This window comes from Devosia sp. MC1541 (genome assembly GCF_012847305.1).
In the GTDB taxonomy this organism is placed as follows: Bacteria; Pseudomonadota; Alphaproteobacteria; order Rhizobiales; family Devosiaceae; genus Devosia.
Genome location: NZ_JABBDZ010000010.1, coordinates 1 through 114,615, shown reverse-complemented (window position 1 = coordinate 114,615; position 114,615 = coordinate 1). Strand labels below are relative to the sequence as shown.

105 protein-coding genes, 2 tRNA genes, 1 rRNA gene and 1 other RNA gene are annotated in these 114,615 nt (G+C 57.7%); 52 read left to right on the top strand and 57 right to left on the bottom strand.

Features of this window, described 5'->3' with window-relative positions; genetic code table 11:
* The first annotated feature begins 429 nt into the window (after nucleotides 1–429).
* The 7 genes from HKD40_RS12145 to HKD40_RS12115 all read left to right on the top strand — a co-directional run bounded on the left by HKD40_RS12145 (nucleotide 430) and on the right by HKD40_RS12115 (nucleotide 8,107).
* Nucleotides 430–1,458 carry a sulfate ABC transporter substrate-binding protein gene (locus HKD40_RS12145; protein WP_169196033.1) on the top strand — a complete coding sequence of 343 codons (1,029 nt, stop codon included), beginning with the start codon at nucleotides 430–432 and terminating at the stop codon, nucleotides 1,456–1,458.
* Between the two features lie 275 nt (nucleotides 1,459–1,733).
* Nucleotides 1,734–2,339, top strand: a complete 606-nt coding sequence (locus HKD40_RS12140) for an alpha/beta hydrolase (RefSeq protein ID WP_169196032.1) — start codon at nucleotides 1,734–1,736, stop codon at nucleotides 2,337–2,339.
* Between the two features lie 130 nt (nucleotides 2,340–2,469).
* Complete coding sequence (locus HKD40_RS12135) at nucleotides 2,470–3,867, top strand: FAD/NAD(P)-binding protein (protein ID WP_169196031.1); 1,398 nt, start codon at nucleotides 2,470–2,472, stop codon at nucleotides 3,865–3,867.
* A 167-nt stretch (nucleotides 3,868–4,034) separates the two neighbouring features.
* A complete protein-coding gene (gene cysT, locus HKD40_RS12130) occupies nucleotides 4,035–4,880 on the top strand; it encodes a sulfate ABC transporter permease subunit CysT (protein WP_169196030.1) in 846 nt (281 codons plus the stop codon).
* The gene (gene cysW, locus HKD40_RS12125) at nucleotides 4,870–5,739 is read left to right on the top strand and encodes a sulfate ABC transporter permease subunit CysW (RefSeq protein ID WP_248306039.1); all 870 of its coding nucleotides are present in this window, start codon (nucleotides 4,870–4,872) and stop codon (nucleotides 5,737–5,739) included. Before cysT ends, cysW begins: the two co-directional genes overlap by 11 nt.
* 11 nt (nucleotides 5,740–5,750) lie before the next feature.
* Nucleotides 5,751–6,785, top strand: coding sequence for a sulfate/molybdate ABC transporter ATP-binding protein (locus HKD40_RS12120; RefSeq protein ID WP_169196028.1), 1,035 nt, complete (start codon nucleotides 5,751–5,753; stop codon nucleotides 6,783–6,785).
* Nucleotides 6,786–6,901: 116 nt separating this feature from the next.
* A complete protein-coding gene (locus HKD40_RS12115) occupies nucleotides 6,902–8,107 on the top strand; it encodes a TIGR03862 family flavoprotein (RefSeq protein WP_169196027.1) in 1,206 nt (401 codons plus the stop codon).
* Here HKD40_RS12115 and HKD40_RS12110 read toward each other — a convergent pair.
* The 17 genes from HKD40_RS12110 to HKD40_RS12030 form a co-directional block, all read right to left on the bottom strand.
* Nucleotides 8,071–9,087 (bottom strand): cation diffusion facilitator family transporter, encoded by a 1,017-nt coding sequence (locus HKD40_RS12110; protein WP_169196026.1) that lies wholly within the window; start codon nucleotides 9,085–9,087, stop codon nucleotides 8,071–8,073. The genes HKD40_RS12115 and HKD40_RS12110 overlap by 37 nt on opposite strands.
* 113 nt (nucleotides 9,088–9,200) lie before the next feature.
* Nucleotides 9,201–9,554, bottom strand: coding sequence for a metalloregulator ArsR/SmtB family transcription factor (locus HKD40_RS12105; protein WP_169196025.1), 354 nt, complete (start codon nucleotides 9,552–9,554; stop codon nucleotides 9,201–9,203).
* 46 nt (nucleotides 9,555–9,600) lie between these two features.
* On the bottom strand, nucleotides 9,601–10,020 hold the full coding sequence (gene arsC / locus HKD40_RS12100) for an arsenate reductase (glutaredoxin) (RefSeq protein WP_169196024.1): 420 nt from the start codon (nucleotides 10,018–10,020) through the stop codon (nucleotides 9,601–9,603).
* Nucleotides 10,020–11,897, bottom strand: coding sequence for an ABC transporter ATP-binding protein (locus HKD40_RS12095; RefSeq protein WP_199368565.1), 1,878 nt, complete (start codon nucleotides 11,895–11,897; stop codon nucleotides 10,020–10,022). The genes arsC and HKD40_RS12095 overlap by 1 nt, the downstream gene beginning before the upstream one ends.
* Nucleotides 11,898–11,938: 41 nt before the next feature.
* Nucleotides 11,939–12,661, bottom strand: coding sequence for a pyrimidine 5'-nucleotidase (locus tag HKD40_RS12090; RefSeq protein WP_248306038.1), 723 nt, complete (start codon nucleotides 12,659–12,661; stop codon nucleotides 11,939–11,941).
* Between the two features lie 43 nt (nucleotides 12,662–12,704).
* Nucleotides 12,705–13,928 carry a hypothetical protein gene (locus tag HKD40_RS12085; protein ID WP_169196023.1) on the bottom strand — a complete coding sequence of 408 codons (1,224 nt, stop codon included), beginning with the start codon at nucleotides 13,926–13,928 and terminating at the stop codon, nucleotides 12,705–12,707.
* A 134-nt stretch (nucleotides 13,929–14,062) separates the two neighbouring features.
* A complete protein-coding gene (gene ilvA, locus HKD40_RS12080) occupies nucleotides 14,063–15,583 on the bottom strand; it encodes a threonine ammonia-lyase, biosynthetic (RefSeq protein WP_169196022.1) in 1,521 nt (506 codons plus the stop codon).
* 244 nt (nucleotides 15,584–15,827) lie between these two features.
* Nucleotides 15,828–16,724, bottom strand: a complete 897-nt coding sequence (argB, locus tag HKD40_RS12075; RefSeq protein ID WP_169196021.1) for an acetylglutamate kinase — start codon at nucleotides 16,722–16,724, stop codon at nucleotides 15,828–15,830.
* A gap of 99 nt (nucleotides 16,725–16,823) precedes the next feature.
* A complete protein-coding gene (gene tilS, locus HKD40_RS12070) occupies nucleotides 16,824–18,098 on the bottom strand; it encodes a tRNA lysidine(34) synthetase TilS (protein ID WP_169196020.1) in 1,275 nt (424 codons plus the stop codon).
* Nucleotides 18,083–19,090, bottom strand: a complete 1,008-nt coding sequence (locus HKD40_RS12065) for a tetratricopeptide repeat protein (protein ID WP_169196019.1) — start codon at nucleotides 19,088–19,090, stop codon at nucleotides 18,083–18,085. The genes tilS and HKD40_RS12065 overlap by 16 nt, the downstream gene beginning before the upstream one ends.
* A gap of 179 nt (nucleotides 19,091–19,269) precedes the next feature.
* A complete protein-coding gene (gene pal / locus HKD40_RS12060; protein WP_169196039.1) occupies nucleotides 19,270–19,740 on the bottom strand; it encodes a peptidoglycan-associated lipoprotein Pal in 471 nt (156 codons plus the stop codon).
* A 254-nt stretch (nucleotides 19,741–19,994) separates the two neighbouring features.
* Nucleotides 19,995–21,020: a peptidoglycan -binding protein gene (locus HKD40_RS12055; RefSeq protein ID WP_169196018.1), complete on the bottom strand. Its 1,026-nt coding sequence runs from the start codon at nucleotides 21,018–21,020 to the stop codon at nucleotides 19,995–19,997.
* Between the two features lie 3 nt (nucleotides 21,021–21,023).
* Nucleotides 21,024–22,010, bottom strand: coding sequence for a flagellar motor protein MotA (locus HKD40_RS12050; protein ID WP_169196017.1), 987 nt, complete (start codon nucleotides 22,008–22,010; stop codon nucleotides 21,024–21,026).
* A 183-nt stretch (nucleotides 22,011–22,193) separates the two neighbouring features.
* Nucleotides 22,194–22,988 (bottom strand): inositol monophosphatase family protein, encoded by a 795-nt coding sequence (locus tag HKD40_RS12045; protein ID WP_169196016.1) that lies wholly within the window; start codon nucleotides 22,986–22,988, stop codon nucleotides 22,194–22,196.
* 131 nt (nucleotides 22,989–23,119) lie between these two features.
* On the bottom strand, nucleotides 23,120–24,289 hold the full coding sequence (locus tag HKD40_RS12040; protein WP_169196015.1) for a tetratricopeptide repeat protein: 1,170 nt from the start codon (nucleotides 24,287–24,289) through the stop codon (nucleotides 23,120–23,122).
* On the bottom strand, nucleotides 24,286–24,891 hold the full coding sequence (locus HKD40_RS12035) for a thiamine phosphate synthase (protein WP_169196014.1): 606 nt from the start codon (nucleotides 24,889–24,891) through the stop codon (nucleotides 24,286–24,288). Before HKD40_RS12035 ends, HKD40_RS12040 begins: the two co-directional genes overlap by 4 nt.
* Nucleotides 24,892–25,053: 162 nt before the next feature.
* Nucleotides 25,054–26,082: a class I fructose-bisphosphate aldolase gene (locus HKD40_RS12030; RefSeq protein WP_169196013.1), complete on the bottom strand. Its 1,029-nt coding sequence runs from the start codon at nucleotides 26,080–26,082 to the stop codon at nucleotides 25,054–25,056.
* A gap of 180 nt (nucleotides 26,083–26,262) precedes the next feature.
* On the opposite strand from HKD40_RS12030, the gene HKD40_RS12025 reads away from it, so the two are divergent.
* Nucleotides 26,263–27,093 carry an aldo/keto reductase gene (locus tag HKD40_RS12025; RefSeq protein ID WP_169196012.1) on the top strand — a complete coding sequence of 277 codons (831 nt, stop codon included), beginning with the start codon at nucleotides 26,263–26,265 and terminating at the stop codon, nucleotides 27,091–27,093.
* Between the two features lie 42 nt (nucleotides 27,094–27,135).
* Here the strand turns inward: HKD40_RS12025 and HKD40_RS12020 are convergent, their stop codons facing one another.
* From HKD40_RS12020 to tkt, 4 genes are all read right to left on the bottom strand, one after another.
* Complete coding sequence (locus HKD40_RS12020) at nucleotides 27,136–28,338, bottom strand: phosphoglycerate kinase (RefSeq protein WP_169196011.1); 1,203 nt, start codon at nucleotides 28,336–28,338, stop codon at nucleotides 27,136–27,138.
* A gap of 70 nt (nucleotides 28,339–28,408) precedes the next feature.
* A complete protein-coding gene (locus HKD40_RS12015) occupies nucleotides 28,409–28,942 on the bottom strand; it encodes a putative glycolipid-binding domain-containing protein (RefSeq protein ID WP_169196010.1) in 534 nt (177 codons plus the stop codon).
* 116 nt (nucleotides 28,943–29,058) lie between these two features.
* Nucleotides 29,059–30,066: a type I glyceraldehyde-3-phosphate dehydrogenase gene (gap, locus tag HKD40_RS12010; protein ID WP_169196009.1), complete on the bottom strand. Its 1,008-nt coding sequence runs from the start codon at nucleotides 30,064–30,066 to the stop codon at nucleotides 29,059–29,061.
* A 47-nt stretch (nucleotides 30,067–30,113) separates the two neighbouring features.
* The gene (tkt, locus tag HKD40_RS12005; RefSeq protein WP_169196008.1) at nucleotides 30,114–32,090 is read right to left on the bottom strand and encodes a transketolase; all 1,977 of its coding nucleotides are present in this window, start codon (nucleotides 32,088–32,090) and stop codon (nucleotides 30,114–30,116) included.
* 238 nt (nucleotides 32,091–32,328) lie between these two features.
* Here tkt and HKD40_RS12000 point away from each other — a divergent pair, with 238 nt between their 5' ends.
* The 7 genes from HKD40_RS12000 to HKD40_RS11970 all read left to right on the top strand — a co-directional run bounded on the left by HKD40_RS12000 (nucleotide 32,329) and on the right by HKD40_RS11970 (nucleotide 37,017).
* A complete protein-coding gene (locus HKD40_RS12000; RefSeq protein WP_169196007.1) occupies nucleotides 32,329–32,619 on the top strand; it encodes a DUF4164 family protein in 291 nt (96 codons plus the stop codon).
* The gene (zapA, locus tag HKD40_RS11995) at nucleotides 32,620–32,994 is read left to right on the top strand and encodes a cell division protein ZapA (protein ID WP_169196006.1); all 375 of its coding nucleotides are present in this window, start codon (nucleotides 32,620–32,622) and stop codon (nucleotides 32,992–32,994) included.
* Between the two features lie 64 nt (nucleotides 32,995–33,058).
* Nucleotides 33,059–33,215, top strand: a non-coding RNA gene (gene ssrS / locus HKD40_RS11990) — 6S RNA.
* Between the two features lie 12 nt (nucleotides 33,216–33,227).
* Complete coding sequence (locus tag HKD40_RS11985; RefSeq protein ID WP_169196005.1) at nucleotides 33,228–33,815, top strand: 5-formyltetrahydrofolate cyclo-ligase; 588 nt, start codon at nucleotides 33,228–33,230, stop codon at nucleotides 33,813–33,815.
* Nucleotides 33,812–34,633 (top strand): TIGR00282 family metallophosphoesterase, encoded by an 822-nt coding sequence (locus HKD40_RS11980; RefSeq protein WP_169196004.1) that lies wholly within the window; start codon nucleotides 33,812–33,814, stop codon nucleotides 34,631–34,633. The genes HKD40_RS11985 and HKD40_RS11980 overlap by 4 nt, the downstream gene beginning before the upstream one ends.
* A 102-nt stretch (nucleotides 34,634–34,735) precedes the next feature.
* Complete coding sequence (locus HKD40_RS11975; RefSeq protein WP_169196003.1) at nucleotides 34,736–36,154, top strand: sodium:alanine symporter family protein; 1,419 nt, start codon at nucleotides 34,736–34,738, stop codon at nucleotides 36,152–36,154.
* A 119-nt stretch (nucleotides 36,155–36,273) separates the two neighbouring features.
* Nucleotides 36,274–37,017 carry a YebC/PmpR family DNA-binding transcriptional regulator gene (locus tag HKD40_RS11970; RefSeq protein ID WP_169196002.1) on the top strand — a complete coding sequence of 248 codons (744 nt, stop codon included), beginning with the start codon at nucleotides 36,274–36,276 and terminating at the stop codon, nucleotides 37,015–37,017.
* Between the two features lie 48 nt (nucleotides 37,018–37,065).
* Here the strand turns inward: HKD40_RS11970 and HKD40_RS11965 are convergent, their stop codons facing one another.
* Nucleotides 37,066–37,767: a GGDEF domain-containing protein gene (locus tag HKD40_RS11965; RefSeq protein ID WP_169196001.1), complete on the bottom strand. Its 702-nt coding sequence runs from the start codon at nucleotides 37,765–37,767 to the stop codon at nucleotides 37,066–37,068.
* A gap of 312 nt (nucleotides 37,768–38,079) precedes the next feature.
* Between HKD40_RS11965 and ruvC the strand changes: the two genes are divergently transcribed.
* The 10 genes from ruvC to tolB all read left to right on the top strand — a co-directional run bounded on the left by ruvC (nucleotide 38,080) and on the right by tolB (nucleotide 45,377).
* Complete coding sequence (gene ruvC, locus HKD40_RS11960) at nucleotides 38,080–38,586, top strand: crossover junction endodeoxyribonuclease RuvC (protein ID WP_169196000.1); 507 nt, start codon at nucleotides 38,080–38,082, stop codon at nucleotides 38,584–38,586.
* Entirely contained in the window at nucleotides 38,583–39,200 is a 618-nt protein-coding gene (gene ruvA, locus HKD40_RS11955) for a Holliday junction branch migration protein RuvA (protein ID WP_169195999.1), read from the top strand. The genes ruvC and ruvA overlap by 4 nt, the downstream gene beginning before the upstream one ends.
* Before the next feature lie 28 nt (nucleotides 39,201–39,228).
* A complete protein-coding gene (locus tag HKD40_RS11950; protein ID WP_169195998.1) occupies nucleotides 39,229–39,531 on the top strand; it encodes a hypothetical protein in 303 nt (100 codons plus the stop codon).
* 8 nt (nucleotides 39,532–39,539) lie between these two features.
* A complete protein-coding gene (ruvB, locus tag HKD40_RS11945; RefSeq protein ID WP_169195997.1) occupies nucleotides 39,540–40,577 on the top strand; it encodes a Holliday junction branch migration DNA helicase RuvB in 1,038 nt (345 codons plus the stop codon).
* The gene (locus HKD40_RS11940; RefSeq protein WP_169195996.1) at nucleotides 40,574–41,068 is read left to right on the top strand and encodes an NUDIX domain-containing protein; all 495 of its coding nucleotides are present in this window, start codon (nucleotides 40,574–40,576) and stop codon (nucleotides 41,066–41,068) included. Before ruvB ends, HKD40_RS11940 begins: the two co-directional genes overlap by 4 nt.
* A complete protein-coding gene (gene ybgC / locus HKD40_RS11935) occupies nucleotides 41,065–41,454 on the top strand; it encodes a tol-pal system-associated acyl-CoA thioesterase (protein ID WP_169195995.1) in 390 nt (129 codons plus the stop codon). The genes HKD40_RS11940 and ybgC overlap by 4 nt, the downstream gene beginning before the upstream one ends.
* Before the next feature lie 209 nt (nucleotides 41,455–41,663).
* Nucleotides 41,664–42,374 carry a protein TolQ gene (gene tolQ, locus HKD40_RS11930; protein ID WP_169196038.1) on the top strand — a complete coding sequence of 237 codons (711 nt, stop codon included), beginning with the start codon at nucleotides 41,664–41,666 and terminating at the stop codon, nucleotides 42,372–42,374.
* Between the two features lies 1 nt (nucleotide 42,375).
* A complete protein-coding gene (locus HKD40_RS11925; RefSeq protein WP_169195994.1) occupies nucleotides 42,376–42,813 on the top strand; it encodes an ExbD/TolR family protein in 438 nt (145 codons plus the stop codon).
* A 10-nt stretch (nucleotides 42,814–42,823) separates the two neighbouring features.
* The gene (locus HKD40_RS17695) at nucleotides 42,824–44,002 is read left to right on the top strand and encodes a hypothetical protein (protein WP_210257098.1); all 1,179 of its coding nucleotides are present in this window, start codon (nucleotides 42,824–42,826) and stop codon (nucleotides 44,000–44,002) included.
* A 64-nt stretch (nucleotides 44,003–44,066) separates the two neighbouring features.
* Nucleotides 44,067–45,377: a Tol-Pal system beta propeller repeat protein TolB gene (gene tolB, locus HKD40_RS11915; protein ID WP_169195993.1), complete on the top strand. Its 1,311-nt coding sequence runs from the start codon at nucleotides 44,067–44,069 to the stop codon at nucleotides 45,375–45,377.
* Between the two features lie 72 nt (nucleotides 45,378–45,449).
* Here the strand turns inward: tolB and HKD40_RS11910 are convergent, their stop codons facing one another.
* From HKD40_RS11910 to HKD40_RS11895, 4 genes are all read right to left on the bottom strand, one after another.
* Nucleotides 45,450–46,211, bottom strand: coding sequence for a DUF4394 domain-containing protein (locus tag HKD40_RS11910; RefSeq protein WP_169195992.1), 762 nt, complete (start codon nucleotides 46,209–46,211; stop codon nucleotides 45,450–45,452).
* Nucleotides 46,212–46,307: 96 nt separating this feature from the next.
* On the bottom strand, nucleotides 46,308–46,865 hold the full coding sequence (locus HKD40_RS11905; RefSeq protein WP_169195991.1) for a fasciclin domain-containing protein: 558 nt from the start codon (nucleotides 46,863–46,865) through the stop codon (nucleotides 46,308–46,310).
* Between the two features lie 136 nt (nucleotides 46,866–47,001).
* Entirely contained in the window at nucleotides 47,002–47,712 is a 711-nt protein-coding gene (locus HKD40_RS11900; RefSeq protein WP_199368563.1) for an anti-sigma factor, read from the bottom strand.
* Nucleotides 47,709–48,263, bottom strand: a complete 555-nt coding sequence (locus HKD40_RS11895) for a sigma-70 family RNA polymerase sigma factor (RefSeq protein ID WP_169195989.1) — start codon at nucleotides 48,261–48,263, stop codon at nucleotides 47,709–47,711. Before HKD40_RS11895 ends, HKD40_RS11900 begins: the two co-directional genes overlap by 4 nt.
* Nucleotides 48,264–48,558: 295 nt before the next feature.
* On the opposite strand from HKD40_RS11895, the gene HKD40_RS11890 reads away from it, so the two are divergent.
* The 4 genes from HKD40_RS11890 (at nucleotide 48,559) to HKD40_RS11875 (ending at nucleotide 52,018) form a co-directional block, all read left to right on the top strand.
* Nucleotides 48,559–49,095, top strand: coding sequence for a fasciclin domain-containing protein (locus HKD40_RS11890; RefSeq protein WP_199368561.1), 537 nt, complete (start codon nucleotides 48,559–48,561; stop codon nucleotides 49,093–49,095).
* A gap of 99 nt (nucleotides 49,096–49,194) precedes the next feature.
* Nucleotides 49,195–49,671: a peptide-methionine (R)-S-oxide reductase MsrB gene (msrB, locus tag HKD40_RS11885; protein WP_169195988.1), complete on the top strand. Its 477-nt coding sequence runs from the start codon at nucleotides 49,195–49,197 to the stop codon at nucleotides 49,669–49,671.
* A gap of 63 nt (nucleotides 49,672–49,734) precedes the next feature.
* Entirely contained in the window at nucleotides 49,735–50,457 is a 723-nt protein-coding gene (locus HKD40_RS11880) for a type 1 glutamine amidotransferase (protein WP_169195987.1), read from the top strand.
* 61 nt (nucleotides 50,458–50,518) lie between these two features.
* The gene (locus HKD40_RS11875) at nucleotides 50,519–52,018 is read left to right on the top strand and encodes a methyl-accepting chemotaxis protein (RefSeq protein WP_169195986.1); all 1,500 of its coding nucleotides are present in this window, start codon (nucleotides 50,519–50,521) and stop codon (nucleotides 52,016–52,018) included.
* Between the two features lie 47 nt (nucleotides 52,019–52,065).
* Here the strand turns inward: HKD40_RS11875 and yihA are convergent, their stop codons facing one another.
* The 4 genes from yihA to rpmH all read right to left on the bottom strand — a co-directional run bounded on the left by yihA (nucleotide 52,066) and on the right by rpmH (nucleotide 55,156).
* Complete coding sequence (gene yihA / locus HKD40_RS11870) at nucleotides 52,066–52,710, bottom strand: ribosome biogenesis GTP-binding protein YihA/YsxC (RefSeq protein ID WP_169195985.1); 645 nt, start codon at nucleotides 52,708–52,710, stop codon at nucleotides 52,066–52,068.
* Nucleotides 52,711–52,776: 66 nt separating this feature from the next.
* A complete protein-coding gene (yidC, locus tag HKD40_RS11865; protein ID WP_169196036.1) occupies nucleotides 52,777–54,606 on the bottom strand; it encodes a membrane protein insertase YidC in 1,830 nt (609 codons plus the stop codon).
* Nucleotides 54,606–55,007, bottom strand: a complete 402-nt coding sequence (gene rnpA / locus HKD40_RS11860; RefSeq protein WP_169195984.1) for a ribonuclease P protein component — start codon at nucleotides 55,005–55,007, stop codon at nucleotides 54,606–54,608. The genes yidC and rnpA overlap by 1 nt, the downstream gene beginning before the upstream one ends.
* A gap of 14 nt (nucleotides 55,008–55,021) precedes the next feature.
* Nucleotides 55,022–55,156 carry a 50S ribosomal protein L34 gene (gene rpmH / locus HKD40_RS11855; RefSeq protein ID WP_169195983.1) on the bottom strand — a complete coding sequence of 45 codons (135 nt, stop codon included), beginning with the start codon at nucleotides 55,154–55,156 and terminating at the stop codon, nucleotides 55,022–55,024.
* Nucleotides 55,157–55,381: 225 nt separating this feature from the next.
* Here rpmH and HKD40_RS11850 point away from each other — a divergent pair, with 225 nt between their 5' ends.
* From HKD40_RS11850 to HKD40_RS11835, 4 genes are all read left to right on the top strand, one after another.
* Nucleotides 55,382–56,815, top strand: coding sequence for an FAD-dependent oxidoreductase (locus HKD40_RS11850; RefSeq protein ID WP_169195982.1), 1,434 nt, complete (start codon nucleotides 55,382–55,384; stop codon nucleotides 56,813–56,815).
* Nucleotides 56,816–56,851: 36 nt separating this feature from the next.
* Nucleotides 56,852–58,279 (top strand): HAMP domain-containing sensor histidine kinase, encoded by a 1,428-nt coding sequence (locus tag HKD40_RS11845; protein ID WP_169195981.1) that lies wholly within the window; start codon nucleotides 56,852–56,854, stop codon nucleotides 58,277–58,279.
* A gap of 129 nt (nucleotides 58,280–58,408) precedes the next feature.
* Nucleotides 58,409–58,485: transfer RNA gene (locus HKD40_RS11840), tRNA-Arg, on the top strand.
* A gap of 54 nt (nucleotides 58,486–58,539) precedes the next feature.
* Nucleotides 58,540–58,616 (top strand) — tRNA-Arg (locus HKD40_RS11835).
* A 481-nt stretch (nucleotides 58,617–59,097) separates the two neighbouring features.
* Here the strand turns inward: HKD40_RS11835 and HKD40_RS11830 are convergent.
* On the bottom strand, nucleotides 59,098–59,859 hold the full coding sequence (locus HKD40_RS11830; RefSeq protein ID WP_169195980.1) for a hypothetical protein: 762 nt from the start codon (nucleotides 59,857–59,859) through the stop codon (nucleotides 59,098–59,100).
* A 420-nt stretch (nucleotides 59,860–60,279) separates the two neighbouring features.
* Between HKD40_RS11830 and HKD40_RS11825 the strand changes: the two genes are divergently transcribed.
* Nucleotides 60,280–63,429: an AsmA family protein gene (locus HKD40_RS11825; RefSeq protein ID WP_169195979.1), complete on the top strand. Its 3,150-nt coding sequence runs from the start codon at nucleotides 60,280–60,282 to the stop codon at nucleotides 63,427–63,429.
* Nucleotides 63,430–63,616: 187 nt separating this feature from the next.
* Here the strand turns inward: HKD40_RS11825 and HKD40_RS18205 are convergent, their stop codons facing one another.
* Complete coding sequence (locus HKD40_RS18205) at nucleotides 63,617–64,183, bottom strand: diguanylate cyclase (RefSeq protein ID WP_169195978.1); 567 nt, start codon at nucleotides 64,181–64,183, stop codon at nucleotides 63,617–63,619.
* Between the two features lie 541 nt (nucleotides 64,184–64,724).
* On the opposite strand from HKD40_RS18205, the gene HKD40_RS11815 reads away from it, so the two are divergent.
* A complete protein-coding gene (locus HKD40_RS11815; protein ID WP_169195977.1) occupies nucleotides 64,725–65,210 on the top strand; it encodes a transglutaminase-like cysteine peptidase in 486 nt (161 codons plus the stop codon).
* 9 nt (nucleotides 65,211–65,219) lie between these two features.
* On the opposite strand, the gene HKD40_RS11810 is transcribed toward HKD40_RS11815, so the two are convergent.
* From HKD40_RS11810 to HKD40_RS11790, 5 genes are all read right to left on the bottom strand, one after another.
* On the bottom strand, nucleotides 65,220–65,840 hold the full coding sequence (locus HKD40_RS11810) for a ribbon-helix-helix domain-containing protein (RefSeq protein WP_169195976.1): 621 nt from the start codon (nucleotides 65,838–65,840) through the stop codon (nucleotides 65,220–65,222).
* Nucleotides 65,830–67,158, bottom strand: a complete 1,329-nt coding sequence (locus tag HKD40_RS11805) for an HlyD family type I secretion periplasmic adaptor subunit (RefSeq protein ID WP_169195975.1) — start codon at nucleotides 67,156–67,158, stop codon at nucleotides 65,830–65,832. Before HKD40_RS11805 ends, HKD40_RS11810 begins: the two co-directional genes overlap by 11 nt.
* On the bottom strand, nucleotides 67,155–69,326 hold the full coding sequence (locus tag HKD40_RS11800) for a type I secretion system permease/ATPase (protein ID WP_169195974.1): 2,172 nt from the start codon (nucleotides 69,324–69,326) through the stop codon (nucleotides 67,155–67,157). The genes HKD40_RS11805 and HKD40_RS11800 overlap by 4 nt, the downstream gene beginning before the upstream one ends.
* Before the next feature lie 67 nt (nucleotides 69,327–69,393).
* Nucleotides 69,394–70,812 (bottom strand): TolC family outer membrane protein, encoded by a 1,419-nt coding sequence (locus tag HKD40_RS11795; RefSeq protein WP_169195973.1) that lies wholly within the window; start codon nucleotides 70,810–70,812, stop codon nucleotides 69,394–69,396.
* 773 nt (nucleotides 70,813–71,585) lie between these two features.
* A complete protein-coding gene (locus tag HKD40_RS11790) occupies nucleotides 71,586–72,608 on the bottom strand; it encodes a glycosyltransferase family 2 protein (protein ID WP_169195972.1) in 1,023 nt (340 codons plus the stop codon).
* Between the two features lie 338 nt (nucleotides 72,609–72,946).
* Between HKD40_RS11790 and HKD40_RS11785 the strand changes: the two genes are divergently transcribed.
* Entirely contained in the window at nucleotides 72,947–73,276 is a 330-nt protein-coding gene (locus HKD40_RS11785) for a hypothetical protein (RefSeq protein ID WP_169195971.1), read from the top strand.
* Nucleotides 73,277–73,563: 287 nt separating this feature from the next.
* Here the strand turns inward: HKD40_RS11785 and HKD40_RS11780 are convergent, their stop codons facing one another.
* Genes HKD40_RS11780 through HKD40_RS11755 form a run of 6 tightly spaced genes read right to left on the bottom strand, consistent with a single transcriptional unit; the run spans nucleotide 73,564 to nucleotide 78,426 of the window.
* A complete protein-coding gene (locus HKD40_RS11780; protein WP_169195970.1) occupies nucleotides 73,564–74,157 on the bottom strand; it encodes a glycosyltransferase in 594 nt (197 codons plus the stop codon).
* On the bottom strand, nucleotides 74,136–74,768 hold the full coding sequence (locus tag HKD40_RS11775; RefSeq protein ID WP_169195969.1) for a glycosyltransferase: 633 nt from the start codon (nucleotides 74,766–74,768) through the stop codon (nucleotides 74,136–74,138). The genes HKD40_RS11780 and HKD40_RS11775 overlap by 22 nt, the downstream gene beginning before the upstream one ends.
* Nucleotides 74,765–75,886, bottom strand: a complete 1,122-nt coding sequence (locus HKD40_RS11770) for a glycosyltransferase family 4 protein (RefSeq protein ID WP_169195968.1) — start codon at nucleotides 75,884–75,886, stop codon at nucleotides 74,765–74,767. Before HKD40_RS11770 ends, HKD40_RS11775 begins: the two co-directional genes overlap by 4 nt.
* A complete protein-coding gene (locus tag HKD40_RS11765) occupies nucleotides 75,883–77,253 on the bottom strand; it encodes an O-antigen ligase family protein (RefSeq protein WP_169195967.1) in 1,371 nt (456 codons plus the stop codon). The genes HKD40_RS11770 and HKD40_RS11765 overlap by 4 nt, the downstream gene beginning before the upstream one ends.
* Nucleotides 77,250–78,245: a glycosyltransferase gene (locus tag HKD40_RS11760; protein WP_169195966.1), complete on the bottom strand. Its 996-nt coding sequence runs from the start codon at nucleotides 78,243–78,245 to the stop codon at nucleotides 77,250–77,252. Before HKD40_RS11760 ends, HKD40_RS11765 begins: the two co-directional genes overlap by 4 nt.
* Complete coding sequence (locus HKD40_RS11755) at nucleotides 78,223–78,426, bottom strand: hypothetical protein (RefSeq protein WP_169195965.1); 204 nt, start codon at nucleotides 78,424–78,426, stop codon at nucleotides 78,223–78,225. Before HKD40_RS11755 ends, HKD40_RS11760 begins: the two co-directional genes overlap by 23 nt.
* A 444-nt stretch (nucleotides 78,427–78,870) precedes the next feature.
* On the opposite strand from HKD40_RS11755, the gene HKD40_RS11750 reads away from it, so the two are divergent.
* Both HKD40_RS11750 and coaBC read left to right on the top strand, forming a co-directional pair.
* Nucleotides 78,871–79,653, top strand: coding sequence for a carbon-nitrogen hydrolase family protein (locus HKD40_RS11750; protein WP_169195964.1), 783 nt, complete (start codon nucleotides 78,871–78,873; stop codon nucleotides 79,651–79,653).
* Complete coding sequence (coaBC, locus tag HKD40_RS11745; protein WP_169195963.1) at nucleotides 79,650–80,867, top strand: bifunctional phosphopantothenoylcysteine decarboxylase/phosphopantothenate--cysteine ligase CoaBC; 1,218 nt, start codon at nucleotides 79,650–79,652, stop codon at nucleotides 80,865–80,867. The genes HKD40_RS11750 and coaBC overlap by 4 nt, the downstream gene beginning before the upstream one ends.
* Before the next feature lie 32 nt (nucleotides 80,868–80,899).
* Here the strand turns inward: coaBC and HKD40_RS18200 are convergent, their stop codons facing one another.
* Together HKD40_RS18200 and HKD40_RS11735 are read right to left on the bottom strand one after the other, a co-directional pair.
* Nucleotides 80,900–81,607: a GntR family transcriptional regulator gene (locus HKD40_RS18200; protein ID WP_169195962.1), complete on the bottom strand. Its 708-nt coding sequence runs from the start codon at nucleotides 81,605–81,607 to the stop codon at nucleotides 80,900–80,902.
* Nucleotides 81,608–81,887: 280 nt separating this feature from the next.
* Nucleotides 81,888–82,406 carry a lipocalin family protein gene (locus tag HKD40_RS11735; RefSeq protein WP_169195961.1) on the bottom strand — a complete coding sequence of 173 codons (519 nt, stop codon included), beginning with the start codon at nucleotides 82,404–82,406 and terminating at the stop codon, nucleotides 81,888–81,890.
* A 160-nt stretch (nucleotides 82,407–82,566) separates the two neighbouring features.
* Here HKD40_RS11735 and HKD40_RS11730 point away from each other — a divergent pair, with 160 nt between their 5' ends.
* The 4 genes from HKD40_RS11730 to HKD40_RS11715 all read left to right on the top strand — a co-directional run bounded on the left by HKD40_RS11730 (nucleotide 82,567) and on the right by HKD40_RS11715 (nucleotide 88,475).
* Nucleotides 82,567–83,034: a MarR family transcriptional regulator gene (locus tag HKD40_RS11730; protein WP_169195960.1), complete on the top strand. Its 468-nt coding sequence runs from the start codon at nucleotides 82,567–82,569 to the stop codon at nucleotides 83,032–83,034.
* Nucleotides 83,031–84,227, top strand: a complete 1,197-nt coding sequence (locus tag HKD40_RS11725; RefSeq protein WP_169195959.1) for an efflux RND transporter periplasmic adaptor subunit — start codon at nucleotides 83,031–83,033, stop codon at nucleotides 84,225–84,227. Before HKD40_RS11730 ends, HKD40_RS11725 begins: the two co-directional genes overlap by 4 nt.
* Before the next feature lie 3 nt (nucleotides 84,228–84,230).
* Nucleotides 84,231–87,377 carry an efflux RND transporter permease subunit gene (locus HKD40_RS11720; RefSeq protein ID WP_169195958.1) on the top strand — a complete coding sequence of 1,049 codons (3,147 nt, stop codon included), beginning with the start codon at nucleotides 84,231–84,233 and terminating at the stop codon, nucleotides 87,375–87,377.
* Between the two features lie 111 nt (nucleotides 87,378–87,488).
* A complete protein-coding gene (locus HKD40_RS11715; protein ID WP_169195957.1) occupies nucleotides 87,489–88,475 on the top strand; it encodes a UDP-glucuronic acid decarboxylase family protein in 987 nt (328 codons plus the stop codon).
* Between the two features lie 14 nt (nucleotides 88,476–88,489).
* Here the strand turns inward: HKD40_RS11715 and HKD40_RS11710 are convergent, their stop codons facing one another.
* From HKD40_RS11710 to fgd, 6 genes are all read right to left on the bottom strand, one after another.
* Nucleotides 88,490–89,491 carry a TIGR03842 family LLM class F420-dependent oxidoreductase gene (locus HKD40_RS11710; protein WP_169195956.1) on the bottom strand — a complete coding sequence of 334 codons (1,002 nt, stop codon included), beginning with the start codon at nucleotides 89,489–89,491 and terminating at the stop codon, nucleotides 88,490–88,492.
* 80 nt (nucleotides 89,492–89,571) lie between these two features.
* Nucleotides 89,572–90,351, bottom strand: coding sequence for an ABC transporter ATP-binding protein (locus HKD40_RS11705; protein ID WP_169195955.1), 780 nt, complete (start codon nucleotides 90,349–90,351; stop codon nucleotides 89,572–89,574).
* Nucleotides 90,348–91,349 (bottom strand): iron chelate uptake ABC transporter family permease subunit, encoded by a 1,002-nt coding sequence (locus HKD40_RS11700; RefSeq protein ID WP_169195954.1) that lies wholly within the window; start codon nucleotides 91,347–91,349, stop codon nucleotides 90,348–90,350. Before HKD40_RS11700 ends, HKD40_RS11705 begins: the two co-directional genes overlap by 4 nt.
* 61 nt (nucleotides 91,350–91,410) lie before the next feature.
* Entirely contained in the window at nucleotides 91,411–92,340 is a 930-nt protein-coding gene (locus HKD40_RS11695; protein WP_169195953.1) for an ABC transporter substrate-binding protein, read from the bottom strand.
* Nucleotides 92,341–92,367: 27 nt separating this feature from the next.
* Entirely contained in the window at nucleotides 92,368–93,264 is an 897-nt protein-coding gene (cofE, locus tag HKD40_RS11690; RefSeq protein WP_169195952.1) for a coenzyme F420-0:L-glutamate ligase, read from the bottom strand.
* Between the two features lie 2 nt (nucleotides 93,265–93,266).
* Nucleotides 93,267–94,271 carry a glucose-6-phosphate dehydrogenase (coenzyme-F420) gene (gene fgd, locus HKD40_RS11685; protein ID WP_169195951.1) on the bottom strand — a complete coding sequence of 335 codons (1,005 nt, stop codon included), beginning with the start codon at nucleotides 94,269–94,271 and terminating at the stop codon, nucleotides 93,267–93,269.
* A gap of 127 nt (nucleotides 94,272–94,398) precedes the next feature.
* On the opposite strand from fgd, the gene HKD40_RS11680 reads away from it, so the two are divergent.
* From HKD40_RS11680 to HKD40_RS11665, 4 genes are all read left to right on the top strand, one after another.
* Nucleotides 94,399–95,349 carry a nucleoside hydrolase gene (locus tag HKD40_RS11680; protein WP_169195950.1) on the top strand — a complete coding sequence of 317 codons (951 nt, stop codon included), beginning with the start codon at nucleotides 94,399–94,401 and terminating at the stop codon, nucleotides 95,347–95,349.
* A gap of 528 nt (nucleotides 95,350–95,877) precedes the next feature.
* Nucleotides 95,878–96,306, top strand: coding sequence for a hypothetical protein (locus HKD40_RS11675; RefSeq protein WP_169195949.1), 429 nt, complete (start codon nucleotides 95,878–95,880; stop codon nucleotides 96,304–96,306).
* A gap of 41 nt (nucleotides 96,307–96,347) precedes the next feature.
* A complete protein-coding gene (locus HKD40_RS11670; protein WP_169195948.1) occupies nucleotides 96,348–97,319 on the top strand; it encodes an acetylxylan esterase in 972 nt (323 codons plus the stop codon).
* Nucleotides 97,320–97,404: 85 nt separating this feature from the next.
* Nucleotides 97,405–97,626 carry a DUF2934 domain-containing protein gene (locus tag HKD40_RS11665; protein ID WP_169195947.1) on the top strand — a complete coding sequence of 74 codons (222 nt, stop codon included), beginning with the start codon at nucleotides 97,405–97,407 and terminating at the stop codon, nucleotides 97,624–97,626.
* Nucleotides 97,627–97,677: 51 nt separating this feature from the next.
* Here the strand turns inward: HKD40_RS11665 and efp are convergent, their stop codons facing one another.
* Entirely contained in the window at nucleotides 97,678–98,244 is a 567-nt protein-coding gene (gene efp, locus HKD40_RS11660; RefSeq protein ID WP_169195946.1) for an elongation factor P, read from the bottom strand.
* 127 nt (nucleotides 98,245–98,371) lie between these two features.
* On the opposite strand from efp, the gene epmA reads away from it, so the two are divergent.
* Both epmA and HKD40_RS11650 read left to right on the top strand, forming a co-directional pair.
* The gene (epmA, locus tag HKD40_RS11655; protein ID WP_169195945.1) at nucleotides 98,372–99,430 is read left to right on the top strand and encodes an EF-P lysine aminoacylase EpmA; all 1,059 of its coding nucleotides are present in this window, start codon (nucleotides 98,372–98,374) and stop codon (nucleotides 99,428–99,430) included.
* Nucleotides 99,431–99,519: 89 nt separating this feature from the next.
* Nucleotides 99,520–100,560 (top strand): lysine-2,3-aminomutase-like protein, encoded by a 1,041-nt coding sequence (locus tag HKD40_RS11650; RefSeq protein WP_349236809.1) that lies wholly within the window; start codon nucleotides 99,520–99,522, stop codon nucleotides 100,558–100,560.
* A 32-nt stretch (nucleotides 100,561–100,592) separates the two neighbouring features.
* On the opposite strand, the gene fabV is transcribed toward HKD40_RS11650, so the two are convergent.
* The 5 genes from fabV to HKD40_RS11625 form a co-directional block, all read right to left on the bottom strand.
* Nucleotides 100,593–101,762 (bottom strand): enoyl-ACP reductase FabV, encoded by a 1,170-nt coding sequence (gene fabV / locus HKD40_RS11645; protein WP_169195943.1) that lies wholly within the window; start codon nucleotides 101,760–101,762, stop codon nucleotides 100,593–100,595.
* A 100-nt stretch (nucleotides 101,763–101,862) separates the two neighbouring features.
* Nucleotides 101,863–102,513, bottom strand: coding sequence for a glutathione S-transferase (locus HKD40_RS11640; RefSeq protein WP_169195942.1), 651 nt, complete (start codon nucleotides 102,511–102,513; stop codon nucleotides 101,863–101,865).
* Nucleotides 102,514–102,516: 3 nt separating this feature from the next.
* The gene (locus HKD40_RS11635; protein ID WP_169195941.1) at nucleotides 102,517–104,229 is read right to left on the bottom strand and encodes a Rieske 2Fe-2S domain-containing protein; all 1,713 of its coding nucleotides are present in this window, start codon (nucleotides 104,227–104,229) and stop codon (nucleotides 102,517–102,519) included.
* A 102-nt stretch (nucleotides 104,230–104,331) separates the two neighbouring features.
* Entirely contained in the window at nucleotides 104,332–105,228 is an 897-nt protein-coding gene (locus HKD40_RS11630; RefSeq protein ID WP_169195940.1) for an aromatic ring-hydroxylating dioxygenase subunit alpha, read from the bottom strand.
* Nucleotides 105,229–105,319: 91 nt separating this feature from the next.
* Nucleotides 105,320–106,096, bottom strand: coding sequence for an SDR family NAD(P)-dependent oxidoreductase (locus HKD40_RS11625; protein ID WP_169196035.1), 777 nt, complete (start codon nucleotides 106,094–106,096; stop codon nucleotides 105,320–105,322).
* Between the two features lie 294 nt (nucleotides 106,097–106,390).
* Here HKD40_RS11625 and HKD40_RS11620 point away from each other — a divergent pair, with 294 nt between their 5' ends.
* The 4 genes from HKD40_RS11620 to HKD40_RS11605 all read left to right on the top strand — a co-directional run.
* The gene (locus tag HKD40_RS11620) at nucleotides 106,391–108,292 is read left to right on the top strand and encodes an autotransporter assembly complex family protein (RefSeq protein ID WP_349236808.1); all 1,902 of its coding nucleotides are present in this window, start codon (nucleotides 106,391–106,393) and stop codon (nucleotides 108,290–108,292) included.
* Nucleotides 108,292–112,626 (top strand): translocation/assembly module TamB domain-containing protein, encoded by a 4,335-nt coding sequence (locus HKD40_RS11615; RefSeq protein WP_169195939.1) that lies wholly within the window; start codon nucleotides 108,292–108,294, stop codon nucleotides 112,624–112,626. Before HKD40_RS11620 ends, HKD40_RS11615 begins: the two co-directional genes overlap by 1 nt.
* 133 nt (nucleotides 112,627–112,759) lie before the next feature.
* Nucleotides 112,760–113,998, top strand: coding sequence for an MFS transporter (locus tag HKD40_RS11610; protein ID WP_169195938.1), 1,239 nt, complete (start codon nucleotides 112,760–112,762; stop codon nucleotides 113,996–113,998).
* A 555-nt stretch (nucleotides 113,999–114,553) separates the two neighbouring features.
* Nucleotides 114,554–114,615: ribosomal RNA gene (locus HKD40_RS11605) — 16S ribosomal RNA — on the top strand; the annotation flags it as partial.

The window sequence follows — 114,615 nt, the reverse complement described above, 5'->3', positions numbered from 1 at the left end:
CAAGGCTTCGAGGTGATCGTTCAGGCTGAAAAGCGAATGCGGGTCCATGATGACGCTCCATGATCGGGCGACATCAATGAATCATGACTGCATCAAAGCCGCCAAGGGTTTTTGCGGACGTCCAGCTGTCCTTGCCTCACAGTGACCCTCTGATCTGCCGGCGCGGCAATGCCAAACGGCGCGGCACCCCGATAGCTCGCGCCTCAAAACCAGATAGGGTGCCATTCGGGTTCTGTTTGAGGGTGATTTCTGGCGGAAAGCAGCCGGGGTAGCTTTTAGGTGTTTTCGGAACTAAGTTCTATTTGATCCAAGCAAAAGCAGGATTGGAGGCATTTTTTTCTTCATTCTCGCCGTTACGGCAAGCCAAAACCTTCTCAAAGGCGACCACGTTGATAGAGTTTAAAACATCAAACGAACGGGAGGTTCCCAATGAAACGGACAGCCAAGCTAGTTGCCTACTCAGCCCTCGCCGCATCCCTGCTCGTGGGCTTTTCTATTACCGCTCAGGCACAGGATCGCACCCTGATCAACGTGTCTTACGATCCCACGCGGGAACTCTACCGCGCTTATAACGAAGCCTTCATCACGCACTGGAACGCTGAAAAGGGCGACACCGTCGCCATTCAGGTGACCCATGGCGGTTCTGGTTCGCAGGCTCGCACCGTCATCGACGGCCTCGAGGCTGATGTCGTCACACTGGCGCTCGAAAGCGACATCAACGCAATCTCAGACGCCAATCCCGATCTTATTCCAGCCGACTGGCGTCAGGCCTTGCCGCACAATAGTGCGCCATACACATCGACCATTGTCTTCCTCGTTCGCAAGGGGAACCCCAAAAGCATCCAAGATTGGGGTGACCTGATTGCTGATGGTGTCGAGGTGATCACGCCGAACCCGAAAACCTCCGGTGGCGCACGATGGAATTTCCTCGCCGCTTGGGCGTGGGCGCGCGAAGCCAATGGTGGCGATGAAGCTAAGGCGCAGGAGTTTGTCTCTGAACTCTTCCGCCATGTTCCTGTTCTCGACACAGGTGCACGGGGTTCGACCACCACTTTTGTGCAGCGTGGCATTGGCGACGTTCTGCTGGCTTGGGAAAACGAGGCTTACCTCGCCCTTGAAGAGCTTGGCCCTGATGCTTTCGATATCGTCACCCCGTCGCTTTCGATCCTCGCTGAACCGCCAGTTGCGGTTGTGAAGGGCAATGCCGACAAGAAGGGAACGACGGATTTGGCGCAGGCTTATCTCGAATATCTCTATTCGGATGAAGGCCAGACTATTGCAGCGCAGAACTACTATCGTCCTTCGGATTTCTCAAAGGTCCCGGCTGAAGACACAGCCCGCTTCGGTGAGTTGAACCTTGTGACGATCGAGGATTTCGGCGGCTGGCGTGAAGCGCAGCCGAAGTACTTCGGCGATGGTGGTGTGTTCGACCAGATCTATTCCGGTCCAACCCAGTAACGGAACAGCGCTCCTCGGCCCTGTAAGCCGGGGAGCCTCACCCAGGAGAAGGAACATGGTCTACTTCTTCGGTATCTTCGGCCCCGGAAAGCTCCAACGCGCTCCGGCAGCGGAAGCCAGATCCAAAGCAAACTTTTTCGGTGGGGTGCCAGACATTGCTCAGGGCGCTGGCCCTTGAGCCGAGCAGAGCAAGATGCCTGCTATCTGGCCAGTAAAGCGCCTGAACCCGACTATCGCGACACCCCGGCCAATAGTCGTGAGCGCGCAGGTGAGCCATGACCAGACCAGTTCTCATTGTGCCGGGCCTCAATGGCTCGAATGATGGCCATTGGCAGCACTATTGGCTGCGTGACAAGCCGGAAGCTGTTCTCGTTGAACAAGAAGAATGGGCTGACCCAAAGGCTGGGCGTTGGCTGCATTGGTTAGAGAAAGCGGTGATGACCTATCCGGGCGCCATCGTTGTCGGGCATAGCCTGGGCACTATCCTTGCGGCTCGCCTCGCAACAAGCCCGGTCGCGCCATTGGTGGGTGGGGTGCTGTTGGTAGCACCGGCGGACATAGAGCGCACTTCGACCTTGCACGCGCGTAGTTATGAGTTTGGCACGCTGCCGGGGGATAAGCTGCCATTTCCGGGGCTCATGGTCGCCAGCCGCGACGATATCTTTATGAACCTTGCTAAAGCGCGGACCCTCGCGCAGCACTGGGGCGTCCCTGTGCTGGATTTGGGGCACGCAGGGCATATCAATATTGCGAGCGGGTTTGGTCGCTGGGCACGCGGCTATGATCTGGCCCAACAGCTTGCCGATAAGGCTGATCGACAACAGCGGCACCGCCGCGCGATGGGCCCACAGAGCGTCCAGCGCTCTTGTCTAGTGCCTTAGTCGACTTTATAGTTTTCAGGCTGATCCCCAAAGCTTTCGTATTGGGTGATTTTCAGCCTGGCAGCGGTGTGCCGTAGCTTCATTTTTGTGAGCGCGTGCAGCTTCCAGCTTATTATGGAAGGCGCAGTACATGGCTGATCCGAAGGACCTATCTAAGACCCCGGCTGAGAAATCGGTGACGATTATCGGTGGCGGTGCAAGTGGTGTCCTGCTGGCGGCCAATTTGCTCAAAAGCGACGATCCAGATTTGCGCGTCACCTTGCTAGAACGCCAAGGGCAGTTCGGCCAAGGTCTCGCCTATTCAGCCCGCCGCAAGGACCATCGGGTGAACGTGCCGGCGCGTGGCATGAGCGCATTTGCCGATGATAAGGATCACTTCTGGAATTGGCTGCAAGAGCACGAGCCGGGCGTTTACGACAGCTCGTATGTTTTTGTGCCGCGTCGCAAATATGGCAGCTATCTAGAGGATGTTTTGCGTCAGGCAGGTGCACGCATGCAGGGTCGTCTGCGTATCCTCGCTGAGGAGGCTGTCTCGCTGCGCGAGACCAGCAAGGGTGTGGAAGTCGAGCTGGGCAATGGCACCAGCCTTGTGAGCCGTCGCGCTGTTCTGGCCGTTGGGCATGAGACACAGCCCGCGCGCGGGCGGGGGATCGCGGTTCGTGTCGGGTCTGAAGAAGACACGCCGCTTGAGCGGAACGCTCCGGTGATGATCCTCGGCTCCGGCCTGTCGATGGTGGACGCTTGGGTGTCGCTGGTTGAGGCCAAGCATCGGGGGCCGATCACGGTTGTTTCGCGCAACGGGCTTTTGCCGAAAGGGCATAAGGACGTGCCGCCGCTGACGATCAGCGAAAGCGATGTCCCTTTCGGCACCAATATGACCGAATTGGCTAAGTGGTTCCGCGCGCTTGTGCGCGACACTGAGGGCAAAGGGGGCGATTGGCGCAGTGTTGTCGACGGCCTAAGGCCCTATAATCAGAAACTGTGGCAGAGCTGGTCTGATCCGGTGAAGCGGCAGTTCCTGCGCCACATCCGGCCTTGGTGGAATATCCATCGTCACCGCCTGCCACCTGATCTTTATCAGCGTCTGGTCGATGCCATCCGTTCGGGGCAGGTGACACTGCGCGCAGCTGAGTTTGTGGGGATTGAGCGGGACGGCGGGAATACCGTGGCGATCATCCGCGCGCGAGGGACCGAACAGCGCGAACGGCTTACGGTTGCGCGTGTCTATGACTGCGGTGGCGTGAGTGTTGATGTCCGTGCGAGCCATAATCCACTGCTCCAGCATCTGGTGAGCACAGGGGCGGCACGTCCAGACTCAATGCATATCGGTATCGATGTGGATGGTGCCTGCGCGCTCATCACGGCGAACGGCCAGGTGTCGCCAAGAGTGCGCGTTATTGGCCCCCTCACGCGGGGACGATATTTTGAAATTGAGGCTGTTCCAGACATCCGCGTACAGGCGGCAGGACTAGCGCAATCTTTGCTCGCTGCAGGACAGGCGGAGGCGGCCACGCAAAGCTCTTCGTGAATTGCTTGCTCCTTCCGGAACGATTTTCTACATTCTTGAGAAAACTCGCCCAGTCCGCTCCTTGAGAAAGTCGAGCGGAAAGCTAGGGTTAGGCCAGTTCTTGAGGGTAGATGTATGCATCGACCAAAGCATAGAGGCCGAACCCTGTCTGACAGGGGAGATCTCATATGAGCCGGAAGACTGGATTTGTTCAGCCTAGCGTCATACCGGGCTTCGGTTTGACCTTTGGTTTTACTCTTGCATACTTTGGCCTGATCATTCTCATTCCGCTCATCGCGCTGGTGTTGCGTGCTGCGGGTATTGGGTGGACCGGGTTTTGGGCGGTGGCGCTCGATGCGCGCATGCTTGCGGCGCTGCGCACCAGCTTCGTGACGGCGCTGATCGCTGCCGGGATCAATGTTGTTTTTGGCACGCTGATCGCTTGGGTGCTCGTGCGCTATCGTTTTCCCGGTCGGCGTATTTTCGATGCGGTGGTGGACCTGCCATTTGCGCTGCCAACGGCGGTGGCCGGGATTGCTCTGACGGCAATCTATGCGCCCAACGGGGTGATCGGGACGCTGTTTGCACCTTTGGGTTGGCGGATCGCTTACACGCCAATCGGCATCACCATAGCCATGGTGTTTATCGGCCTGCCCTTTGTCGTTCGGACCATTCAGCCGATTTTGGAAGAAACCAGCCGAGAGGTGGAAGAGGCTTCAGCTACACTTGGCGCCAACCGCTTTCAGACAATTTCCCGAGTGCTGTTGCCGAGCCTCACGCCCGCAATTTTAACCGGCTTCGCTTTGGCCTTTGCCCGCGCTGTCGGAGAATATGGTTCGGTGATTTTTATTGCTGGCAATATTCCGTTCGTATCCGAAATCGCGCCGCTGCTGATCGTGATCCGGCTTGAGGAATTCAACTATTCTGCGGCCGCTGTGATCGCCACGGTGATGTTGTCGATTTCGTTTCTGATGCTCTTTGCGATCAATCTCATTCAGGCGTGGAGCCGCAAGAGGTATGGCTATGGCACGTAAGAACGCCCCATCCCGTCGCTACCACCCCACCAATGAGCCTCTCTGGGTGCGCGTGACCCTAATTCTGATCGGCGTCGCCTTCATGGGGCTGATCTTGGTTTTGCCGCTCGTGGCCGTATTCACCGAAGCGCTTCGTCAGGGCATACCCGGATTTGCAGAGGCACTGCAGACTGCTGATGCGCAGTCGGCCATCCGCCTGACGCTTTTGGTGGCGGCGATCTCCGTGCCCCTCAATGTGGTGTTCGGTATCGCGGCCTCGTGGGCCATCGCTAAATTTGAGTTCAAGGGCAAAGCCTTTCTCATCACGCTTATCGACCTACCGTTCTCGGTGTCGCCCGTGATTTCTGGCTTGGTCTATGTGCTGCTGTTTGGCTCGGGGAGCCTGTTGGGGCCGTTCCTCAAATCCTACAACATCGAAATTCTCTTCGCGGTGCCGGGGATTGTTCTGGCGACGATATTTGTCACCTTTCCGTTTGTGGCCCGCGAGCTGATCCCGCTGATGCAGGACCAAGGTTCCGGCGATGAAGAGGCGGCCATTTCGCTTGGCGCTTCGGGGTGGCAGACGTTTTTCCGCGTGACGCTGCCCAATATTAAATGGGGCCTGCTCTATGGCGTGCTGCTGTGTAATGCGCGCGCTATGGGCGAATTTGGTGCGGTCGCGGTGGTTTCTGGGAAAATCCGGGGTCAAACCACGACCATGCCGTTGCAGGTCGAAATGTTCTATAATGAGTATCAAGGGACAGCCGCCTTTGCGCTGGCGTCGCTATTGGCCTTGCTGGCCCTTGTCACTCTGGTGCTCAAAACGGCGCTTGAATGGCGCTTCGGCGATGAACTCGCCGCTACTGGCCGCGGCCACTGACAGGGTTGGGAATGGAAGTAAAAGTACAAAACGTCCGCAAGGAATTCGACCGGTTTCCAGCACTGCATTCGGTGTCTCTGGATATTCTTTCGGGCGAGTTGATTGCGCTTCTGGGGCCATCTGGTTCCGGCAAAACCACCCTGCTGCGCTTAATTGCCGGGCTTGAGCGCCCGACGGAAGGCAAGATTTTCTTCGGAGATGAAGACGCGTCGGAAAAGAGTGTGCAGGAGCGGAACATTGGTTTTGTGTTCCAGCACTACGCGCTGTTCCGGCATATGACGATTTTGGAGAATGTTGCCTTCGGCCTGAAGGTGCGCCCGCGTTCGAGCCGCCCGCACAATAGTGAAATCCGCCGCCGGGCGTTGGAGCTGCTCGATCTGGTGCAGCTGTCTGGTCTCGAGAAACGCTACCCGAGCCAGCTATCGGGCGGGCAGCGTCAGCGTGTGGCGCTCGCTCGCGCATTGGCTATCGAGCCGCGCGTTTTGCTGCTCGACGAACCATTCGGTGCGCTCGACGCGCAGGTTCGGCGCGACTTGCGCAAATGGCTGCGCGAAATCCATGATCGCACCGGCCACACCACAGTTTTTGTGACGCATGATCAGGAAGAAGCGCTGGAGCTGGCTGATCGTCTCTGTGTCATGAGCCAGGGCAAGATCGAACAGGTGGGAACGCCTGATATGGTCTATGACCAACCGGCGTCGCCGTTTGTCTTCGGGTTTATCGGCGAAAGTTCAGAGCTTCCCGTCACGGTCGAGGGGGGCGAACTTCACCTCGATGGTCGCTCACTCGGTCTTCCGGCCAGCGGAGCCACGGGGGCCCAACGGCTTTATTTCCGTCCACATGATATCGAGCTGACAGACGCGTCCTCGGCGCTCGGCGGCGATGTTGTCGCCAGCCGCCGCGTTGGTGGTACGCGCCGTGTTGAGCTTGAATTGCAGGGAAGCGCACATCGCGTCGAGATTGACCTGCCGTTCGACCATCCGCTGGCAGACCGATCCCGCTTTGCGTTTCGCCCCAAGCGGTTCAGACTCTTTCCGGCAGCATAAAGCAGAAAAAGCGCGGCTTCGGTCGCGCTTTTCTCTTTGGGGAGCTGCGCGCTCTTGGCATGGCCAAATTTGGCTCTCTTGCGCTATGAGAAGCTTCACTTCTTGTTAGGCAGGCCATGATGCAGCGGCACATCGGAATTCTTGGAGCTGGGCCTGCGGGGCTCATGGCAGCTGAGGCAGCAGCGAATGCCGGGGCGCGTGTCACCGTGTTCGACGCTATGCCCAGTGTCGGCCGGAAATTCCTCATGGCCGGTAAGTCTGGTCTTAACATCACCCACTCTGAGCCGCATGAAGCCTTGCTAGGACGGTTTGGGGCTTCACGAGCAAGGCTCGAAACGGCGTTGAACGCCTTTACGGGCGATGATGTCCGCACTTGGGCGGATCGATTGGGTGTAAGCACTTTTGTTGGCTCGTCGGGCCGTGTGTTTCCAGATGTTATGAAAGGCTCGCCTCTGTTGCGCGCTTGGCTCAAGCGGCTGGACGAGCAGGGCGTTACCATCCGCACCCGTCATCGCTGGATTGGCTGGGCGGGGGAAAAGCTGGTTTTTGCGACGCCTGAGGGTGAGGTTCAGCACGCGTTTGATGCGCTGGTTTTTGCATTTGGAGGGGCGAGCTGGCCGCGACTAGGCTCAGATGCCGCTTGGGTTTCGCCCTTTTCAGAACGTGAAATTGAAATCGCCGCGTTCCGGGCCGCCAATTGCGCCTTCGAGCGGGGGTGGAGCCCGTTTATCAGCGAGCGTTTCGCCGGTCACCCAGTAAAGTCCGTTGTGGCGACGAGTGCTCTGGGCGGTCTGCCAGGCGAGTTTGTGGTCACCCCTTACGGTGTTGAAGGCAGCTTGATCTATGCTCATTCTGCTGCGCTGCGCGACGCTATTGAGGCAGACGGTTCAGCAGTGCTGACCCTCGATTTGGTGCCGGGACGCAGTGTTGAACGATTGGCGGCGGATTTCGGTCGCCAGCCGAGCAAGGTGAGTTTTACCAATAGATTGCGTAAGGCCGCGGGGCTCGATGGGGTGAAGGCGGCATTGGTGCGCGAGCTGGCGCCTGAGGCTGCGCAGCTGGCTCCTGAGGCATTGGCGATGATGCTCAAGAGCTTGCCGCTGCGTCTCGATAACACGCGTCCTATTGCTGAAGCCATTTCGGTGGCGGGCGGGGTGGTCTGGGATGAGATCGACCCCAACTATATGCTCAAGAAAATCCCCGGGACGTTTGTCGCCGGGGAAATGATCGATTGGGAGGCCCCGACGGGGGGCTATCTGCTTACGGCGTCCATGGCCACTGGGCGTTACGCAGGCTTAGCGGCCGCGCATTGGGAGCCGTGACCGGTCCAGTCGATCTCGATCGTGGCGTGATTGATGTCGTGGGTTTGTGCCAAGCGTTGCCGCACGGCATTTGAAACCGTGGCCGGGGCGATTGCTCCCGTGAGAGAAATGTCGAGCGTAGCCATGGTGCGGCCTGACGACAGCGACCAGACGTGGAGATGGTCGACATTGGCGAGGCCGGGGATATTGGCCTTGAGATCAGCGGTGATCGCTGTGGGATCGACGCCATCGGGTGCGCCCTCCATGAGAATATTGAAGGTCCGCATCAGCAAAGCCCAAGCGCCACGCAGAATGAGCAGGCTGACAAATACCGAGAGGATCGGGTCAATCGGCGTCCAGCCGGTGAGCCAGATGATGATCGCGGCTGCAATAGCGCCCACCGAGCCCAAAAGGTCGCCCATGACGTGTAGCGATGCGCCCCTGATGTTGACGTGGTCTTTGTCGGCCCCCCCGAGGATGCGCAGCACCAGCAGGTTTATGAGAAGCCCAGCGACGGCGACGGCGAACATGGGACCCGCGAGGACTTCGTCCGGCGCCATGAAGCGCTGGAACGCCTCATAGAGGATCCAGACCACAATACCGAAGAGGGTCAGCGCATTGATCAGCCCGGCAAGGACTTCGACACGAGCATAGCCAAAGCTGCGCTTGCTATCCGCTACACGCTTGCCGATACGGAAGCCGAGCCACGACAGGAAAAGGGCTATGGTGTCGGTCAGCATATGACCAGCATCGGCCAGCAGGGCGAGGGAGCCCGACAGCAGGCCGCCGATCACTTCGATGACCATGAACGTGCCGGTCAGCGTTAGCCCGATGAGGACAGCGCGTTCGTTGGCGGAACTTACTTTTGGCGTATGATCGTGTCCGGCGTGATCATGACTATGACCTGCATGGTCATGAGCATGGGGCGCGTGTTGATGCGCCTCATGATCGTGGTCAGTTTCGTCGTGACTGTGGCCGGAGTGGTCGTGCGGATGTGCCATGATACCCTCGTTCTATAATCATATGAACATGTATTCATATGATGGTCAACAAGCATGGTAGACACGCTGGCGTGATCGTGACTTCGCGCATGAAGCTCGCCCGTTTAGAACCCTTAGACTTGGCTGGATGCCTCGTCTGTCTTCGGTTCTGCCAAATCGTCGTCGTGCAGGTCGTGCTCTTCCATCGCATGGGCAATCATATCGGCCAGAATTCTGGCGATGTGATCGTCCGCTGCTTGGTAGAATACCTGCTTATTGCGCCGGGTTCCGCGCACCAGTCGGGCGGCGCGGAGGAGACGCAAATGGTGGCTAACGAGAGATTGGGAGGCACCGGTGGTTTTGGCGATATCGCCCACCGCGATGGGGCCTTCAAGGCAGGTTAAGAGCACACGCAGACGGGTCGGATCGCCCAACAGCTTATAGGTCTCGGCAATCAGTTGGATGGTGTGTTCTTCAGGAAGGGCCACGGGGCGATGCGCTCAATTTGCTGGTTCGCCCTGACCTTAAAGCCGCTTAGACGCGCTGACCATCCTTGTCGATCACCACCTCACCATCCTCTTTGGTGAACGGGATGGTGGCCGCTTCTGGCAGAATGTCCAAAACGAGCTCTGAGGGGCGGCAGAGGCGCACGCCATGCGGAGTAACCACGAGAGGGCGATTGATGAGAATAGGCGTCGCCACCATGGCTGCGAGCAGCTGCGTGTCACTCAACTCGGGATTGTCCAAACCCTGGGAGAGGTATTCTGGCTGCTTGGTGCGGATCGCATCCCGCACTGAAATCCCGGCACGAGCGATGAGGTCGGCAAGCGTTGCAGCAGACGGAGGGTTTTCGAGATAGAGCACAATTTCTGGCTCAATCCCGGTGCCGCGGATCATTGCCAAGGTGTTGCGCGAGGTGCCGCATTCGGGATTGTGGTAGATGGTGATGTGCATCAACGATAGCCTGCCGCTTGCAGTTCAAAGAGTTCGGCATAGCGCCCATTGAGCGCCAGCAATTCCTCGTGGCTTCCTGCTTCAAGAATCGCGCCCTTTTCAAGCACCAAAATACGGTCTGCCATGCGGACAGTCGAGAAGCGGTGCGAGATGATGACGGCCGTAGTGTTGGTCGCAAGGTTTTTAAAGCGGGCGAACACCTCAGCTTCCGCCTTAGCGTCCAGCGCTGCGGTCGGTTCATCGAGAATGACGAGATCGGCGTCACGCATATAGGCCCGGGCAATGGCGACCTTCTGCCATTCGCCGCCCGAGAGGTCGCGGCCCTTCTTGAAGAGACGACCGAGCTGTTGATCATATTGCTGCGGCAGCTTGGCGATGACCCCATCGGCAAGGCTTTGTTCAGCGGCCTGCTCGATCCGCGCCTGATCGGTTCGCGCTTCGATACGGCCAACGCCGATATTGTCGCGAGCGGAAAAGCTGTAACGGATGAAGTCTTGGAAAATCACGCCGATGTGCTGGTGGATGTCGGTGGGCGACATGTCACGCAGGTCGATGCCGTCGATGGTGATGCGGCCCTCTGTCGGATCGTAGAGACGCGTCAGCAGTTTGACGATGGTGGTTTTGCCAGCGCCATTCTCCCCAACCAGCGCAAGAGTTTCGCCTGCCGCGAGGGTGAAGTTGAGATTGCGCACCACCCAATACTCCGTCTCGGGATATTGGAAGCCGACGTTCTCAAAGACGATGCCGCGCTGGATCGGGGTTGGGAAGGCCTTGGGGGAGGCCGGGGGCAGAACGGACGGTTCGATCTCGAAGAAAGAGAAGAGGTCGTCGAGGTAGAGCGACTGCCCCGCGATCTGGGTGAAGCCGAGAAGGATTTTTTGGAACAGGCCATTGAGCCTGAGGAAAGACCCCGACAAAAAGGCGAGATCGCCGAGCGTGAACTCGCCGGTAATGGTGCGCCAGACGATGTAGCCATAGGCGAGGTAATAGGCGAGGCTGGAAATGGCCGCAAAGAGGGAGCCCCAGCTGGCGCGCGCAATAGCGACCCGGCGATTGTCGACATAGATGCCGTGAGCCAGCTTTTTAAAGCGCCCGATGAGATAATCGCCTAGGCCAAAGAGTTTGACCTCTTTAGCTGTTTCAGCGCTCGCACCAACGTGGCGGAGATACTCAAGTTCGCGGCGCTCTGGGGTGCGCCAGCGGCTGAGCATGTAATTAAGCGTGTTGAACCGCGTTTCGCCCCAAATCGAGGGGATGAAGCTCAAGGGCAGTAAGAGCACCAACCACGGGGCGTAGATGACGAGACCTGCCGCGAGGGTCACGACTGTGATCATGTCCTGCGCTTGGCCAAACAGCTGGCTCAAGAGTTGATTGCGCCCTGCAGCCTGACGGCGTGCGCGCTCCAATCGGTCCTGATATTCCGCCGATTCAAAATGCATCAGATCAAGCTTGGCGGCGTGCGCCATCAACTCGACACTGACAGTGTTCGAATGCAGTTCGGAGAGGATGGAGTCGACTAGGCCTGTGGCGCGGTTGATCACATCATTGGCCAACACCAGAGCCAGCTCGATCAGCAGGAAGCCGAGAACCGTGTTGAGCGCACCGGCATTCCACCAGTCTAGAATGCTGGGGCCGGGGGCGGGCAGAGCGGTAAGCCGCACGACCTCATCAACAATCAGCTTCGCCGTATAGAGCACCGCGATCGGTTGGAACGCCGCCACGAGGCGTAAACCGATGCTCGCCGCCGTCAAGGATCTGCTGGTGCGCCAAATCTGCGCGATCAGGCGCCCTAGGTGGCGCATGTTGTCCAGTCGTTGACGGAAGGTGAGCGGCGTTTCGGGAATTGGTGGCGGGCGACGCCCAGGAAGATCGGTCATACGCGCAGTTTAATCCGCAGCAGAGGGCGAAGAAATAGTCGTTATTTCAGATTGCGGAGAAACTTCGTCAGGTTTGCAGTGACGTGATGGACGTGCGGACCGGAGGTTTGCTCCAGCTCCCACGCATCGACGAGGTCGTGGCTATAGTCTTCGCTGGCCACCACCTGCACCGTGCTCATCCCCATTTCGTGCGGAACGACGAGGTTCTTTTCGAGATCGTCGAAAAACACCGAATTGCTGGGGGTGATGCTGTAGCGCGAGAAGAAGCCTTCATAGGCCTCTTTGCGTGGCTTGGGGATGAAGACCATGTCACGAATGTCGTGGAAGTCTTCAAAGAGGTCCGCGCCGCCGAGGCGAGTAAGCACTGATTTGGCGTGGTTGGTGTCCGCATTGGTCAGGATCAACTTACGACCTGGCAGGTTGCGAATGGCCGCCACCAATTCGAGATTCTGCTGAACCGGGGAATAGTCGATGTTGTGGACCGTATGGAGGAAATGGTCCGGATCGATTGAATAGCGGCTCATCAAGCCGTTCAGCGTCGTGCCGTAGTCCCGGTAGAACTCTTTCTGCAGCTTTCTAGCTTCAGTAAACTCAAGCCGCGTAACGTCCATCACATAGTGGGTGATGCGGACGTCCACTTGCTCCCACAAATTGCATTCACGCGGGTACAGCGTGTTATCGAGGTCAAAGACCCACTCGGATACGTGGCTGAGGTCGGCGGCGGGGGACGGGGAGATCACAGAGGTCATAAGCGCAGAATGCATCAATAGCTTGAAAAGGAAAGGGGCCCGAGGGCCCCTAGGAGATTTACTGGTTTGCCGTGAGGGTAATGCCCAGGGTCTTGATCAGACTTGCTGGGTTTGCCGCACCGGCCGCCAGGATCAGCATGCTGGTTTTCGTGGGTGGAGCAATCTTGAGTTCGATGTTCTCAGGCTTGTCGAGGAAGGCCTCGACCGGTGGCGCAACGAGATCAACGATTGCTGGAATGCCAACTTGCTCCAACGCCATGCGCACCATTGGTTTGAGGCTTGCTGCGTATTGCTCGGTGGAGACACCTGCCTGATCTGCAAAGACTTTTAGAGCACGCTGAGCAAAACCTGCGTCATCGTAGCGAAGCGTGAAGCCGCTGATCGAGAGCGCCTGCGCTAGCTCCAGCCCCGTCACCATGGCCTGTGCTTCAGCTTCTTCACTATTGGCCGCCGCCGCCGTTGTTGCGGACAGGGCAGATAGCTTTTCGAGCAGTGGCAGTGTGAAGCCCGAAATGTCGAAGGTCGAGTTGATCTGGCCAACGTCGGCGAAGTCGATCAGGAACTGATCCATGACCATGCGGCCATCGGCCAAGGTCCACTGCGCTGTCTGGTTCACTTCACCCTGCAGCGTTTGAAGTCCCAAGCCGTCGATCATCGCGGCTGCGGCTGGATCTTCGGCCTTGAGCGGCTCTAGGTCAGCCTGAATGTTGGCGATAGTAAAAGTGCTATCAACGGTTTCGAGAACGTCCGCGCTATCGAAGCCAAAGTCGTACTTCGCAAGCAGGCTATCGTAGGTGAGAACGGTTGTGCCGTTCGTGATAACGGTCAGTGGACCGGTGCTGATCGAGCCGAAAGACTGCACGACATGAGCGGCGGTCACTTCGCCTGGCGGCGGCAGCCAAATGTCGGAGGCCTTGATGTCTTTGAGGGTCACGTTCGTCTTAGACTTCTTGGACCCTTCAGCAACTTCGAGATCGGGGATCGAAACGGATTCGATCGTGAAATTGCCGCCACTGCCTTCGGCCACGCCGGAGAAGGTGATCGTCTGGTCGAATACGATAGGATCTTCGCCGGGCACATCCATGGTGGCGCCTTCGACGGTAATCGTATCGCCGTTCACCGTTGCTGGGCCAAACGTAATCTTGCTGCCCGAATATTCCATGACAGCGCTGAAGCGCTCCAGCACGGCATCGGCCTCGAAAGCGAGAGCAGGCTGAGCGACAAGCAGTGCCGTAACGCTTGTTGCCAGTAATGCGGTGGCCGTCTTGATAGTGCCGAGCATGAGCTGTGTCCCTTCTGAGTGAATGCGCAGGGCTGCACCGCCGCTGCAAAACCGTATCGTTGTCTTCGTATGACTTGTAGCAAAGCTAGTCTGACAGAAATGCGACCCAAACAGGGCGGTGTCAGGCGCTTTGCCTAAGCCAGATGCAAAAATTGCTTATAAGCTGGATTTTCGGTCTCGTCCCAATAAGGGAAACCAATCTCGTCGATATGGCTAAAGAAGCTTTCCCGCGTTTCCGCGGGGACTTCGACACCCACCAGCACGCGACCATAGTCGGAGCCATGGTTGCGATAGTGGAATAGGGTGATGTTCCACTCATCGTTGAGGCCCTCAAGGAATTTCAGCAGTGCGCCTGGCCGTTCTGGGAACTGGAAGCGGAACACCATCTCATTGTTCAGTCCACCGACGCGGCCACCCACCATATGGCGAGCGTGAAGCTTGGCCACTTCATTGTCGGTGAGATCGGTCACGGCCAATCCTTGCGCCACGAGATGGGAGATGATGTCGGCTTTCTCGGCATCACCGCGGGCGAGTTTGATGCCAACGAAAATTCGGGCCTTGTCGCCCTGCGCATAGCGATAGTTGAACTCCGTCACAGCGCGTGCGCCTATCTGGCGAATGAAGGAGCGGTAGCTGCCCGGCTGTTCGGGAATGGTCACGGCCAGCAATGCCTCAGCGCGTTCGCCGATTTCGGCGCGTTCGGCGACATAGCGTAGGCGATCAAAATTGACATTGGCGCCAGAGTTGACGGCGATCAGAGCGCCGGTTGCGGGGGCGGTGCCATTTTCAATGTCGCGGCGGAGCCCTGCCAAGGCCAAAGCGCCAGCTGGTTCAGTGATAGCGCGATGGTCATCGAAAATGTCCTTGATGGCCGCGCAGATTTCATCGGCTGAGACGGTGACGATCCCGTCGAGCAGCTCGCGACAGATACGGAAAGTTTCCTCGCCCACTTGGCGCACAGCGACGCCATCAGCAAAGAGGCCGACCTGATCGAGCGGCACAGGATGGCCGGCTTCAATCGCCGCCTTCATGCTGGCGGCTTCCTCTGGCTCAACGCCAATAACTTTGACATCTGGGTTGAGGAATTTGACCAAGAGCGCAATCCCTGCGGCCAGACCACCACCACCTACAGGCACGTAAATCGCGCCGAGGTCGTGCGGGTGCTGGCGCATAATCTCGAGGCCAACTGTGCCTTGCCCGGCGATCACGTCGGGATCGTCAAAGGGGTGGACGAAGACATAGCCGTGCCGTTCTGCGAGGATTTCTGCCTGCGCGCGAGCAGCGTCAAAACCATCGCCGAATAGAACCACTTCACCGCCCAACCGCTGAACGGCGTTGACCTTAATTAAGGGCGTGGTGGTGGGCATGACGATGACCGAGCGAATGCCCGCACGGGTTGACGAGAGGGCAACGCCTTGAGCGTGATTGCCAGCGGAGGCGCAGATGACGCCGCGCGCTTTCTCTTCCTCAGTAAGATTGGCGATGCGGTTATGCGCGCCGCGGATTTTGAATGAGAATACGGGCTGTAGGTCCTCGCGTTTAACGAGGATCTGGCGTCCGAGCTTGGCCGATAGCAATTCCATCTGTTCGAGCGGCGTTTGAATAGCAGCTTCGTAGACTGAGGAGGAAAGGATCTTACGGACGTAGTCGGTCATCAATATGGCTCCAGCGCGTGCGTTTGATGGACGCTTCCGTGCGCTAAATGTCAATTGCGCCGCTGGGATGGCGGATCGTCACGGTTACGTGATCAGCGCGGGGAAGGCCTGAGATTCTCACAGTATTTAGAGTTGGAAATTGCCAGAGCGACCGACGGTGTGTGCCCGAAGCACGATGGTCGCGGAGTTCGCCTATGCAATGAGGAACGGCCGCCAGTACGTCACCGGCGGCCGTTGAAACAGGTTAGCGAACGATCAGCGTGCCCGCGCCGAACTCGGTGAACAGCTCGACGAGAACGACGTGTGGCTGTTTACCGTTGAGGATCACGACGCCTTCAACGCCGCTGTCGAGCGCGTCAAGGCAGGTTTCCACCTTGGGGATCATGCCGCCCGAAATCGTGCCATCGGCGATGAGCGCCTTGGCTTCGCGCACGGTCAATTCTGGAATGAGCTTACCATCGCGGTCGAGAACGCCCGGCACGTCGGTTAAGAACAGCAGGCGCTTAGCACCGAGCGAGCCAGCAATGGCGCCCGCGAAGGTGTCGGCGTTGATGTTGTAGGTATTGCCGTCGCGGCCTGGAGCAACCGGAGCGATGACCGGGATCATTTCCGAGCGGGCCAGCAGGTCGAGCAGGGTGCGATCGACTTCAACCGGTTCGCCGACATAACCAAGGTCGAGCACGCGCTCGATATTGCTGTCTGGGTCGATCATGGTCTTAACCGCCTTTTTGGCGAAAACCATGTTGCCGTCTTTACCGCTCAGGCCGATGGCCCATTCGCCTTCAGCATTAATGGTGGCGACGATCTCTTTATTGATCGAACCCGCCAGCACCATTTCCACGATTTCCATGGTGCGCTTGTCGGTGACACGAAGGCCGCCTTCGAACTTGGATTCGATGCCGAGGTTTTTCAGCATCGAGGCGATCTGTGGTCCACCCCCATGAACCACGATCGGATTAACCTTGGACTGCTTGAGCAGCGCGATGTCGCGCGCAAATGCCTGACCCAGTGCGGCATCGCCCATGGCGTGGCCGCCGTATTTCACAACGACGGTTTTGCCTTCATAGCGCTGCATATAGGGCAGGGCCTGCGCAAGGATGCCGGCATCATGGCTGAACCGGTCTGTATCGGGGGTAGTCATTGCAGTGGGCGCTCCCTGGGAACAAAGCCTCAAATTGGGCCAAGGGTCTATAGGATTTCTGTGGCGGATGAAATCAGGATTCTTTGGACTTTAGAACGATCAATCGACAAGAATTTCGACCTTAATTCGATCATCAAACGACCATCCGCCCAATGCGACCACGTTTCCTGCCTCGTCGCGCAGAATGGGAGTGGTTCGAATGGCTTCCGATGGGGCGGTTACTTTGGCACCAAGCACTGTTTCAATGCGGTGGCGGGGCAAAAATTCCGATACTGAAGCGGTGAAACGCTTGTCGGTCGAGAGATTGGCATAGAGGAAACGCTCGTCCCAAGTGAGCACGCCATTCGGCTCAAGAAACGCGTCTGCGGGCAATGTACGGCCGGGTTCGCGCGAAATGACAAGGGTCTTTTCGCGGACACGAGCAACGGCGCCAAGGGCGGTCGCGGCGCGCTGCAGTGTATTGGCAATGATCGAATCGTAGAGACGATCGACTTGCCCCAAAGCGCGCGGTTTCTGACGACCACCAACGATGGTGAGCACGCGCGAAAGCATGCGCCGACCGATGGCCGGGCTGAGAGCGGTAAAGGCGTCGCGTGAAATGGTGGCGGCGCCAAAGCCATCGAGATCAACGAGTTCGTCAAAAGCTGCATCAGCCATTTGCCCGATTGCAAGATCGGTCTCGGCCATGCGCTGGGCGAAGCGGGAGAGTGCTGCCCCGTCTAGGCCCTCAGCGGCCAGTGCAGGCAGGAGCTTGCGCCAGCGCACGCGTTCATAACTGGTGTCCTCATTTGTTGGGTCTTGCACAGCCGTCATGGCTTCTTGCTTGACGAGGGCAATGAGGTGCTTGGGGTCAATCTCCAAGAGCGGGCGGAATACCGTGATGCCTTCAACTTGCGAGCGGGCAGCCATGCCGCGCAGGCCCTCGATGCCGCTGCCGTGCGCCAGGCGCATCAGGACGGTTTCGGCTTGGTCGGAACGATGGTGCGCGGTGAGAAGTAGCGTTGCCCCATCGTCTATCATTGCCGCGCCGATTATCCCGTAGCGGGCCGCTCGTGCCGCTTCGGAAACGCCGGTTTCTGGCTTTTTACCAGTCCACTTTAGAGCCCGCGCAGTGAGGCCCAAGCGCGCCGCCTCACGTAGTACCATCTCGACCTCGGCCGCGGCTTCTGGGCGAAGATCATGATCGAGACTATAAACGATGAGTTTTGGTGTGTGGGGCGCGCTTTGCGCCCAGCGGTGCGCCAAGATCATCAGAGCTAAGCTATCCGCACCGCCGGAAACCGCTAGGCCGATGGTTTTCTCAAGCGCTGCTGGCGCAAAAAGCTGCGCCAGCAGTGTGGAGTTGGTAAAATCCGGCGTCAGACTGGCGGACATTGCGCCTGCGAATTGGCCTGCAACAGGCTCGTCTGGAACGTTTGACCGGTATTGGGATAGCGTGAGCGGACCTCGCCGAATGTCCGGCACGCGGTTTCGCGTTCACCGACACCAGCCAATGCCACGCCGAGGTTCATCAGCAATTCCGGAGCAACTGGGCTGCTCTGGTGCTTTTCATAGGCGGTGACCAGCACATCGGCAGCTTCGGTATAGCCGCCGCGCGCGATCATGGCTTTACCCAATCCGCTCGACGCATCGGGGAGATTTGGGTTGTCTGGGTATAGTTCTAGGAACTGTTTGAACTGGTCTTCGGCGAACTCGTAATCGCCAGTTTCAAGAGCCTGACGGGCTGCCGCAAACTGCGCATCGGCGTCAGCATTGCCGGTTTTGGGCGTAGGATTGTAGCTAAGATCAAGGGGTTGACCGGTCGCCAAGTTGATCCCGCCATTCTGGCCGGTACCAACGAGCGGATCGGCAGAATTGCCGAGTTCGTCAACAGCACCCTCGTCGCCAAAAGTCGGGTCAAATTCCTGCTCGCCCGGGAGAGGCTTAACGCCTTGCTCGGGAATGTCGGTCAGCGGGGCTGCTTCTTCGTTAGTGGCTGGGGCCTGCGGCAACGCCTGGGGCTGCATCACGCTGCCCGAGCGGGTTGCCGCTTCAGAGTTTCCCGAGTCACCGCCTTCTAATTGCTGGAAACGGAACTCTGCGTCTTCCTGGAAGCGGTTCAGCATTTCTTGCAGCTGGGTCAGCTGGAAGGTGAGGCCTTCAATCTGGCCGTTCAGGGTGCGGATCTGTTCTTCGAGCTGCTGAATGCGAACCATCGACTGTGCGTCGTTCGATTGCGCTACCAGAATGCGGCCGCCATTATTGTTGTAGGAGAGGCCGCCGAGTTCGGCAGCGGGCAGAGAGGTCTGCGCTTGTGCGGCTTGTGCGCCGAGGCTTAGCCCCAGTGCGCAAAGCGCCGCCCTTCCGAATTTCTTAGTTTTGAACAAGGTTACCCTAGCCTCCGAGTGTCGCCGCCGATGCGGATTAAATGGGTATCAATATGTGTCGATAAACCCCAATCGTGCCAAAAAAAAGAAAGCGCCCAAACCATTTCTGGTTTTGGGCGCTTTTACCTCCAGTTTTCACTGGGTCAGTGGCATTCTCCTCGAGAGGAGAGGCCTTTAGCTTACTGGACGACGGTTACCGCGCGGCGGTTCTGCGACCAGCAGGAGATGTCGTTACAAATTGCAACTGGGCGTTCCTTGCCGAAGGACTGGCTGGTGATGCGCTGCGCGCCAACGCCCTTGGAGACGAGGTAGTTGACCACGATGTTGGAGCGACGTGCACCAAGTGCAATGTTGTATTCACGGGTGCCGCGTTCGTCGGCATGGCCTTCGATCATGACGCGGTAGTTCGGATACTGGTTGAGCCACTGGGCCTGCTTGTCGAGGGTCGCCATGGCTTCTGGAGTCAGAGAGCTCGAGTCGGTGGTGAAGAAAATACGGTCGCCAACGGTGACGATGAATTCCTGCTGGCTGCCAGGGGCGCCGCCGCCCGGACCTGTATTACCAACACCGGTCAGGCCAACATTGTCAGTTGCAGAGCGCGAGCACGCTGCCAACACCACGACGAAAAGCATCATGGCAGCAGCGCGCATTACATTAGAGATGGGTGCAGAGATGGCCACGAGCGGCTCCTCAAGAAGGCTTTAAACTTAAGCAGGGCATTTACCGCTCTTATTCTTAAAAGCGAGTTTGCTGCTATGGTTAATCTTGTCCTATTGAGGCTGGGATGTGGCAGGAATCCGGGCTTTTTTGTGGCGCGGTCGATCTCAGACAGCACCGCCATGAAAAGCTGTTAAGGTTAAGCCGTTTAGCTCTCGCCCATGATTTGAAGGGGAGAGAGAAACTCTCACCCCTCCGTTAGCTTGAACTCAATACGGCGGTTGCGCCGGTAGGCGTCATCGGTCTCACCCTCATCGAGTGGGGTGAATTCACCAAAGCCAGCGGCGACCAAGCGATTTGGCGAAACCCCGCGTGAAACCAGATATTGGGCGACGGAAATTGCGCGAGCGGCCGACAATTCCCAGTTCGAGGGGAAGCGTGCGTTGGAAATCGGGCGCTTGTCGGTGTGGCCGTCGATGCGCAGGACCCAATTAATATCGGGTGGAATTTCGTCTTCAAGCTGCAGGATGGCGTCGGCCAGAGCATCAAGATCGGGCAGTCCGTCTTCGCCCAGAGTGGCCTGACCCGCGTCAAACAGAACTTCGGATTGGAAGACGAACCGGTCTCCAACAACGCGGACGTCGGCGCGACCTTCAAGAATCTGGCGCAAGCGACCAAAGAAATCAGAGCGGTAGCGCGACAGATCCTGCACGCGTTGGGCTAGTGCAAGGTTCAGGCGACGGCCAAGATCGGCAATCTGCGTGCGCGATTCTGTATCGCGAGCCTCAGAGGCGTTGAGCGCGTTTTCGAGCGCGGCGATCTGAGTGCGCAAAGCGGCCAACTGCTGGTTGAGCAGGGCGACCTGCGCATTGGCCTCGTCGGAGAGTTGTTCGGCCGCCAGTAGCTCCGATTGCAGCCCTGCGATGGCGTCGTCCTTGTCGCCGAGACCCGCGCCGATTCCGGCGAGGCGCGAGTTCAGCGATTGGTTTTCGTTCTCGGCGGAAGCGAGCGTTGCGGTGATGACGGAGATTTGGCCAAGCAAATCATCGGAATTGGCACGCTCCAGCTGCAAGAGCTCGGTCAGTTCGGCAATCTGGGAGTTGAGCCGAGCGAGTGCCGTATCGCGCCCCTGAATCTCCTGACCCAGAAAGAACTGGGTCAGCATGAACAGCGACAGCATAAAAATGATGACGAGCAGAAGGCTCGATAGGGCGTCTACGAACCCCGGCCAGTAATTGGCCTCTTGCCTGCGACGCGAGCGGGCTCCCGGCATGGCTTAGTTCCGCCGCTCGTTGTCGAGCTCTTTGGTCATGGCTTCCAACAAATCGCGCAGCTTCTTGTTGGTTTCGCCTTGCTCCAGGATATGGGCGCGCAAATCGTCTTGCTCGGTGCGGATGTGCTTGACGAGGCCATCAATACCGCGCGCCAGTTCGGCCATGGCGCGAATGGCGTTTTGCGAGGAATTGGCGTTCTGCATATTGGCGCCAAGCTTATCGAACATGGCCTGCATGTCCGGGCCGCCCGCATTGGCCTGCATGGCCGAAACAGGGTGATCCAACTCGGTCATGGAGGTCATCCAGTCTTCCAGGTCGGTGTAGAAGGCGTTCTGAGCCTGACTGGTTTGAAGATCGAGAAAGCCGAGGATCAGCGATCCTGCAAGGCCAAAGAGCGAGGACGAGAACGCCGTGCCCATGCCGCCGAGAGGAGCGGCGAGGCCCTCCTTGAGGTTGGAAAAGAGCGAGGCGCTGTCTGCGGAGGTCACATCGAGAGCATTGATAACGCCAGCAACGGAGCTGACGGTTTCTAAGAGGCCGTAAAACGTGCCCATCAGCCCCAGAAAGACCAGAAGACCCGTCAAATAGCGTGAGGTGTCTTTGGCCTCATCGAGGCGATTTCCCACCGAATCCAAGATGGAGCGCATGGACGACGGCGTGATAACCGCGTCGCCAATGCGTTCGCGCAGCAACCCTGCCACAGGAGCGAGCAGTACTGGCGTACGCACATTGGCCTGTGTGCCGTCTTGAAGCGAGTTCACCCACTTCACTTCTGGGAAGAGGCGGATGACCTGACGGAAGCTTAGGAAAATGCCGATTGCGAGAGCAAAAAAGATCATCGAGTTGATGAACGGGTTTGCCCAGAAGAAGCTGATGATTTGCCCGGCCAGAATGGCGGCAACCAAGCCCACTAGGATCAGGAAGATCACGATCTTGACCAGATACACACCCGGGCTTGCTAGGTGATAGGGATCATATCCTTGGCTCATCGACATTCACGCCCCTTACGCCGCAAATCAGGCATGGCAAAGACTAGAGGGGCTAGCGATGCGTGACAACTCGTAAGGTTAAGGATTTCTCAATCCACAAACCAGATTTCGTGACCCGCACAAACAAAGCCCCCGCCGAGCGCTAGAACGCTGGGCGAGGGCAGAAAATCAGTTTGGCTAAACTTAGTGGATTGGGCGCAGAGCCTTGAGCAGCAGTGGCTGCAGGGTTTCGTTGCCAGCCACGAGCTGACCGTTGGCAACCGAACCAGGCTGACCGGCGTAGTCCGAAACAACGCCACCGGCTTCCTTGACGAGCAGGAGACCCGGAGCCACGTCCCATGGCTTAAGGCCAGCTTCCCAGAGGGCGTCGAAACGACCTGCTGCGAGCCAAGCCATGTCAACGCAGATCGAGCCGGAGCGGCGAATGCCAGCAACGGCAGCATTGATCGATGCGACCTGCTTGATCTGGAGAACGTCGTTAGAGGTGCCCTGAGTCTTGATGCCAGTCGAGACGACAGCGTCAGCAAGGTGGCGACGCGCGCCAACGCGCAGGCGCTTCTTATCAGCAAGCCATGCGCCACCACCCTTTTCGGCGGTGTAGAGTTCGTCGAGCACTGGGTTGTAGATCACCGAGGCGACAATATCGTCGCCGCGCTGCAGCGCGATTGCGACTGCGAACAGTGGGATGCCGTGTAGGAAGTTGGTTGTGCCATCGAGCGGGTCAACGATCCAAGTGTGCTGGCCGTCGGTACCTGCAACTTCGCCACCTTCTTCCATCAGGAAGGCATAGGATGGGCGGGCTTTGCGCAGTTCATCATAGATGATCTGTTCGGCGCGAAGGTCGGCCTTGGAAACGAAGTCCGCTGGGCCCTTGCGGGATACCTGCAGATTTTCGACTTCGTTGAAGTCGCGGGTGAGGGATTTACCGGCTTTAATGGCCGCGCTGACCATAACGTTTAGAAGGGCGGAACGCGCCATATCGGATTTGCTCGCTAGCTCATGCGGATTATATGCATCGGGCCCGTGTGGATGGAACCAGTGCAGAAGGAGAAAAGCTCCGCCGCAAAATAAATGTGTGGCGGGCTTATTGCCTCAGAACGGGGCGCGGTTCAAGGGTCTTGGCCCGCATCATCTTGTCCCGGCGCAGCTTGTTCATCCTCGACCGTCGGATCGACCACGAGGCTTGGTGCATTTTCGGGATCAAGAGTGGTGGGTAAAACTTCACCAATGGGCTCGATAGCCTCAACAGTGGCGCTGGCGGTTGAACTCGGCGCGGGCAATGGCCAGAAGCGTGCGCGCTCCTCAGCCCGTGCCAAAGCCTCTGGGCGGATCGACACAAGCAGGCGGTCCAATGAAGGGTCCGTAAAGCCCTGGCGGCGCGCCAAAGAGCGCCACATCGCCGCCTCTTCAAGATCGAGTGATATTCCTTCACCAACGGCAAGGAGCTTGGCGTAGCGGTTCTGTGCTACAGCGCTGCCGCTATCGGCGGCGCGTCCGTACCAGCGCGCTGCTTCTTCAAGATCGCGATCAACGCCCTGACCGAGATAGAGCAGGGTCGCGTAGTCGATCTGGGCCGAAACGAGATTCTCTTCTGCTGCGCGCTTGATGAACTCTGCGCCCTCAACTGCATTGGGCAGAACGCCAACGCCTTCGATGAGCATGGTGCCATAATCATAAAAGGCTTCGGGCAGTTCAGCGTCGGCGGCCTCTTTCATAAGACCAGCCGCTTTGCTCATGTTGGGTTCGGCGTAAATGCCCTCAACATGCAAGAGCGCCATATTATATTTGGCGGGAGCATAACCAGCGTCCGCAGCCATTTTGAACAGTTCGGCGGCCTTGGCGCGATCTTTCTCAACACCGATTCCCTGTTGGTACAGCATGCCGAGCTCAAACGTCGCGAGGCGGTCGCCCGAGCGGGACGCGAGTTCATACCAGCCGCGAGCGCGCTCAGCATTCTGTGCTACGCCTAGGCCTTTGGAGTAAATTTCAGCAATGAGCGTTTGCGCTGCGCCATCGCCCTTTTCAGCGCGTGGTAGGGCAAGTTCGAGAGCGGTTAGATAATAGCCGCGCTGGAACGCGCCATAGGCATAGTCGGGTTCGCGCGTGGAGCCGAAGATGGAGTTATTGATCTCAATCGCGCCGGGCATGGGAGAGGCCGGTGGTGCGGCCTCTTCAGCAACAGGGGCCTGCGCTGGCTCAGCCGGTTCTGCATCCTGCGCGAAAGCGGGGAGGGGCAGGGCGAGCAGCGCTAAGGCGAAAAGGCGCGATGTGCGGATCATTCTGTCTCCCGAAGGGCACGATCAATAGCAGCCAAAGCCGCTGCAGGATCAGCAGCGGACCAAACGCTATCAGACACTGCAATAAATTCCGCCAAAGTTGCGGCAGCATCGCCCGCCTCTGCACTCGGGTTCGAAAAAACAGCGGGAACCTCAAAAGCTTCTGCCCACCAAGCGCTGAGTTCAGCGGCTTGTGGGTCGGCTTTGTCGCCAATCGGGCCAAAGAAGACATAGTCGACGTCCATTTCGCCAAAGCTCATGGCGTCGTGGCGCGAGCGGATGTGTCCGGCGCCAACAATGCCCTGAGGCTTGAGGAGCTTGATTGCTTCCTCAATGTCTTCAACGTCCCCGGTCGAAATATGCACGCCATCGGCGTCGAGCTTTTTAGCGAGCTTGGCGTCGTTTTCGACCAGAACAGCTGCGCCTGCTGCTTGTCCGACCTGAACGAGGCTGGCAACGAACTTGGCATAATCAGCGTCAGAAAGGGTGCCGCGCTGCACCAAAATGGCTGCAATTTCGGGGCCGGTCAGCACAGCCATCAGCTGGCGCGGAAACTGGGCGACATCCGGATTGGCCGGGGTGATGAGATAGAGCTGCGGCGCCATGGGCATTTCCGATACTGCAAAGCATTGTTGCCTTCATTGCGATTTTAGCAATGCGCGGCATGTCTCACATAGGGGATGAGAACGGGTTGGCGCAATGGTGCAATAAATAAGGCGCGGATCGATCCAGTCGACGCGCGCCCAAATCCACAGTGATGCGGAGCGTTAAGCTGCGCGATCTACAGCGTTATTCCACTGACCCAGTGCAGCGAGCGAGTTCATGTGGGCGCGGTGTGCAAAAGCGGTACGCGCTGCCATGAAGTTCTCACGACGGCCTGACCAAGTGCGCAGTGCAACGTTCTGCAAAGCACGGCCGTAGGAGAAGGTCATTGGCCAAGGCTTGCCACTGATCTGGTTCATGGCAGAGAGGTGGGCTGTTGCTTCTTCGTCGGTCTGGCCGCCGGAAAGGAAGGCAATGCCGGGAACAGCCGCAGGAACGTGGTCGCGCAGCACTTCAACAGTGCGCTTTGCAACTTCTTCCACGCTTGGGCGGTCACGGGAGTTGATGCCCGGCAGGATCATGTTTGGCTTGAGCAGCATGCCTGCGAGATCAACGCCGGCAAGGCGGAGTTCCTTGAAGACGTTTTCGAGTACGTCGCCAGTGACCTGAGCGCAGCGCTCCAGCGAGTGGTTGCCCGGTTCGCCATCGCCAACCACTTCTGGTTCAACGATTGGCACGATGCCAGCTTCTTGGCAGAGCACGGCATAGCGGGCCAGCGCGTGGGCGTTAGCGCGGATGTTGTTGCGGGTTGGGGCGATGTCATTGATGGTGATCACAGCGCGCCACTTGGCGAAACCGGCGCCGAGCTTGGCGTATTCTTCAAGGCGCTGACGCAGGCCATCCAGACCTTCTGTGATCTTTTCGCCAGACTCACCGGGCATTGGGAATGCGCCGCGGTCGACCTTGATGCCCGGGATAACGTCGCCATCAGCGAGAATGGCGCGGAACGGTGTGCCGTCTGCCGCTTCTTGCTTGAGAGTTTCTTCGGTGAGGATGATACCGGAAATATAGTTGCGCATGGCATCGGAAGCGCCAAAGAGCATTTCGCGGTAGTCGCGGCGCATTTCGAGAGTATTCGGCAGGTTAATCTTTGAAAAACGCTTGCCGATAGTGCCTTCGCTCTCGTCGGCAGCAAGAATGCCCTGTCCGGGCGTCATAAGTTTCTGCGCAATCGCGTTAAGGGACTTCGTCATCGTGTGCACCTCAGTTGGGAACTTGAGGCGACATTAGACTTTTGGACTTCTGCTTTCGATTAGACCTGTGGTTATTAGACGAAAGGCTAATCTAGTATGGTAGTGAGCGTTGGCCTTGCGATGGCGTGGCAAAACACTACATCTCTCGTCGAGATGAAAGACGCGCATCGAGGGATCCAAATGACCACTGCACCGGCCCAGACTTTCCACGACGGCTACACCATTCCCCAGATTGGACTGGGCGTGTGGAAAACCCCCGATGATGTGGCTGTGGATGCTGTCGCCACGGCTCTGCGCTCTGGATACCGTCATATCGACACGGCGGCCATCTACGGCAATGAAAATGGCGTTGGTGAAGGCATGCGCCAAAGCGGGGTGGAGCGAAAGGATATCTTTCTGACCACCAAGCTCTGGAATGAGGACCAAGGTTATGACAGTGCGTTTCGCGCGCTCGATGCGAGCCTAGACAGACTGGGCACCGACTATGTCGACCTCTATCTTATCCATGCCCCGTCAGCCTTTCGCGGCAAGTATGTTGAGAGCTGGAAGGCGCTCATCGATATCCAAAAGACGGGTAAGGCGCGCTCCATAGGTGTGTCGAATTTTACGACTGGCTTTTTGAACGAGATCATTGATGCCACTGGCGTCGTGCCGGTGATCAACCAGATCGAGCTACACCCAAAGTTCCAACAGCGTGAACTGCGGGCTCTTCACGAGAAGCTTGGCATCATTACTCAGAGCTGGAGTCCATTGGGACAAGGTCAGCAGCTTGATAATCCGGTGATTGCGGAAATCGCCAAGCGGTATGGCAAAACCCCTGCGCAGATCATTATCCGCTGGCATTTGGACAGCGGCCTCAATGTCATCCCGAAATCGGTGACAGCGAGCCGCATTATTGAGAATTTTGCCGTGTTCGACTTTGCGCTTGATGCCGAAGCGATGGCAGCCATCAACGCCCTAGACGACGCTGGAGGGCGCATCGGCTTCGATCCGGCGACGATGACGTTCTAACAATCAAAAGAAAAAGGCCGGGAGTGATCCCGGCCTAAATTCTTACTTCTTGAGCGCTTCGACGCCTGGCAAAGGCTTGCCTTCCATCCATTCAAGGAAGGCGCCGCCAGCGGTCGAGACATAGGTCAGCTGATCCTTGACGCCAGCGTGGGCAAGCGCGGAGACCGTGTCACCGCCACCACCAACTGAGACCAAGTGGCCGTCATGAGTGCGCTTGGCGACATGTTTGGCGATAGCGACTGTTGCTGTATCGAAGGGCTCGATTTCAAACGCGCCCACTGGGCCGTTCCAGATGACGGTTTTGGCGTCGTCGATAGCTGCATTGATGCGCTCAACCGAGGACGGGCCGATGTCGAGGATCATGCCGTCGTTAGCAATGGCATCGACCCCATACAGCATGGTTTTCGTGTTTGCCTTGAACTCCCAAGCGACGACGGCGTCGATAGGCAGAATGATGGCGCAATTGGCCTTGTCGGCCTTTTCCATGATGCGACGGGCGGTATCGGCAAGGTCCTTTTCGCAAAGCGACTTACCAACGCCCAGACCCTGTGCGTAAAGGAAGGTGTTGGCCATGCCGCCGCCGATAACGAGGGCATCCACCTTGGAAACGAGGTTTTCCAGCAGGTCGATCTTGGAAGACACCTTAGCGCCGCCAACAATGGCAACGACCGGTTTCTTTGGCTTGCCGAGACCGGCTTCAAGCGCTTCAAGCTCGGCCTGCATCGCAAGACCGGCCGCAGCGGGCAGGAGGCGCGCTAGGGCTTCGGTCGAGGCGTGGGCGCGGTGCGCAGCCGAGAAGGCGTCATTGACATAAACATCGCCAAGGCTGGCCATGCGTTCGGCCAGTTCAACGTCGTTTTCTTCTTCGCCTGGGTGGAAGCGGGTGTTTTCCAGGATCAGGACGCAGCCTTCCGGCGCGTCGTCGATCGCGGCACCGGCTTCAGACACATCGATCCAATCGGTAGCAATGAAGCCAACTGGAAGCTTGGTGACATTGGCAACAGCTTCACAGACCTGCTCAAGCGAGAATTCAGGATCAACCTTGCCCTTCGGACGGCCGAAGTGGGAGAGGATGATAGCCTTGCCATCGCGCTTGACGATTTCGCGGATGGTCGGGACCAGACGTTCGATACGGGTCGCATCTGTGACCTTGCCGTCTGCAACCGGAACGTTGAGATCGCCTCGCAGCAGCACGCGCTTGCCGGTCAGATCGAGTTCATCCAGGGTCTTGAAACTATCGCTCATGGTGCTGCTCCGAGTGTGTGGCCGCTGGGTAGCAGAGTGGCACGTTTGGCGGAAGGGCGAAACATGCACACTAGTCTATCGATTTGAACAAGCCCGGATAGTTCACCACCAAACCATCTGCATCGAGGGTGATTTCAACGTCGATCTGGGCAGATTGAAAGCGCGCAGCTGTGTCGGAGAGCTTGGTGTAGATCTGCTCGACACGGCTAAAGCTGAGGTCTGTGGCGTCAATATAGACGAGGGCTAGGCGCTGAGCCACGCCCACCTCCGGCTCCAGCCGCCAGAGGGGAAGGGAATTGGTCATCGGGGTGGGCCAGATGTCGAGATCGAGACATCCTTTGAGCGCGGCGATGGGCTCGGCGCGATTGTCGCTCCAATTGCCGAGGCCGTCTGAGAAAAGCTCTAGCACGCCGCCATTGGTGTGTTCGATTTTTGCGGCACGAACACGCGCTGCACCGTCAATGTCGAGCCGATAAAACAGGCCAAAGTCGGGGCCAATAATCGTACCGCGAATGCGGGTGTCGCGTCCGTTGAAAATCACGTGGGCATGTTCGAGCGTATCAAGCTCAAGCCCTTTCCAAGCAATCGTGCGATTGAGCGTCATCGTCCTGTCCCTCTGGGTGAGGATGGCACGGGGGTTCTCATTTTGTCACCCGGTGGCGCTCAAACAAAAAAAGGGCGCCCCGAGGGACGCCCTTAAACAGTTTGTCTGGAAGATCCTTAGAGGGTCTTTGCCAGTGCCACTGCGGTGTCGGACATACGGTTGGAGAAGCCCCACTCGTTGTCGTACCAGGACAGGATCGACACGAAGTTGCCGCCCAGTACCTTGGTCTGATCCAGAGCCATGGTCGAGGAGTGCGGATCGTGGTTGAAGTCGATCGAGACGTTTGGAACTTCGGTGTAGCCGAGAACGCCCTTGAGTTCGCCATCGGCGTACTTCTTGATCGCAGCGTTGATTTCTTCAGCGGTTACATTGCGCGACGCGATGAACTTGAAGTCGACGCAGGATACGTTCGGGGTCGGTACACGGACCGAAACACCGTCGAGCTTACCAGCGAGTTCTGGCAGAACCAGACCGATAGCCTTAGCAGCGCCGGTCGAGGTTGGGATCTGCGAGAGCGCAGCTGCGCGGCCGCGATAGAGATCCTTGTGCATGGTGTCGAGGGTCGGCTGGTCACCGGTGTAGGAGTGGATGGTGGTCATCATCCCCTTCTCGATGCCGAATTCCTTGTGCAGCACATAGGCGACTGGTGCTAGGCAGTTGGTGGTGCACGATGCGTTCGAGATCACCACGTCATCCTTGGTCAGGCTGGCGTGGTTAATGCCGTAAACGATGGTCTTGTCAGCGCCGTCGCCCGGAGCCGAGATGATCACCTTCTTCGCGCCGGCCTTGAGGTGAGCCGATGCCTTTTCCTTCGAGGTAAAGATACCGGTGCACTCAAGAGCGATGTCGACGCCCATTGCGGCGTGCGGCAGGTTCGCTGGATCGCGCTCTGCGGTGACCTTGATTGGGCCACGACCAACGTCGATGGTGTCGCCATCCACCTTCACTTCATGAGGGAAGCGACCGTGCACGCTGTCAAAGCGCAGCAGGTGAGCATTGGTTTCTACAGGGCCCAAGTCATTGATCGCTACGACTTCGATGTCGGTACGGCCCGACTCGATGATAGCGCGCAAAACGTTACGGCCAATACGACCAAAGCCATTGATGGCGACGCGAACTGCCATAGTTTTAAACTCCAAAGAAGGAAGATTGGGAGGGAGGTCCCGATCTGTTACAACTGCGCGGTGACGGCTTCAACAACGGCCTTCGGCGTAATGCCAAAGTGGGCATAGAGCGCATCGATTGGGCCAGAAGCACCGAACGAGCTCATGCCAACAAAGCGGCCCTTGTCGCCAAGGAGCTTGTTCCAGCTCATTTCAATGCCAGCTTCCACAGCAACGCGTGCCTTAGCCGAACCGATCACTTCAGCCTTGTAGGCATCAGACTGCTTGTTGAAGAGTTCCATGGACGGAACCGAGACGACGCGAGCGGAAATGCCCTGTGCGGTCAGCTCCTTCTGCGCTTCTACAGCGATGGCTACTTCCGAGCCGGTCGCGAAGATGACAGCGTCTGCATTGGCATCGCCGAGGATAGTGTATGCGCCCTTAGCCGACTTGTTCTCAACCGAATATTCGGTGCGCAGCGCCGGCAGGTTCTGGCGCGACAGCGCGAGGATGGACGGCGTCTTCTGCGACGCCAGAGCGATTTCCCAGCATTCTGCAGTTTCCATCGCGTCAGCTGGACGGAAAACGTAGAGGTTCGGGATCGCGCGCAGAGCGGTCAGGTGCTCCACTGGCTGGTGCGTTGGGCCGTCTTCGCCAAGACCGATCGAGTCGTGGGTCATGACGTAGATCGAACGGATTTCCATCAGCGCAGCGAGGCGGATCGCTGGGCGGGCATAGTCGGTGAACACCATGAAGGTGCCGCCGTATGGGATCAGGCCGCCATGAAGGGTAACGCCGTTCATGGCTGCACCCATTTCGTGCTCGCGGATACCGTACATCATGTAGTTGCCAGAGCGGTTGTTCGCCTGGAACGGCACGGTGTCCGGGGTATTGGTGAGGTTCGAGTGGGTCAAGTCAGCCGAACCCGCCAGAATTTCCGGCACGTTCTTGGTGACGACTTCGAGAGCCATCTGCGAAGCCTTGCGGCTGGCGACCTTTGGCTTGTCTTCAGCGAGCTTCTGCTTGTAGGCGGCGAAGGCTGCGTCCAGACCGGTTGGGAGCTTGCCCGACATACGGCGGGTGAACTCGGCCTTGTGCGCGGAGGCGGCAAGGGTCGCTTCCCAATCGCCACGGATATTTGCACCGCGCTGGCCAGCGGCGCGCCACGTGTCGAGGATATGAGCAGGGATTTCAAAGGCTGGGTAGTCGATGCCGAGTGCGGCCTTTGCGCCAGCGAGTTCTTCAGCGCCAAGTGGAGCGCCGTGAACCTTTTCGGTGCCCGCCTTCTTTGGCGCGCCGCGACCGATGACGGTCTTGGCAGCGATCATGGTTGGCTTATCGGTCGACTTCTTCGCTTCGAGCAGAGCCGCTTCAATAGCTGCCTGGTCGTGGCCGTCGATTTCGATGGTGTTCCAGCCCGAAGCCTGGAAACGCGCGATTTGATCGGTGGAGCAAGCGTTGGACACTGCGCCATCGATGGTGATGCTGTTATTGTCCCAGATGACGATCAGCTTGTTGAGCTTGAGGTGGCCAGCAAGGGAAATTGCTTCTTGGGAGATGCCTTCCATGAGGCAGCCGTCACCAGCAAGAACATAGGTGTAGTGGTTGACAAGGTCGGAGCCGAATTCGGCCGCGAGCTTGGCTTCTGCAACAGCGAAACCAACCGAATTGCCGATACCAGCGCCGAGTGGGCCAGTGGTGGTTTCGATGCCGGTAGCGTGACCGTATTCTGGGTGACCGGCGGTCTTGGCGCCGATCTGGCGGAAGTTCTTGACCTGGTCGATGGTCATGTCTTCATAGCCCAGAAGGTAGAGCGAAGAGTAGAGCAGCATCGAGCCGTGACCGGCCGAAAGAATGAAGCGATCGCGATCTGCCCAGTGGGGCGCCGCAGCGTCGAACTTCATGATTTTTGTGAACAGCACGGTTGCGATATCCGCGCAGCCCATGGGAAGGCCTGGGTGACCAGAATTAGCTTTCTCGACGGCATCCATGGAGAGAGACCGGATGGCATTGGCCAATTCGTTCTGCTGGGCTGTGTTCGTCATGGGGCGGACCGCTCTTTCAAAAGGCTGAAAACGTGGGAGTGGGCGCGCAAATGTCACCCTCCCAAGGCGGTTTTGAGCCATAACAGGTTCCCTTAGGCTGTCAATGTCGGCATTAGGGCAATACGTTCGCCTCTTCTTGCAAAATAAGGGGGTATGGATGGCGACTCGGTTGCAATGCCGGGTAGGGTGGGCCAAGTTTATGTGCTCGAAACGATGCGCCTAAAGGGCAGTACCGGCAATGAGTGAGACGGAACTTCAAGAAGGGCTGCAAGCAGCCGACGCCCGTTTCAACCGGGCAATAGAAAGACTGGAAACCAGTCTGCGCGACCTTAATGGGCGTATCCAGAGACGTCAGCGCATGGAAGTGGACACGCAAAGGCTCGTGCATGAACGCGCGCGGCTTGCCACTGAGCTCGATAAAACGGCAGCAAAGGCGAAGCGTCTGGATGACGGTGCACACGAAGTGTCGCGTCGTCTCGTCGAAGCCATGGAAACCGTGCGGTCCGTGCTCCAAAAAACGGAGAGTTGAGTGCCCGAGGTCAATGTTGAAATTAATGGCCGCAAGTACCGTATGGCTTGTGAAGCAGGTCAACAGGGGCATTTGATGCGCCTTGCCGAGCGTTTTGACGCTGAGGTTGAAGCGCTCAAGGGTGCCGTCGGCGAAATCGGGGATACCCGTCTAACGGTCATGGCAGGCATTGCCGTCATGGATGAATTGACGGAAGCGGAAAAACGCATCGCCGCTCTTGAAGAGCAAGTGGCGCTTTTGACCGAGGCCGGGCAAGGCATTGCCGAAGAGCTTGAGCAGACCGAGCGTAAGTTTACCCAGAAGCTCGATGAAGCCTCACGGACGATCGAGAGCATCGCCAGCGTTCTCGAGCAAACTGCGCCAGTTGCGAATTGAGCGATCAACCTCGTTGAAAGCGCGATGGTGGCCTTTGCAGCGGTGCCGGAAGCGCCTATATGTGTAAGCGCTGCCCGGCGCGTGAGGACACAGAATCCCCGGGGCCTTAATCGATCCTAAGGGAGCTGTCCCTGACCAGGCCCGTGGGCTTGGACATACGGCGCCCACCTACGTAAGTAGGTTCCCGGGATCGCAATTCCCACGGCCTGGGCGGCACAAATATCTGAGGTTTGATGGCGCAGCTGAGCGTTGATGAGATCAAGTCAGACCTGCGGCACGAAGCATACCTTGCCCGCGCGGCGCTGAGTGCCGACTATCGACGTGATGCCGCTTTGGCCGTCGCCTCCCATTTTTTCCAATCATCGCTGATGTCTGACGCCGATACTGTCGCTGGGTATTGGACACTGCGCGATGAGCTCGATTGCCTGCCGATCTTGAATGCGCTGAAAGAACGGGGCGGAAAAGTCATCTTGCCGGTGGTGGCGGCATCCGGTCAGCCGCTCGATCTAAGGCTCTGGGAGCCTGATGTTCCATTGGAAAAAGCCGGTTTTGGTACCTTCGGGCCCCCGAGCACTGCGCCACGGGCGATACCCGATGTCCTATTGCTGCCGCTCGTTGCCTTTGACAAAACAGGCACGCGTCTGGGATATGGCGGTGGGTATTACGACCGGACGCTTGCGTCCCTACCTAAAAAGCCACGGCTCATTGGATTGGCCTACGCCGTTCAAGAGCTCGATGAGATACCTCGCTTGGACCACGACGTGCCGCTAGATGCCGTCATTACAGAGACTGGCCTGCGCATGTTCGGAGACACTTTATGAGACTGCTTTTTCTTGGCGACGTGATGGGTAAGGCCGGACGTGATGCCATAACCGAACGCCTGCCGGGCTTGATCCAAGAATACAAATTCGATTTCGTCGTCATCAACGGCGAGAACGCCAGCCATGGGCGCGGTCTCACTGAGGGCCATTACAACGCATTGCGTGACGCGGGCGCGGACATTGTCACGCTTGGCGACCATGCTTTCGATCAGCGTGAAGCGCTTTCTTATATCGAGCGTGAACCCAATTTGGTGCGCCCGATCAATTATGTCTCTGGCACGCCGGGCCGCGGCGCAATGATGGTCGAAGGCCGCAATGGGCATCGCGTCTTGGTGGTCAATGCGCTCGGCCGCGTATTTATGCCCCCGATCGATGACCCATTCCGCGCTGTTGAAGCGGCGATCGCGCAAGCGCCACTCGGGCATGTCGCCGACGCTATTCTGGTCGACTTCCACACTGAGGCCACGTCGGAAATCCAGGCGATGGGCTATTTCTTGGATGGTCGTGCTACCCTCGTGGTTGGCACACATACCCATATCCCCACCTCCGACCACCGCATTTTGCGTGGCGGCACGGCGCTGATGGCCGACGCTGGCATGTGCGGAGATTTCGACTCTGTTATCGGCAGTGATTATGAGGAGCCGTTGAACCGGTTCCTCAGTGGCATACCGACTGGCCGATTTGTTCCGGCAGATGGTGAAGCCACGCTCTGCGGCGTCGCCGTTGAGACTGACCCACTGACGGGTCTGGCGCGTTACGTTGCACCTTTGCGGGTTGGCGGCGTACTGGCTCAGGCATTGCCGGACTTCCCTGCATAAAGACTAGCATAAGCGACTCACGGAACCGTGAGTCGCTGTTCTCGTTACCTCGATGATTGTGTCGGCTTTAACCAGCGGCTCGTTAACGGGGGAAATGGGGATATGCTTGATCCCATCATCAATTTTCTGAACGACATATTCTGGGGCTATGTCCTCGTTTATGGCCTAATTGCCGTTGGGTTATTCTTCACGATCCGGTTGCGGTTCGTGCAGTTTGTCCATTTCGGTGAGATGTTTCGAGCGGTTGTAGGTTCAAAGGCCAACGACAAAGCCGGGATCACACCCTTTCAGGCCCTCTGCACCTCACTGGCATCCCGTGTTGGCACGGGGAACCTCGCCGGTGTCGCGGTGGCTCTTTATCTTGGCGGTCCCGGCGCTATCTTTTGGATGTGGGTGGTTGCGCTCCTCGGCATGGCCACGGCCTATTCTGAATCGACGCTCGCCCAGCTCTATAAAATCAAAAACCAGAACGGCGATTATCGCGGTGGGCCCGCGTTTTATATCGCGCGTGGCCTCAAAGCTCCGTGGGCCGGTGCTCTGTTTTCGGTCTGCCTGATCCTCGCCTTTGGTCTGGTCTTTAATGCCGTTCAAGCCAACTCAATTGCTGATGCGGCCGCGGGCGCATTCGGCTTCGATAAGCTCTGGGTCGGCATTTCTCTGGCTGTGCTAACCGGCATCGTGATTTTCGGCGGTATTCGCGGCGTCGCTTATGTGTCGCAAGTGGTCGTGCCGATCATGGCCGGTATCTATCTTCTGGTCGCGCTTTGGGTCGTGGCCATGCACATCACCGAGGTGCCCGACATGCTCGGCCTCATTGTCCGCAGCGCGTTCGGTCTTGAAGCTGCTGGTGGCGGGATCGCGGGCGCGATGCTCAACGGTGTGAAGCGTGGTCTTTTTTCCAACGAGGCCGGCATGGGCTCTGCGCCCAATATCGCCGCCGTTGCAACGCCTGACCCGCACCACCCTTCATCGCAGGGCTTCGTGCAGGCGCTGGGCGTATTCATCGATACCATTCTGGTGTGTACTGCAACTGCGCTGCTTATTCTGCTTTCCGGGGTTATGGTTCCGGGCAGCGATTTGACTGGCACACCGCTGACCCAGGCCGCCATGACTGTTCACATCGGCGGGTTCGGCAATGCCTTTATCGCCATTGCGATCTTCTTTTTCGCCTTCACCTCCATCATCGGCAATTACACCTATGCCGAAAATGCCATGACCTTCCTCAAGCTGGGCAATTTTCCTGCGCTTACAGTTCTGCGCTTGGCCGCTATGGGCATGGTGATCTGGGGCTCTGTTGAAACCGTGGCGATGGTCTTTAATGCGGCCGACGCATCCATGGGGCTGATGGCGACCATCAATTTGATCGCCATTGTTCTGCTCTCCGGTACTGTTGCGAAACTGACCAAGGACTATGTCGATCAGCGTAAAGCGGGGAAGGTGCCAACCTTCCAGGCCTCGGATTATCCTGAGCTCGATGGCAAGATCGATCATTCGATCTGGAACAGGCAGGACCCCGGCTAAACTGTTTTTGGCCTAAAAAACCTGCGCTCGCTGCCGTGACACCGGGGGCGGGCGCTTTATTTTTGCCCTCGCGGGCCCTATAAGCAGCCCGATTTTACAAATTCTCGCCGAGGTAACGAATGGCTGGCCATTCCCACGCCAAGAACATTATGCACCGCAAGGGCAAGAGCGATGCTATTCGCTCCAAGATATTTTCGAAGCTCGCCCGCGAAATCACCGTGGCGGCCAAGATGGGTCAGCCTGACCCAGCGTTTAACCCACGTCTGCGTTTGGCCATCACCAATGCGCGCTCGCAGTCGATGCCAAAAGACAATATCGAACGCGCAGTGAAAAAGGCGTCCGGTGGCGACGCTGAGAACTATGACGAAATCCGCTATGAAGGCTACGGCCCGGGTGGTGTTGCCGTCATCGTTGAAGCGCTGACTGACAACCGCAACCGCACGGCCTCGAACGTTCGTTCGTACTTCTCCAAGAACGGTGGCGCCTTGGGTGAAACCGGTTCGGTCGGCTTCATGTTCGATCGCGTTGGCGAAATCACCTACCCGGCTGCAGTCGGTACGGAAGACAAGGTCATGGAAGCGGCGATTGAGGCCGGTGCCGATGACGTTGAGAGCGACGACGAAGGCCACTACATCTACACCAGCTTTGAAGGCATGGCCGAAGTCTCGGCCGCGCTTGAGCAGGTGTTGGGCGAAGCTGAATCGGTCAAGGCCGTCTGGAAGCCTCAGAACCGTACGCCGATTGACGCTGAAAAGGGTGCAACCCTGATGAAGCTGATCGCGACCCTCGAAGAAGATGACGACGTTCAGAACGTCTACTCGAACTTTGACATGAGCGAAGAAGACGCTGCCAAGCTCGTCTAATTGAGCAGCATTTCGAATTTGAAATCCCCGCCTCGCGCGGGGATTTTTTTATGCGCGGCGCACAGGGGCCGGGGGCAAAGAAACGGCCGCTACTTCCACCATATTGCGCCCGGCCTTTTTGGCCGCATAGAGCCCCTGATCAGCACAGCGGAACAGTTCTGAAAAACTGATTGGTGCGGCGAAACTTGCGCCCCCAATACTCACGCTGAGCGGACAGGGCACGCCTCGCGGTGAAAAGCTCGCCCTGCGGATGCCGCGGCGAATGCGTTCTGCCACCAGAAAGGCGCTCATGCGATTGGCGCCCGGTAAGTAAACGCCAAATTCCTCGCCGCCGAGCCGCCCGACCAGCGCACCGGTGCGTACAATACGGCGCAACGTCGCCGCAATAAGGGTCAGGGCAATGTCGCCCTGATCATGGCCATGGGCATCGTTGATCGCTTTGAAATTATCGGCGTCAATAACGAGAAGGGCACCACTGGGCGTGCCTTCGCGGTCACTGAGAAACTCCTGCGTTAGCTCCGTGAACGCACCTCGGTTCAGGCAGCCGGTGAGGCTATCGGTATTGGCCAAGCGCGCCAGTCGAAGGTTTTCGACCGCCAGCTGGCGCATTCGCATTGTGAACAAGTAGAATAAGGGCAGACCCACCAGCAGCGGGGAGAGGGTCGCCGCGCCAAACAGGCGGATCGAAAGATCGGATGTGAGCTCTGCGCTCGAGAAGAACACAGCCACCACAATCCACGAAACGACCACGCAGCAAACCGGGCCGAAAATGCTCCAACGGGTTACGCTCGACCAGCTATGAAATGGCCTAGATTTCCTGTGGCTTGCAACGCGTTTGAGGCGTTGTCGTGCATATAAAATAGCTGAAAGTCGCCAGTTGGTAACGCGCTGTGTGTCCATGCCGTTTGCCCCCAAAAGCATGCGCGTGACGCTAGGCGAGGCTTTCTCAATTAATGCTTGCCCGAATTGTTAAAGCTTTATTCATCCACTGGTATATCGTTTGTTGCCAATTTGTTCACTTTAGCCTTGGTAGGCTGCGCGAAGCTGACTACAAGGTAATCCATGAGCACTCCCGTTCGAATCATCGGCATCGACCCTGGCATCCGCCGTTGTGGCTGGGGCGTTATCGAGGCGCAGGACAATCGTTTGCGCTTTGTCGCTGGTGGCACGATCACCCCGCCAACAACAGGCGAACTGGCCTCCCGGCTGGCATTTTTGTCCGAAGGGCTAAATGGCGTATTGGACGCTCATCAGCCAGATGAAGCCGCAGTGGAAGAGACATTCGTGAGTGCGGGCGCTCGCTCAGCGCTTATCCTTGGACAAGCGCGCGGCGTTGTTTTGGTGACGCCTGCTTTGCGCGGTCTGCCCGTGGCAGAGTACGCCGCCAATCTCATCAAGAAATCCGTTGTCGGCACGGGCCACGCGGATAAGGCGCAGATTGGCCTCATGGTCAAAACTCTGATGCCGACAGCTGTTTTTAAGGGCGCGGACGCAGCCGACGCTTTGGCGATTGCAATTTGCCACGCCCACCACCGTGTTTCAGCGATGCGCATGGGAGCCTATGCATGATCGGCAAGCTTAAAGGTCTGGTCGATAGTTTTGGTGATGATTACGCCCTGATCGATTGCGGTGGTGTTTGCTACCAAGTGTTCTGCTCGGGCCGCACGCTGCAGTCATTGCCCAGTGTTGGCCAAGCTGGTGTGGTCTTTATCGAGACCATCGTGCGCGAGGACATGATCCGGCTTTATGGCTTTGCCACCGAAGCTGAAAAGAGCTGGTTCAATCTTCTCACCTCCGTGCAGGGCGTGGGTGCACGCGTGGCTTTGGCCATTCTGTCGATCCTCACGCCGTCTGAACTCTCGAGCGCTGTGGCGCTGCAAGATAAGGCGATGATCGGGCGCGCCAATGGTGTTGGCCCCAAACTGGCGCTGCGTGTTGTGACCGAACTTAAGGGCAAGGTTCCAGCCATTGGCGCTGTCGATGCTGGCACTCTGGGCTTGCAGGCCGCGCTTGGCGAAGGCGTTGCCGCAACCAATATTTCCGACGCCGTGTCGGCGCTGACCAATTTGGGCTATTCCAGCCAGCAGGCGTCTGCTGCCGTGGCACGCGTGGTGCAAAAGGAAGGCGACGATACCGCGACCGAAAAGCTTATTCGTCTGGGACTTCGCGAGCTCAGCAGTTAAGCTCTCTCCAAATTGGGGGAGAGTGATTTTGGCAACGAAACTTCAGTCTGCATGTGTGGCACTGGTTATGCTCGGCGCGGCGAGCTCTGTAACGGCGGCGCAGGCCGACCAAAATGAAGCTGTCGCTGTGGCGATTTGGTTTGTGGAAGCCGATGGGACGTCAAAGCCCTATTATTTCCACGATTTGAATAACCCCTTGCCGCGCTGGTCGTGCGAAGCGCGACTTGACTACCTAACGAAATTGCATTTTCGCAATACAAGATCCAATCCGGACCTCAAGAACAAGCAGGCGACAAGGTCGGCCTGTGTTCCGGTCCGCAACATAAAGTAAGCTTGCGCGTGACCTCAATTACCAACCCTTCCACCGGTCGCGACGAAAATCTCGATGTGTCGTTGCGCCCGTCAGGCTTTTCTGACTTCGTCGGACAGGCGGCGGCGCGCGCCAATCTGGAAGTGTTCATTCAGGCCGCAAAACAGCGTGGTTCGGCGCTGGACCACGTTTTGTTTGTGGGGCCGCCCGGCCTCGGCAAAACCACGCTCGCGCAGATTATTTCCAAGGAATTGGGTGTGGGTTTTCGCGCGACCTCGGGCCCGGTGATCGCCAAGGCGGGGGATCTGGCGGCGCTGCTGACCAATCTTGAAGAGCGCGACGTGCTTTTCATCGACGAAATCCATCGTCTCAACCCGGCCATTGAAGAAGTCCTCTATCCTGCTATGGAAGACTTCCAGCTTGATCTGATCATCGGGGAAGGGCCTGCGGCGCGTTCTGTTCGTATTGATCTGGCCAAGTTTACGCTGGTTGGTGCAACCACACGTGCCGGCCTACTCACCACGCCACTGCGCGATCGTTTCGGCATACCGGTTCGTCTCAATTTCTATACGCCTGAAGAGCTGGTCAAAATCGTCACGCGTGGTGCGCGCCTTCTCGGCATGCCAATGTCGCCCGATGGCGCAATGGAAGTCGCGCGTCGCTCGCGCGGCACCCCGCGTATCGCCGGACGCCTGCTCCGTCGCGTCATCGATTTTGCCATGGTGGGCGGCGCTCATGAAGTGACACGACAGATTGCCGACGCTGCGCTCTTGCGTCTTGATGTGGATAGCCGGGGTCTTGATCAGCTCGACCGCCGTTATCTCACAACCATTGCCGATTTCTACAATGGTGGCCCCGTCGGTATCGAAACAATCGCCGCTGCGCTCTCCGAGCCGCGCGATGCGATTGAAGAAATCGTCGAGCCTTACCTCTTGCAGCAGGGCTTTATTCAGCGCACACCGCGTGGGCGCATGCTCACCTCAATCGCGTTCCAACATATGGGGCGCGGTGTGCCGCAAGGCTTTGTGGGCATACAGTCGACCCTGTTTGAGGAACCCGAAGAGTGAATGAACGGCATATCATCAGCTTTCCCATCGGCTCGCAGCGGTTCAATTTCCGTGTCGCCGGGATCATCGTGGTCGATAATCACGTCCTGATTTGCAGCGAAGATGATGATGACTATGCCATGCTTCCGGGCGGCCGGATTGAGCTAGGCGAAGACAGCAAGTTTTCGCTATCGCGCGAAATCGCCGAAGAGCTGGATATGCCCGGCCGCGTTGGTGCTCTGGTCGCCACCTCTGAGAGTTTTTACCGCCGCGTCGGCGAAGATTTTCATGAGCTCGGCTTTTTCTATGAAGTCGCTTTGCCGGGGCAGGGGCCTGACGGCAATGCCCCCTGGCTCCAGCGTTGGGATGAAGGGCATTTGCTCAAATTCTCATGGGTGAGCCTTGAAGGGGATGCGCTGGAGAAGCGCAATCTGTTGCCCTCATGGTTGCCGAACTATCTGCGGACCCGGTCCCGCACCCTGACCCACATCATTCACGACGAGCGCGTATGACGACGCATAGTTTTCCTGTCCGCATTTATTACGAGGACACTGACTTTTCGGGGAATGTCTATCACGCGGCCTATCTCAAATTCTTTGAGCGGGCGCGGACCGAGTTCCTGCGTGAGAATGGTATTCACCATTCTGAATTGGCGGCGCAGGGCATCGCCTTTGCCGTCCGTTCAATGCAGCTCGAGTTTATCGGCGCCGCTCACATCGATGATTTGCTGTCTGTCTCTACACAAGTTGTTGCGGCAACTGGTGCTCGTCTCAAGCTTGAGCAAAAGATTTTCTGCGATGATACGCTGCTCACAACCGCTCAACTTGATGTCGTCGCAATAAAAACCTCTGGTGGGCCTGCGCGCCTCCCTGCTGTGCTTCGCGCCCTGGCTCCATAAATAACAAAGCGAACACAAGGGGTTTTCCGGAATCTCTTTGTTAACCCATTGGTGACCATAACCAAGGAACAGAGACCGCAGTTCGGTCTCCGCGCTGCTTCGCGGCCGGAGAAACGAAGCAATTCTCTTAATTTTGACAGAATTGGCCCCCATCGCAGCCCGATGTGGACCCGCGCCTCGTCGGCCGAAAGGATCGTTTAATGGAAGCCATGGATGCAGTTGGAGTCGCCACCGCCGCCGCTCCGCATGCTGACCTCTCCATCTGGGGCCTCTTCTGGGCTGCCGATTTCGTCGTCAAAAGCGTGATGATTGGCTTGCTCGCGGCATCTGTTTGGTGCTGGGCGATCATTGTCGAAAAGTCGTTGATGTATCGTCGCGCTGCCGCTGAGATGAACGCGTTTGAACGCACGTTCTGGTCCGGACAGTCGCTCGAAGAACTCTATCGTCAGCAGGCTGAAAAGCCTTCTGGTGGTATGGGCGCGGTCTTTGTCGCCGCGATGAAGGAATGGAAGCGCAGCCACGAGCAGAACGCCTCGAGCTTTGCTGGCATGCAGCAGCGCCTCGACAAGGTTCTCGATGTTGCCATTTTCCGCGAGAGCGATAGCCTCGAAAAGCGCCTCGGCTTCCTCGCCACGGTCGGTTCTGCGGGCCCATTCATTGGCCTCTTCGGTACCGTGTGGGGCATCATGAACGCCTTCACCAATATTGCGGCCTCATCCGATACCAGCCTTGCCATTGTGGCGGGTCCGATTGCGGAAGCGCTGTTCGCAACTGCGATTGGCCTAGTGGCCGCTATCCCTGCCGTTATCGCCTACAACAAGCTCTCCGCTGATGCAGGCAAGATGATTGGCCGCCTCGAAGGCTTCGCCGACGAGTTCTCGACCATCCTCTCGCGCCAGCTCGAAGCACGGAACCGCTAATATGGGCATGGGTGTTTCCTCAGGCGGGGGCGGAGGCGGGCGTCGCAGACGCCGCAAGAGCCGCGCCGTTATAAGTGAAATCAACATCACGCCGATGGTGGACGTGATGCTGGTGCTGCTGATCATCTTCATGGTGGCCGCGCCGATGATGACCACTGGCGTGCCAGTCGACCTGCCGCAATCCGCTGCAGGCTCGATGCCAAACCAGACCAAGCCGATCACCGTGTCGGTCTCGCCGGAAGGCGCGATCTTTGTTGATCAGACGCCTGTGGCTGAAGCCGAACTCATCACCACTCTTTCCGGATTAGCGACCACCGAGGACCGCGTTTATTTGCAGGGCGACACCACCGCCAACTATGGCGTTGTGATGCGTGTCATGGGCCAGCTGTCGGCTGCCGGTTATACCAAGATCGGGCTCGTTACCGAGCGTGAGCGATAGGCCCGGGCCCATGCGCACAGGTCTAGTTGTCTCTGTTTCTGCCCACGTGATCGTCCTCGTGCTGGGTCTGGTCAATCTGGGCATGACTGAACGGCTTGAGCCGAGCGTACAGTCAATTGCCGTTGATTTGGTGCCGATTGAAGAATTCTCCAATATCCGTAAAGGGGTGTTGGATAGCGAGGTCGTGGAAACCGACACGCCATCGATAACTGATAGCGAAGAACCGGCAGAGTTGGCCCAGCCGACTGGCAATACGGAAGAAGATCAGCTGACCCCGTCGCCGGCCGATGTTCCCACGCCTTCGCCAGTGACTGAAACCGCACCTGCGCCGGAAACGGCACCAGAGCCTGAGCCCGAACCAGAGCCGGAACCAGTGGAGCCACCACCACCGCCAGAACCGACGCCGCCACCAGCGCTGCCTGAGACGCGTCCTGCGGACTTAACGCCTCCACCGCCGCCACCAGAGCCAGAGCCTACGCCTGAGCCGACCCCAGAGCCTGTTCCGGAACCAGAACCGGTTCCAGAGCCCGTGCCAGAACCAGAGCCGACAACACCAGAGCCGACGCCGGAGCCAACCCCTCCTACGGCGCCAACGGTGAATGTGACTATGCCGACATCACGCCCAACCGATCTTGCGCAGGTTCGTCAGCAAGCCTTGGCTGCTGAGGAAAAGCGTAAGGAGGAGGCTGCTGCCGAGGCCGAACGTAAGCGCAAGGAAGAGGAAGAGCGCAAGAAGCGCGAAGCCGCTGCCGCCGCTGCACGCCAAAACCAACCGACAGCGCCGTCCGAGCGCCCACCGCCAGATGATATCTCCTCGATCATCAATAATGCGCCGACGACAGGCGGCACGACTGGGCAGGGTGGAGCGGCAAGCTTGGGTGACACAACCGGCACCTCAGCGCGCTTGAGCCAGACCGCAATTGACGGCTTTGCTGCCAAGATCAAGGCGTGCTGGAACTTGCTGCCGAGCGATTACAACTCGGGCATGAATGTCACGCTGCGCGTGAACATGAACCAGGACGGTTCACCGGCTGGCACCCCTCAGGTGATTTCGGCTGATCCGTCGACTGCCGGGCAGGCCATGGCGCGCGCCGCTCAACGCGCTGTCATTCAGTGTGGCCCCTATACGATGCTTTCCGCAGACTCCTACAGCGAGTGGCGGACGATTGAACTTGAACTAAGACCGTGACCTTGAATTTGCCCGTTTGTTAGCCTTAGTGCAGCAAAACTGGCGAGATCGGAGATAGAGAATAATGACGCTTCTATCGCGGCGCGATGCGCTGAAATTGGGCTTGGCTGGCGGCGTCATGCTTGCCACTGCCCCTATGGCTTTGGCACAGCTGCGTGTTGTGGTCGAAGGCGCTAACTTCCAGCCGCTGCCGATTGCTATCCCTGATTTCGCGTCTTCGGACCCGGCCTTTGGTAAAGAGATCGCCGATATCGTGCGCAACAATTTGCGCCGGTCTGGTCTTTTCCTGCCGCTCGATCCTGCCTCGCTTCCGGTGCAGGTTGGCGATGTGAACAACTCGCCGGACTTCACCATTTGGCGCACGGCCAATGTCGACGGCGTCGTCATGGGTTCGGTAGAGCGCGGCGGCCAGATCAATTCCATGGTCCGCGTTTGGGATGTTCAGGCTGGCGCGCAGGTCGTTGGCAAGAGCTATGCGACCGATCCAAGCTCGGCGCGTCGTATCGCGCACATGGTGTCGGACGCTGTTTATGAGCAGCTGACCGGCGGTTCGGGCTATTTCGATACCCGTGTTGTCTATGTCGCTGAAAGCGGCCCGAAGGCGAACCGTACCCGTCGTCTCGCGATGATGGATCAGGACGGTGCCAATGTGCGCTATCTGACCGATGGCTCATACATGGCGCTCACCCCGCGCTTCTCGCCCAATGGTGATCTCATCACCTATATGAATTTCGCTGAAGGCAATCCCCAGGTTTACCTGCTGCAGCTTTCGAGCGGTCGCCAGCAGCGCCTCGCCAATGTTGGCGCGATGACCTTTGCGCCACGCTTCTCCCCCGATAGCAACACGGTTGCGTTCTCGGTTGAGCAGCAGGGCGCAACCAATATTTACTCGGTTGGCGTGGGTGGCGGGCAGGCGATGCAGCTGACCTCTGGCGCAGCGATTGATACAGCGCCGTCCTATTCCCCAGATGGTGGCCGGATAGTCTTTGAAAGCGATCGTGGTGGCTCGCCGCAGATTTACATGATGGGTGCCTCGGGCGGCAATCCGCAGCGTATCAGCTACGGCCAGGGCAGCTATTCGACCCCCGTGTGGTCGCCAAAGGGCGACCTCATCGCCTTCACCCGTCAGTCCGGTGGTCAGTTCCACATTGGCACCATGGCTCCAGATGGCTCGGGCGAACGCCTGCTCTATTCTGGCTATCACGCCGAAGGCCCAACATGGGCGCCCAATGGTCGTGTCATCATGTTCTTCCAGGATCCGGGTGGCAATGACGGCCCGCGTCTGATGTCGGTCGACATCTGGGGCCGCGCGGCCCAGTCTATCCAGACGGAAAGCTACGCTTCTGACCCGGCTTGGTCTAACCTGCTGGTCTAGTGCCAAACCTCAATTGAATACAAAAACACCCCGGTTTGCGCCGGGGTGTTTTGCATTAAAGCCTGAGCATTTTTACATAGCAGGCATAATAGCGATATCTCGGACGTTTGCGCCGTCGATCTTGCCAGCTTCCGTGGTCGCACCGGTTTCCAGATTAACCGTGTGGAATGCACCGTCGATCACGAGCCAAGCTTCATTGCCGCCCTTGCCATCTGATGCGATGTCAAAGCCAGCTTCGGTCGGCATAACGCCAATTTCGCCGACAGCGTTCAACACACCATCATTTGGTGGGTCCTGAAGAACCAGCCAACCAGCCTTGCCGTCGATGTTAAAGAGCTGGGTCTTTTCCGTGCCGGCGTAGGAATTGGTGTAAGCGCCCGCGATGACATTTGGGGACGCACCGTCCGCGTAGCTATGGCTGCCATCGGTGACGGTTTCACCGGTATCAACAGTGACGCGTAGGCTGGTGCCATCGCTGCCCATGACACGCAATTTGTCGGCAACTGGATTGAAATCAACGGTCGCTGAGACGCCATCTGCGAGTTTCGTCGCCAAAGTGCTGACCTTGGTGGCGACACCGGTTTCGGGGTCGATAGTGGCGAGCGTGCCATCGGCGAACACACCATAAAGCATCCCGTCTGCGGGGCGAACGTCGATCCCGAGAAGACGCCCATCAACGCCTGTTACATCGATCGAACCCGTTTCAGTCCAGCTTTCGGTGTCGAGCCAGTGAAGGGTGTTTTCGCCTGATAGGCCAACGACATTTGCGGCCATTGCGGGTGCAGCAAAACTGGTGAGCAGCAGTGCTGCAGTGAGGGTTTTAAGCGCAGTCATCTTGGGTTTCCTTTCGGTGTCATCGAACTTGCGGATCGGGCAGGGGCCTCGATGTGCAGAAGGGAGACTGCATCGACGAGGCCCCGCCGCGAGCGATTAGCTCGCTGGCATCAGCACTTTGTCGATGACGTGGATAACGCCGTTCGACTGGATCACATCAGCGATGGTGACGGTCGCGGTGCCACCGGTTTCATCGGTGAGGGTGACCATGCCGTCGGTAACTTCGGCGGTGAGCTTGCAGCCGCCAAGGGTGTCGATGACGTGCTTGCCGCTACCGTCTTCAACCATCTTGATAACGTCCGCAGCGAGGGCCTTGGCACCAACCACGTGGCAGGTCAGGACCTTGGTCAGCATGTCCTTATTTTCTGGCTTCAGCAGATCTTCAACCGCACCTGCTGGGAGAGCATCAAAGGCAGCGTTGGTTGGAGCAAAGACGGTGAAAGGACCGGCACCCTGCAGGGTTTCCACCAGACCTGCTGCGGAAACAGCGGCTACGAGCGTGGTGTGGTCGGCCGAGTTCATGGCGTTTTCGACAATGTTCTTGTCCGCGAACATTGCAGCGCCGCCCACTTCTGGATTGTCCTGTGCCAGTGCTGCACCGGCAGTGGTCAGAGCAAAACAGCCTGCGATAAGGGTCTTCGAGATCATGTTCATGGCGTTCCTCCATGTGTAGATCGCCTCAGGATTGAGGGACATAAACAGACACGAGAGCAACGGCAGATAAGTTTCAGCCCCACGCATTTTGTTTTGCGCAGGGCTGGTAAGGTACTGAAGCGAAAGACAAAGAAAGTTAGATTTCGAGGAGGTCGCCTAATGCGACCACGTCTCCGGTCGGTTGCCCTGTCGGCGATCCGCCCGGTGGTTCAACGCTGATCGCCATGTGGGCACGATTGTTAAGCAACGCTCTCACGCTGTCGTTAAGGGGCATACGGGCTGCGCCGCCCACAGGGATGACGCCCAGCGAGGTTGGAGCCGCGTCGCCTTCCGCGACCCAAAGCTCAAAGACCTGCCCCGGGGCAGGTTCGCCTGCAAGATGGGCGAGCCGGATCTCGCCGCTACCCGCGTCGTAAATGGCCATATAGCGCACTTCGCTTGTGTCCGCTGCCAGCGAGGCCAGGATGCTGGTTTGGGGCGCCAGCGGCGTCTGCATCATGGGAAGAGTGACGGCCACAAGGAATGCCGCTGCGATACCAGCGGCAAGGCCGCGCCACAGCACTAAACTGCCCCAAAAACCTTTGCTCTGAGGTGCTCCTGCGACGCCAAAGAGATGCCTGTCGAGCGCGGTCTTTAAACGTGGCGACACATCCTGGGGCACATAACCCTCGGCGAGCGGGGTGAGGCGCTCTTCCCAGGCGTAGACGGATTGCGCAAATGCTGCGTCGGTTTCGACGCGGCGCGCGAGCATCGCCAGTTCGCTCGCGGGGAGCACACCAAGCGCGAATTCAGCCGCAAGAATATCGTCACCGCCTTCGGGCAGATCGTCATCTTTGATCACGCTCATCGCTCCAAGCACTCCTTCAGTCGCATCAGGCCTCGTCTTAGCCATGTGCGCATGGTGTTCAGCGGAACCGCATAGCGGATCGCGAGATCCGCATAGCTATCGCCTTGCATATAGGCTGCACGCAGGGCGCTGGCCTTTTGCTCTTCCAGTTCGGATAAGCACCCATCAAGTTGGGTGGCTTCACCAGCGGCAACAGTTTGCGCCTCGGGGTCAGGGCTCGGGTCTTTGACGGCCAATGCCGCATCATCGATCTGCCCTAGGCCCTCACGCCGCGCCCGCAATCGGTCAATCGCGTGGTGTCGGGCCACGGCGATCAGCCACGTCATCGGGCTTTGTCCGGTCACCGCAAAACGATCCGCTTTGAGCCAGATTTTGACGAAAACCTCCTGCAAGGCGTCCTCAGCTTCGGCTCTGTTGTTTAAGACACGTAGGCAGGTGCCAAAAAGTTTCGCAGCCGTTGCGGTATAGAGCCGATCGAATGCTGACCGGTCACGCAAGGCGACCCGGAGAATGAGCCCGCCGATGTCGTCTCGCATAGTGTTTGTAGACATGCGTCCTCCGGGGAAACTGCGGCGCAACTATGCGGGCGCCCGATTGGACGTGCAAGTCACACTCATCTTCGGCGTCAAAATCGGTTCTTTACGGTGATCAAAGTCGATTGGATCACTCCAAAAAATTCGCCCAGAACTAGCGTTTTCGACCCGTGAAAATTCCGTAAGTCATTGATATTTCGTTGTAATGAGGTTTTTGAGCCTCGCTCATGTAAAAACCAATCCAGTGCAGATCGCTCCCCGTAATTGTCGCAGCTCCAATGGTTGGAGCCCCAGACAATGGAAGGTGCATTCTATGATGACGCTTCGTACTCTATCGGTTGCTGCAGTACTCGCATTTGGCTCCCTGTCGGCTACGGCTCAAGACGCAATGATGGCGAGCACCAGCACCGTGGTTGAAACCGCTATCGGTTCGCCAGATCATTCGACTCTCGTTGCAGCAGTTCAAGCCGCTGGTCTTGTGGACACCCTCAATGGCGAAGGCCCATTCACCGTATTCGCGCCCGTGAACGCAGCCTTTGACGCGCTGCCAGCTGGCACTGTTGAAACTCTGCTGAAGCCAGAAAACAAAGATCAGCTGACTGGCATCCTCACCTATCACGTGGTCGCTGGCGACATTCATGCCGCTGACCTCATCAAGCTGATCCAGGACAACGGCGGTACTTTCAAGGCGGCAACTGTTGCGGGTGGCGAGCTGAGCTTTAGCCTCGATGGCGAGACCGTTAAGATTGCCGACGCAGCAGGTGGTTCCGCAAGCGTCACAGCAGCCGACATTGACGCTTCGAATGGCGTTATCCACGTAGTCGATGCCGTGCTTCTTCCGGCAAACTAACGATCAAAGCCATGTGACGGGCTGGACAGTGCTTCAGCCCGGCACCACCATGGTCTAGAACTCAAATCTAAGCGTAACCACAAATCAGGGAGTGCGCGCATGCAACGCCGATCATTTGTTTTGTCACTGGCCGCCCTCTCTGCCGCAGCATTCCCTATGCGTGGCGCCTGGGCCGCTGATGACGAGTTCCCCTTCAGCCTGACCGATGAGGAATGGCGGGATCGCTTGGACCAAAAAGCCTATATCGTTCTGCGTAAAAAGGGCACCGAACGCCCCTATACGTCGCCCTTAAACGAGGAAAAGCGCGCCGGGGTCTTCCACTGCGCTGCCTGCGATCAGGCCCTCTTCGTCTCTGATACCAAATATGACAGCCACACCGGCTGGCCGAGCTTTTATGATTTTATCCCCGGCGCACTCGGCACCGAGGAGGACCTTACGCTTGGCATGATGCGCATCGAGGTCCATTGCAGCAATTGCGGCGGGCACCAGGGCCATGTCTTTGAAGACGGCCCCGCACCAACCGGTCTGCGCTATTGCATCAATGGTATCGCTATGCGGTTTGAGCCGAGCGCCTAACCCATTGCGGGGTGATGTCGAGCCAGTTACTTTCGGGTCGATCTCATATTGGCCTATTCTCGCATGAAAATTACCATCGTTCAGACCGGCGCTGTGCCCAGCCACCTGCAAGCTGAGCACGAAGACTATCCGCAGATGTTCCGCAAAATGTTTGGCTCGACCGGCGTTGAGGGCTTCACCTTTGACGACATCGATGCCTGCGCGGCAGACGCCTTGCCCGATCCGACGACGCTTGATGCCATTTTGATCACCGGCTCGCCTGCTGGTGTCTATGAAGATCACAATTGGCTCGATCCGCTTCGTGCGTTCATCCGCTCGGCCTATGCGGGCAACATCCCCATGCTCGGGATTTGCTTTGGTCATCAGATTATCGCGGACGCCTTGGGTGGCGAAGTGCGGAAGTCAGAAAAAGGCTGGGGCCTTGGTCGCCACACCTATTCTGTTGCCAATGATCTCCCCTTTGCTCGTGAGTTGCCCGCCGTCATCAACGTCGCTTGCTCGCATCAGGATCAGGTCATCACGCCCCCGAGTCAGGCGCGTGTGTTTCTCTCGTCACCGTTCGCGCCCAATGCCGGACTGACCTATGCCAATGGTGTGACCCTGACACTCCAGCCTCATCCCGAGTTTGAAGACAGTTACGCGCAGGCCTTGGTCGAAATGCGCCGTGGTCGCGCAACCGACGATGTTATCGAGACGGCGCTTCAATCTATGCGGATAAATTCCGATAGCATGGCGCTGCGCCACACGATTATGCGTTTTTTTAGCGCTGCGAGCAGTTTGCGATAAACAACGCTTAACCAACTATGGTTCAGCATGACGCGATTTCTTGTGGCGTCAGTGATTTACCATGGCTCGTTTGCGGCAGTCTTCGATCACCCAGAAGCTCGTGGGTGTGTTTCTGGTATTCGGTGCACTCGTTCTCGTTTTTGGCGGCGGTGCGCTGTTTGAACTCTACCGTCAGGGCAACACCAGCGTCATCGCTTGGTTGGTTCTGGCGGGTGCCTCTGCGGCCGCGGGCTGTACGGCTGTCTTCTTCTTTTTCCAGCGCTTAGTCGCCCAGCGCCTTCGTACACTTGTCGGCATCACAGCGGCTCTCACATCGGGCAATCGCGAGATCGCGATCCCCAAGCAAACGACCAATGACGAGCTGACCGTCATGTTCGATGCCTTTGAACGCTTCCGTGCGGCGCTGATCGAGCAGGTTGCGCTCTATGCGGCCGAGCAGGAGCATGTTGCCCAAGAAAACAAGCGACAGGTCGACGCCAACCACCTCACCACCGACTTGCGCGACACTATTCGCGCGGTCATGCAGGGGCAGTTGAGCCGCCGGGTCGATGCCCATTACGAGCAGGCGGACCTCCGTCAGCTGGCCATCGAGGTCAACGGTCTCTTAGGCGCGATGGACAGCGGCCTCACCAGCACCGGTCTTGTGCTGTCGGCACTGGCCCGGGCCGATCTCTCTAAGCGTGTCGATGGCGAGTTCACCGGAGCCTTCGCTGACCTCCGCGACAATACCAATGCTGTGGCCAATCGTTTGGCCAGCGTCATGGGCGATCTACAGTCCACGTCTTCGCGTTTGAAAACGGCTGCCGGGGAAATCCTCGCCGGTTCTGAAGATCTCTCGCAGCGCACCAGTCGTCAGGCCGGCATGGTCGAGCATACCTCCGCTACCATCCAGCAATTGGCCACAACCGTGGAGGCTAATGCCACGCGTGCTGAAGACGCCAATAGAGCCGCTGAAGATGCTTCACGCATTGCGGTCGAAAGTGGCTCGGCTATGGAAACGGCAAAGCTGGCGATGGAGAAAATCTCAGCCTCCTCGTCCAAGATTTCCAAAATCATTGGTTTGATCGACGATATCGCGTTCCAAACCAATCTTCTGGCCCTCAACGCCTCGGTTGAAGCCGCTAGAGCCGGGGAGGCGGGTAAGGGCTTTGCGGTCGTCGCCATCGAGGTGCGGCGCTTGGCCCAGTCCGCTGCCGAGGCATCGGCCGAGATTAAACACCTGATTGATTTGTCTGCGGGTGAAGTGCGCTCTGGCACTCAGATTGTGCTGCAGATCGGCGAGCGGATTAGCGCGCTGAATGCGTCAGTCCTCGAAAGCGCTTCGGTGATTGCTGAAATCACTGCGGCGGGACGGCAGCAGTCGCGGGCCATTGGCGAGGTTAATGTCGCCATGCAGCAAATGGATGAGATCACGCAACACAATGCGGCCTTGGTAGAGGAGACCAACGCCACCATCGAACAGACCGAAGCCCAGGTGGATGAACTAGACCGGATCGTTGCGGTCTTTACCATCGCAGAGGTGCGGTCCGGGGGGCAAAAGATGGGGCGGCGGGCCGCATAAAAAAGGGGCGCTTCGGCGCCCCTTTTGCTTTTCTATTGGGAGAGCTTTTAGCTTTCCAGCAGCAGCGCGATTTCGCTGCGCAGGTGCTCCATGCCGTCACCCTTCTCACTCGAGGTGAGAATGACGTCTGGGTGGGCCGCAGGACGCTTGGCGATGGCTGCCTTGGTCATAGCAATCACAGCGTCCAGATCCTTGGCCAAAGGCTTGTCGATCTTGGTCAGTACGACCTGATAGCTCACAGCGGCGCGGTCAAGTTCGTTCATCACCGAGATGTCGTTGTCCTTGGGACCGTGGCGGCTGTCCACCAGAACATAAACACGGCGCAGGGTGGCGCGGCCAACGAGATACTGGTGAACCAGCTTGGTCCATGCCTTCACCTTAGGCTCAGGCGCCTTAGCGTAGCCATAGCCGGGCATATCGACGATGCGCAGGGGTTCGCTCTGGCTCTCAAAGATATTGAGCTCCTGCGTGCGCCCTGGCGTATTGGACGTGCGTGCCAGGCCCGAGGTGCCGCACAGCGCGTTGATCAAGCTCGACTTGCCGACGTTGGAGCGGCCCGCGAAGGCGATCTCAACACGGTCCATGTCGGGCAGGTCATTGAGGCTGACGCAGCCCTTGGTGAAGATAATCGGGCGCGCAAACATCAGGCGGCCACGCTCGATGATATGGGGCGAAAAGTCTGGTTGGGTCATGTCGATCCCCTTAAATATCAGAGCCCGCCGGGTTTACCGGCGGGCCCATTGTTTCGTTGCGTGGGCTTATTTCTTAACTTCAGCGGCCGGTTTTGGCTTGCGCTTGAAGCTATCGATGATGTTGCCGAACAGGTTCACTTCAACGCCGTGGCGCTTCATGATGAACCACTGCTGCGCCACCGAGAGGGTGTTGTTCCAAGCCCAGTAGATCACCAGACCAGCTGGGAAGGTCCCGAGCATGAAGGTGAAGATCACTGGCATCCAGTTGAAGATGGCTGCCTGGGTTGGATCTGGTGGCGGCGGGTTCAGCTTCATCTGGACCCACATGGTGATGCCCATGATAACCGGCCAAATGCCAAGGTGCAGGAAGCCACCGATGAGTGGAGCCGCAGTCGGATCCCAAGGAATGAGACCAAACAGGGTGAAGATGTTGGTCGGATCTGGCGCCGCCAAATCCTGAATCCAGCCAAAGAATGGCGCGTGGCGCATCTCAAGCGAGATAAAGATAACGGTGTAGAGGGCGAAGAACACCGGAATCTGCAGCAGCACAGGCCAGCAACCAGACAGCGGGTTGATCTTTTCCTTCTTGTACAGCTCCATCATCGCCTGCTGCTGGGCAGCACGGTCGTCCTTGAGACGTTCCTGGATGGCCTTCATTTCTGGCTGAACGCGGCGCATTGCAGCCATGGAGGCGTACGAACGGCTTGCCAGCGGGAAGAACAGGGCCTTGACGATAACGGTCACAGCGAGAACGGCGAGACCGAAGTTGCCGAGAACGCCATAGAGGGTAACCAGCAGCCAATGCATTGGCTTGGTCAGGAAGTGGAACCAGCCCCAGTCGATCAGGAGTTCGATACGGTCAAAGCCGTACTGTTCCTGATAGGCGCTGATGACGCGGTCTTCCTTGGCGCCAGCGAAGACATAGGCTTCGTGGCTGATGGTTGCGCCAGCTGGGATAACAACAGGCTGGGTCTCAACATAGTTGGACTGATAGACGTTCTTGCCGTTCTGCTGGTTGTAAGCAAAACGCGCATTGATGCTGGTGCCAGCCTTTGGCAGGACAGCGGTTGCCCAATACTTGTCAGCAATACCGAGCCAGCCAGTGGTCGAGGAGAAGTCGACCTGTGGCTCGCCATGCAGATCCTGGTACTTGCGCGCAACATAGTTGTTCGAGCCCAGAACGCCGATCGGACCTTCATGCTGGATGAAGAAGTTGGCGACCTTCGGGTTACCGTGACGGATAACGCGCGAATAGGGGAACAGGGTGATGTCGCCCGCGCCGTTGTTTTCAACCGACTGGGTGATGGTGAAGAGGTAATAGTCGTCCAGCGCGATGGTGCGACGGAAGACGAGGCCCTGACCATTGTCCCAACGAAGGGTCACTGGGGTGGTGGCGGTCAGCGTTGCCGCATCGCCTTCTACACTCCACTGGGTCTGGCCATCAGGCACGACGACAGTCGAACCGCTGGCCGGAACAAATCCCTGCTCGATGAAATAGGCGTCCTCAAGACCGGCTGGCTTGAGAAGCGCAATGATAGGAGAATCTGGTTCAACCGTTTCGCGATACTGCTTGAGCGACAGGTCGTCGATGCGTGCGCCGGTCAGGTTGATCGAGCCTGCAAGGTCGAGCGTGTCGATCGAGACGCGCTCAGTGGCCGCAAGAGCGGTGTCGCGGTCCGCATAAACGAGCGTGTTCGGATCAGCCACTGGTGTGGTGCCATCGGCAGCCACGGTCGGCATAGCGAGATTTTCCGCTTCCGCCTGTTGGGCAGCGCGAATCTCAGCCTGACGCTGTGCCTGCTCGAGCCGGGGCCCGTTTACAAAGATCTGCCAGCCGAGCAGCACCATCATGCTGAGCACTACGGCTAGTATCACATTACGATTGTCAGAATTCATCATCTGGCGTTCCGTTGGCCGCGGCTCTGTCCTTTACGCTTTTCAGCTTCAGGATCGTGCACGCGGGTAATGAGGGAGCCGAGATCGGCAACCAATTTGGCGAACGGCAGGCTTATAGCCTCTCGTCGCGCCAGAAGCACATAGTCATGTCCGGGATGAAAGTCACGCGCGCAAGCATCCGCGGCGGCGCGTAAGCGGCGCTTTATGCGGTTGCGCTCGGGCGAATTGCCGATTTTTTTGGTGACAGTGAAGCCAACCCCAGCATCCTCCTGCGGGGCGGTAACCACTTGCATCCCAAACGCAGAGCGCCCGGCGCGATTGCCCCGGGCAGCTCTTTGAAATTGCGTGCGCCGCTTGAGGCGGCGCAATTTAGCTTTCGACTGAGAATCGTCGGCCGTCATCCGGCCACCAATCCTTAGGCGGTCAGCTTCTTGCGGCCGTCTGCACGGCGGCGATTGATAATCGCACGGCCGTCCTTGGTTGCCATACGTGCACGGAAACCGTGACGACGGGCACGCACGAGCTTGCTGGGCTGGTATGTACGCTTCATAACATCAGACCGCGCTCGCGCACGGTTCCTCTAAATTCTAGCTGCTAAACGCAGGAATTGTCTTGGGGGCAGGCCCACGAGACCCACCTACAGGCTGGTGCGGTCTATAGGGAAAAGCTGACATCAAGTCAACGCGCCTCATGCCTAAAGCCGCGAATTCAGCAACAGTTGTAAACCGAACCAATCACCCTCATAAGTGAAGAAACCTTATACGCCTAGGAAGATATGGCTGAACCTCTTCGACCTGAGCTGTGCATTATTGGCGCTGGTGCGCTGGGGATTGCGTTAGCCAAATATACCCAGAGCTTGGGTGCCAACGTCGTTCTGGCCAGTCGAGAGGCTGCAGAATCGGGCGATAATCCTCACTTAAACCTGCATTTGGCAGCTTTAGGCGCCAGTGCAGGCTTGGTTTCCGCCTTGCGCAATGGCCAGTCTATGGGACTCACCTCCGTTGACGCAAAGGTGAGTGTCAAAGCGGTTCAAGAGCGCGCCGCGCGCATTGTCGAGGCGGCGAAGGCGCAGGTTGCGCCCTATACCCTTGCGGCCAGCGACATCGAATTTGTCGCAGGTCCGGTACAGTTCTTGGATCAGCGCACCATTGTTGTCGGCGAAAAGCAGGTTCGTCCTCGCAACACGATTCTGGCTCTGGGCGCGCAATGGACGGTGCCACCGATTCCAGGCCTGTCCGAAATTGACTACCTCACGCCTGAGGCCTTGCTGGAAAACACGCGAAAGCTTTCGCATCTTCTGGTTATCGGCGGGTCCGGTGAGGCGTTCACCATTGCCCAGATTTATGCCCGCCTAGGCTCAATGGTCACCCTGGTTCCGCAAGGCGATGCCCTTCCCGGATTTGATCGGGAAACGGTCAATCTTCTCCTCGCCGATTTGCGGCGCGAAGGCGTCCGTGTTTTTGAAGGCGCTTATGTGCAGTCCATTCATCCTCGTACCCAAGGCACGGGGGCGACGGTCGCCCATCCCAATGGCGACATCGAATCTCTTGATCTCTCGCATGTCGCAATTGCCGGTACGCGACACACAATGAGCGATGGTCTCGACCTCGATAAGGCTCGGGTTCGCTCGCTGCCGGGGCTTGAAGCGCTTTTCGCTTCTGCCGCATTGGGCGAAACCACCAATCCGCGTGTGCGGGTTGTCGGCTATGCGGCTGGCATGCCCCATTGGCAGATGGCACTCGATCATGGCCGCGCAGTTGTGGACTCTCTTATACAGGGGCAAACCACAAGGCGCTGGCAAGGTTCGGCCCGCATGGTGGCAACCGACCCCGTCATCATCGAGATCGGTACCGTCCCTGATGCAGCGAGCATCGCCAAAGCTGGTTACAAAATTTACCGGTCCAATCTGGCCGAGAATGAACTGGCTCAAGCCGCCGATAAGGCGCGTGGGCTCGTCAAAATCATTACGCGCGCCAATGGCTCCATTGTGGGCGTTAGCGCTGTTGGCCCAGGGGCGAGTGAAATCTGCAGTGTCCTGTCATTGGCAATGGCTGCGGGCATGCCAATCCAACGTCTCGGAGAGCTCCCGAGCCCTCAGTTAAGTTATTTATCAAACATAATTCGGCTGGTGGCGAACCAAACCACGCCCAAAACCGTATCTTGGGTAGATGTCCAATTGCGCACCTTACGAAAGCACCTGCCTTGGTAAGCTGAAAACGCGCAGTCGCGGGATATCTAGGTCAGAATGGAAAACTTGGTAACCGCGCTCAAGCGACGCTTTTCAGGACTGTCCTACCAGTTGATCACGACGATCACCTGCGTGATTCTGCTCGTCGCGGTCGTGATCTATCTGCCCGCTGTCGCCAGCTATCGCACAACGTGGCTTGAGGATCGCGTTCGTATCGGCGTCACCGCCACACGTGTTCTCGATGCCGTCCCCGACGTGCTGGCTTTGCCGCGAGAGTTGACCGACCGCCTTTTGGATTCGGCGGATGCCTTGGCGATTGTTTACCGCCGCGAAGGGCATTCCCAGCTGATAGAGCACGCCGAGCCTACTCAGGTGCGCAGCGTGGTGGTGGCCGATCTGCGCGATAACGGCCTGATCCAGTCCATTGTTGGCGCGCTCGACATCTTGTTCTCGACTGAAAACCGAACCTTGCGCGTGATTGGCGCGGCTGATGAGGGCGATACGCTTGTCGAACTGCTGATGCCCGAGCGTCCGCTGCAGCGTGATCTCGTCGACTTCTCTCGCTCTATCGCACTGGTCTCGGCCGGCATTGCCGCCGTCACCGCCTTTGTTCTCTATCTTTTGGTCAGTCGGCTCTTCCTCGCCCCGGTCTATCGCCTCACCAATAATATCCTGCGCTTCCGGCAGGCGCCCGAGAATGCTGCGCTCATCTTAAAGCCAACCAAGCGCAAGGATGAGATTGGGATTTTGGCGCGTGAGCTTTCTGCGATGGAAAGCGAACTCTTCACCATGCTGCGTCAGCGACGCCATTTGGCCGACCTTGGTTTGGCTGTTGCCAAGATCAATCATGATCTGCGCAACACATTGGCCTCCGCCCAAATGCTCTCCGATCAAGTGGCGACGCTCGACGATCCAAAAGTGCAGCGTCTTGCGCCGCGCCTTGTGACAACGCTGGATAAGGCCATCGGCTTTGCCCAGTCCGTTTTGGATTATGGCCGTCAGGCGGAGTCTATTCCCAATTTTGAAGCGGCCAAGCTGCGACCCTTGGCGGAAGACGCAGCATTTGAGGCGCGCCTCATCAATCATCCGGGTATCAGCTTTATCAATGCCGTGCCGGACCAGCTCACTATGACTGTCGATCGGGGACAGTTCTCACGCGTCCTCGTCAATCTCCTAAAGAATGCCCGCGAGGCGCTTGAAACCCAAGCTGCCGATGCGCCGGACAATCAGGTGCAAGTGGATGCCCGCGTGGTGGGCTCTCATATAATTGTCTCCGTCAGTGACAATGGTCCGGGCCTGCCAGAGCGCGCCAAGAATAATCTCTTTGTTGCCTTCAAAGGTTCTGCGCGGGCAGGGGGCACGGGGCTGGGTCTCGCCATCGCCAGAGAAATCACCGAGGCGCATGGAGGGCGGCTCACCCTCTCCAACGCCCCGGTTGGCACGCGTTTCGATATTGCTATCCCCATTCATCCACAGGCAGTTTAATCGATCACAGCGAAATTTTTCCTGCCCTGCTTGCCAATCCCGATAACGCACTGTAGGTAATGCGCATCTTCAGAGGGGCGCCGCAGACGCGGGGTTCTAAAGAAGATGAAGCCACTAAAAATGGCATGCGCGCCCGTAGCTCAGCTGGATAGAGCATCAGACTACGAATCTGAGGGTCGGACGTTCGAATCGTTCCGGGCGCGCCATTTACATCACTTCCTGTGATGCACGATGTTGAAAGACATCACTGAAATATATGCGCGCCCGTAGCTCAGCTGGATAGAGCATCAGACTACGAATCTGAGGGTCGGACGTTCGAATCGTTCCGGGCGCGCCATTTCACTGACAACCTCCCAGCAAAAACGATCTTTGTTATCACGCCGTTAGCGCGTGATATGCGCTGTTTCTAAGCCCTGACACCTCAGTCGCTCCCCGGGCACTCTGCACGCGTAGAGGTGGATCGCTGTATGTCTCCGCCCCATCGCATCCACTGCGCCTCGGGCAGGACCCGCAAGCGTTCCGCTTTGAAATACCTCCCGGCACACCGCTCCCTCGGTATGGGCTTTCTCGACATCTGCAATCCTTATGATACAGCATCCTGCTCACGGCCGAGGGTAACGGCAGGTGGGGAGTGCGCCGGTGTCGGGCGTATGGCTGATTTCGCTTCCTACTCAGTCGTGGGCGCCAGATCCACGATTGCACGAAAGCTGCCGCGGTCAACCGAATAGCGTGGCTTCAACCATGTGCGGACTTCACCAGCGATCGATTTGTGGTCAATGGTCGCGTCGACCACAACGAGAGTGCCGAAGCTCAAAAACCTAGCGATTGTTGGCGATCGCTAACTTTTCGGCGATGATCTGGTGCATTACGCCCCCCACTTTCATGGCCAGTATTTGGTAGAAGAAGATGATCTCTGACAAATCCGTCTGAGAGAGCGTGATGCGGTCCCCTAACACGTAGGAATGCTCCCGGACCACGTCCAGGACGCTCAACTGCGATCCTATGTCTCCCGCTTGGACTTGATACTCACGATCTTGCTGTACCACCCTAGTGCTGCCGTTCTGATCGATCCGGATCATATCGCGCCCCGGCCAGCGCACGAACATTGTCGAACTGTCACCTACTAGTCGCAGCTGGGTTACGATGCCGCTATCATGGACGAGAGCGTTTCGCGCGTTGCCTAAGCTTCTCAGGTAGTCCGATTCATCGGTACTTTGAGACGAGTTCTGGCCGATCGTGGCGTAGAATAGATCATGGACTGTCCATGTGTTTTTCATATTGGGCTTATGTATGCCCGGCAGGTTCCCGCTGATCAGGAACTCGTCAATATCCGCGATCGTGTCGAGCGCCGATACCACATAACGATGATAGTTCTGGTCGATCTCGACCAGAGCCAGACCGATTGCCCACTGCGTGAATTCAATTTGATAACTCTTTCGGTCTGCGATCGGAATTGGGTGGGGCACACCCACAGAATGAACGACCGGAGCTTTGAGGCTGACGGATTCGAGCGGGGTGATCTGCGAGGAATGAAAGGCATAACCGAGGAAAACCGCCGCGCGGCGTAGCGCTTCCTTCATCGGAACCTCGAAAGCGCCAAGATCGATATGAAGCCTGAGCGTTCCATCAGATGTTACCGTCTGCGTTATTATCGATTGCACACAATATCTCCGGCGAACAGCGGGTTCGAATGCTTCCGCTGAAAATATAAATAATCATGCACCAACTATCTATTGCTGAAATCTCAGTAACGTCCACGGTGCTTAAAGCAGGTGCAATTTGTCTATCCCGATGTGGGGCAGATAGCGTCCGCTAGACTGTAATCCTACTTAAAAGCCACCAGTCCGCAAACCACCCCAAAATCGCAGCGCCCTGACGCACCCATTGAGTGGTTAACGAATTACACTGTCATTTGCGGTAGTGCTGAATAATCATCGCGCTCCGAGCCATTGGGGGCGATGCACCACACTATCTCTTGCCGCACCGCCGGGGGCTCCACCATGAAGAAAACCGCTATAGTCGTGGGGCTCCTCTTCCTGACGCTTTTGGGACTGGTTTTTCTGCTGCCCTTTGCGGTCAGTTCCACGGCGTTGCGGACCGCGCTTGCCGATCAGTTGTCCCGTGCCTCCGGCGCAACCATCGCGCTGAATGGACCGCTGCAGTTTTCCATCGTGCCGGAGTTTGGCATTGTCGTAGAAGACTTCTCTTTTGCGGCGGAGGACGGCTCCCTCTCAATGACAGCGGCCCGCTCGGTCGCCTCGGTTGCGCCGCTGTCGCTGCTCTCTGGCCAGATCAAGGTGACAGGCATCGAGATCAAAACTCCCCGGATTGTGCTGTCTGCAGGCTCAGGGGAGACGGTTGCCGCGCCACAAGAGCCCAGCACCGAAGACATTTTTCAGGTCCTCGCCGGCTATCTGGAGAAAATCTCCATCGATCACATCGCGGTCATTGACGGCGAGGTCGTGCAAGACCAGGCGGGGACACTCGCGCCTCTCGCCAGCGCCATTAACCTGAAGATGTCCTTCCCCAGCATAAGCGCGCCGGTTTCCGTTGCCGTTTCCGGTGTTATGGATGGCAATAAATTGGAGCTTGGCGCTGAAATCGGCTCGCTCCGAGATCTGTTGGCGCGACAGCCTGCAACATTCGCCATTTCAGCCAAAGCGTCCCAGCCGCTGCATCCTGCGCTCGCCGATGTCAAAGCCTCGGGCAATATTCAGCTGGCCGACGATGGTAGCTACCGCGTCACGGGTGGTGAAATCGACAGTATCGGCCAAAAGATGCTGCTCGACGCCAGCTATGTTCCCGGTGAGCAGCCTGTCGTTATTGCGCGTGTCAAAGCTGGTGTTCTTTCGTACGCAGATTTCCAACCGGCAAACGCCGATCCGGCTCCGAACGCGGCGCCTTCCACCTATGCAGCGGCCAGCGCGCCTGACCTCTCAGCTCTGAAGGCGCTGGATGCCGATATCGAGCTGCATGCCGAAGCTATCCAAGTCGGTGACGCTGTCGCGCGGGACGTGGTTATCGCAGCGCAGCTCCAAAATGGTCGTCTCGTCTCAACCGTCGATTCCACCAGCGTGGCTGGCGGTAGCCTTGTTGCCAGTGTCGCCCTCGACGCCAATGACAGCCCTTCGGTCGCCAGCGGCTCAGTCAATCTGGCCTCAATCGACATTGAACAACTGACAAAGTTGCTGGGCCAGAAAACGCCGGTAACGGGTCGGCTCTCCTCCGAGCTTCAATACGCCTTCAAGGGGCTGGATAGTGCGTCCATCCGCAACTCCCTCAACTTGCGCGGATCGGTGTCGATCGCGGGCGGCAGCGTCGCTGTTCCTCAGCTTGTCGCTATTGCCGGTCAAGGGGCGGGCGTGGTGGACGCGCTGGAGGCAAATGTTCAAATCGACGACATTCGCCAGCCTGTCAGTGCGTCCGGATCGGCGCGTTGGAACGGCCAAGCCGTTAGTTTTGCGGCTTCTGTCACTCCGACGCAGTTTCTATGGGAGGAGCAGGGCGCAGTCGCATTCGATCTCAAATCCCAGCCCCTCAATGCCAACTTCTCAGGGACAATCACGCCCTCCGGCCAGGTCAGTGGCAAAGCGGATATCGCAACGCCATCCATGACCCGTGCTCTTGCTTGGCTCGGGCAATCTGTCGGTAGCCCGCTCGGCCAGTTCGCCTTCTCTGGTGGGGTTTCGGCTGGCGGCAACCAGTTCGCTGTGACCGATGCAACAATCCGCCTTGATGACATTCGCGCCAATGGCTCCGTGTCTGTGGCAATGGCGAGCAAGCCCAGTGTCACGGCGTCGTTGTCCGTTGACACGCTTGATCTCCGCTCGCTGGTCGGCGGAGGCGGCTCCGCGCCTGCCGCTGCGGCATCCGGCCCATCGCCCATCGATCTTTCCATCTTGCGCCTGTTCAATGCCGACATTCGGTTTGCAGCAAACCAGCTGGCCTATGGCGATGTGAAACTGGGACCGACCACGGCCACGCTGTCGGTTGCCGAGGGCGTTGCCAAACTCAACATTCCGCAGGCGGGTTTCTATAATGGTGTGGTCGCGGCCAGCGTCACCGCCAATGGCGCCGGGAGTGTTCCCGCGATTGACCTTACGGCTTCCATGGAAAATGTGCAGGCACTGCCGCTGCTGACCGACGCCGCAGGGTTCGACAAGATTGAAGGGCAATTGCAGGCCAGCGTTGAGGTGAGTGGCGCTGGCGCGGATAGCCAAGCCTTCGCGCGCTCGCTCAATGGCCCGGTTAATGTCGTTGTGTCGAATGGCGCGATACGCGGTATCGATGTGGCGGGCCTTGTGCGCAATGTGCGCTCGCTCATCGACGCTGGTTATACGCAGGACGCCGAGGCCAAGACCGAATTCACCGAATTGTCGGTGAACGTCAATATTGCCAATGGTGTCGCCACGGCCGAGACAATCCGCGTTCTCGGGCCGTTTGTCCGCATGAGCGGCGCTGGCAGTGTTGATCTCGCTGCACAGACCATCGACATGCGTCTTGATCCGCGCGTTGTCGGGTCTCTGGATGGGCAAGGTGGGGACTTTGACGTTTCTGGCCTCGGTATGCCGATTATCATCAATGGGCCATTGTCCGGCCCGCGCATTTATCCCGATCTCACGGCCGTTCTGTCGGATCCCAATCGTGCTCTACAGGCGCTGTCACAGCTTGGCGTAGACGTCGGTGGTCTCACCGGTGGGACTTCGGGCGTGCTCGAAGGCATCGGTGGCGCACTTGGCGGCGAAGCCGGCGGGCTCAACAATGAGGTGTTGACCAATGCCATCGGCCAGATGATTGGCGGGCAGGGTCTCGCGACCGATCCGAACGCTCCGCCAAGCCAACAGAGTATTCTGAACTCGGTGCTGGGCAATGTTCTCGGGCAGCAGGCGCCAGCCAACCCCGCTCCAACTGCGCCTCTGCCAGCTCCAGTGGATACGACAACTTCTCCGACGCAGCAGCCGGTCAATATTGCCCTGCCCAGACCCGACCCGCGCGGGCCAGCGCCTGTAGTGCCGCCGACACCAGCGCCTGCAGCTCCTCCAACGCCGCAGGACATCATCACCGACTTCCTTACTCCGCAAGCCGAACCACAGCCTGAACAGATAGGACGCGATGCTCTTGAAGGTCTGATCAATCAGCTCGGTCTGTAGCCAGCCCGCGCGACAATGTGCTTTAGCCAGTCATGATCCGGCTCTGTCAAATGCTCAAGAGCGCGCGGCGACGCTGCGGTGCTGAACCTGCGTCGTTAGTGACACTCGACGCTCACGGACATTGTCGTCGTCTCCGAAGCCCTTCGATCAGGACCCGCCAAAACGGCTCGTGCGGAATAGGACTGGCTTAGACGACGCAGATACGCCGGTCTGTGGTGCGGGCGGTGTCGAGATTGTCTGAAGCCGAGCGCACCAGATCATCGGTCGGCTTGTCAAACTCTGCAAACACGATGCCGCCAACATCCACGCCAAGCGGGGCGATGCCGTCGCTGGTTAAAAAGATGGTGTTGTCGACCGACTGCAGAATACGTTCGGCCACGCTTGCCGCGATCTCTTGCTGCGCCCCGCGCAGCAGCACGGCAAACTTGTAGCCCTCAACGTGGGAAACAAGGTCGTCACTGCGCACGCATTGCACGATGGCCTGCGCCAGCCAGATCAGGGTCTCGTCGTGCAATTCGGCAATCTCTGGCGTCATCCGCGCTGATTTTGCGTTGAGATCGATGAACAAGAGCGCCCCGCCGGGATGGCTCTTTTCCTGCTCCACCACGCGCGTAAATGTAGAGAATGTAATCGTGCCGAGCGATGGGTCTCGATCCGCATCAGAGATGTCTGCTGGCACAATTGGCGCAGAGGCGCGACGCTGTTCGGGTTCCACATCGCCTGCGGCAAATTTGCTCAACCAAGATCTGACCACTGGGTCACTCCACTTCTAGACTTTGCGGATGGTGCACCAAAAAACCCAACTTGGCATCAGTTTACACGGTAAAATTTTAGAGATTTACTAGTGTCGATCAATAAAAACTTATGCATGGACACGAATGATTTATAACCGTTCGGATTGTCAAATGTTTAGGCGTTGTGTTGGAAGCTCTCGATGAAATTTTATGGAGAGCCCCGTTTTGCCTATAAGGTCAGTTTCCCAGTTTGCAGCCATGATGGTTGTCATGTGCTCTATCGAGGGAGCGTCTGCACAGTCGCTTTCCGATAACGGGCAAGGGGCTGCGCAGCTTATAGAAACGGCTACAATTTCTCCGACTGCAGGGGCTTTTCCAGAAGCACAAACGGTTCTTCCGAAGGCTAAACTTGACGTTTTTCAGTCTGTCGCGATTTCAGCGCAGCGCCTTCCGGTCGCCGCAAAATGGCACGACATTCGCGCTCAGGATCACAGCGGGTTTTTCTCTGATAACTGCGCCGAGTTTGGATTTGACGGTTGTGAGACACAGTTTTCGCAGTCCTTGCGTGATGCTGTCTCTCAGGCCGAAGGTCGCTCTACACTCGATCAGCTGACGATGGTCAATGCTGCCGTTAATGGCGCAATCACCTATCGGGATGATCGCACGGTTTGGGCTCAAACTGACTATTGGGCGACACCCAGCGAAACCGCAAAGCTTGCCTGGGGCGACTGCGAAGATTACGCGATTACAAAATACTGGATGCTTCAGGAACTCGGGTTCGATGAAAGCCAGTTGCAGGTTGTCGTGCTGCAAGACACGCGCCGCCGGCTTTTCCATGCCGTGCTTGTGGTCCACACGGACCAAGGCGCATACGTGCTCGACAACACCACCGACCGCCTAGAGCTCGACACCGCCTACTCGCGTTATTTGCCCCTGATGAGTTTTGCGGGCAGCAAAAGCTATATCCATGGCTTTGCGGGTGGCAGCGTCTCGGTTGCCAATATGCCAAAGGACCTCAGCGCGATCTCGCCGGGCTCCTCGTTCTAAGCGTCTGACTTAGTTGATGATAAACCCGACCAGGATATTGGCGGGGGCAGGTGGCGGAATGATGATCCGCGCCTGCGTCCGCCGCTCATGATTGTCGACGTGGATCGAGAGGCCACACTCGATGGACGATCCGGCCGGGATTTCGGTTAGAAGCACATCGGCAGGGCGTTCAAGCCGCAACTGCGCCCGCTCGACCGCACCCGCCTTAGCCATGACCGAGCGCAGATAGCGCACAAACTCATCGTTCACGCGCACCAGCTGTTTGTTTTTGTCGAGCGCGAAAGAGGGCGTCGGTACGGTCTGCAACAGCCGCACCACCGATAAGGCTGAAGCGAGGGGGGCAAGGCGGTCGTTTTCGACGAGGAGTTGACGGGTGACGATGCTGCGCAGCGCACTCGAGAGATTGGTTGCCTCTTCACTGCTCCGCGAAATCAAGTCGCGCACCATGTCGGTTGGCTTGACGCTAGCGCGATGGGCCATAGTGGCGATGGCATCCCAGAACACCGCCTCCAGCCGCAAGGCCACACGCCCCTTGTGCGTATTCACAGTCCGAAAGATCGGCGTGGCATAATCGGCATGAGCCAGCTCGCTCGCGGTGACGCCATTTGTGTCAGGAGCGCTATCGTTCAATCAGGGCCTCCTGTTGGACCTTGTTCAATGGCTTGAGCAAATATTGTAAAATCGAGTGCTTGCCGGTGATGATGTCGACCGTCGTCACCATGCCCGGTAAAATCGCCAGATCGATCCCTCTGTGGTGCAGCACGGTTTCATCAGCCCGCACTGTCACGAGGTAATAGGTTTCGCGCGTTTGCTCATCGACGAGGCTGTCCGCTGAGATCGTCTCCACCACGCCCTGCAATCCGCCGTAGACCGAGAAGTCATAGGCCGTGAATTGAATGCGGGCGGCCTGGCCGGGAATAACGAAGGCCACGTCAGCGGGCTTGAGCCGCGCTTCGACGAGCAGGAAATCGGATTTGGGCACCACATCCATCAGGCGCGAGCCAGCGGTTACGACCGCTCCGATGGTTGTGACTTCAATGGCATTGATAACCCCATCAACGGGAGAGCGCACTTCGGTGCGGCTCACCCGGTCAACCGCGCCGCGCAATTGCTGTTGCGCGCTGGCCAATTCGGCCCGCCTAAGCGTCAGTTCTGCCAAAGCCTCCTGCTGCATTTGCTGATCGGCTTGGCCCACCTGCAATTGCGCTTCCTGCAGCGCCGCGCGCAGCCGCGCCATGCTTTCTTCGGCGGCACTGATTTGCCCGCTGAGATCTGCAGCCTCCGAGCGCAATGCCAAGAGATCTGTTTGCGCCACGAGGGCGCGTTGTGCCATCGGCTCGATCAAGTCGAGACGCTCTTGGGTGATCGCAAAGGTCGTCTGCATCCGCGTCCGGTTGATCTGCACCTCATTGAGCTCGCGCTGCCGCTGCTCAACACGCTGTTGCAACACCTCTGCATTGCCAGCTTTGCTCGCGAGGCGCGAATGGAGCAGGGCCAATTCGGTGGCGCAAACGTCCGGCGCCTGCTCCTGCACAAAATCTGCGCAGATAAAGTCGGTGGCTGGCAGCCCCTCGCTTTCAACGCGTAGGCGTTCGCTCTGTGCCGTTAGGGCCAAAACGCGCGCCTCAACCTCCCCCGCACTGGAAGACGTGTTGGTGTCATCGAGCCGGATCAGCAATTGCCCCGCGCTAACCTGCTCGCCCGAGCGCACCAAAATATCGCTAATCACGCCGGGCTCGGCGCTTTGCACAATTTGGGTTTTACCGGATGGGATCACTTTGCCTTCAGCGCGGCTGATCTGATCAACCTCTGCCCAGTTCGACCACGCTAGAAACGCCACCACCGTAATGATCACGAGGACGATAATAGTCGTCCATTCCCGTGGTGGTCTGCTGGAGGGGTGATGGTGTTTATCGATCGCTTCTGCGTTGGGGCGATGCTGGTTCATGAGGCGTCAGCCCGCATACGCAACTGCTTGAGAACCTCGTCTTTGGGTCCGTCAGCAACCAGCTTGCCATTGTCGAGCACCATCATGCGGGTGACCAGCGAGAGCAGGCTATAGCGGTGGGTGGCAATCAGCACGGTCTGATCCGGCATGAGGCTGTTTTCCAAATGCTTGATCAGCTGCTTTTCAGTCGCCAAATCCATTGAACTCGATGGTTCGTCGAGGAACAGGATCTTGGGCTCAACCAGCATGGTGCGCGCCAGCGCAATCGTCTGGCGTTGCCCGCCCGAAAGCAGCACGCCGCGCTCGCCCACGGGCATGTCGTAGCCCTGCGGATGGCGCGAGACAAAGCCTTCAACGCCAGCGCGCCGAGCGGCTGCCATAATGCGCTCTTCGCTCGCGCCAGGGTCGCTCATAATGATATTGTCGCGCACGCTGCCGTTGAAAATCTCCGGGTCCTGCACGACAAGGCCAACAGCGCGCCGCAAGTCTTCAGGGTGATATTGGTCAATATCGACCCCGTCGAGCAGCACTTCGCCTTCGGTGGCGCGGTGGAAATTGACCAGCAGCCGCCCGATCGTGGTCTTGCCCGAGCCAATGCGGCCGATAATGCCGATCTTCTCGCCCGGCCGAACACTGAACGATATGCCATCGAGCACGTAGCTCTTGGACCCCGGATAGGTGAACCGCACCTTGTTGAAGGAGATCCTGCCTTCCCGCACGACGCGCTGCGCTTGTGCAGGGCGGTTGGGACGCTCATCGGGTAGTTTCATGATCTGGTCGACAGATCGATAGGCCTCTATCGCCGCGCGGGTTTTGAGCAATGTCCCGGCGATCATTCCAATAGGCGCGATCAGGCGATTAGACAGCATCATCGCCGCAATGATCGATCCGGTGGTGACGTCCCCCGAGGTGAACATATAGCTGCCACCAACAATGATCCCGACCAGGGAAAGCTGCGAAAGCGTGGCTGTCGTGTTGGTGGCCAGAGATTGATAGGAGCGCAGTTTATCCTGCGTATGGGAGGAGGCCAAAACCGCCGCTTCCCAACGGTGCAGCAATTGCCCTTCGGCGCGCGAGGCCTTGACCGATTGGACGCCTGTCAGCGCCTCAACCAGAACGGCATTACGGGCCGAGGACTCTGCCAATGCCGACTTCACCGCTTTGCTTGAGAGCACAGCGATAACGATGGTGATAATCAGCGCGATCAGGCCCGCCAAAAGGGGGAAGAGCACTAACCAGCCGACGAATATCGCAATGATGTAGGCGAAGAGGCCAAGAAACAGCAGGTCAACAAACATGACCAGCGTGCTCGCCGCCACAAATTCGCGCAGCACCTCATACTGGCCGATTTTGCTGATGAAAGCGCCGGTGGAACTGGGGCGCGATGACATGGGGGTATTGAGCACCCGATCAAACAATGCTGACGACAGGCGGAAGTCGATCGAGCGCCCCACGTATTCGATCACGCCCGAGCGGGCGAGTTTGAGCAGCAGGTCAAAAATCGAGACCATGCCGATGCCGATGGCCAAAACCCAGAGCGTTGTCTGGGCCGAATTGGGCAGCACGCGGTCATAGACGTTCATGGTGAAGAGTGGGAAGGCCAGCGCAAACACGTTGACGAAAGCCGCCGCTAGCAGCACGTAGACAATACTGCGTGTGTGCCCGCGCACAGCCGACCAAAACCAGTGTTTGGTATTGGCAAAGCGCGTGCCTGTGCTTTCCTGCACCACGGAGTAGTCCGGGGAAATCTGCAGCAGATCCACACTCTGGCGTGCATCCAGCGCCTTGGCTGAAATCGTTTTCTCGTCACCAATGCTCGGGTCGAAGACCCGATAATTGCGGGAATTGAGCCGCCTCAGAATGACCAGCGGAGGCTGTTCGGAGCGCAGCAGGACGACGGGAAAATCAAAGGGCTGTAAGCGCGCAATCGATTGATGCAGCGGGTTTGCTGAAACACCCACTCGGGCCAATGCTGGCTCGATCAACTGGGTGGTCATGCGCCCGTTCTGTAGGGGAAGTCCGGCGGCGAGAATAGCCGGGGAGTCTGACTTGCGCCACGCACGGGCCAGAAACCGCACACAATCCAAAACCGGATCTGCCGTACCAAAGCTTTGGGCATTTTCAGGTGGTGTGGCAGAACTCTGTTCTGCCACGTCCGGGGTTTTCATGATTTCCTACCGCAATGACCCAAATCTACGTTAGTAATAACGCTCAATTTGATCGAAGGTTCGGCTCTCAGTAGTTGCCTACTTTTTGCAGGTTCAGCGGTTCCAAAGTGCGTGGTTCGAACTGTTCCCAAGACTTCAAGTCAAAGGCCGAGAATGTACCAGCACTGGCGGCGTCGTGCGTTTGAACACCGAGGAAGTCGATCAGTGTGCCGCTTGCTGCCAGCACGCGGTATTCGGCGAACATGACGCTATAGCGCGCCGTTTCCTGCAGAATTTGCACGTTAAAGCGGGTATTCTGGGAGTCGAGCAAATCCAGCAGTGATCTCTCACCAATGGTGAACTGTTCGCGGTAGGAGTCGACGAGGCCCGATGAGGAGTTCAACTGCTCATTATAGACCCGCGACAGCTCCGCTTGGCTCTTCATGCGGAGCCAGCTTTCCCGTACCGCCTGTTCAACTTCACGAGCGGTCTGGTCAAACACCATCTTGGCTTCGTTCTCACGGCGCATTTCTTCCTGCACGTGATTGCGTGCAATGCCGCCGTCATAAATGTTCCAGCGCAGCGATACGCGAGCGCTTAGGTCATTCTGCCATTCATGGGCGCCCGAGACGTCGTAACCCGTTGCGGCACGGCCTTCGAGCTGGATTTTCGGCATAAAATCGGAGGCTGCCTGCTCAACCAAGGCCGACGCGGCGTTGATGTCCGCGCCTGCCGTCTTCACCCGAGGGTTGTTGACGATGGCATTGGCGACTGCAATTTCTAGCGAGCCCGGAATGCCCGACGACGCCCGCGGTGGTGCATTTACCGCGCCAGGCATCAGTCCAACGAGCGTTTTGTATTCGATCTGCGCGGCAGCCAGTTCCACACCGGCTTCCGTCACCCGAGCGCGCGCTGCTGCCAGACGTTCAATCGACTGCAGGCGGTCAGCTTCGGTGAGTTGACCATTTTCGATGGCACTCGACACGTCTGAGGCGACGCCCTCGTGGAAGGAGGCATTCTGGCGCGTCAGGTTGACGATCTGCTGCTGCAACAGCACCTGATAATAAACGCGTGCAATCTGCAGAGCGATAAACTCGCTGCGTTCCAGCACGCGATAAGAGGCGCTGTCGACGCGCGCTGCTTGCCGGGCAAGCTCGGCGTCACGAAAACCGCCGTCGTAAAGGTCCCAGCGTGCGGTGACGCCTACTTGCGAGGGATAAAGCGCATCATTTTCGATGCCGGTCGCGCGGCGCGACGGCGTGTTCAAATATTGGATGCCGGTTGACGCTTCAAGATCAACGCGTGGTGCCCAAAGACCTTCTGCTTGACGCAGTTCAAAGCCGATTGCGTCATGGTTTTGGATTGCCGCGCCGATTTGCGGATTGCTGTCGAGTGCCGTCTGTACAGCTTCACGCAAGCCCATGGCCTGCGCCGATAGCGGCATGACAAAAGCGATCCCGGCCAGCAGAGCGGACTTCAGGAGGGAGTTCATGATCTTGATGCTCACTTTATGTCTGCCCTCTACCGAAACGACAGATAGCGTTGGTGGAAGCAGTCGCACTTTTGGACGGACTCAACGTCCACAGTGCCGCCGTTCAGATACCCGACTGCGGCAGCACAGGCCCAACGTGCTTCCATCGCCCAGATGAATGCTGGGTCGCTGTCGCGTAGAACGGATTGGCTATTCATGCCGTCAATGGCGCTGGCCAAATTCTGGGACACGGTTTGACGTATCTCGCTGACTTGGCGTTGTGGCAGCACCGACTGGCGGTGGTTGGAGCAGTAGCTCCCTGATGGGGATTGATAGCTAGGTAGATCTGCCGCACTTACAGAGCCTACCAGTGTCGAAAACAAAACAAGCGCGGAAAGTCGTCTCTTCCAGGGGCTGTTCATGGACGAGGTCCTCAAGCATACTAACGTTCGATTTTATAACAACATTTCCGTCAACTTCTGGGAAGCTAGATGAGTGGTCGTTGTCGATCACTTTTACTGCTCAACTGCTGGTTTGGTCTGGATTTTTGTTGGTGCGCAAGTAGAAAACCAGTGAGGTATGGCTTTCTTCTTTTCCGTTTTTGTAAAATTATAGTGTTCGTGTTCAACATTATTTGAACACGGAAACGCTCCCGTCTTCAGACGTCAGCGTGCTGTCCGAAACGGTCGGAACAGCGTCCAGCCCCGGGCTTTTTCCCTAGGTCAAAATTTTTCCGTATTTTTGCCAGGTTTATATTTGGGTATGCCTTCGCCTCTGGGCCTAGCTCCCGCGGCTACGTATTCTCCGAATCACACGTCTGTGATTCGAGATCCACCCTTGTCTTTTTGTGGTTGGATTTTGGACATAGTCTGCCATCTCGTGGCCCTTCCAGGGGGCTCGACCCGAAAGCGCTTGGCCAGTTTCAGTCCTGCACCAAAGCCAGACCAGCCGCCAACCAGCATCCCAGTCAGGGCCCAAGGGCGTCTGATAAGCGCGTGAAGCGCATAGTACACACCCGGGCAATAGCGCTGTCCGATAGCAATAAAATAAGCGAAGTACTTGGTCTTTTGCCAAAGAGTGGCGAAGGCGAGGTCGGTGGCGACAGTATTTGCTGTGTGCATGAAACAATTGTCGGCGCTATAGTTCTCACGCTCGCCATCGGCGCGATCTGCCGCAAAGTGGTCGACGGCCACTTCTGGGCTCAGCACGATATGCCATCCCGCGTGAATGAGATTGGTGCAGAGCCAGCTTTCATTGCGATATTGCGCGCCTTGGCCGAGCAACCGCGTGTCAAAGTGCAAGCTGCCGAGGGCCGCTCTCCGCACCAGGAAATTGCAGCCCTTGATGGTGTCGACTACGCGCGCCGCGCCATAGGCGAGGTGGTGATCGCCGCGCAGAACGCCAAACCAGTTTCGCACGCCGGGGTGCTTGGCCACACCCTCGATCACATGCCCGCGCTCATGTAGTCGATCGCGCGCACCGGCTGCCGCGACGCGCGGGTCTCTCATGATCCTCAGTAGCCTCCGAAGCCAGTCGGGGCTTATCAGAACGTCGTCATCCAAAAACGCGATGTAGTCACCATCCGCGACCGCAAGTCCTGCGTTGAGTGCTGCGACTTGGCCCGGCACGTCGACGGTGATGATCTTTAACTCCGGCGCTAGGCTCAGCTGCGCGGTCAGCCACAACAAACTTTCCGGGTCCTCTGTGGGGCGCACCACGACAATGATTTGCGCAAAGGGGTGATCGGAAATCCGCAGCCCCGTCAGGCAGCGGCGTAGGGTGTCGAGACGCCGAAAGGTGGGTACGACGGCGCTGACGCGCGTTGCGCTCATGACCAGACACCGTCGCCCCATGTGGGCCAAGATGCTTCCCGGATGAAGTCTTGCGACAACCGATGTGTGGACAATTTATCCCCCAGCAAAAACGACTGACGATAATCGTGGTACTTGGCGTGGCGCGTGTAGGCATGAATAGTTTTTCAGTTCATCAATAAAGCGCGCCGCTTCTGCTCATTCTGTAGAGGGGATTTATAAACTTGCTAGAGAGTTCTTTGTCTATCAGCGTTCCGCCACGATCTGCGGCTGCGCTTCGACATGGTCTGCCATCATCGGCATCCTGTATTGGGCTCTATGATCCTTCTGATCGTTCGAGCCTTTTTCAGGATGCCGCCATGACCATCGCGGTCTTGGCTGATGGCGACCGGGTCGGCGCGATGCGCGATCTCAGTGGACGCGGCCACCACCTGCTTCAGACAAGCAGCGCTTCGCGTCCCGTGTATAAAACGAACGCAGGTCTGCACTGGCTTGAGGGCGACGGGATTGACGACTTTCTGGTCAGCACCATCGTTCTCAACAGCTATCCCTTCCAGATCATGGCGGGATTTTCGATGCTGGCTGCAGCCGACGAAGGCGGTATTGTTGCGTTGCGCAAAGATAACAGTGCTTACAAAACTCTGATGCAATCCAGTGCTGGCAGCTACCAGCTTCGGGCGACGGATTAGGCCAGCCTTACGCTCGATGCCCGCTCGAACGCCAGCGACGCACCGCAGATTGCCACAGCCAGTTTCGATGCTGGTGCCATGTCCTTAGCGGTCAATGGCGTGGTTAAAAACACCACTACGAACACAAATACTTCCGGTGACATGGTCGACCTAAGGCTCTTCTCTTTCCGCGATAATGACCGCTGGCAGGGCAGAATTTACGCTGTCGCCCTTGCCACAGGCAGCGTCGGGCCGGAGGTGCAGGTGTGGTTAGCCGCGCGCAGCGGTGTCACCCTTTAATGCTGCTCTCATGCGCGCCTGCAGCGAGAGCTGGCACTCCGGTCCGTCCCGTCTGGCTGTGCCGCCACGGACCGGAGTGCCAGCCAGACGGGCGGCAATGTGAGCTCAAGCGCAAAATGCTGTTCGGCGTAACGCCGCGCCGCAACCGCCATTCTCAGGCTCTGCTCGGTCTCGCGCAGGGCCGCTTCTATTGCCGTAGCTAGGGCCGTGGCACTATTGGGCGCGATCAATCGCCCGCTGACGCCGTTCTGCACAATTTCTGGCACGCCCCCACCGTTGCTGGCGATCACGGGCGTTCCGGCCAGCATGGCCTCGACGATGACTCGCCCAAAGGGTTCGGGCAAAGTTGATGCGTGGATGACAACGTCCACCCCGCCCATGATCTCGGCAATGTCGTCCCGGTGCCCGATACAGAAAACATCGCCGGCTTGGGTGTAGCGAGTGGCACTCTCGTGAAAATCCTGCCTGAAGTTTTCGCTCTCAAAAAGTGCCTCGCCAACGACCAGCAATTGCCAGTCGGTGCCCATCGAGAGGCCCAAAAGTGCCAGCGCTTGGCCCTTCCAAGGCCCAATGCGGCCAATCATGCCGATGATCGGGCGCATGGGTCTAAACCATGTTCGGCGACCAGTTGCGCGCGCAGGTCTGCCCGCATTTCAGGTCTGAATTTTTCGAGAGTAAAGCCGTTATAAGCTATAAGCGGTAAGCACTTACCGCCATTACTCTGGTAGGCGCGGGCGGTTGCGTCGGAGTTAGCAATTACCAGATCAGCCCCCCAATTGCCGCACCATCGGGCGACCAAACGCGCCAGCGGCGAGAAATGCTCGGGGACCAATAGGGAACGTAAATGCCAGACCATTTTTCGCCGATGGAAAGGCTTAGTTAGAACCGCAATCACCGCCGCCTTCATGCTGTTGGCATAGATCAAATCATATCCGCGGCTGAGGCGAACTAAACCAATCGCGACCACAATAAGTGAATACAATCTGATAGTTAGCGTGATCCATTTTCGACGTGTCGCCCGCTGAAAACCGCCGCCGAGCACATCAGTATCCACGCCCGCAGCAATGAGATCGTCATAGAGCGGCCCAGCCTGCATCAGTACGACCCGGCAATGTCCGGGATAGTGCGTCACCAGATCGTAGAGCGAGCGCTCCGCCCCGCCGTAAAGCCCTGCCTGATTGAAGAATAATACGCGGGGCATCGCCATTGTCATAGCGCCCGCTCGTAGGCGTCTCGGATCTGACGCGCGATTATGGGCCAGTCAAAACCGGCGGCATACGCCTGGCATTCTAAGGCGCTTGGCAAATTCTGACTGAGCATCGCGGCGGTGATGGCATCCGCCAATGCATTGGAATGCGCTGCTGGAACAATGAGTTGCGGGGCAAATGGCAGCATCAGTTCAGCAAGCCCGCCAACATCTGTGACGACAACCGGCGTGCCCGCGGCGAGCGACTCCAGAACCACAAGCCCAAATCCTTCCAAAGCGATAGATGGCACAATAGTGATGTCGGCGGCGCGATAGACTAAAGGAAGGTGCTCGTCTGGAACGTGCCCAATTAATTGCACATGCTTTTCAAGCTCTTGAGCTTGAATTACCGCGCTTAGGCTGGAGCCCAAGGGGCCACTCCCGACCAGCTTGATCTCAACGTCAGGCGCTCTGGATCTGAGAATTTCGGCAGCAGCAAGCACGGTGGTATGGCCCATGCGCGGCACCAATCGCCGCACACAGGCTGCGATAAACCGGCTCTCGCTCCAGCCTAAAATCTCGCGGGCTTCACGTCGGCTTGTGCTCGAATTGAAGCGCGAGATGTCGACGCCTCCGGGGACGATGTCGATCCTAGAGCGTGCAAACGTGTAGGTTTTTTCCAAGACGTCTGCGAATGCACTGGACAGAACTATCGCTCGGTCTGTTCGTTTGTAGACCTGTTTTTCGATATGGAATTTGAGCGCCGCCTGTACTCGGTTCTGTCCCGATGCGATGCCTTCTTGCGCCCAGGGCCCATGAAAATGACTGACCAAGGGCGTGTCGATTTGGCCGAGCACAGGAAGTGTTGAGAGGGCAAAGTGGCTGGCAACTAAATTCGGCTCTACGGTGGCTTTGAGCGCCCTAAAGCTGCGCCTTGCGCCGATGATTGTTGCCGCAAAACTAGCCTTGGGCTTAGCAAAAGCCACAACGGCACCCTTGGTCTCGTCGCCGACATTATCTGTCCCGAGGACCATGCCGACAAAGCCAAATACCCCATCGGACGCTCGCCATAATTCATTGTAATAGCGCGGCAATCCGCCCGCGCGGTCAGAAAGCCAATCAAGTCCGATTTGGATGGTTTTCATTCGGTCTGACTCTCCCCCGAACGAGACGGCAGTGCCAACGCCAGCAATGTAAAAAACAGCACCCCACCCAAACCAACCAAGATGTTGAAGAACACCATCTGCAGGACAAGGGCACAAAGCGCTGCTGTGAAGGGCAGCGATTGTGGCGCGCCCAATGCGCTATGCAGTGCAGCCCAAAGCCAGCACCCCAGCAGCATCCATATGGTCAGTCCCGCCCAGCCTAAGGTGTAGGTAATGTCCAGAAATCCGCTGTCGAAAATCGGAAATGTATTCTCGTCCTGCTGCCCGACGATGGTCGAAATACCCGTAGAGCCAAGGCCATAGCCTAAGGGATTGACCAGAACTGTCGGGACAATTTCGCCAATAATGGCGAGGCGCGCCCAAAGACTGTCGTCGTCCGTAAGGCCAAAGATCGTCGCCACTCGGCTGAGCAGCACGTTGGGAACATCCAAGGTGCTCGCGCCCAGGATGAGTAGGCATGCGCAGATCAGCCCGCCAACAAGCACATCGAACTTGATCCTTATGGGGCTCAGTACGAGCAAAATGGCGAAACCTAGTGCAGCGCCACCCCAGGCCGAACGCACTAAGGTCAGCCAGAGACAGAGCGCAGCTGGCACCGCCAGCACCACAAACGCTTGCGGCTTTTTGAACGTGGTAAGCAGCAGCGCCACCATCAGAAAAACGGCAAGTATCCCCGGGGCATTTAGGGTGGCGTATATTCGCACTAAAAACGGCAAAGGTTGGCCGATGGATTGAATGGCCGCTTCCCGCATCCACTCGGCGTCCCACGGCAAAACATAAACGAACTGGATGACGCCATAAGCCGAGACAACCAATCCATGCAGGATCAAAAGTCTGACGATCCGCTGCCGTATTGAGCTCAAATGGTCCTTCGCTGCGAGCAAGTGCAGACCAAAGCCCATGGGGGCGAGATAGGCGAGACAGTCAAATATGGCGGCAGCGCCATAGCCTCGCAAAACGCCATTGAGGCAGCCAAAGCAGATGAGGCTCGAATAGGTCAACATCGCACCGGCCTCGTGAGAGGAGACCATGCGCAGCGCTTTGGCGCCACTGAGTAGAGCTATTGCGGTAACTGCATAAGGCGCGAGAATGATAAGACTGGCGTCCGTTCGGCCCATTTGCCAATCAACGATCCGTCGCATCATGGGTGCGTATAGCCACAAGGCGAGAACAAGCCCAATGAAGCTGTTGTACGGGGACGTCATATAGGCCCATGCACCCAGCGCTACGACAACGGGTAAAAAGCCAAGTTGCACGACGTCCGCTCTACCGCTGTAAAGCAGTCCAACCATGATGACCGTCAGCCCCGCCACAACCCAAGAAAAGGGCAGGGCGAGCGGGCTCATGCCGGCGTTCTTGTTTGCCGCGATGCGGTCTGAGTGAGCTCGAGAACGTGTCCCACAAGCTGGGTGTGGAAGCGTCGCGATGAGAACCGCTCTGCCTGTGCCCGACAGTTCGCGCCACTTATGCTCCCTTCGGCTTCTTCAAACTGGGCGATTGCGCGACGGAGGCTCGACGCGGTTTGTTGATCAAAATGGACCCCGCTTGGTTGCGAGCGATTGAGCCCCCGAATGGTTTCTGCCGTACCGCCGCCATCGAAAGCAATGACCGGAGTGCCGCAGGCCTGCGCTTCGACAGGCGCAATGCCAAAATCTTCCTGCGCCGCGAAAATGAAGGCACGGCAGCGCTGTAGATAGTCAATCACGACTTCCGTGGCCTGATAGCCCAAGATTGTAACATTGGCTGGTGCCATGCGTTGGATCTTGCCCAGATCTGGTCCGTTGCCAATCACCACGAGCTGACGCTCTGGGGGGCCGGCAAAGGCTTCAATCATCAGCGGGATTTGTTTGTAGGGCACGAGGCGAGAGAGAGTGAGGTAGAATGCTTCGCGTGGCTTCGCACCGGGCTGGAATTTGTCGATATCGACAGGCGGGTAGATAACTTCGGCTTCCCGTCGATAGAACTTCCAAATGCGCTCGCGGGTGAAACGGGAATTTGCAATGAAGTGGTCGATACTGCTCACCGTTCGCATGTCCCAGACGCGATAGCGATGCATCATTTCATGGGGAATCAAGCGTCGGAGCGGGGCAAGTGGTCCTTTGATTGTCGCCAGATAATCATGCGTCAGATCCCACGCATAACGCGTCGTCGAATGCATGTAGGCGATGTGATGTTGATTTGAGTGGGTGATAACGCCTTTCGCCAAGGCGGTGCTGGACGACAGAACGAGGTCATATTTGGAGACATCGAAGCGCTCGACAGCCCGCGTCGCCGCCAGCAAAAGATTGCGGTAGTAGTGCTGGACCTTGGGCAATTTATTGAGGCCGCTTGCGATCACGCGCGCACCCCAACAGTTCGGAGCGGTCTGTCGCGTTCAGAAAGTCGAAGACTGTGAACACATCTGCCTGTGGGCAGCAGGCGATCATTTCGGCCAGAACGCGCTCAGCACCGCCGATAACCGGCATCCAGTCATGAACGAGCGCTGTTCGATACGGCAGTGTTGGACAGGAATACGACAATGAGCATACTCCCAGAGCCGGCGTAGGGCGTGAATGGTGAACGGTTTTTCGGTGAACGAGAGTTGGTTCTTTCGTGTTGTTGATGGATATTTTCCGTTAATGTCGCTTATATAGTAAATAGTACAAAATATCGACCATGTACTTTTGTTAGATTTATTGCGTTAAATTTCTAACTTTGTTGCTTTTATTGTTGATGGATTCGGTTTTATTGTGGTTTGTCGAAGTGGGTTTTAGGGGCCTCCGCTAGTCCCCACGGGGAATAACTTACGAATTTCTCACAGAGGAATTTCCGTAATTTGCATGAACCCTTGGCTAGAGCCTGCTTGTGCCAGAAGCTTGGTGTGAGTGGCGCGAAGGGTAGGCGCTGGCCCGTTAAGCCACTATATGACACTCGACACTTTGGGCGCGTCAGCGTAGCGGCGCGACGGTGTCGAGGAGTATACAATGCGTGTGGTGCTGACACAGCCAAGTGTGCGGGGAACTGCCCAAGACAATTTCACTTATGTCACGCGACTGCTCGATACGCATCGCCCGCGACTAGAGAGCCCTGATGTCATTGTCCTGCCCGAGCTCATTGGTTTCGGTTTGACCACCGAGCAATACCGTAATGCGCTGGTGGAATTGGCTTCGCGCTATCATGCGCACATCATTGCTGGCAATTTTCGCGATGCGAAAGATCACCTTGTTAATCAAGGGTTTGTGGTTGCGCTGGACGGTGATGTCCTTGCTTCATACGAAAAGGCCAACCCCTATTTCGGCGAACGGGATCACGGAGCGGGTCGTGGCAATGGTGGCGCTCATGTCGTCATCAACGGTGTCGCTTGCTTTGTCACCATATGCGCTGACTTTTTCCATGCAGACACCTTTATGCGCTTCCAAGAGCGCGCCGATATTGTGTTTGTTACGGCCAGTTCGGTGAGCCGCAAACCAACACCCGATATGGCGAGAGCACGGTGGAAGCATGCCATGATTGCTCGCGCCTTCGAGCAAACCGCTCATGTCGCTGTCAGCGATTGGGCTTACCCCGTTGGCGGACAAAACGAACTGCCAGCAAGTGGCGTTGCCGGCATTGCCTATCCGGATGCAGAACATCCGGACAATCTGATTTCAACTCTGGGCGAGGCTGAGATCGCAGTTTACGATATTGATATCAGCCGTGGTCGGATGCTGTTTGCCGATCAAGAGGCGCGCGGCTTCGCTATCGCCGGAACAAGGGGACACGCATGAGCTTGGTCGGTAAGCGCATTCTGCTGATCGTTACCGGTGGTATCGCCAGCTATAAAAGTCCCGATCTCGTCCGCCGCCTGCGTGAGGCTGGAGCGGTGGTTCGCTGCGCCATGACAGAGGCCTCAAAGAACTTCATTCAGCCAACTGTCCTGGCCGCGGTGAGTGGGACGCCTGTCGTTTCCGAGCTCTTTGACCCGATTGAAGGCATGGATGTTGGCCATGTGCGCCTAGCGCGTGAGGCCGACCTCATCATTATTGCCCCCGCGACGGCCGACATTTTGGGCAAGCTCGCTCATGGCATTGCAAACGATTTGGCGTCGACAATTCTGCTTGCTGCCGACGGCCCAGTGCTCATTGCGCCAGCCATGAATCCTAAGATGTGGGATCATGCTGCGGTTAAACGCAATGTTGCGACACTCAAGGCGGACGGCTACCAGTTTGTTGGTCCCGAAAGTGGCGAAATGGCCGAGAGCCATGAGGCGGGCGTTGGTCGCATGTCTGAGCCACTCGCAATTCTTGCTGCGGCCCAATCCATCTTCGTAGCTTCAAGCGCGGCTCTTGCGGGACGTCATTTTGTGGTGACTTCTGGCCCAACAGAAGAACCACTTGATCCCGTACGCTATATTTCCAATCGCTCTTCGGGCAAGCAAGGCCATGCCATCGCCGCAGCTCTCCTGGCGGAAGGCGCCCGCGTCACCCTCGTCTCCGGTCCTGTCTCTGTGCCAGCCCCCGCAGGTGCTGAGGTCAAGAAGGTGTCAACCGCTGCGGAAATGCTCGATGCTGTCGACGCAGCGCTCCCGGCAGATGGTGCCATTTTCGCTGCTGCTGTTGCAGATTGGCGTGCCGCCAGCGTCGCCGACGAGAAAATGAAAAAGCAGGATGGCCAGGAGGAGCTGGTTATTCGCCTCGTGCGAAACCCAGATATTCTGGCTACGATTGGTCATCACGCGACGCGGCCTGCACTGGTGATTGGCTTTGCCGCCGAAACCCAAGATCTGATTGCGAATGCCCAGCGTAAACTGTCGAGCAAAGCTGCAGACTGGATCTTTGCCAATGACGTCTCCCCAGCCCAAGGGGTGTTTGGCGGCGATAGCAATCATGTTCACCGCGTTTCACACGACGGTGTCGAAGATTGGGGGGGAGCCGGTAAGGATCAAACGGCGCGGATGATTGTTGAGAAAATCGTAGAGCACTTCGGCCGCGCGGAGCGCTAAGGCTCTGACGCGGCACGGTGCTGGGCTTGTTCCTAGGGGCGGATCGCAACGTCTTCCATCGAGCGTCGCAAGCGAGGCGCCGCCAGTGCGCTGAGCACCTGGTTGTGGGTCTCGAAATTATGTTCAATGATGGCGCTGCGGACGCTCTTTAAGTCGCGTTTGCGTAGCGCATTAACGATAGCAACGTGATCTTCGTTCAGGTCCCGGCTGAGTTCTGGCAAGCGTGCCCCGCGGTGGAAGTATCGCTCCATTTCATCGAAATGGTGCTCAGCAATCGTGAAAATACGCTTGTTCTGATGGGCTTTTGCGAGCGCCAGATGGAACGCGCGATTGGTGTTGATGATATCGCTGGCCGTCTGCACCTGCACCGGATCGCGGCTGGCATGGGCGAGAGCCTCGAGCGCGTCTAGCTCTTCATCCGATATGCGTTCGATAATGTCTTCGACAATCGCGCTTTCAAGGATGCCGCGGATTTCGAATAGTTCGGTCAAATCGTCGATAGTCAGCGGCGTGATCTGATACCCGCGGCGCGGTAGAGGTTTCACGAAACCTTCCAGTGCAAGACGACCCAGAGCTTCTCGCACTGGGGTCTTGCTCATTCCCAAACTGTCGGCAATTTCGCCTTCAGATACTTCTGAACCCGGCTGTAGGGTGCAGTTTCGGATATCTAGGCTGATGCGGTGATAGGCCTGTTGGGTGAGTGACTCACTTGAGGCTTTTCCGGCTTTATTCTTCTGCACTCGATTCCCCCCGAAATCTCAGCATGCGCAGGCGATGAGGAGTTCTATTGCGTTGTATGGACGCTCGACTTTCATCGTCAGACGTTGCTATCGCGCTGTAGAAATTACTCGACGATACGATCAGTCGCTCGCCAGTATTCTACAAAATATTCTATTTCATCCGATGTATTTGTCAAAATACAGCAGCCGCGTCAGCTTCGATAAGGGTGTACGTAATATTTGCAGTGAATTCTTTGATTGCTTGTAGGGGGTTAGGGCGTGCGACCTGTCTAGTTCGTTCCTAGTTATGCTTGTCGGCTTCGATCTGCGCGTCGGTCACTTCGCGTCCCGTGTGACGCGGCACAATCAGTTGGTCAAGGTCGAACCCTTGGCGCTGAGCTTCAAGGAGATATTCTGCTTTGACGTCGTCTTCTATGTGCGCAGAGCGGGATAGAAGCCAGAGGTTCTTATTGTCCGGCGTACCGACCAGGGCGTGCCGATAGTCGCTGTCGAGCTTTATAATCCAATAGTCGCCACTGGTAAAAGGCAGCCAGCGGATGAACTCTGGCAGGAAGGTGACTTTCAACTGACTGTTGGCGTCGTTTTGAACGCTGGCTTCACCAATCGATTGGCTGGCTTTTCCGTCCTCATCAAAGCAGCGGTTGTCCACGCGCACTGTACCGCTCTCGCTAAGAGAATAGTTGGCGGTAATATCGGTCGCTTTGGGATCTTCCCATTTCAGGGGCAGGCGCGCCACCTCATACCAGCGGCCTAAATAACGATTGAGGTCAACATGAGGAACAGTCGTCACTGTAGTCATCAACTATCTCCGTTCTTTAGTAGTGAACGACTTGATCTGTTCTCCGTTCCCACTCGTATCAGTTTGTGGCGATGCGTCGCAGGCGGTGCAGCAATGCAATTGGATTGATTGTTTGCGGCGTAAAGATCGTTTAGTAGGGACTGAACGATAGGGGTGGCCCGTGTCCGCAATCGACGCATTCATCGAAGAAATGGGCCTGATGGCTCAGGAGCATGGTGATGCACGCATCTCTGGGCGTGTGCTCGGACTGCTCGTCGCCGAGGGACAGGAGATGAGTCTTGCGCAGATAAGCGAACGTCTGGGCGTCAGTCGAGCAAGTGTTAGCACCAATGCTCGGCAACTGACTCAACGCGGGATGATCCGGCGCGTGGCGCACTCCGGTGATCGTCAGGACTACTATCTTGTCGACGGGACGTTTCATCAACACATGTTGGAACGCATGGCGACGCAAGCTCGACGCAATGCGAGCAGGATAATGGCCTGCGCCAAAGGAATTGAGGGAGAGGACGCAGCGGCCGCAATACGCGTTCTCGAACTCCATAAACTATACGAAAAATCTGCAGATATTCTTGCCTACTGGGCTGGCGACTTGCAAAACGACGCCACGCCGCGAAAGGAACCGACATGACGGACGCACATAAGAAGCCCGAATGGGCGCAAAGCAAGTTCGATAAAATGAACGAAGAGCGCATCGCTCAAGGGCTTAAGCCGAAGAAGAAGGTTCTTCGTTGGGTCGTTCTCGGCGTTATCGTTGTCGGGGGCGCGGCGTTCATGCTTACTCGCCCACAGCCAGAGGCGCCTGCGGTGGTTGAGGACACAACCGCTGTTGCCAAGCAGCTGATCCCGACCGAGATTGTCGAGATCGCGCCGACAACCCTCAAGCAGTCGGTCAAGGTCACCGGGTCGCTCGTCCCTGGTCACCAGGCGAGCGTGTCCGCGCAGGCGTCGGGTCGTGTTCTTTCCGTCACCGTAAGCCCAGGCGACGCTGTGAATGAAGGTGACGTGCTCGCAGAAATCGATCGCGCTACCCTCGAAATTCAGCTTAATCAGCAGCGTGCGACGGCAGAAGCCACCCGAATTCAGCTCTCCAACAGCCGTCAGCAGCTGGAACGCACGGAAGAATTGGCGCGTCAGGGGCTCACCAGCCCTTCGGCTCTTGAGCAGGCCCGTTCGGCCACTGCTGCTCTGGAATCCAATCTAGCGGCTCTTGAAAATGGTGTCGCAGCGGCTGAGATCGCACTCGACAACGCCACTGTGCGCTCGCCACTCTCTGGCGTCGTTTCCGCTCGTAGCGTCGAGCCGGGTCAGATCATTGGCGCAGGCACACCATTGTTCACTGTCGTGAACCTTGACTCGATGGAGTTCCAAGCGTCCGCTTCAGTCAACTCTAGCGCCCTTGTCACCGCTGGCCAGCCAGTTGCCGTTTCGGTCAATGGCGTTAACGGCCAAGCCTTTGAAGGCAAGGTTGTGCGCGTTAATCCAGTTGCGACCGCAGGTACACGAACCGTGCCAATGTACATCGAGATTAACAATGTCGACGGCATCCTGCGTGGTGGCATGTTCGCTGTGGGCGAAGTTACCGTCGCTGAAAAGCCAGATGCGATAGCTCTGCCTGCAGCAGCAGTGCGTGAGGACGCCGACGGCAAGTTTGTTCTCGCTCTCAATAATGGCACACTTGAGCGCAAGGCTATCGAAGTCGGCGCAGCGTGGGACCGTGGTCGCATCGTTGAGGTCACAGGCCTCACCGTTGGCGAAAGCGTTATCGCAGCAGCGTTGTCGGAAGTTTCGGCTGGCGATACCTACGAACTCGTGGGGAAATAACCAATGTTCTTAACGCGCATAAGCGTAAACAACCCAGTTTTCACGACCATGATCATGGTCGCGATCCTGGTGTTTGGTATCTTTTCTTATTCACGGCTGCCGGTTGAGCAGCTTCCCGACATCGACTTGCCAGTCGTTGCGGTGGTGGTCTCCTATCCAGGGGCCTCGCCGGAAGCGGTTGAGCAGGATTTGATCGAGCCGATCGAAGACGCGGTCAACACCATTGCTGGCCTTGATACGGTTCAGTCGATTGCGCAGCCTGGCCGCGCAATGGTCATCATGATGTTTGACCTTGAAGCGAACTCGCAGCAGAAGGCGCAGGACGTTCGCGACAAGATCGATCCGATCAAGGCGAATTTCCCAGCGGCCGCGATGGACCCGCAGGTCTTGCGTTTTGACCCGTCGGCATTGCCGGTGCTTTCCCTCGCGGTCAGCTCGGATACGCTGTCGGCTCGTGACCTAACGGCTCTGACCGAAGAGATCATCGTCAAGCGCCTGTCAAATATTAATGGTGTTGGTTCGGCGACTGTTGTCGGTGGCACGCCACGTCAGCTTAACATCCAGCTCGATCCAAACCTGCTCAGCGCCTACAATATTAGCCCCGCGGCTGTTATCAACGCGCTCAAGGCGGCCAACAAGGATCTGGCTGCCGGCTCGATCACTGAAAACAGCATTGTGCGCTCGATCCAGGTTCTCGGTCGCATTGAAGACCAGCAGGACTATTACGACATCACCGTGGGCAACCAAGGTGGTCAGCCGGTCACGCTGCGCGACGTTGCAATCATTGAAGATGGCACTGGCGAGACAGACTCTCTGGCGATCTTGAATGGTGAACCCGCTCTCGCCATCAATATTCTGAAGACGCAGGGCGCGAATACCGTTGGCGTTGCCACCGATATTCGCAAGACCATTGATCGTCTTCTGGCGACAGAACTGCCAAACGGCGAAGTGAATATCGAGGTTGTGGTCGACAACGCTAAGCCCGTTGAGGACAGCTTCCATGCCGTTCAGAACATGTTGATTGAAGGCGCGGTTCTCGCCGTCGTCATCGTCTTCCTGTTCCTGAACTCTTGGCGTTCGACCATCATTACCGGTCTGACCCTGCCGATTTCGATCATCGGTACCATGGTGGCGCTGAGCTTCCTCGGCTTCTCGCTCAACACCATGACCCTGCTCGCACTATCGCTTGCCGTTGGTATTCTTATCGACGACGCGATCGTGGTTCGTGAAAACATCACGCGCCATCTGCACATGGGCAAGAGCCACCGTCAGGCGGCTTTTGATGGTACCAATGAAATCGGTCTGGCTGTTCTGGCCACCACGCTCTCCATCGTTGCGGTGTTCCTGCCGGTAGCGTTCATGGACGGCATCATGGGCAAGTTCTTCTTGCAGTTTGGTGTCACCGTTTCTGTTGCCGTTCTCATCTCGCTGTTCGTAGCGTTTACGCTCGATCCGATGATGTCGAGCGTGTGGTATGATCCGGCCTCGAACCCCAATGCAAAGCGTGGCCCTGTTGGTCGTGCCATTCAGGGTTTTGATCGCTGGTTCGAAGGCATCACCGAAGGCTATCGTCACCTCATTCGTTGGGGTCTCAAGAGCCGCAAGACAGTGCTGCTGATCGCATTGCTGTCGTTGGTTGGTGCTGTAGCTCTGTTCCCACGGGTTGGCGTCGAATTCGTTCCGGCGACTGACAACGGCATTTTCACCGTTAAGGTGGAAACCCCGTCGGGTTCTTCAAAGGAGTATACCGAAAGCAAGCTCCGTCAGGCTGAACTGATCGTTCGTGCCCACCCAGAAGTGGAGCGTACATATTCCACTATCGCTGGTGGTATGTCTGCGGACGGCGCCAATGTTGGCACGATGACCGTCACTCTGGTCGGTGCAGCGGAGCGTGATATTAGCGTCGCTGACTTCATGCCTAAGCTGCGTCGTGATCTACAGGCGATCCCAGGCAGCAAGTTCGAAGTTGCCGTTGCCTCGATGATGGGTCCGAGCACAGCGCCGGTGTCCGTCACTCTTTATGGCGACAGCTTTGAAGTGCTCGGAAGTCTCGCAGATGGCTTCATGGAAGATCTCCGCCAGATTCCTGGCCTGATCGATATTTCTTCCTCGCTCGATGAGGCCCAGCCCGTTGTCGGCATACAGATCAACCGCGAGCTCGCTGATAGCCTTGGCGTTTCGCTGGGTCAGATTGCTGCAACCTTGGGGCCGCTGATCTCGGGTGAAGACGTATCGGATTGGGTCGCGCCAAATGGTCAGGTCTATAAGGTTGTCGTGCGTCTACCAGAAAGCCTGCGCAATGACATCGAAGCCATCGGAAATCTGCCGATTGCACAGACCGGCACCGGCACCCAGGAAATGATCACGCTCGGTCAGGTTGCTGAAGTCGTTGAAAGCAACGGCCCGGCCACTATCAACCGTCAGGATCTTCAGCGTGGCGTAACCATCTCAGCCAACCTTGAAGGCGTTGAATTGGGGACCGTTATTCCGCAGGTGCAGGCTGCGATCGACAAGATCGAGTTCCCAGTGGGCTACCGTAGTGGCTTTGGTGGTGAAGCTGAGCAGATTGCCGATACCATGGGTTCGGTTGGCTCGGCCTTGCTGCTGGCTGTGATCTTCATCTACCTCGTTCTGGCGTCCCAGTTTGGCAGCTTCTTGCAGCCACTGGCGATCATGGGCTCGCTCCCATTGGCTCTGATCGGGGTGATGGTCGGCTTGCTCGTTGGCGGTTCGACGCTGAATATGTTCTCTGCAATCGGCTTTATCATGTTGATGGGGCTTGTGGTGAAGAACGCTATTCTGCTGGTCGACAATGCTAACCAACACGTCAAAGACGGCATGAATCTCTACGAAGCGCTCGTGGAGGCCGGTGTTACCCGTTTCCGTCCAATCATCATGACCACTCTGGCCATGATCTTTGGCATGCTGCCGCTGGCTCTAAGCCTGCACGAAGGCAGCGGGCAGAACGCACCGATGGCACACGCTGTTATTGGCGGTTTGATCTCCTCGACGGCATTGACGCTGTTGGTGGTGCCTGTGCTGTTGACCTATATCGATAGCTTCAGCGCCTTCACCCGCCGCTTCATGCCAAAGGGCCCGGATGATGGGCACCACGGCGAGGAAGAGACCAAGCCGACCCCGGCTGAATAATCAAACATGAAGCCGCCCTACGGGGCGGTTTTTTTATGGGCAGTACTCTTGCGCGCGGGCCCTATGCCGTTATGGTCGGCGCATATTTTTGAGCTGGCAACGAGTTATTTTATGAGTGGATTAGAACGCACCGAGCCGAAGACAATTTTGGTTGCTGGCGGTGCGGGGTTTCTAGGCTCGCATTTGTGCGAGACCCTTCTGGGGATAGGCGCAAAGGTTCTTTGTCTCGATAGTTTCCAGACCGGACGCCGACAAAATATTGCGGCGCTAGAAAACCACCCTAAGTTCAAGCTGATTGAGGGTGACGTTCGTTCGCTGCCGATGATCAACGAGCGCCTCGACGAGATTTATAACCTCGCTTGCCCCGCTTCACCTCCGCACTACCAAGCCGATCCAATCGGCACGATGATGACCTGCGTTCTGGGTACTAAAAACCTGCTTTATCTGGCCGAAGCAAACGGCGCGCGCTTGGTGCAGGCCTCCACCAGCGAAGTTTATGGCGATCCAGATGTTCACCCTCAGCGTGAGGACTATGTCGGGCATGTAAACTGCACTGGTCCGCGCGCTTGCTATGATGAGGGCAAGCGCGCCGCAGAGGCCCTCTGCTTTGATTATCTGCGTTTGGGCAAGGCCAACGTCCGCGTCGCTCGCATCTTCAATACCTACGGGCCTCGCATGCGGGCGGACGATGGGCGGATTGTTTCCAATCTTATTGTTCAGGCGCTTGCTGGGCAGGCCCTGACCATCTACGGCGACGGGACACAAACACGGTCGTTCTGCTTTGTGTCGGACCTTGTTGCGGGCCTGTGCGGTCTCATGGCGCTCCAGCTAAACCCGGAGGCGCCGGTCAATCTGGGTAATCCCGGTGAGTTCACGATTGCTGAATTGGCAGAGAAAGTTTCGCAACTTATCCCCGGCCAGAGCAGGCTCGTTTATTCTCCATTGCCAGCGGACGATCCAAAGCGTCGTCGCCCAGACATTTCGCGTGCAGAAGAACTTATCGGTTGGCACCCAAGAATTGCGCTCGATGAGGGATTGATGCGTACCGTTGAGTGGTTCGCACAGACCGCGAAAGGTCCTGCGCTAGACGTAGCCTAGCGCAGGGGAGCTTCTTAGCGGAAAGCCGGGATGACGTGACGGCCGTAGTTGGCGATGATTTCTTCTTCATCACCGCTGTCGAGATAGATGTTGAACTGGGTGACGCCAGCGTCTTCCAGTTTGCGGATCTTGGCGATGTGGTCGTCGGGCTCTCCGAGCACGCAAAAGCTCTCAACGACGTCATCGGAGATGAAGTCGAGGAATGGGTTATCGGCTTGACCATGCTTGGAATAGTCGTAGCCGCGGCGCTTTTCGATGTAGCTGGTCAGACTTGCCGGGACTTTGTCGCTATCAGAGCCATATTTTTCGACGATGTCGGCGACGTGGTTGCCGACCATCGCTGGGAACCATTTGACCTTCTCGATAGCGCGCTTCTTGTCGCCGAAATAGGCCGGGGCAGCGGCCATGGAGCGGTAGTTGCTCATGTCTCTGCCTGCGGCCTTGCCAGCGTCGATGCACTGGTCGGTAAACCACTTGCAGAGGCCGGGGTCGGCAATCTGTAAGACAACGCCGTCGGCGCTTTCGCCAGCGGTCTTGAGGGCCAGCGGACCATAAGCAGCGATCCAGCTCGGCATGTCATGGCCGACCGCCCACGGAAACTTCACAGCCGCTGGGATTTCGCCGTAGTGAACTTCTTCGCCACGCACCATAGCCTTTGTTTTGTCGATGAATTCGGCAACGCGGGCGAGGGTGGCGGGCTTTTTGCCCATGACGCGCATGGAGCTGTCACCACGGCCAACGGCGAGGTCGAACCGACCGCCGGACTGTTTGGCGAGAGAACCAAAAATTGAGGCAGCGACGGACCAGTCGCGCACGTCCGGATTGGTCACCAGTGGGCCGAAGCGCATGTCCGTTGTGTGTTCCATGCACATGGCAATAGCGGCGTAGCAATCGCGCCAGAGGATGTGGCTGTCGTAAAACCAGCAGTAGGAAAACCCGGCATATTCCGCCGCACGGACCAGATATCGTGCCCGCTCGTGTTCGATAAAGCCCTTAAATGTAATGCCAAATTCCATTTATTCCCCCGCGCTCCCTGTCAGCAATAAATTTGACCAGATGATCAAATTTTTCATGCTCTAATTGTGGTTTGTCAATCTCAATTCCAACTGTCGGAGACATCTTCAAAAAAGACGCTGATGTGATCGCCATTTTGAAGATGTGCTTTCACCCCGTAGACTGTGCGCAGAAGATCATCGGTGATGATTTCTTTGGGTCTGCCTTGGGTGATAACTTTACTATGGTCCATGACGACCAGATGGTCGCAGAAGCGGACGGCGTGGTTGAGATCATGAATTGCCAAGACAATTGTCATGCCGCTCTCCGCTAGGCGCCGCAGCAGTGTCAGCAGTTGCAATTGTGCCTTGATATCGAGGTGACTGGTCGGCTCATCAAGCAGCAGGAGGCGCGGTGCTTGGGCTAGGGCACGTGAGATCAGCACGCGCTGCTGCTCCCCGCCTGAAAGAGTATGAAATCTCTGAGCGGAGAACGCCGTCATTCCGGTTGCGCTTAGCGCAGCGCCGACAATGAGTTCGTCTTGAGGTGAAAGGGCGCTTGCCCAAGCGGGCTGATGTGGAATGCGCCCGAGTGCAACGACATCGGCAACGGTGAGCCGCTCTTCAGTTGAAACCGACTGCTCCACAAAGGCAGCAATCTTGGCGCGCTCGTGTCGCGGCATGGCGTGAAGGTCAGAGCCCTCAAAGCCAACGGTGCCGCGTGCAGGGGTAAGGCCGAGGATGGCAGTGAGCAGTGTTGACTTGCCCGCACCATTGGGGCCGATGAGGCCGGTGATCGCTCCGGCGGGCGCTGTCAAGCTAGCATTGGAAACAATGGTTTTGCCGCCATGGGCAACAGTGAGCTGGCGAACGTCCAAACTCATGTCAGCCTCCGATAGCGCATGAGCACGACTAGGAAGATCGGGGCGCCGAGAAGAGCGGTAATAATGCCCACCGGCAGCTCGCGCGGCTCGAAGAGGGTACGGGCGGCCGTGTCGGTGCACAGCATGAAAATTGCGCCGCAGAGGGCGGCATGGGGCAACAAAAGACGGTGGCGTGGCCCGGTTGCAAGGCGCACGACATGGGGAACAACAAGACCTACAAAACCGATAGCGCCGCCAATCGACACCATGATGCCGGTGAGGAGGGCTGTGACGGCTAGCAAGGAAAAGCGCAAGCGCGGCACATCAATGCCAAGGCTGGCGGCAGCGATATCGCCAAAGGCAAAGGCGTCCAGCGCTTTACCAGCATGCAGAATGATTGGGACGGACACGACGAGCACTGCGAAAATGAGACCGGTTTCGGGCCACGTGGTCCCGGCAAGGGAGCCCATCAGCCAGCTTAGGATTTCGCGATAGCTATCGCCTGTGGCGGACCAGAAGATGAGGAATGAGGTGGCAGCGGTTGCTAGGGCCGAGATGCAGATGCCCGCCAGAATGGCGCGGCTCGGTGTGGTGCCGCCAAGCAGTTTGGAGATGGTGAGCGCGAGGGTTAGAGCGGCAAGACTGCCGATGAACGCACCGAAGGACAGAACGAGCGTCCACCCCAGCAGCATAAAGATAACAGCGCCAAGCGCGGCGCCCGAGCTGAGGCCCAAGAGATAGGGGTCAGCCAATGGATTGCGGGTGAGGGCCTGCATCACTGTTCCTGCCAAGGCTAGGCCCGCTCCGGTGCCTATGGCGGCAAGCACGCGGGGCAGGCGAAGGTCCCAGATAATGGCGGTGCGGAGGGCTGAAAGTGGGCTCTCGGGCAGAAGGCCGAGCTTATAGGCGATAACGGCAAGCGCATCACTTGGGGTGATGTCGGCTGGGCCGATGGTGATGGCGACAATAGCTGCCAAGAGAGTCAGCATAAAGAGAAGTGGGAGCAACACTCGGGTCATGGAGCCGCCTCTGTGTTCTTCTCTTCCGATGCGCTGACGACATTTACTTGCGGCCAAAAAGTCATGGTATGCTGAGGTTCGACAGCTGCTTAGACAGGTCAACAATAGCGGGGATGGTCCGCACACCAGCTTCCGCAGCGGGGAAGGGCAGAGTGAGGTAGCGGGTGTTCTTGACCGCATCCATTTCCTTGGTCACCGGGTTCTCCGCCAGCAAAGTTCTCTTCTGCTCGGCAGTGTTCCAAGGGGTTTCAACCAGGATAATGATGTCCGGGTTGGCATCAGCAACTGCTTCCCAGCCTACAGAGGTCCAGCCTTCGGGGATGCCGGCATAGATATTGGTGAGGCCGAGAGCTTCCATCATCATGGCGGGTGCATTGTTGCCGGCTCCGACATAAGGGGTTTTCGTCGCAGAGGAATACCAGACGGCTGTTAGGCCGCGTGTGTCCGGCGTAATGCTCGCGAGGGTCGACTTTTGTTCTGCAATCAGAGCATTGGCTGCTGACGCGGCATTAAAAATGCTGCCCATTTCGGTGATCTCAGCAAAGAGGTCGTCGAAGGTCAGTTTGGGTGGAGCAATGCTCCGGCAGGCTGCGGGGGCGACATAGCTGGCGACACCAAGCTTAGTAAGAGTCGAGCGCTCACCCGCGCCACCGGCAGTGAAATTGCTCTCCCAGCCGCCATAGATAAAGTCTGGTTCGACTTCGAGCACCACTTCTTGACTGGGCAGCGTATCAGCAAGGACATTGAGCTGCGTGTCAGAGAGATGCGCGGGGAGCGGAGCATCTTGAAAACCGACACCAACGATTTTGTCTCCCAAGCCAAGCGAGAGTAGAAGCTCGGTTGCGGTCGACTTGATGGTAACGACGCGCTCGGGAGCTTGCGGAATTGTGATGGTCACGCCGCAGTTTTCGACGGTGAGGGGATAGAGCGTCTGGGCGTGGGCCGGGACGATGAACACGGCCGCAGTGGCAATAAACATAAGTGTACGCATGCGACGGTTCCTGCGGAGAGCGGTGAGCTAGAGTGCATTTCCCTTGTGGGAGCTGGACCTGTTTTCTGCTTTCGGTGGGCTTTGCGAGGCCGCTGCATCCGGTTCCGCCGAACCCGCTCTGCGCCTCGGACGAGGCGGCGTGTTTTGCTCTGCCAGAGCGGCCTGATAGCCAAGCCGATAGGCTTCGGCGGAGCCAAAGCGGAACATATCATCGTCCCCCGTTCGGGTAAGGGTTCGCGCGCCCGGCGCGTCCAAATCGCGGACGAAGTGGCCAAGGCCGCGCACGACGGCGACGGGAATATTGGTGGTTTTGCCTTTCACCAAATCGGCAGCTCCAGCGATCTCATCGGCGATGACGGCCTGAGTGACGTGCAGCGGACGCCCATTGGCGTCATTGGCTCCCCGCAAATCGTCGGTGAGCTGTAATCCAGCCGCGCCAATGGCTTGGTCTGTCTGGCCAACACGCCAAGGGCGGCCGATGGTATCGGTGATAATGAGGCCGAGATCAAAGCCAAACCGTTCGCGAAGGCCCGCACAGAGGGCGCGGGCGGAGGCATCAGGGTCGGTAGGCAGGCGAAGGGCTATGCCCTCAGGGACATTGGACATGTCGATGCCAGCGGCCGCCATGACGAGACCTTGACGGGTTTCGACAATCCGAGTCACGCCGCCGGGGTGAATACGTTCGGCAACGATGCGCACTGTATCTTCGGCGATAGCCTTTTCACGGTCTTGCGCGGGCACCTGCATGCCTTCGGCTTTCGATACGATTTTGGAGGTGACGACCAAGATGTCGCCAGGCTGCACGGCACAATCTGGCTCTGCGATGGCCTGCTCGATCAATGCTTTCCCGATGAGAGCGACGAGGTCGTCGCCCTTGATGATTTCAGGAATTCCGGGGACCCCCCAAGCCGAAATTCTTGCCATTTTTAGCCTGCCAGGTTCCGCAGCCGAGGGAGGATTTCTTTCGAATAGAGGTCCAAGAAGCGATGCTGGTCTGGGCCGGGGGCGTGGAAGACCAGATGATCAAACCCATAGTCGATATAGGTTTTAATCTGCTCGACATGCTCGTCGGGGTCGGAAGACACAATCCAGCGCTTAGCGACACGCTCAATCGGCAGGGCATCTGCGAGGCGTTCCATCTCCTCGGCATCTTGCACCGAATGCTTTTCTTCAGCGGAGAGGGCGAGAGCGGCCCAATGGCGGCAATCATTTAGAGCGCGGTTCGCGTCTGGATCAAAGGAGACTTTCACCTCGATCATGCGCTCAAAGGGCTTTGCCGCGCGTTCGCTTTCACCTCGACCAATTTCAACATTGGGCAGCAGTTCTTTGGTGTAGAGATCTGCACCCTTGCCGGAGGTGCAGATGAACCCATCGCCAGCGCGGCCGGCATATTTGGCATTCAGCGGACCGCCAGCTGCGATGTAAATCGGCACAGGTTCGGCAGGCTTGTCGTAGATGGTGGCGTTGACGGTCTTGTAATACTCGCCCTCAAAACTGACGCGATCTTCGGTCCAGAGGGTGCGGATGAGTTTGACCGCTTCGCGTAGGCGGGCCGAACGTTCTTTCAGCTCTGGCCATTCCATGCCGGTGGCGGGAACTTCATTGAGACCTTCACCCGTGCCAACCCCGAGAATGACGCGTCCGGGGAACATCGCCCCCATAGTGCCAAAGGCATGGGCGACAACGGTCGGGTGCAAGCGGAAGGTGGGGGTGAGCACCGAGGTGCCCAAGATAATGCGCTCGGTGCGAGCGAGAACCGCGGACATCCAGCCCGGAGCGAACGGTGCGTGGCCGTCCGTGTGTTTCCACGGTTGGAAATGGTCAGACACGAAGACGGAGTCAAATCCGGCCTTTTCAGCCGCGACAGCAAAATCGAGAAGCGTGCTTGGCCCGAACTGTTCTGCCGAAGCCTTATACCCGAAACGCATCATGACCCTCCCAAGTCAGACGAACGTATTTTTGATCGTTTGGTCAAAAATGGTTCATAGTCAAGCGGGATGTACTAGGGGGACGCCGATATTTGCTATACACCAGCCTCAGACACAAAGGACTAATCGCATGAAGGTCATTTTCGACACCGATCCGGGCATCGATGATGCTATGGCGCTGCTGTATATCAGCAAGCTGCCACAACTCGAACTTCTGGGCATTACCACTGTTGTGGGCAATGCCGACATTGCGACGACGACCAGTAATGCGCTGGTACTGCGTGAAATGTTTGGCATTTCTGCTCCGGTCGCGCGCGGCGCCGGCGAAACGCTGGACGGCGTCTACAAGGAAGAGCCTGCCGCTATTCACGGTGTGAACGGCTTGGGTGATGTGGAGCTGCCGGAAGTCGACGAATCTGGTCTGGCGCCGGTTTCGGCGACCCAGTTCATCATCGATACCGTGCGCAAGTACCCGGGCGAAGTGACAATTATTGCTGTTGGCCGTATGACCAATCTGGCTCTGGCGCTGCGTCAGGACCCAGAAGTGGCCAAGCTGACCAAACAGGTCATCATCATGGGCGGCGCGTTCGGCTATAAGGGCCGTTCGGGCAATATGACCCCGCTGGCAGAAGCCAATATCTGCGGCGATCCAGTGGCGGCCGACGAAATGTTTGCGGCAGAATGGCCGGTGCATGTCATCGGGCTCGATGTCACGCACGATATTATCGTTACCGATAAGATGCTTGACGTGGTTGCTGAAAAGGGCGGCGACAACGGCAAGTTCATCCGTGACGTGTCTCAGCTTTATGCTGGTTTCTACAAGGCCGTGATGGACATCGATGGCGTGGTTGGCCACGACATGGTTGCAGTGACCTACGCTTTGTTCCCAGAATGGTTTGAAACCCGTACTGGTCCGATTGTGGTGATCCGCGATGGTCTAGCCGCAGGTCAGACGGCGCAGTGGCCCGATAGCCGCAAGGGTGGTCACCCGGCGTGGACTGGTCGTCGCTCCAACACGATCTGCACGGAAATTCAGGCCGATAAGGTGCTGCAACACTTTATGGACACAGTCGGGCGCTAACGCGCCCGATATAGGGCCGGTTTGATAGGATATATCCACACACGGGATGGGGTGTTTCGGCACTCACATATCCCGGAAAATACCTTCCCCTTTTTGGCGTACATCTTATTAACCGGCTGTTATTCCAAAATTATCTCGATTTGGCTTGGCAGAATATTCGTTTATTCGATAGCCTAGCTGCAGTCCTCGACCGTGGGGCCCCGATTGCATTTTTACAATTGGGAAGGTCGAGGCAGTCGCTGCAGGCGGGGCTGGCTTTGGTCGGCGCGGTCGTGGCGATACGTGTGGTGCGGTGGCAGCGACATTGGTGGTGGCCGGATATCCAACACCCGTCGCCGTCGCCGCCGCACTGTTGATGCGCTCGGTGTAAGCGCTCCCATTGCTTTAGCGTTCCACTATTGCGACTCATTGCTCACATAGCCTCTGTGTGCGGGCCAGAGCTCGCGGTTTTTCTCTGCGTCGGGACAAAACTGAGGACTTTACTGCCCGTAAAATTTGCGTAGGTTCTTGCCCTAGAGGCGCGTACCCATGGCAGATGACGATTCCAGCAGCGGCTTTGGAGAGGCGGCCCAAGCGTTCTTTGACTATTCAGAGATCGCCACCCTCGCTAACCGCTTGATGGAACAATACCGTTTCCGCTGTGCGGTGAGCGGCGCGGATCTTTCAAACAAAAATCTTGAGCCCACGGTGTTCTTCCTCCAGCCCTTGGAGCATGGTGGACGTATTCATCCTGAGAATGCGGTTCTGGTTGAGCGCGCTACCGGACGCTTGTTACAATCGGGATTAGTCCTGATATCCGACGCTTTCGAGGCCTTTATTGCTCGCGCTGATCTCATGGATAGCAGTGCGCGATCACTGCCGAATGGCGGCCGGAAATTGTTTCTCCCTGACAGTGCAGAATTTTGGCCAAGCACGGCCATGATCGCCTATCATCGAAGTCTATTCCGCGCGCAGTGATTTGTGCTGCGTGCGCTGTCCTGTTGACCGGAGCTTTGAAAGTGCCCTTTCCCGATCTGCAACACCCCGCTATCGACGCCTATGAAAGCCAGGTGACGATGCCTGATGATTTTGCTGCCTTTTGGGACAGCACATTGGCAGAAGCGCGTTCCGTGGGCGGGGAAGTGGTGATGATCCCGGCTGAGACGACGCTCAAGCTGGTGGAGGTTTTTGACGTGACCTTCCCCGGTTTTGGTGGGCATCCGGTAAAGGGATGGCTTGCGCTGCCGACACTTCGGCCAGAAAAACTGCCGCTGCTCGTGCAGTTTGTCGGCTATGGCGGTGGCAGAGGGTTCCCTCATGAACTCTTGCACTGGGCAGCGTCTGGCTATGCCTATTTCCGTATGGATACACGCGGACAAGGCTCCAGTTGGAGCATGGGGGCAACGCCAGATCCTGTCGGCTCGACAAGCCAGATCCCGGGCATGATGACCAAGGGCGTGCTCGACAAAAACGACTATTACTACCGCCGCGTCTTTACTGACGGCGTTCGTGCGCTCGACGCAATGATTGGGCAAGACTTCGTTGACCCGACCCGCGTAGCCGTCAACGGTGGCTCGCAGGGCGGTGGTATTGCCATTGCTGTGGCCGGGCTCGATCCTCGCGTTAAAGCTGTGATGCCGGACGTGCCGTTCCTCTGCGATTTCCCGCGTTCGGTCCGTCAGGCCGGGCGCGATCCCTATCTTGAAATCGTGCGTTTCCTTGCTCAGCATCGGGAAAAAACCGCGCAGGTGTTTGATACCCTGCGTTATTTTGATGGGGTCAATTTTGCGCGGCGCAGCTCGGCAGCGGCGCTGTTCTCTGTTGGTATGATGGATGACATCTGTCCACCATCGACCGTGTTTGCTGCATTCAAGGCCTTCTCGGGCAGCGATAAAACGCTCGTTGAATATGAATTCAACAACCACGAAGGCGGTGGTCCTTTCCAGGACCGTGAGCAGATGAAGTGGCTCACAGAGCGCTTCCAGCCTTAAGGGTCACGCTTTAGTTAGTACGGAACAAGTGGGGCGCTCGCGCGGTTGATGGATTACGTGATCTTTCAACGGTGTGGGTGCCTAAGTGCATAAAAATACGGTTATGGCGGAGCGAGTTCGTCAGACAGCCTATTTTCTTTGGGAGCAGGATGGGTGTCCGGAAGGGCAGGCCATGGACTATTGGCTCAAGGCCAAGGGCGCGCATCAGCGCCAGCTCGCTTATGATCGTTGGCTGGCTGAAGGGACCCCGCCTGGCCGATCTTCGTCGCACTGGTATGCCGCCGAAAACGCTATCGACGACAAATAAAAAAACGGGCCCTGAGGGGCCCGTTTGTATGTCCTGCGGACGCGTCGAAGATTACTTCGCGCGTTCAACGTAGGAGTTGTCTTCGGTCAGAATAACGATCTTGGTGCCAGCGTCGATGTGCGGTGGGACCATGACACGCAGTCCGTTGTTGAGGATTGCAGGCTTGTACGAAGACGAAGCTGTCTGGCCCTTAACTACTGGCTCGGTTTCAACGATTTCGAAGGTCATGCGCATTGGCAGGTCCATCGAGAGCGCGATGCCTTCGTGGGTCAGAAGGTGAACCTTCATGCCGTCCGAAAGGTAAGCCTTCTGGTCGCCAATAACGTCGTCACCAACGGTGATCTGTTCGTAATTGGTTGGCTCCATGAAGTGGTGGCCTTCGCCATCCGAGTAGAGGTAATCGTATTCACGATCATCAACGTCGGCTTTTTCCACCATTTCAACGGTGCGCCAGCGGCCGAGAACCTTAACGCCGTCCGAGATGCGGCGCATGGTGACGTTGGTCACCGAATTGCCCTTACCTGGGTGGACGTTTTCTGCCGTGAGGACGACGTGCAGGGCGTTGTCCTGCTCGACGACGTTGCCCTTACGCAGGGACGAGGCAATCACCTTGACCATAATTATTCCTTGTTCGTGTCGTTGGCGCGGTCTAGAGGCAATGCCATCCAGGCGCCGGAATATGTTCTGTGGAGCGCCGGATACAATATTCTGCGCCTTTTCGCCAGACCGGACCGCAAGAAACACCATGACCAAGCCATTTCCATCGGGTGAAACGCCCTGGTGGCACCCTGATCGCCATGCAGACCGCCGCCCGCTGCTTATTGGCCGGGCCAAGATCGATGCTGCTGTGCGCCTTTGGATGGGCGAGCGTGACTTCCTTGTGATCGATCCACCGGGGCTGCAACGCTCGCCGGGGAATGAGACTCACCTGCATGCTTTTGGTACGCAGATGATCGGTAATGACGGACTGGCACAGGCGATGTATCTGCACACCTCGCCCGAGTTCACCATGAAGAAACTGCTGGCTGCGGGGGAAAAGCGGATCGCGAGCCTGCAGCACGTCTGGCGCAATCGTGAACGCTCCGCGACCCACCATCCTGAGTTCACTATGCTCGAGTGGTATAGGGTTGGCGAAGCTTATGATGTCATCATTGAGGACACCGTGGCGCTGATAAAGCTGGCAGCAGAAACGACCGGGATTGCTGAGTTCGCCTTTAAGGGCCGAACCTGTGACCCACGCTTGCCCGCCGAACGTGTCAGCGTGGCCGATGCTTTCTTGCAGTTCGCTGGTGTCGATCTTTTAGCGACCATGGACGAAGACGGTGTGCCAGACGGGGAGAAGCTTGCGGCGCAAATGAAGGCTGTCGGCATGGCAATTCCTGACGATAACTCATGGAGTTACCTCTTTACGCATGTGCTCGTGGAGAAGGTTGAACCGGAACTGGGCAATGGCCGGGTGACAGTGCTCGACCGGTATCCAGCCTGTGAGGCAGCGCTGGCCCGACGCGTCCCGGGGGATCTACGCGTGTCTGAGCGGTTCGAGGTCTATGCTTGTGGTGTGGAGCTTGCCAATGGCTTTGGCGAGCTGACAGACCCAGCTGAACAGCGTGTACGCTTTGAGGATGAGATGAACGAAAAAGCGCGCATCTATGGTGAGCGCTATCCAATCGACGAGGACTTTCTAGCAGCATTGGCCTTTATGCCGGAAGCTTCGGGTGTAGCCCTTGGCTTTGATCGCGTGGTGATGCTGGCGACGGGGGCCCAGCGCATCGATGCTGTTTTGTGGGCTCCTGTGGCGGAATGAACTCCTTGCCTAGTGTACCTGCCGACGGCGTTTCAACCCTCACTCCAGCCCTCTCCCCTGAGGGGCGAGGGAGTAGCCCTGCGCGCGCGATAAAGTCGGTTGCAGAACTACAGGCCGCAGGTTTTGCTCAGAATGTAACAGGGCTGGATGCCGTCGGGGATAAGTATGCCATTGGCATTACGCCTGCTGTCGCGGCATTGATCGACCCTAACGATCCCAATGACCCGATGGCCCGCCAATTTGTGCCGCGTGTAGAAGAGCTTACGACCACGCCGGAAGAGCGGGACGATCCCATTGGCGATCTTGCGCATTCGCCGGTTGAAGGGATCGTGCATCGCTATCCGGACCGTGTTTTGCTCAAGGCTGTGCATGTCTGCCCGGTCTATTGCCGCTTCTGTTTCCGCCGCGAAATGGTGGGGCCGCATGGGTTAGGGACGCTGACGCCAGCGGAGCTGGACGCTGCGATTGCCTATATCGCTGAGCATGAGGAAATCTGGGAAGTCATCCTCACCGGTGGCGATCCGCTGGTGCTCTCGCCGCGCCGGTTGCGTGATTTGATGGAGCGTCTGGCGCCGATTGAACACGTAAAAATCGTTAGATTTCATACACGTGTGCCGGTGGTTGAGCCGGAACGGGTTGATGATGCGATGGTTTCGGCGCTCAGGGCTTCGGGCAAGACGACCTATCTGGCGGTGCATGCCAATCATCCGCGTGAGTTTACGGCAGTTGCCAAAACCGCGTTCGCCCGGTTGGTGGAAGGTGGCGTTGCTCTTGTCAGCCAGAGCGTGCTTTTGGCGGGGGTCAATGACGACTTTGATACGATGGCCGCTTTGATGCGTGGTTTTGTCGAAAACCGTATTAAACCCTACTACTTACACCATCCGGACCTGGCGCCGGGCACGGGGCATTTCCGGGTTTCCGTGGAGCGGGGTCAGGAATTGGTGGCGCAGTTGCGCGGGCGGCTATCGGGCCTGTGCCAGCCGACCTACGTGCTCGATATTCCCGGCGGACATGGGAAATCTCCTTTGGCCAATTCTATGGCCCAATTGGCCGATCAGGGGCATTTAGTGGCCGATTGGCAGGGCAATGTGCATCAATATCCGCCCAAAACGCCAAATTCTGAGCAATAAAAAAGGGGCGCCGGAGCGCCCCTAAATTTTGTTTACTCGACGATCCGAGGATCAACGTCCTTGGAGTAGTCCACGCCGCCAACGGCAAAGCCGAAGAGGCGCATGAACTCTTCGCGGTACTTCGGCAGGTCCGCGAGATCGGTAAGGGTCTCGGTGGACAGTTCTGCCCAACGCTTCTTGAGTTCGGCCTGCATGGCTTCGGAGAGTTCCCAATCGTCAACACGAATGCGGTTCTCGTCGTCCAGCGCAACGTCGCCCTGAAGCTTTTCGCGGAAGAGGCGATCGATCTGGTGGATTGGGCCTTCGCCCAGACCCAGTTCGTCCTCGACCTTGATCAAGAGTGTACCATAGAGCGGAACGACGGGGATTGCCGAGCTAGCCTGTGTGACAACAGCCTTGAGCGCAACAACGTTTGCCGAGTCCTTGCCGTGGCTGGCGCGGATGGCAGCTGCAGCACGGTCGAGGTCAGCTTTAGCGCGGCCAAGAGTGCCTTTGTGGTAAATCGGCCAAGTCAGCTCGGAGCCGAGATAGGTGTAGTTGAGGGTGCGGAAGCCATCAGCGAGAACGCCAGCTTCGGCAAGCGCCGCAATCCAGAGTTCCCAGTCTTCGCCGCCCATGACCTTGACGGTCGCCTGAGCTTCTTCTTCGGTCGCCGGTTCAACGGTGATTTCAGAAACTTCACCGGTGCCCGTGTTGAGCGTCTTGGAGGTGACCTGCGAACCGTATGGCTTGATGGCCGAACGGTAGGTGACGCCGTCCTTGGGGTCGGTGCGGACTGGAGAGGCGAGCGAGTAGACGATGAGGTCAACCTGACCCAAGTTCGCCTTGATCGCTTCGATTGTTTCGGCCTTTACCGCGTCCGAGAAGGCGTCGCCTTCAATGGTGACGGCCTTGCGACCAGCAGCCTTGGCGCGGTTCTCGAAGGCACGGTTGTTGTACCAACCAGCCGAAGCTGGCTTAGCTTCACCCGGCTCGCGTTCGAAGGAAACACCAACGGTGTCGGCATCAGAGCCGAACGTGGTGACGATGCGCGAGGCAAGGCCATAACCCGTGGAGCAGCCGAGCACGAGAACGCGCTTGCGATCTGACGGGATAGCGCCCTTGATCGTGACGTGATCAATCTGGTTTTGCACATTGCGGGCGCAACCAGTTGGGTGAGCGGTAGTGCAGATAAAGCCGCGAATTTTGGGCTCGATAATCATGAGAATAACTCCTCGATCTTGCCACGCTGATAGCGTTTATGGCGGCTGGTTTCCAGCCGCCACGGATTGTTTTGCCCGCTAGGGGCAAATTTCGGGTGATTTATGCGCTTTCCTTGGCCTTGCCGGCCGGGAAAATGCCCGACATGACCATGAAGCCGGGTATGCGACGGACGCGGTCTGTCCAACGGCGGAGCGCTGGATAGTCCTGACGGGAAATGCCGCCTTCTTCCGAAAGCATGACATAAGGGAAGCAGGCGATGTCGGCCGTGGTCGGGTGGGATGGCGAGCAGAGCCAATCGCGGCCCTGGCGTTCGCCGAACCACAAATGCTCGTCCATCAGGCGGAAGATGCGGTGAGCACCGGCCTGCACCTTCTCGATGTTGAAATCATAACCATAGCCGAGGGCAAGACGCGCTGCCGAGCTGGTGGAGGTGATGTCATCGGCGACCGAGTGCCAACGCAGGATTTCTGCGGTGACGGCAGGATTGTCCGGGAACCACTGGCCGGTGGTGTCATATTTCTTGGCCAGATAGGCGAGGATCGCCCCTGAGTCCGAAAGGATGAGATCATCGTCTTTCAGGACGGGCAGCTGGCCAAACGGATTGAGGCGCAAGAACCAGTCGGACTTGTGCTCCTTTCCGGGGAAGAATTCCACCGGATGCATATCTGCAGGCTGGTTCAGGATGTTGAGCAGCAGGCGGACTTTGTAGCAATTGCCCGAAAGCTCGAAATCATAAAGCGTGATGGCCATAGGTTAGATATCCAATACCAGACGAGAGGATTTGGCACGGCTGACGCAGGTCATCATGCAGGTGTTGGAGGCTTTTTCGGTCTTGTTCAGGTAGACGTCCTGATGGTCAACCTCGCCTTCCATGACGCCGGTGAGGCAGGTGCCGCAGGCGCCTTGTTCACACGAGGACGGCACGGTGAGGCCAGCTTCTCGCATGACTTCCAGAATGGTCTTGCCAGCCGGGACGTGCAGCGTCATGGCCGAACGGGCCAGTTCAATGTCGAAAGCAGAGGAGCTGTCGATCTCGGTGGTGTTCTGGAAATATTCGAAGTGGATGGCTTCATCCGGCCAACCGAGTTCGGTGGCGGTGTCGCGGACCATTTCCAGCAGGGGGCCGGGGCCGCAGATATAGACGTGGTTGGAGAAGTCGTAAGCGCCGAGGACTTCGGTGACCTTGGCTTTCACCGCCACCGGATCAAGGCCGAGATGATTGGTGATCGCGCCATGCAGCGCGCCAAGCTCGCTCTTGAAAGCGAGGTTTTCTTCGTTGCGCGCGAAGTAGTGCATTTCATAGGGCAGGCTCGACTTGTCGAGGAAGCGAGCCATGGAGAGGATCGGCGTGATGCCGATGCCGCCAGCGATAAGCACGGTGCGGGTCGCATCGCGACGGAGCGGGAAGTTGTTGCGTGGCTCGGAAATGGCCAGCACGTCGCCTTCGCGCACGGTTTCTACCAGCGCTTTGGAGCCGCCCTTGGAGGCATTCTCAAGCTTGACGCCGATAACATAGGACGAGAGGTCGCCCGGACCGTTGGTCAGCGAATATTGGCGGATGAGACCGTTGGGCAGGTGCACGTCGATATGCGCGCCCGGCTGGAAAGTCGGCATGTGCTTGCCGTCGCGGTCGGCGAACTGGAAGGCCATGATGCCATCGGCGGTCTGCCACTTGCGCTTGACCACGACAGGCATGGTGTTGCCGCGCGGTACGGCAATATCGGGCATGGTGGAGAGCTCTACCGATACCTTTTCGAAAGCAGGTTCGAGCGGCGTTGGCTGGCTGGCCTTACGGATTTGCGCGCGTTCGAGGCGATCGCGCAGCTTGGTGAGAAGCTCATTGTAGTGGCGCAGGATCGCCAGCTCGTCGGACGGCTTGCCTTCTACGAGGCCGCGGATTTGGGCGCGAGTGGCGTCGATCGGCTGGACGAAGAAAATCGCGTGGCCAAGACGGACCGCCATTGCGGGCAGGATTTGGGCGGGCTGATCATCGGGCGCGAGGCGCGCTAGACCAGCGACCACATCTTCAGGTTCAGCATTGATCGGGATCGGGCGCAGGGCGAACCAGTTGCCGCTCTCCGAGCCCGGGAAGGGCGAGAAGGGCAGGTCTTCATTAGCAGCCGACCAGATGAGGCCGAAAGCTTCTTTGACGGGGTATTTGCGGTTTTCAATGCGGCGCGCAGGAGCGTCGGCGGGGTGAGCCGGAATGTAGGTGCAGCCAGCGGACTGATTGGCATAACGCCAGCCGTGGTATTGGCACTTGAGTTCTTGGCCTTCGTTGATGCCAATGGAAAGACGGACGCCGCGGTGCAGGCAGCGATTTTCCCAGACGTTCACATTGCCGTCGTCAGCGCGCCAAACGGCGAGCTCGCGACCAAGCAATTGTCCTTGGTAGACGTGGCGGAATGGTAGGTCATCGCTTGAGGCGATTGGGTACCAATTTGGGTCGGAGAGGGACAGGGCCATGTCGATCTGATCCGAGTGGTTGGATCGCGCCACGATCTTGATTTAGTCGTCGCACTCCCTGGCGTACGGGGAGGCCGAATGCGTCTCGGAAGAGAGGCGTGATTAGCTCGCTTGTGGGATCACACCGTAGGTGATGCCCTTTTGGCTGAGCCAGCGGCGGTAGGCGATGGCGCTTTTATCAGCGCGGATCGGGGTTTCAGAACGCGGATCAAGCGGAAGCTTTTTCGGGTACTGATTTTCGAGGATCGGCTTATCCTGACCGAAAATGGTCTGTTGGAAGCGGCGGAGATCTTCGAGGGAGGAATAGCTGTCGATCATCGACTGCAGCAGGTGAGCGCGGCAGGTTTCCTGAGTCATCGGCTGGAGAAGAATTGCGATGACGTCGCGACGGCTTTCGTCTTCTGGGCAGGACTTATAAAGAACCGAGCAGAAGGGGTGCGGCACGCGGTAGACATATTCTACTTCCATCGGCTTGGTGGCCGACTTGGCAGCGCGTGGCTGGATGAACTTGCACTTGGTGGCGAGCACTTCGTCGCGTTCTTCCGACACTTCTACGTCGTATTCCTTCACTTCCGTATGGGGTTCAGCGCCGAGAATGTCGGTGTGAACATAAGGGAAGTGGCCCATGTCGAGGAAGTTCTCAACGGCACGAGGCGCCGAGCAGGCAATGCCGATGGAGCCGCAGTTCATATTCTTGCGGTCGGGTTCGGCAAATTCTGGGATGGGGAACAGGGCTATGGTTGGATTACCGAGGCAAGTCCACGTGTAGCCATAAGCGGTTTTCACCGGGAGGCGGTCGAGGATGGACTCGGCGTCGATGTCGTCGCCGTCTTCCTCATTGCTGCGCAGCCAAACAACCGGTTCGCCATCAACCCCACGGGTCATGGAGATTTTGCGGTCGAGCAGCATGGTGTTTTCAACGAGCCCGATCTTAAGCTCGTCCGTGGCTGCAATCACGTGCCAAAGGTCACGTGTGAATGGGTCCAGGTCAGTTGTCATGGGGCCTATCTCATTATTGCCCCGTGATCATACAAATCTAAGCGCGCGGCGTCACTGGAAACTTGGCCGCAGCCGCGCGCCCTCGTGCGACTTATTTCTCGCGGTAGATGTCAAACGCGCCGATCGCTTGGGTCGTCGCCATAAGCTGGATCTTGTTGACGTTCACGTGTTCGGGCAGAGAGGTGGCCCAGAAGATGCTTTCAGCAATGTCTTCGGCCGTCATCGGCTTGGTGCCCTTATAGACATTGTCGGCCTTGTTCTGGTCGCCTGCAAAGCGAACGACAGAAAACTCGGTTTCGGTCAGGCCCGGCTCAATATCGGTGACGCGGACGTTCTTGCCTTGCAAGTCCGAGCGAATGGCGAGGGCGAAGTGTTTTACGAAAGCCTTGGACGCTGCATAAACCGAAGCGCCGGGATAGGTGAACTCACCCGCAACCGAGCCCAAGGTTACGACGTGGCCGCCGCCGCGTTCAACCAGCCCGGGCAGCAGCAGGCGCACCGTGTAGACAAGGCCAGAAATATTGGTGTCGATCATGGTCTGCCAGTCGTCGAGGCTGGCTTCGTGGGCGGGACCGAGGCCAAGCGCTAGGCCAGCGTTGGCGAGGACAATGTTGATGTTTTTGAAGGGACCGGGAATGTCAGCGATGGCAGCTTCGATGGCGGCGCGATCGCGGACATCGAGCTCGATGATGTGGCAATTCTCGGCGCCAAGCTCGATCTGCAGATCGATCAAGCGATCCATACGACGCCCAGTGGCAATCACTTTGGCACCCGCTGCCACATAGCGGCGAGCGGCGGCCTGACCAAAACCAGAGGTTGCGCCTGTGATGAAAACGATAAAGCGGCTTGCGTCGAGCAGCTGATACATACCGGGTCCTAGAAGGAATTTCAGTGTTGAGTGGTGGCTATGCTGTACCGCCATGCCGCGCGCGTCAACGTCGTTGCCCATGCGCCACTCTGATCAAGGAATGGCACGAAAAATACCAAGAAGGGTATTTTTGAGCTCTGGATCAGCTTAAACTGGTTAACGGTCGTTCACGACTATGCGATCCGCTGGGGAGTTGCTGCAGGTTTAACTCTTTGTTTCCGTAACGGAATCAATTGTGTGCTTCAGCCCCGTATCTGGTTTGTTGCGTAATAGGGCAGGTTACCTTTGTTCAAAGTGCGTCTCGTTTCGAGTTTTGGCGCTCTGTGTATCGCTGCGGCCGCACTGTCGGTTTCGGTGCTACCTGCCTCTGCGTTCGACTTTTTCGGCCTCTTCAAGAGTGATGCGGACAAAGCGGCTGATGCCGTCGTTGTCGATCCCAAAAACTACACCGTCGTGTTTTCCAGCTCCGAAGGGGGCGCGATAGAATCGGCGTTGCGCAATGCTTCGGGATTGCTCGCTGATCAAACTGAGCCCGCCTCGGGCGCAGCGGGGCTGATTGCAAAAGCGCGCGGCGATTATCGCCGTTTGCTCGCTGCTCTCTATAGTGAGGGCTATTATGGCGGGGTTGTAAGTGTTCGTATTGGCGGGCAGGAGGCATCAAACCTTCCGCCCGATACCAATCTGCCTGATCAGGTTGAGGTGACGGTGTCCGTCAATCCTGGACCCCTTTTCCGTTTCAACAGCGTGGCCATTGCCAATCAGGCAGCGCCGACTAGCGATCCGGGTGATCAGGTCGATGCGCCGATTATGCGTGGCTACGCGTCGGGAGAAATTGCGCGCGCCGGGGTGATTACCCGTGCCGAAGGTCTTGCGTTGGAAGCATGGCGTCAGCAGGGCTATCCCAAGGCCGAGATCGTCTCGCGCGATGTGGTTGCCGATCACAAAACCAATACGATTGACGCGTTGATCACCGTCAATCCTGGTCGCAAGGCTGGGTTTGGTGCGATCCGCGTGACCGGCGCTGATCGGATGAACCCCGATTTCGTTGCCCAACAGACCGGCCTTGCCGTGGGGCAGGAGTATGATCCGGACGAGTTGAAAAAGGCGCAGAAGCGGCTTGATCGTCTCGAGGTCTTCCGTTCTGCGCGCTTTGACGCGGCGCAGGACATTGGCTCGGATGGCTTGCTGCCGTTTGAATTGACGGTCGAAGAAATGGCCGGTCGACGCTTTGGCGTTGGCGCAAATTATTCCACGACCGATGGGCTTGGCGTGGAAGGCTATCACCTGTGGCGCAATCTTTTCGGGCAAGCCGAGCGCTTGCGGCTTGATGCGCGTGTGGCCTCGATTGGTTATCCGATCGATACCGCGCAGTTTGACTATCTCTTGGGCGGCACCTTTACCAAGCCCGGTTTTTACCATCCGGACGTTGATCTGGTTGCGGCCATCGCCGCTGAGCGCAACGTCTACACGACCTATGCCGAAACCGCCGTCGGTGGCTCGCTGGGGTTGAAGTGGTATTTCTCCGACGAAATTACGCTGACAGGCGGGGTGCAGGCGAAACGGGCACGCTTTGACGATAGTTTCGGAACGCGTGACTTCGCCTATTTCGGCGCCTATGGCGGTGTCGTCTTTGACAATCGCGATAGCGCGGTGGATGCCACCGAAGGCTTCTATGCCGCTGCAACCGTCGCTCCTTGGTATGACGTTATTTATAACAAGCCGGGAGCCAAGGTTGAGGTTGAGGGGCGCACCTATTTTGGCTTTGGCGAAGACGACCAATTCGTGCTCGCAGGGCGCGTGAAGCTAGGCGCGTTGCTCGGCCCCGATTTGGCAGAAATTTCGCCCGATCAGCTGTTCTTTGCTGGCGGTGGCGGCTCCGTGCGTGGCTACGGACACAAGTCTATCGGTGTCGACAATGGGGCAGGGGCCGAAACTGGCGGACGCTATTTGGTGGAAGGCTCTATTGAAGCCCGCGCTAAGGTGACCGAGGATATCGGCGTCGTCGCCTTCGTCGATGCTGGCTATGTCGCTGCCGACACGATTCCGAGCTTACAGGACATGCGTATCGGCGCGGGTCTTGGGGTTCGCTACTACACCGGCCTTGGGCCGCTTCGCCTTGATGTAGCCGTTCCGCTCAATAAGCGTGCGAATGATGCGCACTGGGCCATCTACGCAGGTATCGGACAGGCATTCTAATGGCAAAATTTTCGACCAAGCGCCGTCTTGTCCTTGCTGCGCTGCTGTTGGGCGGGGCCGCTGTTCCAGTGACCCTGTTCGCGCAGGACATGAGCAATGAAGAGCAGAAGGATTGGCTGACGAGTTTCGTCGAAGTCCAGCTTTCGACGCCTGAACGCCAGATCCGCCTGTCCAATATCGACGGCGTGCTTGGGTCAGACGTAACCATCCGCGAGATCAGCATTGCCGACGAAGAAGGCGTTTGGTTGCGGATCAACAATGCGGCGCTGAACTGGAACCAAGGCGCGCTGTTCTTTGGCAAGCTTGAGGTTAATTCTCTCAAGGCCGAGAGCATTGATTACCTGCGCAACGCCAAACCCGCCGAAAATTCGGTTGATCTACCGGCGCCGGAAGCTGGCGGATTTGAAGTGCCGCAATTCCCGGTGGCCATTCAGATTGGCGAAATCGCTGTCCCAAGCGTGACCTTTGGCGAAAGCGTTTTTGGGCTTGGCTCGCGCATTGGCCTCAAGGGCTGGGTGACGCTGGAAAATGGCGATCTTGACGTCTTTGCTGATATCGACCGCGTCGATGAGCCGGGCGGAACGCTTGATCTTGATCTCAAGTATCGTCGTGAAAATGCTGAGGTGGACGTCACTTTCAATCTGGCGGAACCGCCAGATGGGGTGATCGCCAATCTGCTCAATATTGAAGGACGGCCGGCGGTCGACCTCAATCTCATTGGTAAGGGGCCGGTGAGTGATCTCAATGCTGAGCTGAAATTGCTGGCCAATGGGCAAGAAGCTTTGGCCGGTACGGGCCGTATTGCGCAGGCGCGCGACGGTCTGGCGGTGAGCGTTGACCTTGGTGGTCCGCTCTCAACGCTGGTGGCTCAGCCATATCGTCGGTTCTTTGGTGCGGATACGCGCCTTGGCGTCAACGCGCTGGTGCGGACGGCGGGCGGCTTTGATATCTCTGACATTCGTCTCAGTGGCGGGCAGTTGGGTCTGGTAGGCTCGGCCGAGACCACTGCGGACAATTTCCTCTCCAAGCTCGATCTGACTGCAACCATTGCTGATCCAGCGGGTGGCAAGGTGGTGCTGCCTTTGGCGGGCGCTGAAACCAGCGTGCAGGGCGCAGAACTGCGCATTGGCTTTGGTACTTCGGCAGATGACAGCTGGAAGGCGGATCTCACCGTCGCAAATTTTGTCACAGATGGCTTTGCCGCGCGGGACCTAGAATTCGGCGTTGGTGGCGTGGCCAAGAACTTGGCGGATCCAGCCGCGCGCCTCGTCACCTATAATGGCGACGGCGTTTTGTCGGGCATTGCCGCTGATGCCGGCGTGGAGGCCGCCCTCGGCTCCAACGTCGGTCTGGGCCTTGCAGGCGTTTGGAACGCTGGGCAGCCGATCGATCTCGCCGAGTTCCGCATTGCCGGTAAGGCGCTGACGGCTGGGTTGGTTGGCAAGATCGACGGCACTGATTTTGACGGCACGATTTCGATCGACACCGCAAGCATTGCGCCGTTCTCGTCGCTGGCCGGGCGCTCGCTCAGCGGTGGGCTAAACCTGAGCGCGAGCGGGCGTGTTGAAGTCGTGGGCGGTGGGTTCGACCTCGTACTTGATGGCACGGGTGATACGCTGCGCATTGATGATCCGACTGTGGATCGTTTGCTCAACGGCGAAATAAAGCTATCGGGCCGCGTGGCGCGCGATGGCGGCGGGTTCTCGGCAGAGAATTTCAAGCTCGGCAACCAGCTCATTCAGGTCACTGCGGATGGCGTCTATGCGAGCGATAGCGCCGATTTCAATATTGCCCTTGATCTGTCCGATCTCGGTCTGGTGGCGGAAAATGCCTCCGGTGCCTTGCAAGTGACGGGTTCGGCCCGTTCGGAAAACGCCGAAACGCCGCTGGTGCTGGCTTTGGACGGTGTTGTTCCGACTGGGACACTGTCTGACTACGATCTTCGCGACGCTAAGTTCGGCGTTGCAGCGTCGCTGTTCAACGGCGTGACCAACGGCACGATCACCGGCAGCGCAGCGCTCGACGGGCATTTGGCGCAGCTGGCCTCGCAGTTCAAACTCGACGAAGTCACCCAATCGCTCTCCGGTCTGTCGTTTGACATCGCCGGAACCAAGGTGACCGGGCAGGCGCTGCGTGATGCGGAGACTGGTCTCATCAACGGCGGTTTTGATATTGCTGCACCAGATGTGTCTTTGGCAGCAGCTCTGGCGCTGACCGAAGCCTCGGGCGCGCTCAATGCCAAAGTGACGCTGGCGCCAGTGGATGGCGAGCAAGGCGCGCAGCTCACCGCCAATGCCAGCGATCTCAAGGTCAGCGGCATCTCCATTGGGCGGGCGGATGTGGCGGCAACTATTGGCGATCTCTTTGGTGTTCCGGCGATTGACGGCGTGGCAAATGCATCGACCATTGTGGCCGGGGGCACGGTGATCAACTCCGTGACCGCCAAGGCCAACCAATCGGGCGATAGCACCAATTTTGATGCGCAGGCGGCGCTGGCAACGGGTACGAACATTGATCTCGCTGGCGCGTTGAGCCCGATTGCTGACGGCTATCGCTTGGCGCTCAATCGCGCCAACCTCACGCAGGGGCAGTTGGCGGCGACATTGGCGAGCCCAACGGAGCTTATTGTAGCGGGCGAAAGCGTTTCGCTCGATGCCTTGCGCTTTAATGTCGGTTCGGGCTCGATCACTGCGTCCGGCACGGCGGGTGATGTATTGGATATGCGCGTCGTCATTGACGCGCTGCCGCTCAACATCGCCAATACCATCGTTCCATCGCTGGGTGTCGCGGGTACGCTGAATGGTGAAGCGATTGTGACGGGCGCTGCAAGCGATCCAAATGTGCGTTTCAACGCCAACGCCAACGGCATTTCGACAGCGCAGATCGCGCCCTTCGGGATTGCCCCAATCTCGGCCTCGCTGGCGGGCAGTTTTGCGGCCAACACTGTGACCATTGAGAGCCTCACTGCCAATGGGAACGGTGGGCTCAATGTATCAGGTTCGGGCCGCATTCCACTTGCTGGTGCGGATATGGCTGTGAGCATCAAGGGCTCGGCGCCGCTGGCGCTGGCAAACCGCTTCGTCGCTGACCGTGGCGCGCAGGTTTCGGGCACGGCCAGTTTTGATGCACAAGTTGGGGGATCGATTTCTAGCCCGCAATTTGGGGGCAGCGTTTCGCTGGCTGACGGCGGCTATATCGACCCAGAACTAAACCTGCGACTGCAGGGGATCACTGGTCGCGCTTCGCTTTCGGGCACAACCGCAACGGTCGAAAACCTTACGGCAAATCTGGCGACGGGCGGAAGTGTGTCGGTGGGCGGGACTATTGGTCTTAACGGCGATCTGCCTGCCAACCTTACGATAGCGATCAATTCGGCCCGCTATGCCGATGGCGATCTTTTCATCGCGACCATACGTGGTGACCTCAAGGTAACGGGTGGCCTCATGGCGACCCCGCTGCTATCGGGCGGTTTGACAATTGAGCAGGCCAATATCACCGTACCAGATAGCTTTGGCGGCGCAGGGCAGATAATCGATGTCGACCATCGCTCGACTCCAGCCGACGTTGAGCAGACCTTGGTTCGTGCGAAGGTCGGCACGGATGCTGCCTCTCGCTCGGCTGCTGCGGGGGCCGGTCCTCAGCTTGCGCTGGACGTCACGATTGACGCGCCTAACCAGATCTTTATTCGCGGCCGCGGGCTCGATGCTGAAGTTGGCGGTTCGTTGCGCCTGACAGGGCCGGCAAGCAATATTCAGCCGGTTGGTGCGTTCAACTTGATCCGCGGCAGGCTTTCGATCCTCGGTCAGCGCATTACCTTCACCTCGGGTGGGGTAACTCTGCTGGGTGATCTGGATCCGCAGATCAATCTCGTGGCGACGACCTCCAATGACAATATCGACGTGACGGTGACGGTGTCTGGGCGGGCTTCGGCCCTGGACGTGACCTTCGGCTCCAGCCCGACCTTGCCGCAAGACGAAGTGCTCAGTCGTTTGATCTTCAATCGTCCGATCAGTGAACTGTCGCCACTACAATTGGCGCAACTGGCGGCCGCGGCGGCGGAACTGGTTGGTGGAGGCGGCGGTGGTCTTGTCGGCAGTCTGCGCGGTGCTGCAGGCTTGGCGGACCTCGACGTTGTCACCGATGCGGAAGGCAATGTTGGCGTGAAGGCCGGGACCTACATCCAAGACAATGTCTACCTTGGCGTAACGGCTGGGGCCAATGGCCAGTCCAAGGTCAACATCAACCTCGATGTGACCGACGATTTGACCGTGCGGGGAGCTGCCGGACAGGACGGAAGTTCAAGCCTGGGCGTCTACTTCGAGCGCGATTACTAAAATTTGGGGCCGGGCTGATCATCAGTCCGGCCTTTGTTTTTGCTGATAGTTGAGGGTTTCCTCGCTTGTTGGCTTGCGTTTCAGCGTGCCCACCGATCTAGTCGGCGCACATTAAGACGCAGGGGAGGGCGTTTTGAAGCATAGGTCTTTGATCGCTCTAGCACTGGCAACCGTCGCCTCGATTGGCGGCACGCGTTTATCGGCCGTTGCGATTCCCTGGCTGGTCCTAACAACGACGAATTCTCCCGTACTGACTGGCGCAGTGGCTATGGCCGAATTGCTGCCCTATGTGGCGGCGCAGTTTTTGGCCGGGCCCTACATTGACCGCTTGGGTGCACGCAGAGTTGCCGTCGTGTGCGACGTGATCTCTGTCGTGCTGTTGATGATCATTCCAGTTCTATTCGCTTTGGGGATTTTTTCCGTCTGGATCCTCATCCCAGTCGTCGCCGTATTGGGGCTCTTGCGTGGGCCTTCGGATACGTCGAAGCGCGCTTTGGTGCCGCAAGTCGCTGCGGTTTCGGACGTGCCGCTGGAGCGGGTTACCGGCATTTTGGGCACAAGCGACCGCCTGGCAGGCACTCTTGGATTCGCCGGGGCAGGGGTGCTCATAGCGCTGGTCGGGCCGGTCGCGGCACTCTTCATCAACGCGGCGACATTTTTGGTCTCAGGGCTCCTGCTGTTCTTTGGCGTGCTCGTACCCAATCCTGAAAAGCCAACAGAGGATGAGCCGAAGCGCCCGCATTATTTTGCCGAGCTCGCCAGCGGGATCAAAACGGTCGTCGCGAGCCCGGTTTACCTCGGGTTTGCTGCCATGATGTTGGTCACCAACATGCTTGATAGCGCCTATGGTTCGGTCATGCTGGCAGTTTGGATTCGAGAGCATGGCTTCGATGTTTCGTGGCTGGGCATAATCCTCGCGACCTTTCAGATTTCGGCCATTCTGGGCGCGGTGGTCGCGTCGATCTACGGCCAGACGCTGCCGCGCGTGCCCGTGGTCATCGGTGGATTCCTATGCGCGGGACCTATTGCGTTTATGGCCATAGCGTTGAGCCCGAGCATCTGGGTTACGCTCGCTATTCTGCTCTGTTGCGGATTCTCGGCAGGTTTCCTCAATCCGGTTGTCAGCGCGGTTCTCTTCGAGCGCATCGATAGGAAGAAGACGGGGCGCATGGTCGGAACGTTTAGCGCCATGACGGTCGTGCTACTGCCCTTTGGAGGGCTATATGCCGGAACGCTCATCGAGTTGACCGATATCACGACGACACTGCTGATTTCCGCAGTGATCTACGGGCTCGCAGTGCTGCTGCCGCTGCTAATTCCGGGTTTTACCGAATTCGCGCAGCGCCGCACCCGAACCTCAACAGCCTCGTAAACCGACAGGAATAGTCCACAGCCCTAAACTCGGAAATTGCGTTCAAGCTATTCAATGCGCAAAGGCCGACAAAACTTAGGCTTTCAGTTCAGTTTTGCACATTGCTTGAGCAGTAACGGGCTCAAAAATCATGCAATTTTGGCCGACCCTGTTGACGGGAAAAGTGGGTGCCCCTATAACCCGGTCATCGCTGCAGAGCACAGCGCCTTCCGGCACTGAGTTCTAGCGGCACAGAAATCTGAAAGATCAGGCAGTTTGGCCGGTAACGGCGCGAAAAGCTTTTTCTCTAAGAACTCCGGAAGCTTTGCTTCCAAAATGACGTATCCGGTTTGTAACCGATGGGTCAGCTCTTTGACATTGTGAAGATTGAAGAAAGAGAAACGTGGACGGCGAGGTTCTTGCGAACGGAAGCTGGGGTTTACTCCGGTGGAAGTTATACAAGACTTCGATGGGTGCACGTTTCTAGAGGTACACTCTTTTAGCGCTTTAATAGCGCAATTTGATGTGTGTCCTCGTCAAAACGCAAACGTGCATCTAGCGACAATAGTCATGATTAAACTTGAGAGTTTGATCCTGGCTCAGAACGAACGCTGGCGGCAGGCTTAACACATGCAAGT

Coding starts and splice junctions, on each gene's coding strand:
- epmA (WP_169195945.1), top strand. CDS start 98,372: ATGACCAAGCCATTTCCATCGGGTGAAACGCCCTGGTGGCACCCTGAT.
- HKD40_RS11830 (WP_169195980.1), bottom strand. CDS start 59,859: ATGAAGGAAGCGCTACGCCGCGCGGCGGTTTTCCTCGGTTATGCCTTT.
- HKD40_RS11710 (WP_169195956.1), bottom strand. CDS start 89,491: ATGGAATTTGGCATTACATTTAAGGGCTTTATCGAACACGAGCGGGCA.
- cysT (WP_169196030.1), top strand. CDS start 4,035: ATGAGCCGGAAGACTGGATTTGTTCAGCCTAGCGTCATACCGGGCTTC.
- HKD40_RS11800 (WP_169195974.1), bottom strand. CDS start 69,326: ATGAAAACCCCGGACGTGGCAGAACAGAGTTCTGCCACACCACCTGAA.
- HKD40_RS12090 (WP_248306038.1), bottom strand. CDS start 12,661: ATGCATTCTGCGCTTATGACCTCTGTGATCTCCCCGTCCCCCGCCGCC.
- HKD40_RS11715 (WP_169195957.1), top strand. CDS start 87,489: ATGAGTGGATTAGAACGCACCGAGCCGAAGACAATTTTGGTTGCTGGC.
- HKD40_RS11850 (WP_169195982.1), top strand. CDS start 55,382: ATGGCTGAACCTCTTCGACCTGAGCTGTGCATTATTGGCGCTGGTGCG.
- tilS (WP_169196020.1), bottom strand. CDS start 18,098: ATGTCCGCCAGTCTGACGCCGGATTTTACCAACTCCACACTGCTGGCG.
- HKD40_RS11825 (WP_169195979.1), top strand. CDS start 60,280: ATGAAGAAAACCGCTATAGTCGTGGGGCTCCTCTTCCTGACGCTTTTG.
- HKD40_RS12040 (WP_169196015.1), bottom strand. CDS start 24,289: ATGATCCGCACATCGCGCCTTTTCGCCTTAGCGCTGCTCGCCCTGCCC.
- yihA (WP_169195985.1), bottom strand. CDS start 52,710: ATGACCCAACCAGACTTTTCGCCCCATATCATCGAGCGTGGCCGCCTG.
- HKD40_RS11805 (WP_169195975.1), bottom strand. CDS start 67,158: ATGAACCAGCATCGCCCCAACGCAGAAGCGATCGATAAACACCATCAC.
- ruvC (WP_169196000.1), top strand. CDS start 38,080: ATGAGCACTCCCGTTCGAATCATCGGCATCGACCCTGGCATCCGCCGT.
- HKD40_RS11735 (WP_169195961.1), bottom strand. CDS start 82,406: ATGACTACAGTGACGACTGTTCCTCATGTTGACCTCAATCGTTATTTA.
- HKD40_RS11875 (WP_169195986.1), top strand. CDS start 50,519: ATGGCTCGTTTGCGGCAGTCTTCGATCACCCAGAAGCTCGTGGGTGTG.
- HKD40_RS11775 (WP_169195969.1), bottom strand. CDS start 74,768: ATGACAATGGCGATGCCCCGCGTATTATTCTTCAATCAGGCAGGGCTT.
- cofE (WP_169195952.1), bottom strand. CDS start 93,264: ATGGCAAGAATTTCGGCTTGGGGGGTCCCCGGAATTCCTGAAATCATC.
- HKD40_RS12020 (WP_169196011.1), bottom strand. CDS start 28,338: ATGAGCGATAGTTTCAAGACCCTGGATGAACTCGATCTGACCGGCAAG.
- HKD40_RS11890 (WP_199368561.1), top strand. CDS start 48,559: ATGATGACGCTTCGTACTCTATCGGTTGCTGCAGTACTCGCATTTGGC.
- gap (WP_169196009.1), bottom strand. CDS start 30,066: ATGGCAGTTCGCGTCGCCATCAATGGCTTTGGTCGTATTGGCCGTAAC.
- HKD40_RS12140 (WP_169196032.1), top strand. CDS start 1,734: ATGACCAGACCAGTTCTCATTGTGCCGGGCCTCAATGGCTCGAATGAT.
- fabV (WP_169195943.1), bottom strand. CDS start 101,762: ATGATTATCGAGCCCAAAATTCGCGGCTTTATCTGCACTACCGCTCAC.
- HKD40_RS11705 (WP_169195955.1), bottom strand. CDS start 90,351: ATGAGTTTGGACGTTCGCCAGCTCACTGTTGCCCATGGCGGCAAAACC.
- HKD40_RS11615 (WP_169195939.1), top strand. CDS start 108,292: ATGGCAAAATTTTCGACCAAGCGCCGTCTTGTCCTTGCTGCGCTGCTG.
- HKD40_RS11750 (WP_169195964.1), top strand. CDS start 78,871: ATGCGTGTGGTGCTGACACAGCCAAGTGTGCGGGGAACTGCCCAAGAC.
- HKD40_RS12045 (WP_169196016.1), bottom strand. CDS start 22,988: ATGGCGCGTTCCGCCCTTCTAAACGTTATGGTCAGCGCGGCCATTAAA.
- ybgC (WP_169195995.1), top strand. CDS start 41,065: ATGACGACGCATAGTTTTCCTGTCCGCATTTATTACGAGGACACTGAC.
- rpmH (WP_169195983.1), bottom strand. CDS start 55,156: ATGAAGCGTACATACCAGCCCAGCAAGCTCGTGCGTGCCCGTCGTCAC.
- efp (WP_169195946.1), bottom strand. CDS start 98,244: ATGGTCAAGGTGATTGCCTCGTCCCTGCGTAAGGGCAACGTCGTCGAG.
- HKD40_RS11675 (WP_169195949.1), top strand. CDS start 95,878: ATGGCAGATGACGATTCCAGCAGCGGCTTTGGAGAGGCGGCCCAAGCG.
- HKD40_RS11680 (WP_169195950.1), top strand. CDS start 94,399: ATGAAGGTCATTTTCGACACCGATCCGGGCATCGATGATGCTATGGCG.
- HKD40_RS11845 (WP_169195981.1), top strand. CDS start 56,852: ATGGAAAACTTGGTAACCGCGCTCAAGCGACGCTTTTCAGGACTGTCC.
- HKD40_RS11700 (WP_169195954.1), bottom strand. CDS start 91,349: ATGACCCGAGTGTTGCTCCCACTTCTCTTTATGCTGACTCTCTTGGCA.
- HKD40_RS11770 (WP_169195968.1), bottom strand. CDS start 75,886: ATGAAAACCATCCAAATCGGACTTGATTGGCTTTCTGACCGCGCGGGC.
- HKD40_RS12095 (WP_199368565.1), bottom strand. CDS start 11,897: ATGACCGATCTTCCTGGGCGTCGCCCGCCACCAATTCCCGAAACGCCG.
- pal (WP_169196039.1), bottom strand. CDS start 19,740: ATGCGCGCTGCTGCCATGATGCTTTTCGTCGTGGTGTTGGCAGCGTGC.
- ruvA (WP_169195999.1), top strand. CDS start 38,583: ATGATCGGCAAGCTTAAAGGTCTGGTCGATAGTTTTGGTGATGATTAC.
- HKD40_RS12135 (WP_169196031.1), top strand. CDS start 2,470: ATGGCTGATCCGAAGGACCTATCTAAGACCCCGGCTGAGAAATCGGTG.
- HKD40_RS11630 (WP_169195940.1), bottom strand. CDS start 105,228: ATGACAACTGACCTGGACCCATTCACACGTGACCTTTGGCACGTGATT.
- HKD40_RS12085 (WP_169196023.1), bottom strand. CDS start 13,928: ATGCTCGGCACTATCAAGACGGCCACCGCATTACTGGCAACAAGCGTT.
- HKD40_RS11635 (WP_169195941.1), bottom strand. CDS start 104,229: ATGGCCCTGTCCCTCTCCGACCCAAATTGGTACCCAATCGCCTCAAGC.
- arsC (WP_169196024.1), bottom strand. CDS start 10,020: ATGCACATCACCATCTACCACAATCCCGAATGCGGCACCTCGCGCAAC.
- HKD40_RS11985 (WP_169196005.1), top strand. CDS start 33,228: ATGGCGCAGCTGAGCGTTGATGAGATCAAGTCAGACCTGCGGCACGAA.
- HKD40_RS11970 (WP_169196002.1), top strand. CDS start 36,274: ATGGCTGGCCATTCCCACGCCAAGAACATTATGCACCGCAAGGGCAAG.
- HKD40_RS11725 (WP_169195959.1), top strand. CDS start 83,031: ATGACGGACGCACATAAGAAGCCCGAATGGGCGCAAAGCAAGTTCGAT.
- rnpA (WP_169195984.1), bottom strand. CDS start 55,007: ATGACGGCCGACGATTCTCAGTCGAAAGCTAAATTGCGCCGCCTCAAG.
- HKD40_RS12035 (WP_169196014.1), bottom strand. CDS start 24,891: ATGGCGCCGCAGCTCTATCTCATCACCCCGGCCAATCCGGATGTCGCC.
- HKD40_RS12145 (WP_169196033.1), top strand. CDS start 430: ATGAAACGGACAGCCAAGCTAGTTGCCTACTCAGCCCTCGCCGCATCC.
- HKD40_RS12120 (WP_169196028.1), top strand. CDS start 5,751: ATGGAAGTAAAAGTACAAAACGTCCGCAAGGAATTCGACCGGTTTCCA.
- HKD40_RS11900 (WP_199368563.1), bottom strand. CDS start 47,712: ATGAGCGTGATCAAAGATGACGATCTGCCCGAAGGCGGTGACGATATT.
- ilvA (WP_169196022.1), bottom strand. CDS start 15,583: ATGACCGACTACGTCCGTAAGATCCTTTCCTCCTCAGTCTACGAAGCT.
- tolB (WP_169195993.1), top strand. CDS start 44,067: ATGACGCTTCTATCGCGGCGCGATGCGCTGAAATTGGGCTTGGCTGGC.
- HKD40_RS11625 (WP_169196035.1), bottom strand. CDS start 106,096: ATGTATCAGCTGCTCGACGCAAGCCGCTTTATCGTTTTCATCACAGGC.
- HKD40_RS11880 (WP_169195987.1), top strand. CDS start 49,735: ATGAAAATTACCATCGTTCAGACCGGCGCTGTGCCCAGCCACCTGCAA.
- HKD40_RS17695 (WP_210257098.1), top strand. CDS start 42,824: ATGCGCACAGGTCTAGTTGTCTCTGTTTCTGCCCACGTGATCGTCCTC.
- HKD40_RS12110 (WP_169196026.1), bottom strand. CDS start 9,087: ATGGCACATCCGCACGACCACTCCGGCCACAGTCACGACGAAACTGAC.
- fgd (WP_169195951.1), bottom strand. CDS start 94,271: ATGATGCGTTTCGGGTATAAGGCTTCGGCAGAACAGTTCGGGCCAAGC.
- HKD40_RS12015 (WP_169196010.1), bottom strand. CDS start 28,942: ATGACGCTCAATCGCACGATTGCTTGGAAAGGGCTTGAGCTTGATACG.
- HKD40_RS12115 (WP_169196027.1), top strand. CDS start 6,902: ATGATGCAGCGGCACATCGGAATTCTTGGAGCTGGGCCTGCGGGGCTC.
- HKD40_RS12030 (WP_169196013.1), bottom strand. CDS start 26,082: ATGACGAAGTCCCTTAACGCGATTGCGCAGAAACTTATGACGCCCGGA.
- msrB (WP_169195988.1), top strand. CDS start 49,195: ATGCAACGCCGATCATTTGTTTTGTCACTGGCCGCCCTCTCTGCCGCA.
- HKD40_RS11905 (WP_169195991.1), bottom strand. CDS start 46,865: ATGAACATGATCTCGAAGACCCTTATCGCAGGCTGTTTTGCTCTGACC.
- HKD40_RS11640 (WP_169195942.1), bottom strand. CDS start 102,513: ATGGCCATCACGCTTTATGATTTCGAGCTTTCGGGCAATTGCTACAAA.
- HKD40_RS11785 (WP_169195971.1), top strand. CDS start 72,947: ATGACCATCGCGGTCTTGGCTGATGGCGACCGGGTCGGCGCGATGCGC.
- HKD40_RS11925 (WP_169195994.1), top strand. CDS start 42,376: ATGGGCATGGGTGTTTCCTCAGGCGGGGGCGGAGGCGGGCGTCGCAGA.
- HKD40_RS11765 (WP_169195967.1), bottom strand. CDS start 77,253: ATGAGCCCGCTCGCCCTGCCCTTTTCTTGGGTTGTGGCGGGGCTGACG.
- HKD40_RS11980 (WP_169196004.1), top strand. CDS start 33,812: ATGAGACTGCTTTTTCTTGGCGACGTGATGGGTAAGGCCGGACGTGAT.
- HKD40_RS11895 (WP_169195989.1), bottom strand. CDS start 48,263: ATGTCTACAAACACTATGCGAGACGACATCGGCGGGCTCATTCTCCGG.
- HKD40_RS12055 (WP_169196018.1), bottom strand. CDS start 21,020: ATGCCGGGAGCCCGCTCGCGTCGCAGGCAAGAGGCCAATTACTGGCCG.
- tkt (WP_169196008.1), bottom strand. CDS start 32,090: ATGACGAACACAGCCCAGCAGAACGAATTGGCCAATGCCATCCGGTCT.
- HKD40_RS11780 (WP_169195970.1), bottom strand. CDS start 74,157: ATGCGCCCGATCATCGGCATGATTGGCCGCATTGGGCCTTGGAAGGGC.
- cysW (WP_248306039.1), top strand. CDS start 4,870: ATGGCACGTAAGAACGCCCCATCCCGTCGCTACCACCCCACCAATGAG.
- HKD40_RS12000 (WP_169196007.1), top strand. CDS start 32,329: ATGAGTGAGACGGAACTTCAAGAAGGGCTGCAAGCAGCCGACGCCCGT.
- HKD40_RS11910 (WP_169195992.1), bottom strand. CDS start 46,211: ATGACTGCGCTTAAAACCCTCACTGCAGCACTGCTGCTCACCAGTTTT.
- HKD40_RS12050 (WP_169196017.1), bottom strand. CDS start 22,010: ATGAGCCAAGGATATGATCCCTATCACCTAGCAAGCCCGGGTGTGTAT.
- coaBC (WP_169195963.1), top strand. CDS start 79,650: ATGAGCTTGGTCGGTAAGCGCATTCTGCTGATCGTTACCGGTGGTATC.
- yidC (WP_169196036.1), bottom strand. CDS start 54,606: ATGAATTCTGACAATCGTAATGTGATACTAGCCGTAGTGCTCAGCATG.
- HKD40_RS11695 (WP_169195953.1), bottom strand. CDS start 92,340: ATGCGTACACTTATGTTTATTGCCACTGCGGCCGTGTTCATCGTCCCG.
- HKD40_RS12025 (WP_169196012.1), top strand. CDS start 26,263: ATGACCACTGCACCGGCCCAGACTTTCCACGACGGCTACACCATTCCC.
- HKD40_RS11720 (WP_169195958.1), top strand. CDS start 84,231: ATGTTCTTAACGCGCATAAGCGTAAACAACCCAGTTTTCACGACCATG.
- tolQ (WP_169196038.1), top strand. CDS start 41,664: ATGGATGCAGTTGGAGTCGCCACCGCCGCCGCTCCGCATGCTGACCTC.
- argB (WP_169196021.1), bottom strand. CDS start 16,724: ATGACTACCCCCGATACAGACCGGTTCAGCCATGATGCCGGCATCCTT.
- HKD40_RS11975 (WP_169196003.1), top strand. CDS start 34,736: ATGCTTGATCCCATCATCAATTTTCTGAACGACATATTCTGGGGCTAT.
- HKD40_RS11790 (WP_169195972.1), bottom strand. CDS start 72,608: ATGAGCGCAACGCGCGTCAGCGCCGTCGTACCCACCTTTCGGCGTCTC.